This is a genomic window from Brachybacterium sp. GCM10030268 (assembly GCF_042666305.1).
In the GTDB taxonomy this organism is placed as follows: Bacteria; Actinomycetota; Actinomycetes; order Actinomycetales; family Dermabacteraceae; genus Brachybacterium.
This window is the reverse complement of record NZ_JBHTCW010000004.1, coordinates 1-112,412: the sequence shown is the minus strand read 5'-3', so window position 1 is coordinate 112,412 and position 112,412 is coordinate 1. Positions and strand designations below refer to the sequence as shown.

Sequence of the window (112,412 nt, the reverse complement as noted above, 5' to 3'; positions counted from 1 at the left end):
CGTCGGTACCCTGATCCGGTGACTTCGAGCCCTGATCCGCAGCCGCCCGCGTCGCGGCGCGATGACCCGCGGATGCAGACGGCGGAGATGGCGGCGCTGGGTTTCGAGGGCGCGGACGAGTGGGAGACCGAGTCCGAGACCATCGGGTCGGGCCCGGTGGACGTGCCCTGGGCGTGGTGGAAGATCGCGCTGATGGTCGCCGCAGGCGGTGCGCTGGGGTCGATGCTGCGCTTCGTCATCACGATCCTGGCGCCGACCGTCACCACCCCCACCCTGGTCGAGGTGCCCTGGGCGACGTTCTGGGTCAACGCGATCGGCTGCCTCGCCCTGGGGGCGCTGACGGGGGTGCTGGAGGTGCGCCGGGCCGGTCCGTGGGTCCAGCCGCTGCTGGGCACCGGACTGTGCGGCGGATTCACCACCATGTCCACCGTGGTCCTCGAGGGCTCTGCCATGATCGGCGCCGACTTCCCCCTCAAGGCCTTCGGCTACGCCCTGCTCACCGTGGTCGTGTGCCTCGGCGCGGTGGTGATCGGCATGCTCGCCGGGCGCCGCATCGCGCAGCGGATGGCTGAGGGCTCGAGAGGCCAGCGGGACTCGAGGGGCCAGCGGGACTCGAGGGGCCAGCGGGGCACGAGAGATCAGGAGGGCTCGAGGGTCCGGCGCGGCTCGAGGCGCCAGCGAGGCCAGCGGCGCTCGCGCGCTCAGCGGGATGAGGCAGGGGCCGACGGGACCGAGTCCACGGACGAGGGGAGCGCCACATGAACGCCGGGACCTTCTTGCTGGGCATGCTGCTGGTCAGCCTCGGCGGGGCGGCAGGCTCCGTGCTGCGATGGGGCGTGCGGGAGTACGGACTGCGCTGGGCGGCCGGTCGCAGCAGCGGAGCCGAGGAACGGGTCCGGCCCTGGCTCACCTTCGCCGTCAACGTCGTGGCCTGCTTCCTGCTCGGCCTCATCGTCGCCCGGCTCGGCGCCGCCACCGGTCCCGCCGAACTCGCGTACCTGCTGCTCGCGGCCGGGGTCTGCGCCGGCCTCTCCACGCTCTCGACCGCCGCGGTCGACGTGGTCGATCTGATCCGCCGGGGCCGCATCGCCATGAGCGTCGCCTACTTCCTGCTGAGCATCGGCGCCGGTATGGCCGCCCTGTGGTCGGGCCTGGTGATCGCCTCGTGAGCGCGCTCTCCGCACGGCGACCGTCTGCGCTGGTCGTCGCGATCCTCCTCGGTGCGCTCACCGTGCTGGCCGTGATCTCGGTCCTCGCGGCCGGTGCCGCCGGCGGCGGCAACCTCGTGCTGCGCGGCGCCGGGGCGATGGCACGCGCCGGAGCGCCGGTCTCCGCGATGCTCGCGGACCTCGCGGCGGCCGTGACCCTGGGTGGTGCCGTCGTCGCCGGCTGGCTGCTGCACGCGGAGGCCGACCGCGCCAGAGTCATGACCGCGGTCGCCGTCGCGGCCGGTATCACCACGCTCGCCCGAGGCACCTCCCTCGCCTTCTCCTACGCCGTGGCCACGGGGCAGGCCGTCGGGTCGGTGCGCTTCGGCTCCGACCTCGAGGTGTTCCTGGCCACCGACCTCGGCGTCTGGCTGGTCAGCGCCCTGGTGATCGCCGCGGCCGCCACGACGATCGCGGTCGCCGGCACCTCCCGCGGCATCGCCCGGACGGTTGCCGTGGCGGCCGGGCTGGTCGCCTTCGCCAGCGCGATGACCGGCCACGCCGGGGGCGGGCAGAACCATGAGGTGGCCACCTCCACGATGCTCATCCATCTCCTGGCCGTCGGGATCTGGCTGGGCGGACTGGCGGTGCTGCAGCTGCTGCCGTCCACCGCCCGGGACGATGCGACCGTGGTGCGCGGCTTCTCCCATCTGGCGTTGATCTGCTGGATCGCTCTGGCGGTCAGCGGGGTGTGGGCGCTGTCGGTGCGCATGAACGCTCCCTCGGAGGTTCTCACCAGTGCGTATGTGCAGCTGGGGCTGGCCAAGGCCGTCCTGCTGGTGGCCCTCGGCGGGCTCGGCGTCATCCAGCGCCGCCAGCTCGCCACGGGCTTCGCGGCCGAGGGCCCGGGGCACCGTGCGGCCGGCATCTATCGCCGGCTGGCCGTTCTCGAGCTCGCGCTGATGGGTCTGGCCGTGGCGATCGCCGCGGCCATGAGCTCCTCGCCGCCGCCGGCCGCCGAGGGCATCCCGCCGGCGGGCCCGGCCGGGATCCTCACCGGCTACCCCCTGCCTGCGGCCCCGGACCTGGGTACGGTCCTCACCGCGTGGCGCCCCGCGCCGTTCGGCATGATGCTCGCCTGCGTGCTGCTGCTGGTGTGGTGGCGGCCGCGCGGCCCGCAGCGGACGCGGAGCGCGAGCATCCGTCTGGTGCTGGGAGCGGCCGTGCTGGTGGCGCTGACCAGCGGCCCGCTGAACGTGTACAGCAAGGTGCTGGTCTCCGCGCATCTGCTGCAGCACGTGCTGCTGCTGGCGGTCGTCGGCGTGCTGCTGGGCACCGCGCTGGCGGTTCCTGCCCGGCTGCGGCGGGCACTCAGCGGCCGACATTGGCTCGCCGCGTTGGTGGCGGGCGCGCCGGTGGCCCTGCTCGCGGGCGTCTATGCCGGGCCGCTGCTGCGGATCGCCCTGGAAGGACACGCCGGGCACCTGGTGCTGCAGGTTCTGGCACTGACCGGCGGTGCGGTGGTGACCTTCGCGGTGCGCAGCCTCGCGGGGGTCCGGGCAAGGATCCTCGTGATCGCCGTTCCGCTGGCGCTCGCGGTCGCCGGGGCAGTGGTGCTGCTCAGCACCGACACGCTGATCGCGGCGAGCTGGTTCGGGGCCACCGGGCGCCGGTGGTGGCCCGACGCCCTGGCCGATCAGCAGCGCGGCGGGATCGCCGTCGCGGTCGTGTCCCTCGCGGCCGCTGCCGTCGCGGCGCTCGCCGTGCGCCGTCCTGCGTCGCAGCGATCACGCTGACCCGCGGGGGTCACTCGAACAGGTCGCGCACCGTGCGCAGGCGGGCCAGCAGGGTCTCGCGGTCCGCCGCCGGCACCAGCTTCTCACCCTCCCCGCCCGAGGAGATCCCGGCCGAGCGGGCACGGACGCGGTTCGCGCCGAGCACGCCGCCGATCCGCCCGAGCAGACCGGCGTCGCCGGTGGCGCGGGCGGTGGCCACCGCGTTCTCCGAGCCGGCGCGCAGGCGCTGGAAGTCCTGGAGCGCGGGCGAGCCCTCGCGGGCGGCATGCAGCAGGTAGGCGGCGATATCGGCCTGCTGGACCAGGACCGGCAGCATCCCGCCGGGGCCGCGCTGCTGGCCGAGGACCACCAGGTCGTCGCGGCCACGGGGGAACGCACCGAGGAACAGATCGAGGTCACCGCCGGCGGTGCGCGGCACGACGTCCTCGGGCAGGTGGCCCGCGCCGGATTCGTAGCCGGTCGCGAGCACGATCAGGTCCGGGGCGAAGTCGCCGTGGGCGGCGGGACCGCCATGACCGGCGAGGGTGAGGGTGCCGTTGTGGGCGATCCCGGCGATCTCGCCGACGGGAGTGATGCGGCCCTCACGCACGCGATCGAGCACCTCGTCGGAGACGATCACGGTGTCCTCCAGCAGCGGCGCGGCCGGGCGCGGGAGTCCGACGTCGGCCGGGTTGCCCACGCGGCGGCCGATCACGGCTTCGGCGATCTTCCCGTTCAGGGCTCCGAGCACGGCCGGCTCCCGGGCGGCGGCCACGTCGCCCGGGACGCCCCCGATGCGGCGAGGGACGACCCAGTGCCCGGTGCGCACCGACCAGCCGACCTCGAGGGCCCGGCGCGCGGCATCGACCGCGATGTCCGCCGCGGACTGCCCGGAGCCGACGACCAGCACCCGCTGGCCTTCCAGCCCGTCGGGCCCGGTCCAGTCCTTGGAGTGGATGACCTTGATGGAGGAGGGCACCTCGGCCGCCCAGGCGGGGCGGTGCGGGCGCTCGGAGATGCCGTGGGCGGAGATCACGGCGCGGTAGATCATGATCTCGCCGGTGGAGAGCTCGACCTGCCACACGTTGTCCTCGAAGGGGCGGGCGTAGCGCACCTCGACGCCGGGGCGGAAGTGCTCGGTCAGCTGGTGGCGGGCCGCGTAGGCGCGCAGGTACTTCGCCATGTGCGCCGGCCGCAGGTACTCGGGGAAGGAGACCGGCTGCAGCATGTCCTCGTACTGCGTGAACTCGCGCGAGGAGATCATCTCCATCGCCGGCCAGATCGGGGTGTCCTCGCGCTCCTCGTTCCAGATCCCGCCGACGTGCTTGGCGCGGTCGACCAGGTCGAAGCGGAGATCCAGCGCCTTCAGCGCCGCGGCGGCCGCCAGGCCGGCCGGGCCGGCGCCGATGACCAGCACCTTCTCGCGGGTGGGGATCTCGTCGTGGAGCTCGGGCATCGGGAAGAGCCTTCCGAGTCGGGTGGCGCGCGGCGACCGGGACGGACCCGGCCACCGGTCTCAGCGGCGGGCAGACGCTGGCCATCCTAGTCGTCCGCCGCGGGCGGCACGGCCGCGGCGGAGCGAGCGGAGGGGAGCCGGTGGGCCCGTGCTCACGGTTCGAGGGAGGCGGCCTTCTCCCGAGCCAGCAGCAGGGCCCCGGGCAGGCCCGTGGTGACGGCGCAGAAGGGGCGGCCGTCGGACTGCAGGCCCGTGACGACCTCGTCGTGGATCGGGCCCGGAGTGGCCAGCACCGAGCCGGCCAGCACCACGGGCAGGGCGGCCTCGGCGTCCAGGGCGCGCACGGTGTCCATGACGTGCCTGATCGCGGTGTCGAGGATGTCGCGGGCAGCCGGGTCCTCGGGGACGGTCGCCGGCAGCTGCGCGAACCGGCCGAGGGCGGCGGGGGCACCGGCGGGCAGCTGCTCGTCCAGGGCCCGGATGAGGTCCTGGCGCGGATCACCGGTGGGGGAGGGCGGGATCAGCCCGTCCCGCAGATCCAGCTCGAGCATGTCGCCGACCTGTTCCGTCAGCAGCGTGCGACGGCCGCGGCCGTCGATGTCGGCGGCGACCGCCTGCAGGGTGCGCCGGCCCAGCCAGACGGCGGAACCGATGTCGCCGAGGAGCCAGCCCATCCCGTCGCGCCGGGCCACCGGCTCGCGACCGCGGAAGCGGACGGCGACCGCGCCCGTGCCGGCGAGCACGAGCAGTCCGTCATCGCCCACGTCCCCGGCGAGGAAGGCGGTGTGCAGGTCATCGGTGATCAGCACCCGGTCCGGGGCGATGCCGAGGGCAGTCACGCGCTCGCCGACGGAGCGGCGCACGTCCTCGGCCCGGGCCGGTCCGGCACCGGAGATCCCCAGCGCGAGGGCGGCGACCTCCGGCGCGCGGCCGAGTTGCTGATGGCCGCGCTCCAGCACCTCGCGGATCGTGCCGGTGAGGTGGTCGAGGGCTGCCGCCCCGGACGAGCGCAGGTTCGCGCCCGGTCCCTCCGCCTCGGCGAGCACGTCGGGTCCCGGCGCGGAGCGATCGAGGCGAGCGAGGACGACACGCGATGTGGTCGCCCCGATGTCCCCGGCGATGACCGCGCGCGACGGTGCGGGGCCGGACGCTCCTGCGCCGGATGATGCAGGGCCGGACGCTCCAGCAGCGGACGCTCCAGCGCCGGACGGTGCAGAGATGTCGGCGTCCATGGCGATGCTCCCTCGGTCGTTCCCCCGCGCGGTCGGACCCCATCGTAGGGCGGCGTGCGGGGCCCGGTGCCCCCGGTGGACGTGCACCGACCGGTGCAGGGACCCGGGCCGGTTCAGAGGTCCAGCCCGGCCTGGACCTCGCGCATCGCCTCGGCCGAGGCGTGCATCCGCGCCAGCTCCCGATCGTCCATCGGCACCTCGAGACGCCGGACGGCGCCCGCCCGGCCCACCACCGTCGGCATCGACATCGCGACGTCGTCCAGTCCGTGCCACCCCTCCAGCGGCGTCGAGACCGGCAGCACCGCGTTCTCATCGCGCACGATGGCCTCGACGATGCGGGCCGCCGCCACGCCGATCGCGAGGTTGGTGGCGCCCTTGCCCTGGATCACCGTGTACGCGGCCCCGGCGACCTCGCGCTCGAGCTCCTCGAGCGCGGTGCGGTCCAGCGCAGGCCGCCCCTCGGCATCGAGCCAGCCCGTCAGCGGCACCTGGCCGATGCTGGCGGAGGACCACAGGCCGAACTCGCTGTCGCCGTGCTCGCCGACGATGGTGGCGTGCACGCTGCGGGAGGAGACCCCGAGCCGGGTGGCCAGCAGCCAGCGCAGCCGGGAGGTGTCCAGCACGGTCCCAGAGCTCATCACCCTCCCGCGGGGGAGTCCGGAGATGCGGGCCGCGGCCAGGGCCAGCACGTCGGCAGGGTTCGTCACCAGCACGTACACAGCATCCGGTGCCTGCTCGAGCAGCTGCGGCAGCAGGCTCTGCAGGATCGCGACATTGGTCCCGGTCAGTTCGGGGCGGGTCTGGCCGGGCTTCTGCCGGGCACCGGCTGTGATCACCACGACGTCGGCCCCGGCGACGACGGAGATGTCGTCCCCGCCGATCACCTCGGCCCCGGAGGCCAGCGAGCTGCCGTGGGCGAGATCGAGCACCTCCGCGTCGACCTTGGCGGTGTTCACGTCGTACAGGGCGATGGTGCGGGCCGAGCCGCGCAGCATGGCGGCGTAGGCGACGGAGGAGCCGACGGAACCGGCTCCGACGACGGCGAGCTTGGGGGCGGCCGAGGGTGGCGCGACGGCGGGGGCGACGGTGCTCATGGCACCAGTGTGGGTGCCGGGGCCCTCCGTGCACAGAGCGAGCCGGGAGAAAGCTTCGCCGGGAAAACCGGTCGACGCCGTTCCCGCGCCACTCCTAGACTCGCCCCGTGCGCATCTGATCAGCCCCGTCCATCGCCGCGTCCCGCGACCAGGAGCTGATCCATGCCCTCGCATCCCCGTCCCACCGCCCCGACCGATCGATCCGCCGCCGGGGCCACCGCGCCCTCCGTCGCCGGAGCAGCCGCGTCCTCCGTCGCCGGAGCCGCGGCCGCGGACCCCGCCCTGCACCTGCGCGCCGAGGGGATCTCCTTCTCCTTTCCCGACCGGCGCGTGCTGACCGATATCAGTCTCGTGGTGCCCGCGGGACGCCCCACCGGCCTGCTCGGGGAGAACGGCAGCGGCAAGTCCACGCTGTTGCGCATCCTCGCCGGTGCCCTGCAGCCCGAGGGCGGGACCGTCTCAGCGCCCGGCCCCGTCGGCCTGCTCCACCAGGAGCTGCCGTTCCCGGCGTCCGCCACCCTCGCCGACGTCGTCGCCGATGCGCTGGCCCGCTCCCGCCGCCTGGAGCGCGAGCTCGCGCGGGCAGGGGAGGCGCTCGCCGGCGGGACCGGTGGGCCGGCCCCCGAGGCGGCCCGCCGATACGACCGGCTGCTGGCCGAGGCGACTCTGGCCGACGTGTGGAACGCCGACCGCCGCGCCGAGACGGTCCTGGCCGGTCTCCATCTCGACGGCCCGGGCCGGAGCACCCGACTCGACCGGATCAGCGGCGGCCAGCGGGAGCGGCTCGCCCTCGCCCATCTCCTCATCGCCCGCCCCACGACGTGGCTGCTGGACGAGCCCACCAATCATCTCGACGACGACGGGGCCGCGTTCCTGGCCTCCGCGATCCACGAGCATCCGGGGCCCGTGCTCATCGCCAGCCACGACCGGGCCTTCCTCGACGACGCCACGCTCGCCCAGCTCGACCTGGACCTCGCCGAGAGCCCCGTGGCCTCCGCGCCGGGCGGGCTGACGCTGTACACCGGGGGATTCTCCGAGTACCTGCTGGCCCGTCTCGAGGCGCGGGAGCGGTGGGAGCACCGGTTCCGCGCCGAACAGGAGGAGCTGACCTCCCTGCGCCGGGCGGTCACGGATTCGGCGGAGGTAGGCCACGCGCGCCGGGGCCCGCGCACCGAGGCCAGGGCCGCCAAGAAGTTCTACGCCGACCGCAACGCCAAGACCGTCTCGCGGCGACTGCGGGAGGCCCGGGCCCGCCTCGAGCAGCTCGAGGCGGAGCAGGTGCGCAAGCCCCCGGCCGAGCTGCACTTCACCCACCTGCCGTCGGCCCTGCGGCGGGGTGGCGGGGGAGCGGACGGTGCCGTGCTGGTGACGGCGAGCCGGGCAGCGGTCTCCGGCCGCCTCGCGCCGACCTCGTTCAGCCTCGCCGCCGGTCAGCGGCTGCTGGTCACCGGGCCCAACGGGTCGGGGAAGTCGACTCTGCTGGACACGGTGACCGGGGCGCTCGAGCCGACGGCGGGCAGCATCGACCGGCCCCGCGGTCTGCGCATCGGTCACCTCGGGCAGGACGACGAGGCGATCCCGGGGCGCACCGTCGATGAGCACCTGCGCGCCGCAGCGACTGGCTCCGCCCAGCTTCCGCTCGAGGACGGCGCCGTGCCCGAGTTGTTCGGCCTGGTCCACCCCCGCGACCTCTCCCGGCCGCTCGATCAGCTCTCCCGCGGCCAGCTGCGCCGCGTGATGCTCGCAGCCCTCCTGCTGGATCCGCCCGAGCTGCTGGTGCTCGATGAGCCCACGAACCACCTGGCCCTGGTCACCGCCACCCGGTTCGAGCAGGCCCTGCAGGACTGGAACGGCACGGTGCTGATCGCCTCCCATGATCGCTGGCTGCGCAAGCGCTGGCAGGGCGAGGTGCTCGAGCTGGCATGACCCGCCCTGCGTGGTCGGTAGGCGGCATCAGCTGCGGCACCGTCGGTCTTCCACCGTCCGGCCGGTGGCGTCACACGAGTTCACGGAGGTCGGCGTCGCTCGCCGCGGTGCGTCACTGTGAACTCGACCCCGTTCTCAGGAGGAGCGCCATGACCGACACGTCCGCGACACCGCAGCAGTTCGAGACCCTCGCCATCCACGCCGGGCAGGAGCCGGATCCGGGCTCCGGGGCTCGCGCCCTGTCGATCCAGCAGACGACGAGCTTCGTCTTCCCCAGCGCGGAATCGGCCGCGGACCGCTTCGCCCTGGCCGAGGCCGCTCCGATCTACACCCGCATCACCAATCCCACCCAGGCAGCGGTCGAGGACCGGATCGCCGCGCTCGAGGGCGGCGCGGCCGGGCTCCTGGTCGCCTCCGGCCAGAGCGCGATCAGCCTGTCGATCCTCAACCTGGCCGGCGCCGGGGACTCCGTGGCCGTCTCCCCGAGCCTGTACGGCGGCTCGTTCAACCTCTTCAAGCACACCCTGTCCCGGCTCGGGATCACCCCGCAGTGGATCGAGGACCCCACCGACCCCGAGTCCTGGCGGGCCGCGGCCGACGAGACCACCCGGGCCTTCTTCGTCGAGTCCATCCCCAACCCCAAGCACGACCTGCCCGACCTGCGCGCGATCGCCGACGTCGCGCACGAGGTCGGTGTGCCGCTGGTGGTGGACAACACGGTGGCCACCCCCTTCCTGCTGCGGCCGCTCGAGCACGGGGCGGACGTCGTCGTCCATTCCGCCACCAAGTTCCTGGGCGGCCACGGCACCTCGATCGCCGGCGTCATCGTCGACGGTGACAGCTTCGACTTCACGGCCCACGCCGAGAAGTACCCGCAGTTCACCCAGCCCGACGAGTCCTACAACGGGCTGGTCTTCTCCACGGTGCCCGCCGCCTTCGCCACCCGCGCCCGCACCAACCTGCTGCGCGACCTGGGGCCGGCCATCTCCCCGTTCAACGCCTTCCTCATCGGGCAGGGCCTGGAGACGCTGCCGCTGCGCATGGAGCGCCACCTGGCCAACACCCGCCGGGTCGCCGCCTTCCTCGAGGCCGACGAGCGGGTGTCCTCGGTGACCTGGGCGTCGCTGGAGTCCTCGCCCTACAAGGCGACGGCGGACACGTACCTCCCCAAGGGCGCCGGCAGCGTGCTGGGCTTCGTCCTGCCCGGCGGGGTCGAGGCCGGCCGGCGCTTCGTCGACGCCCTGACCCTGCACTCCCACGTCGCCAACATCGGTGACGTGCGCTCGCTGGTGATCCACCCGGCCTCGACCACCCACGCGCAGCTGAGCGAAGCCGAGCAGCGCGCCGCCGGCGTCGAACCCGGCTTCGTGCGGCTCAGCGTCGGCATCGAGCACATCGACGACATCCTCGCCGACCTCGAGCAGGGACTGGCCGCCGTCTCCGCGTGAGCCGGCAGGGGCGGAGCACGACTGCGGCCGTTGTGCCGCCGGCCAGGCGAGCTGGATACGCTGGGCACATCATGAGCAACCAGCCCGCGCCCCTGCCGTCCGTCCCGCTCGATCGCTGGCCACCGGTGTGGACCCCGAGCGCCGTGATCTTCGACTGCGACGGGCTGCTGGTGGACACCGAAGGCCGCTGGGTGCTGCTGCAGGAGGACTACCTCGCCCGGCACGGCGCGGCGCTGGACCCGGAGGCGCGGCGCGCCCTGACCGGCCGGGCCGCCGAGATCGTCGTCCTCGCCATCGCCGAGGCCGTCGGCAAGGATCCCCAGCTGGTGGGCCGCGAGCTCCTCGAGGAGCATCGCAGCACCATCGGGGAGAAGCTCACCCCGCTGCCCGGGGCGCTCGAGACGCTGCGAACCATCGCCGGCGTGAAGCCGGTCGCCGTGGCCTCCAACTCCCCGCGGGAGATGCTGGAGGTCAAGCTGGCCGAGCTCGGCATCGCCGACGTCGTGGACGTCTCGATCGCCATCGAGGACGTCGCCGCCCCCAAGCCCTCCCCGGAGATTTACCTCGCCGCGGCGCGCGCCCTGGGGGCCGATCCCGCCGACTGCCTCGGATTCGAGGACTCGGAGACCGGGGCCGAGGCGGCACTGGCCGCCGGGCTGCAGCTGATCGCGGTCCCCTCGATCCCCGGGCAGGATCCGCGGGCCCCGCGCCGGCTCAGCTCCCTGACCGACGCGGTGCTGGCCGACTGGATCGCCGGCTGGGAGAGCACCCGATGAGCGTCGCGGCCCCGGCCCGGTTCACGGAGGCCTTCGGGGACTGGACTCCGCGGGCGGTCGTCTTCGACTGCGACGGACTGCTGCTGGACACCGAGAGGGTCTGGCAGCGCGCTCAGGACAGTGTCGTGGCCGGGGTGCAGGCGACGCTGGAGGACGAGGACCACGCCGAGCTGCACGGCTCGACCATCCAGGTCGCCGCGGCCCTGATCGCCCGCAGGGCCCGCGCCGAGGAGCAGCGGGTCCTGGACGATCTGCACCGGGAGTTCGAGCGCGAACTGGCCGGCGCGATCCGCGTGATGCCGGGCGCCGAGGAGATCGTGCGGCGGGCCGGGGCCCGCGTCCCGCTGGGATGCGCCTCGAACTCCTGGCTCGAGGCGCTCGAGCACAAGCTCACCCTCGGCGGGCTCCGAGAGCACTTCGCCGTGCTCGAGGCCTCCGACACCGTCGAACGCGGCAAGCCCGCCCCGGACATGTACGCCGCGGCGGCCCGCGCTCTCGGCGTCGCGCCGGGGGACACGCTCGCTCTCGAGGATTCCGGCACCGGCGCACGCGCCGCCCGTGACGCCGGTCTGCGTCTGATCGCGGTGCCCACTTCGGGGCACCCTGCGCCTCCGGCTGACCTGGTGCTCGAGGACTTGACCGACCCCGACCTGGCCGCATGGATCGAGACCTGGTGACCATGAGGCGAAGTCCACGCATGTCACGCCGACTGGCCACTGCCCATCGACGCGGTGTTCACTGGTCCCCATGACCACACCCTCCGACCCCTCTGCGCCGCTGACCGCCCGCGCCCACGGCTCCCCGTTGCGCGGCCGCGGCTGGCTGAACACCGGTGGCGCCGAACTCGACCTGGAGGCCCTGCGCGGCAAGATCGTGCTGCTGGACTTCTGGACGTTCTGCTGCGTGAACTGCCTGCACGTGCTCGATGAGCTGCGGCCGCTGGAGGAGAAGTGGGCCGACGAGCTCGTCGTGGTCGGCGTCCACTCCCCGAAGTTCGAGTTCGAGAAGGACCCCGACGCGCTCGCCGCGAACATCGAGCGCTACGAGGTCGATCACCCCGTCATCGACGATCCCGAGCTGGAGACGTGGACCGAGTACGGTGCCCGCGCCTGGCCGACCCTGATGGTCCTGGACACCCAGGGCCGCATCGCGGGGAACCTCTCCGGCGAGGGCCATGCCGCGAACCTCGACGCGCTCATCGAGCGGCTCGTCGGCGAGGGCGAGGCCGACGGCTCGCTGCGCCGCGGACCGGCCCCCACCGTGATCGCCGAACGGCCCCAGCAGACCCTGCGCTTCCCCTCCAAGCTCACCACCCTGCCCGATGGCCGTCTGGTCGTCTCCGACGCCGGCCAGCACCGTCTGGTGGTCTTCCAGAACGACGGCGTGACCGTCGACGAGATCATCGGCACCGGTCACCGCGGGCACGTGGACGGGGAGGGGGAGCGCGCTCAGTTCGCCGAGCCCAACGGCGTCCTCGCCCTGCCCGACGAGGTCGCCGCCGAGGTCGGCTACGACCTGCTGGTGGCCGATACCGCCGGCCACACGCTGCGCGGCGTGAAGGTCGGCCAGGACCGACTGCTGCGCTCACGGACCGCCACCGAGGTGCACACCGTCGCCGGCTCCGGAGCGCAGTGGATGCAGGGCGAGCCCCTGCCCCGCGGCGAGGGCGATGCCCGTGGGTATGCCCTCTCGACCCCGTGGGACCTGACCTGGTCGCACGTGCTCTCCCGCGCCGTGATCGCCATGGCCGGCATCCACCAGATATGGACCTTCGACCCCGTCACCGGGGCTCTGATGGTGCTCGCCGGCACCACGCAGGAGGGCCTCGTGGACGGCCCCGCCGTCACCTCCTGGTGGGCACAGCCCTCCGGGGTCGACGAGCTGCCCGACGGTCGTCTCGTCGTCGCCGATGCCGAGAGCTCGGCGGTGCGGACGCTGGACCCGCACACGATGCTCGTGAGCACCCTCGTCGGCGAGGGGCTGTTCGACTTCGGCCATGTCGACGGCCCCGCCGGTCCGGACGGCGTCGCCCGTCTCCAGCACCCGCTGGGCGTGACCGCCCTGCCCGACGGCCGGATCGCCGTGGCGGACACCTACAACGGCGCCATCCGCCTCATCGAGGAGCATTCCGGGGAGGTCGACGCCGACGGGGAGGAGACCCCGCCCGTCGCCGCCGTGACCGTCGTGACGGTCGCCACCGACCTCAAGGAGCCGTCCGACGCGATCGTCGGCCCCCCGGTCGACGGCATCGGCCAGCTGATCGTCGTCGAGTCCGGCGCCCACCGCGTCACCTGGGTCCCCGTGGCCAAGGCCGCCGAGCGGGTCATCGACGAGGGCGCCCAGCGCTCCGAACGCCCGGTGACCGAGATGGGTCCGGGCCCGATCACGCTCCGTGTGCTGTTCACCCCGCCCGAGGGCCACAAGCTCGACGACTCCCTCGGGCCCTCCACCCAGGTCACCGTGTCCACCACGCCGTCCGCCATGCTGACCAGCGGCGGAGGGGTCGACACGCCCCTGGAGCGCACGATCGAGCTGGATCCCGCCTACGGTGAGGGCGTTCTGCACGTCAATGCGCGCGCCGCATCCTGCGATGCCGACCCCGCCGTCGAGTTCCCCGCCTGCCACATGCACCAGCAGGACTGGGGAGTCCCGATCCGGATCGTCGAGGGCGCACCCACCCACCTGGATCTGTCCCTGCTCGCCTGAGTCGCCACAGGCCGACTCCACCGAGCCCCGTCGTCGGAAGCATCTCTCTTGGATCTGATCACGCAATTCCCCCTGGGCGACGACATCGCCGTGACCCTGCTGGTGCTGGGGGTGCTCTCCCTGGTCGCCCTGGTGGCCGGAGCCGTCGTCCCCAGCCGCCTGCGCCGCGACGAGGACAGCCCCGAGGTCGACGCCGGGCTCGGACGTCGCCTGGGCGTGCATCTGGCCTCGTCCGGCTCGATCATCCTGTGGGTCGGCGTGCCCGCCGTGGTGCTGCTCTACCTGGTCCCGGGCTCGACGGATGACCGCATCCTGCGCTCGGTGATGATGCTGGTGGGTCTTCTGCTCGGCCCGCTCGCCGCCTGGCGCGGCCTCGCGATCCAGCTCGCCGCGCTCGGGGTCGATGCGGAGCGACGCCCCGCGCTGATCAACCGCCTCGGCGCCCTGACGGTCACGGGCGCGCTCGCGCTGGCGATCCTGCCGGTCGCCATCGTCGTGTGGTTCACCCACGCCAGCGGCTCGGCCGCGCTGATGGCCCTGGCCGGGGGCGCCGCGATCTCGGCGTTCGCGATCCGGGTGGCTGCCGCGCCGCTGGACACCGCCGCCTCCGCCTCCGCGATCCTCGTGGGGACCGACGAGCACGAGATCGCCGCCGACGACACCGACAACCTCGGCGCACCCCATCTGCGCACCTCCCGCATGTTCCGCCGCGGGGCCGCTCTCAGCGCCGACCTGGTGGCTCTGGCCACCGCGGGCGCCGCCGTCGGCGTCATCCTCGGCGTGCCCGTGCTGGCCGCCGAGGGCATCCTGGTGGTGCTGCTCGCCCTCGGAGTGGCGATGCTCGCCGCCGGTGCGAGCGCCGTCATCCCGCACCCGGGCGGGCCCGGCCGCGAGCGCAGCGCTCTCCAGCTGGGCGGGCTGATCCCCGCCGTGCTCGGCGGCGCCGGCACCGTCGTCGCCGCTGCCCTGTGGCTGCCCTCGCAGTACAAGGACCTGCGATTCGTCCAGGCCGGCATGGAGAACTTCACCGACCAGGCCGTGGCCGGGCCCGACCCGCTGCCGCGCGAGCAGCTCGAGCCGCAGATCGAAGAGGCCGTGGGCGACATGGGCCAGTGGGTCTCCCAGACCGACGACTCCCGGGACGCGGGAGCCTTCCTCGACGTGCTGACCCTGTACACGGTCTCCCCGAGCGCCGTGGTCGCCGCGGCCCTGGGCCTCGGCGTGCTCGCCGCGCTCGCCGTGGTGGTCCTCCTCGGCGGCACCGGCCACCGGTTCGGGGGCACCGTGCTGCGCGCGGCCCGCACCAGCCGCACCGGTGGGGCGCTCGGCGTCACCGCGGGCCTGGGCTCGACCGCCCTGGTCGCCGCCGGCTCCCTCGCCCTGATGCTGATCGTCGGCGCCGTGCTCAACGTGCTCAGCGCCGGCGTGCCCGGCCTCGCTCTCGCTCTGCTGGCCTACGCCGGGCTCGGCGCCCTGGTGGTGGCCGCGGGGTACGCCGGTTCGCTGATCGCGCCGACCCTGGTGGACCGCCCCGAGGCCGAGCGCGGCCTGCGCGATGCCGGCGCCACCTCCGCCACCGGGCCGCGCGGCGTGCTGCTGCTGGCAGGCTGCCTCACCGGCCTGGCGGCGCTGGGTCCCATCGTCACCGCGCTCCAGGTCGCCCCGCGTGCGGCGACCGTGTGGGAGGACCGCACCCTGCACGCCCTCACCCCGCTCTCCCTGCCGCTGCTGGGCGGAGTCGGACTGGGCGCGGTCACCGTGCTGCTCGTGACCGCGTCGCTGCTGGACGGCGCCCGCCGGCTCGGCGCGAACGCGGTCGTCGAGACCCGAGCCTCGATCCTCGAGAACCGCAGCGGGGTGGCTCTGCCCGACATGCCCGAGATGGTCCGGCGCGCCGTGCTGACCCCGGTCGTGCTGATCGTGCTGATGCCGCTCGTCGCCGGGTTCGGACTGGGCGCCGCCGCGCTGCCGGGCCTCGTGGTCGGTGTGGTCCTGACCGCCACCGGACTGGGCCTGTGGTCGCTGGGCTCCGCATCCACCATGGACAGCGCAGCGGCGGTGATCGGCCAGGGCCGCTACGGCGGGCCGGGCTCGTGGGGGCATTCCGGGGCTCTCGGCGGCGCCGTGCTGACCGGCACCCTGCGCGCCGCGGTCGGCTCTGTGGCCCTGCCGCTGCTGCTGGCCACGTCCGTGCTCTCCGCGCTCGCGGTCAGCTCCGTGGTGAGCATGAGCACCGACGGCACCAGCCCCTACCTGCGCTGGGGCATCGCCGTGATCGCGCTGATCATCGTGCTGACCTGCTGGGTGATCGCTGCGACCGCTCCGGAGGTCGACCTCGAGGACGGGGAGGGCGAGATCTCCCGCCCGCTGTTCGCCCGCGACGAGGAGGAGGCCACGGACACCCTGGACGCGATGGACTGGGAGGACGACGCCGAGAACGTCGACCAGGTCCCGGTGGCCGCCGCGCCCGCCCGTTCCAAGCGCAGCAAGCGCCGCAAGGGCAGTGGGAAGGCCTCCGCAGGCACCGGGGAGAAGAACAGGAGCTCGGACTCGGCCTCCGACTGAGCCACGTCCCGATGATGACGGTGGCGGCGGCCCCCTCGGGGTCCGCCGCCACCGTCATGTGTCGGCGCCGAGGCCCCGCAGCACGAACTGCTCCAGAGCGGGCCGCGAGAACCGGCGCGCGGCAGAGCCCACCAGCAGCGCGTTGATGATCCGCACGGTGGCATCGACATCGAGATCCGCCGCGAAGTCACCCTGGTCCACACCCTCGCGCACGATCCCGCGCAGCACGTCCTCGATCATCAGCACGTGCTCGCGCATGCGCGCCGCGGTCTCCTCGCTCAGCGACGTCGCGCCCGCCGAATGGGGCATGTGGAACGAGACCGTCAGCTCGAGCTGGGTGCGCACATACGCGACCGCCGCATCACGCGGGGAGGCGGAGTCGCTCACCCCCGCCCGCAGCTGCGCGATGTAGTCGGCGGTCTCATGGATCGCGTACTCCACCAGCAGGGTCTCGCGGTCCGGGAAGTGGTTGTACATCGCGGTGCGGCCGACTCCGGCCGCACCGGCGATCTTCGAGAGCGTGATCGATTCGAAGTCCTGGGTCTCCAGCAGCTCGGCGAGTGCGGCGAATATCTTCTCGCGGGTGCGTTCGCGGTGCTCCTCGAGCGACCCTCCGATGATCTTGGGCATGACGCATTCTTACACCCCGACAGATCCCGGGGGCCAGACCATCGGCCGGCCGCGTGCGCTGGTCATGCCGCTACCGCGCCGGGAGGTGCGATGAGACGGACCCGTTCCTGGATCCGTTCAGGGAATGATCGCGTCGACGTAGCCGCCGTCGACGCGCACCGTGCCGCCGGTGGTGGCGGAGGCCAGCGGCGAGGCGAGGTAGACGACCATGTTGGCGATCTCCTCGGGTTCGATGAGTCGCTGGATCAGGGACTGCGGGCGGTATTCGCGCATGAACCGGCGCTGGGCCTCGTCCCACGGCAGCTCATCACCGACGAGGGAGCGCGCGAACTCCTCGACGCCCTCGGTGTGGGTGGGCCCGGCCATGACGGCGTTGACGGTCACGCCCGAGCCGGCGGCCGTCTTCGCGAAGCCGCGCGAGGCGCCCAGCAGAGCCGTCTTCGAGGTGCCGTAGTGGATCATCTCGGCGGGGATCGCGAGGGAGGAGTCGGAGGCGATGCTGAGCACGCGCCCCCAGCCGCGGTCCATCATCGCCGGCAGCAGCATCCGCGTCAGGCGGATCGCGGAGAGGACGTTGACCTCGAAGTACCGCCGCCACTGCTCGTCATCGATCTCGAGCGCGTCCATGGACTCGAAGATGCCGAGATTGTTGACGAGGATGTCGACCTCTCCGGCGGATTCGGCCAGCTCCTGCGCACCGTCCGACGTGGCGGCATCCGCGACCACGCCCCGGGCCGACCCCGGACCGCCATGTTCCTGGATCCGCGCCACGGCGCGCTCGAGGGAATCCGGAGTGCGGCCGTTGACGACCACCTGGGCGCCGGCCCGGGCGAGCCCGTCGGCGATCGCGAGGCCGATCCCGCCGGACGAGGCCGTCACCAGTGCAGTCCTGCCGCTGAGGTCGATGTGCATATCTGCGCCTCCCACGTTCCGAGTTGTCTCTCGAGTCGTACGGGGCCATCACATCACGCGATGCGGCCGACGGGGGAGGTGAGCAGCGGTGCTCGGCCTGATGGCCGGTGGGACGGGCCGCGCCTCGCCGGCGGGCAGCCGTGCCCGGCCGGCGGGGAACACATGAGAGCGGGTGACGGGAATCGAACCCGCGCTGTCAGCTTGGGAAGCTGAAGTTCTACCATTGAACTACACCCGCGAATCGCCGCGACCGGCATCGTGTCCCCGTCGGGGATCATCGCCGCCTCAGCGAACGCACGCCAGCATAACCCGTCCGCCGCGGTGCTCGCGAACCGGGAGGACAGACCGTGACCGGCCTGACGCACCCGCGGGGGCGGCCCGGGGGCGCCCGGTGCTGCGAGGGCGCCCGTCGGCGCGGAGACGCCCGTCGGCCGGCGGGGGAGTCCGCTGGGACACGGTGCCGTCTCCGGTGCGCGGCGGTTAGGCTGACGCCGTGCTGTTGAGCGATCGTGATATCCGGGGCCAGATCGAGGCCGGGCGAGTACGCCTGGATCCTTTCGACGACGCCATGATCCAGCCGGCGTCCGTGGACGTGCGGATAGACCGCTACTTCCGATTGTTCGACAACCACAAGTACGCGATGATCGACCCCGCCGTGGAGCAGGCCGAGCTCACCCGGGAGGTCGCGGTCGCCCCCGAGGAGCCGTACATGCTGCACCCGGGGGAGTTCGTCCTGGCTTCCACCTATGAGCAGATCACGCTGCCGGAGGACGTCGCCGCCCGGCTGGAGGGCAAGAGCTCGCTGGGTCGCCTGGGCCTGCTCACGCATTCGACCGCCGGGTTCATCGACCCGGGCTTCCAGGGGCACATCACCCTGGAGCTGTCGAATATGGCCACGCTGCCGGTGGCGCTGTGGCCCGGCATGAAGATCGGTCAGCTGTGCTTCTTCCGCCTCTCCAGTCCGTCGGAGCGGCCCTACGGCAGTGCGGGCAACCTCAACCGGTACCTCGGCCAGCGGGGCCCCACCCCGTCGCGCTCGGCCCGGAACTTCCACCGCACCCGGATCTCCGTGGAGGAGGACCAGTGAGCGACGCCGGCGTTCCCGACGCGGACCGCACCGGTCACCGCCTCCAGCTTCCCCGCGACACCGTTGCAGCGGATGTGCTGGCCATGGTGCGCAACGTGCGCCCGCACGCCGAGCTCGACGAGGACGGTGTCATCGACCTCGGCGAGGACGTCCGCCTGCTGCCGGACCGTTCGCCGCGCGGCGCGGGCCGCTGGACCGTGGACACCCCGCGGGTGCGTGAGGATCCGGTGCCCGACGGGTTCAGCGATTCCCATGGCTACGGGCGGGCGTTCCCGGACGGCCTGCCGTTCGGCGTGGAGCGCCGGGCTCTGGACCTGGCCTGGTCGCTGGGTCGCCGGCTGTTCGGGGCGGTGGTCACCGACGGCGGCGTCCGCCTCGAGCCGCACCCCTTCCACGTGCGGGACCTGACCGTGGTCAGCCCCCATGCCCTGGCACCGGAGTCCCTCGCCCAGCTGCTGGCGCCGCTGGAGCCGGAGGCCGAGCTCGACGAGGTGCCCGAGGAGACCCCGCGCAGCGGCTACAGCCTCACGATCCCGCTGCCGGCCGGCGATGAGATCGCCGTGCGGGTGGGCCGCAGCTCGCGGCCGACGGCGCTGGCCGCCCTCGGCTGGCTGGACGACGCGGTCGACTACGCGCTGGTGCATCTGCCCGCTGACGACGGGGAGGACGAGATCGAGATCCCCGACGCCGAGACGGCGGAGCGCTGGTCCCTCGCCTACCGGCGCATCGGGCTGATCGCCGGTCTGCTGACCGAGACCGTCGGCGGCTACGTCGTGGACCTCGAGGGCTTCCTCGTCGACCCCGCGGACCTGGCCTGACCCGACCCGGAACGCGGCCGGCACGACCGGTCGCCGGCCCGTGGATCGACCGGCTCCCTCGACCTCAGGAGCGGGCGGGCTCCGTGAACGCGGCGGGCGCCTTCCCGGCGGCGCCGAGCCGGATCGGCAGGAAGGCGACCAGGCCCACCGTCATCACCAGCACGATCCCCAGGATGCCGGTGCGGGTGTCCTGGAAGATCGCGACCGTGGCGGCGAACGCGGCGGTCCCCAGGAACCCGAGGGCCCGGCCGGTGGTCGCGTACAGGCCGAAGTTCTCGGTCTCGCGGCCGGGCCGGGACAGGCGCGTCAGCAGGTTCCGCGAGGCGGACTGCACCGGGCCGACGAACAGGCAGATGGCCAGGCCGGCCACCCAGAACACCAGCGTCGAGCCGAAGAACAGCACCACCAGGCCCAGCACGATGATCCCGAGGCAGCCGGCGATGATCACCGGCCGCGGGCCGACGCGGTCGTCGACCCGCCCGCCGAGGAAGACGCCGCAGCCGGCCACCAGGTTCGCGGCGATGCCGAAGACGATGATGCCGACGGTGTCGAAGCCGTAGGCGTTGGCCGCGAGCACCCCGGCGATGGAGAACACGGCCCCCAGGCCGTCACGGTAGATCGCGGAGGCCACCAGGTACTGCAGCATCACCGGCTCCTCGCGGAATGCGCGGAGCACGCGACGCACGATGCTCGCGTACCCCTGCAGGGGCGTCCACCTCTGGCCGGGGGCGGAGGCACGGTGCGCGGGCGCCCAGATCATCAGCGGCAGCGTGCCGATCAGGATCCAGGCCGCGACGAACAGCGGGATCGCCCGCAGGTTCCAGCCCTCGTCCCCGGTGATCCCCAGCAGGCCGGTGCCGGGCATCACGAACAGCACCAGCACCAGCCCCAGGCACACGATCGAGCCCCAATAGCCCACGGCCCACGCGGTGCCGGAGACGCGGCCGCGGTTGTCCGGGGTGGAGATCTCCGGCAGCACGGAGTTGACGAACACCCCGGCGAGCTCGCTGAAGACCACGGCCAGCGCGATCAGCACCGCACCCAGCGTCAGGAAGTCCGAATCCAGGGCCACCAGCGGCATCAGCGCGATCGTGGCCACCGTGGCCAGGGTGGTGATGCGCAGCAGCGCGTTGCGGGCGCCGCCGCTGTCGGCGAGATTGCCCAGCAGCGGTGCGAGCAGGGCGATCGCCACGGCCCCGATCGACTGCCAGGTGGTGAGGACCTGGGACCCGTGGTCCTGAGCGGCCTTGACCGCCTCCTCGCCGACGGCGCCCTCCGCGGCGACCGCGCTGGCGACATAGGTGGCGAAGACGAAGGTGAGGATCACGGAGCTGAAGGCGGACATCCCGCCGTCCCACAGCGCGAAGGAGACGACCGAGCGACGGAGGGAGCGAGGGGCGGTGTCCGGCGCGACCGGGTCGCGGTCGGGCGGAGTGGTGACCATGCACTCACTCTACGGAGCCGGCGGCGGGCGTGAGCGCAGGTCCGCCGTCGACTCTCGGAGAACTCTGAACGCGCTCCCGTAGAATGCCGGGAGCCCCTCTTCCGCGCACACGATGGACGGAGACTGCGTGTACACGATGCTCCTGGCCCATCTGGTGGCCGCCCTTCTCGGGCCGGGGCTGGTGCGGGCGATGGGGCGCGGAGCCTTCTTCCTCCTGGCCGCGGTGCCGGGCGCCTCGGCGGTGTGGCTGGCCACGATCGACCCGGCCGCCCTTCCCGAGGCGCCGCTGGACGCGTCGGTGCCCTGGGTTCCGGCACTCGGCATCGACCTCGCCTTCCGCCTGGACCCGCTGAGCTGGGTGATGGCGATGATCGCCACCGGCATCGGAGCGCTGGTACTGCTCTACTGCGCGCGGTACTTCCAGGACAACGAGCCGGGACTGGGCCGATTCGCGGGAGTGCTCACGGCGTTCGCGGGCGCGATGGTGGCCCTGGTGCTGGCCGACGACGTGCTGGTCCTCTACACGTTCTGGGAGCTGACCACCGTCTTCTCCTACCTGCTGATCGGTCACTATCAGGACAAGCAGGCCTCGCGCCGGGCGGCGCTGAACGCCCTGATCTCCACCACCGCGGGCGGTCTGGCGATGCTCGTGGGGCTGCTGATGCTCGCCGCCGCGGCCGGGTCGCTGCGGATCTCGACCATCGTGGCCGCGCCGATCTGGGCCGACGCGGGGCCGGGCCTCGCCCTGGCCGTGCTGCTGATCCTGGCGGGGGCCGCGACCAAATCGGCACTGGTGCCCACGCACTTCTGGCTGCCCGGAGCGATGGCGGCGCCCACGCCGGTCTCCGCATATCTGCATGCGGCGGCCATGGTCAAGGCCGGCATCTATCTGATCGTGCGGCTGGGTCCGGCACTGACCCACCTGGAGGCGATCAGCGTCCTGATCGCCGTGCTCGGGGCCGCCACCATGCTGCTCGGCGGCTGGCGCGCGCTGCGCCAGACCGACCTCAAACTGCTGCTGGCCTACGGCACCGTCTCCCAGCTCGGCTTCCTCTCGGCCGTGGCAGGCCTGGCCACTCACGACGCGCTGCTGGCGGCGATGGGCATGCTGGTGGCCCACGCCGTGTTCAAGGCGCCGCTGTTCATGGTCGTCGGGATCATCGACAAGAAGTTCGGCAGCCGCGACCTGCGGATCCTCTCAGGGGTGTGGAGGGTCGCGCCGGTGGTCGCCCTGATCGGCGTGGTCTCCGCCGCGTCGATGGCTGCGGTGCCGCCGCTGTTCGGCTTCGTCGCCAAGGAGGCGCTGTACGCCGCGCTCTGGGAGGGCGGGGGCTGGCATCGGCTGCTGCTGGCCGCCCTGGTCGCCGGTTCCATCCTGACCGTCGCGTACTCCTGGCGCTTCGTGGCCGGTGCCTTCGGGGTCGCTCCGGGCGCCCCACCGGTCCAGCGCGCGAGGATCCCGGCGCTGTTCTGGCTGCCGCCCGCGGTCGTCGCCCTGGGATCCGTCGCGCTGGCGGCGGCCTCGGGACGGGTCGAGGAGATCGTCGCCGCGGTGGCCGCCGCTGTGCCCGCGGCCGGGGAGACCGTGCACCTGGCGGTGGTGCCGTCCCCGGGGGTGCCCCTGCTGGCCTCGGTGCTCACCCTCGGCCTCGGGGTGGTGCTGTGCGTGGCCGCCAGGCCTTTCGCGAGGTTCCAGAAGCAGGTCTCCCCGCAGCGCTGGGCCGGGGAGGAGGCGCTGGACCGGATCGACGCCGAGCGCGGGTTCCGACGGCTGCTGCGCAAGATCGACTCCCTCTCGGTCGCCGTCACCCCGCTGTTCCAGAGGGGCTCGCTGCCCTACACCCTGGGCACGATGCTGCTGGTGCTGATCGCAGTGGTCGTGCCCGTGGCGATCACGCTGACTCCGGTGCCGACGAATCTGGTGCTGTTCCACCACCCCCTCGAACTGATCGTGCTGCCGGTCGCGGCGCTCGCCGCCGTGGGGGCGGCCCGTTCCCGTCGTCGCCTGCGGGCGGTGTTCCTGATCTCCGTGACCGGGTACGCGGTGGCGATGCTGTTCCTGGTCGCCGGCGCCCCGGACGTCGCCACCACGCAGGTCCTGGTCGAGACCGCGATGACGGTGGTGCTGGTGCTCGTGCTGCGCCGGCTGCCGATCCACTTCTCCCGCCGGCCCCTGCGGATCGGGGCGTGGGGACGCTGGGCCATCGCGGTCACGACCGCGGTGGTGCTGTGCGGGGCGACCCTCTACGGCGCCGCCGCCCGCTCCGGCCCGGCGCTCGGGCCGGGCCTGATCGAGGCCGCCTACGAGATCGGCGGGGGCCACAACGCCGTCAACGTGGCGCTGGTGGACGCCCGCGTGTGGGACACCATGGGCGAGATCGCGGTGCTGCTCGTGGTCGCCACCGGAGTCGCCTCGCTGATCTTCGTCACCCGGCGGGAACCGTCCATCTCCCGGGTGCGGGACCTGGACCCGCGCGCCTCCATCTGGCGGCGCCGCTCCGATGCCGCCCTCCCGCAGAACGCGCTGGACTTCGACGCCCGCCCGGACGACGTCGCCGGGGGCAACCGCTGGCGCACCTGGCTCTCGGCCGGCCTCACCCTGGCCCCCGAGCGGCGGATGGTGATCCTCGAGGTGGTCACCCGCATCGCCTTCCCGCTGATGATGATGTTCTCGCTGTACCTGCTGATGGCCGGCCACAACCATCCCGGCGGCGGGTTCGCCGGCGGCCTGGTGGCGGGCCTCGCCCTGGCCCTGCGCTACCTGGCCGGCGGCCGCTACGAGCTCTCCGAGGCGGCACCGGTCCAGGCCGGCTTCGTCCTGGGCAGCGGGATGGTGCTGGCCGTGGCCGCCGGGGCGCTGCCCGTGCTGCTGGGCGGGAGCGTCTTCGCCACGGCGACGCCCGTGCTCGAGGTGCCGCTGCTGGGCGAGGTCCACCTGCCCAGCGCCCTCCTGTTCGACACCGGGGTGTACCTGGTGGTGGTCGGGGTGATGCTCGACTTCCTGCGCTCCCTGGGCGCCCAGATCGATCAGCAGCAGGAGGCCGAGTCCGATGCCGGTTAGCCTCACTCTGCTGCTGATCGCCGGGGTGCTCATCGCCTGCGGCGTCTACCTTGTGCTCGAGCGCACCCTGACCCGCGTGGTGCTGGGCTTCGTGCTGCTGGGCAACGGCGTGAACGTGCTGTTCATCGTCGCCGCCGGCGAACCCGGCCGGCCCCCGTTCCAGGGCAGCGGCGAGGCGGAGACCATGACGGACCCGCTGCCGTTCGCGATGGTGCTCACCGCGATCGTGATCTCCCTGGGGATGACGGCCTTCGGGGTGGCCCTGGCCTACCGGGCCTGGCAGCTGTTCGGCCACGACGAGGTGCCCGACGACGTCGAGGACCGCCGCGTGCTGCGGCGCAGCCGCCGACGCGCGGAGGGGAGCGAGGACCTGCCGTGGTCCCAGGTGCTCTCCGAGGAATCCCGGCGCGGTGCGCTCATGCACTCCCAGGGCTTCGCCCCCTCCGGCGGGGATCCGTTGGGCTCGGACCTCACCGGGGCCCAGGACGTCCCGCAGGATCACACCGAGGCCGACGAGGGCGAATCACGGGCGCCCCGGCCGGCCGTGCGCCGTCGGGGCCCGCGCCGCGCGCACCACGCGGCCGACGCCCCGGGGGCGGGCCCGGCGACGGACCCGGAGTCGGACCTCGGCCACGGGACGGGCGCTGATCCCGGAGCCGCCCCCGGCACAGGCCCGGGCACCGACCCCGGCACAGACCCCGGCACAGACCCCCGCACAGGCCCGGACGCTGCCTCGAGGCCCCACGCGCCGGGCCGCGAGCACACCGACGGAGAGGAGGAGTGAGCATGGAACTGCTCCTCGCGCTGCCGGTGATGCTGCCCCTGGGCGGTGCCGCCGTGACCCTTCTGCTGCGCCACCACGCCCGCGTCCAGCTGTGGCTGACGATCCTCACGCTGGTCGCCATCCTCGTCGTCTCCCTGGTGATGGGCTACCACGTCACCCAGGACGGCGTGCTCGTCCTCCAGATCGGCAACTGGACGCCGCAGCTGGGCATCGTCCTGGTCGCCGACCGGCTGACCGCCCTGATGCTGCTGGTCTCCAGCTTCGTCACCCTCGCCGTGCTCGTGTACTCCAGCGCGCAGGCCGTCAGCGAGAACTCCGGCCGCACCCCGGTGGCGATCTACCACCCCACCTACCTGGGCCTGGTCGCCGGGGTGTCCATGGCGTTCCTCGCGGGAGACCTGTTCAACCTCTACGTCGGCTTCGAGGTGCTGCTGGCGGCGAGCTTCGTGCTGCTGACCCTGGGCGGTTCGGCCAGCCGCACCCGCGCCGCGACCACGTACGTGATCGTCTCCCTGCTCAGCTCGGTGATCTTCCTGGCGGCGATCGCCGCGGTGTACGCCGCGGCCGGCACCGTGAACATGGCCGAGCTCGCGGTGCGCCTGGACGTGCTGGACTTCGGGACCCGCATGATCCTGGAGCTGATGCTGCTGGTCGCGTTCGCGATCAAGGCCGCGATCTTTCCCCTCAGCGCCTGGCTGCCGGACTCGTACCCGACGGCGCCCGCGCCCGTGACCGCCGTGTTCGCCGGGTTGCTCACGAAGGTGGGCATCTACGCGATCGTGCGCCTGGAGACGCTGCTGTTCCCCGCCTCCCAGATCCAGAACCTGCTGCTGGCCGCGGCCGGGCTCACCCTGCTCGTCGGCATCCTCGGCGCCGTGGCCCAGACCGACCTCAAACGCGTGCTGTCCTTCACGCTGGTCTCCCACATGGGCTTCATGCTCTTCGGCATCGGGATGAGCACCCTGATGGGGATGGGGGCGGCGATCTACTACATCGCCCACCACATCACCGTCCAGTCCACGCTGTTCCTGACGGCGGGACTGATCGAGCACCGCGGTGGGACGACGAACCTGGTCAGGCTGGGCGGGCTGGCGCGGCTGGCCCCGCTGATCGCGGTGCTGTTCTTCGTCCCGGCCATGAACCTCGCCGGCATCCCGCCGCTGTCCGGATTCCTCGGCAAGGCCGGGCTGATCCAGGCCGGCCTCGACTACGGGGCCCCCGGGCAGATCCTCGTGGCCATCAGCGTGGTCACCAGCCTGCTGACTCTGTACGCGATCGCGAAGATCTGGAACCGTGCGTTCTGGCAGGAGCCGGGGGAGGAGGTCCTCTCCCGCGAGGTGCGCACGCCGCGCGTGATGACCGGCGCGACGGCGGCACTGGTGGGCTTCTCGCTGCTGCTGACGGTGCTGGCGGGGCCGCTGATGGACTACTCGACCGAGGCGGCGCGCACGGTGCTCTCGAGGGCCCCGTACGTCGGGGCCGTGCTCGGGGACGAGGCCGCGAGCGACCTGGTCTACCGGATCGACGACGAGGGCCGGAAGGTGGAGGAGCGATGACCGGACGCCTGCGCGACCTGCTCGGCTCCTGGCTGTGGATCCTCATCTCCGTGGCGCTGTGGTGCCTGCTGTGGGGCGGTTTCGGCCTGCAGAACGTCCTCGGCGGCCTGCTGGCCGCGGTGCTGGTGTTCGCCTTGTTCCCGATGCCGCCGACCGGGCACGAGCTGACCCTGCGCCCGCTGCGCTTCGCCTACTTCGTGCTGCGCTTCCTGGCGGATCTGTGCGTCTCCGCGGTCGAGGTGGGCTGGTACGCGGTCCGGCCCCAGCCTCCGCCGCCGAGCTCGGTGATCGCCGTGACGATGGCCTCGCGCTCGGACTTCTTCCTCACCGCCACCGGCGTGCTGTGCACTCTGATCCCGGGCTCGGTGGTGGTCGAGGCGCAGCGCGCGACCGGCATGTTGTTCCTTCACACCATCGGGGCCGGCACGCCCGAGGAGGTCGAGCGGGCCCGTCGCACCGTGCGCGCGCAGGAAGCACGGCTGCTGCGGGCCGTCGGCCGCCGCCAGGTGCTCGAGGATGCGGGGCTGCGATGAGTCCCTTCGATCTGATCCTCGTCATCTATGGGGCGATCCTGTCCCTGACCGCGCTGAGCGTCGTCTACCGCATGATCGTCGGCCCCACCATCCTCGATCGCGCCGTCTCCACGGATTCCCTGGTCGTGCTGGTCGTGATCGGCATGGCCGTGTATACGGCACATGTCCGGGCGGCCTGGGCGGGACCGGCCATGCTGGCCCTGACCGGGCTCGCCCTGATCGGCACCGTCACCTTCGCCCGCTTCGTCGCGCGCGAGGAGCCCATGCAGGGCACGCGGCGCCGCCACCAGGAGGAGCCGCACACCGACACGGGCCCGCTCGATGCCATCCACGTCGATCACCGCGATGGAGCCTCCGGCCGTCCCGTCGGCTCTCAGGGCGCGGCCGACGGCCCCCAGGGCGTCGGCGCCACGGACTCCGCCGGCTCGCTCGGCGCGGACGCCGAGGGATCCGTCAGCTCGCTCAGCACCATCCCGGAGGTGGCATCGCCGGCGAACACGTTCGATCTCGAGGACGGTCAGGACGCCGCCCTGGAGGTGGGCGAGGCCGAGCGCGGGTTCGAAGCGGAGGACGGTTTCGGCCTCGAGGACGGGCCAGGCCCGCAGCGCGGCGCCGGGACCGAGGACGGGGCTCTCGCCGACGACGAGGACTGGGTTTTCGGAGCAGACCGGTCGCAGGGGGAGGGACGATGACCATCGTGGAGACCATCGCCGCCGTGCTGATCGGCGCCGGACTGGTGCTGGCCGTGCTGGCCGCGATCGGGCTGAACCGGTTCGACGGCGTGCTCATGCGCCTGCACGCCGCCTCCAAGCCGCAGACCCTGGGCCTGATCCTCGTCTTCTCGGGGGCCGCCCTGGTGTCGCGGTCCTGGTCGCTGGCCGCCTTCTTGCTGGTGGTGCTGCTCGCGCAGATGCTCACGGTGCCCGTGGCGAGCGTGATGGTCGGTCGTGCCGCCTTCCGCCGCGGCTTCGTGCGCGGCGGGGACTACGCGATCGACGAGCTCAGCCCGCGCCTGGCCTCCCCGTCGGACGAGGACGACGACGAGGACGGATTCCTCGACGAGGCCGGCGACGACCACGAGAGCATGGCCGACGGGGGACGCTTCCCCGAGAACGTCGGCGTCTCCACGGCGGACGCGGTCACCGACCGCAACTGGCAGGAGCCCGAAGCCGGTGCGGAGGACGTCGAGGACTCCGAGGTCATCGACGTCGACCTCGAGGACGAGACCGAGCGGGAGGCCGTGGAGGTCGCCGAGCGCGACCGCCGTCGCTGAGCGCGTCCGACGTCGCTGAGCGCGACCGTCGCCATCGGGCGACCGGGCTCCGTCGTCGACGCAGCGCGATCCGGGCTCTCGCCGGCCGGACGAGCTCAGAAGAGCCCGACGGACTCCCCGGTCTCGGTGACGCCCATCCGCAGCGCGGCCGGTTCCTTGGGCAGCCCGGGCATGGTCATGATCGATCCGGTCAGCGCGACCACGAACCCGGCCCCGATCTTCGGCACCAGATCGCGCACGTGCAGCACATGGCCGGTGGGCGCCCCGAGCAGGGTGGGATCGTCGGAGAGGGAGTACTGGGTCTTGGCGACGCACACCGGCAGGGTGTCCCAGCCGTTGCGCTGGAGCATCTTCAGCTGCGCCGGGGCGCGGTCCTCGAAGACGACGTCGTCGGCCCCGTAGATCTCGCGGGCCAGGGTGCGCAGCGAGGCTTCGATGCCGTCGGCCGGATCGTAGAGCGGGCGGAAGCCCGTCTCATCCGTCCCGGTCGTGTCGCCGCGGGCCGCGTCGATCGCAGCGAGCACCTCGTCGGCCACGGCGAGACCGCCCTCACCGCCGCGGGCCCACACCTCCGACAGCGCCGCGTGGAAGCCCTGCTGCCGGGCCCAGTCCAGGACGGCCTCCAGCTCGGCCTCGGTGTCGGTGGGGAAGCGGTTCAGTGCGACGACGGGCTCCAGGCCGAACTTCCGGAGGTTCTCGACGTGGCGGGCGAGGTTCGAGGTGCCCGCCAGGGCCGCCTCGATGTTCTCGGTGGCGAGGTCATCCTTGGCCACACCGCCGTGCATCTTCAGCGCCCGCACCGTGGCCACGACCACCACGGCGTCGGGCGTCAGGTCACCCAGGCGGGCTTTGATGTCCAGGAACTTCTCGGCGCCCAGATCCGAGCCGAAGCCGGCCTCGGTCACCGTGATCTCGGACAGCGACAGCGCCAGCCGGGTTGCGGCCAGGGAGTTGCAGCCGTGGGCGATGTTCGCGAAGGGACCTCCGTGCACCAGTGCCGGGGTGCCGCCGAGGGTCTGGACCAGGTTCGGCAGCAGGGCGTCCTTGAGCAGCATGGTGATGGCGCCGGCCACCCCGAGGTCGGCGACGGTGACCGGCGCCCGGCCCCTGGTGAAGCCCACCACGATCCGGCTGATGCGCGCTTCGAGGTCCGCGAGATCGGTGGCCAGGCAGAGGATCGCCATGATCTCGGAGGCGACGACGATGTCGAAGCCGTCCTCGCGCGGCACGCCCTGGCTGGGGCCGCCGAGGCCCACCACGATCTCTCGCAGCGCGCGGTCGTTGACGTCCACGACCCGCTTCCACTGGATGCGGCGCGGGTCGAGGTCCAGCTCGTTGCCCTGCTGGATGTGGTTGTCCACGAGGGCGGCCAGTGTGTTGTTGGCGATCTGGATCGCGTGGAAGTCGCCGGTGAAGTGGAGGTTGATGTCCTCCATCGGCACCACCTGCGAGTAGCCGCCGCCGGTGGCGCCGCCCTTGATGCCCATGATCGGGCCCAGCGCCGGCTCGCGCAGCGCGACCATCGTCTGGAGCCCCTTCAGGGAGAACGCATCGGCGAGGCCGACGGTCGTGGTCGATTTGCCCTCGCCGGCCGGGGTGGGGGACATGGCCGAGACCAGCACCAGCTTCGGGGAGCGCGCCGCCTCGGGGCCGGGGGCGCTCATCCGGCGGATGTCGACCTTGGCCTTGTTCGCGCCGTAGGGAACGAGAGCCTCGTCGGGAATTCCGGCCCGCGCGGCGATCTCGGTGATGGGTTGCAGGGTCGCAGCTTGTGCGATCTGGAGATCCGGGTTCTCGGCAGACATCGTTGTCGTCCTCCCAGCAGGTTCGGCGTGCCCGGGATCGTGCCCGGTTGCTCAGCCCAACTGTACGGGCGGTGCTCCCCGTGCGTCACGAGATCCCGGGGGCTGGGTAGGGTGTCTCCTCATGAGCGATGCGAGCGACTGGGTCACGGTGACCCGCGAGGACGGCGAGACGGTCGGCTACCTCGAGCCGCTCACCGACGACTACGACGTCGTCCAGCCTCGCAGTCTGCTCGGACACTGCCTCGGCGAGCCCGTGGAGTTCGTCGCGGGCGAGGAGCTCGTCGAGCAGCAGGGACTGTGGGAACTCGCCGAACAGTGGGTGCTGGACGCGGACACCGACGACGAGATCACTGGGCTGACGATCGTCGAGCTCTCCCCGCGCGGCGTGGTGCTGGCCGACTACCTCGCGACCAAGGGCCTGATGGGCACCGACAGCCTGCACGTGCGGTGGCCCGACACGGAGCGGCGCCTGCGGCGGCAGTGACGTGTCGGAGCAACCACGCGTCGGCCTATTCGCTCAGGCATCGGCCAGGCGCTCGCGCAGGATCGCGACCCCTTCGCCGGACAGTTCATCCAGCGCGCTGGGGCGTCCGGCCATCGCGAGAACTAGCGCGAGGGAGTTCCCCGTGACCATGGGGCCGTCGCCGGTGCGCAGCTGCCCGTCGTTCGATTCGAGACGCAGCCCCTTGGTGAGCGTTCGGCTGTTGACGGCGAAGTCCGTGCGGGCGAAGAAGGCGGCGACCGCTTCGACCGCCTCCCGGGAGGGGAGAAGAGTTAGGCCCAGCGGGCGGGCGATGTCCTGAGAGTGCACGACGACCTCGCCGAGTGCTCCCTGCTGCGATCCCAGTGGCGCAACTGTCGTGGTGCTCGCGCGTCGGAAAGTGGCGAGGGTCTCGGCTGGGGTCGCGCCCCGATGCTTCTCGAGCAGCCGCCGATTGTGACGGTCCGTGTCGAACCGGGAGGCGACCATGTTCGCCAGCCAGGGGACGGTGGAGGTGCGGGCCGCGGCGGTGAGGTGGGCCAGGACGTCCTCGACCGTCCATCTGTCGCACAGCGAGGGGGTGTTCCAGGCGTCGTCAGGCAGGTCGGAGAGCGATTCCGCGAGAGCGGCTCGTTCAGTGTGGATGAGGGGCCAGAGGTCGCGGTTGCTCACGCTGGTCACGCTATGGCCACTCCGTGCCCTGCACAAGGGTGCGCATGCCGGCAGAGGCTCGCGATCCCAAAGTGAACCAAGGCGGTGTACATAATCTAGTTAGTGTGGTTCGCTGGCTCGGTCCGGTTGGTCAGCTTCGACGGTTCCCTTCGGGGACAGGGTGGGCAGGATGCGCAAACTTCTGGTTCTCGCGGCGGTAGGGCTGCTGGCCCAACTCGTCGACGGATCGCTCGGAATGGCCTATGGCGTCACGTCCTCGACCATGCTGCTGGCAGTGGGGATCGCCCCGGCCGCCGCCTCGGCGGCGGTGCACTTCTCGGAGATCGGCACGTCGCTGGTCTCCGGGATCTCGCACCACAAGCTGGGCAACGTCGACTGGCGGACGGTGGCGATCCTGGCCGGCCCCGGATTCGTCGGCGCCTTCGCCGGTGCCACGTTCCTCTCCAGCCTGGACGGAGCAGTCGCGAAGCCGTGGGTCGCGGGCCTGCTGCTCCTGCTGGGTCTCTACGTGCTCTGGCGCTTCCTCGTCCTCGGTGGGCGCCGGCCTGTCTTCAAGGCCCGGCCGGCGCCGGGGATGCTGGTTCCGATGGGCCTGGTCGGCGGCACTCTGGACGCGGTCGGGGGCGGCGGATGGGGGCCGGTGGGGACCACCACGCTGCTGTCCTCTGGGCGTCTGGAGCCGCGCAAGGTGATCGGATCGATCGACACCAGCGAGTTCCTGGTCGCCGTCGGCGGCTCGCTCGGCTTCCTCATCGCGCTCGGCTCCCAGGGGATCGAATGGGCGATCGCCGGCGCCCTGCTCGCCGGCGGCGTGATCGCCGCCCCCATCGCCGCCTGGCTGGTGCGGATCCTCCCCGCGCGGGTCATCGGAGTCGCAGCCGGCGGGCTCATCGTGCTCACGAACGTCCGCACCATCGCCGGCACCCTCGGGGTCACGGGCAGTGCCGCCACGGTGCTCACCGTGGCCGTCGCTGCCGCATGGCTCCTCGCCATCGCGTGGGCCGTGCACCAGGAGCGCACCGCCAGAGCTGCGGAGGCCGCCGAGGCGGAGCTGATCGCGGCATGATCCGTCGGCTCTGCGAAACTGGGCGCTATGAGGGTCTCCACCAAGTCCGACTACGCGCTGCGCGCCCTGATCGAGATGGCCTCCGGCGACTCGGACCGGGGACCTCTCAGTGCTGAGGTGCTCGGGAACGACCAGGACATCCCTCGCGGATTCCTGCTGACCATCCTCGGAGACCTCCGACGGGCAGGACTCGTGCAGTCACAGCGCGGCCCGGCCGGCGGATGGCGGCTGGCCAAGCCGGCCGACGAAGTCAGCGTCGCGGACGTGATCCGGGCCGTCGACGGACCGCTCGTGTCGGTGTACGACCAGCGCCCCGAAGCCGTGGCCTACAACGGGAACGCGGCACCCCTGCAGCGGGTGTGGATCTCGGCCAGGCACGCTCTGCGAAGCGTCTTCGAGCACGTGTCCATCCAGCAGCTGGCCGACGATGACCTGCCCGACGAGGTCACCCGGCGCACCGAGGACGAAGACGCCTGGCGATCGCACTGACGGCGGCCCCTTCGGCCTGGACGGCCGCGCTGATCGTGACACGCCGGCCTGGACGACAGAAGGGACGATCCGCAGATCGTCCCTTCCTGTGGTGGCTCCGACCGGCGTCGATCCGGTGACCTTTCGATTTTCAGTCGAACGCTCTACCAACTGAGCTACAGAGCCGTGACCGCCGAAGCGGCCGAGGACAAGGTTAACAGGCCTCGAGGGGTGGGCCCAACCCGGGCTGCGCGGTGAGAGCGACGCCACGGGCAGGGCCGCAGGTCCCGACGGCCGAGGCCGGGGTGGCAGAGGACGTGGAGGCATCCGCGTCGCGCCCGCACCCGCGCCCCGGCCCGTCGGGCACGAGGGATCCCGTCAGGTCAGGAGACCTTGATGATCGCCTTACCGAAGTTGTCCCCGCGCAGCATCCCGACGAAGGCGTCGGGGGCGTTGTCGAGGCCCTCGGTGATGTCCTCGGTGTAGGTGACCTCGCCGGAGGCGACCCACTGCGTCATGTCCCGCAGGAAGTCGGAGAACATCGAGCTGACGAACTCGCGCTGGATGAAGCCGCGCAGGGTGAGGCTCTTGGACAGCACGGCGCCCATCAGCTGCCCGCTGCGATCGGGGCCCTCGGGCAGCGAGGTGGCGTTGTAGTTCGCGGCCAGCCCGCACACGGGGACGCGGGCGAACTCGTTCAGCTGCGGCAGCACGGCATCCCACACGGGCCCGCCGACGTTCTCGAAGTACACGTCGATGCCGTCCGGCGCGGCCTGCTCGAGGCGGCCGGGAAGATCCGGTGCGCGGTGGTCCAGCGCCTCGTCGAAGCCGAGCTCACGCAGATGGGCGATCTTGCGCTCCCCGCCGGCGATGCCGACGGCCCGGGCGCCCTGGAGCTTGGCGATCTGGCCGACGGCGGAGCCGACCGGGCCGGTGGCGGCGGCGACCGCGACGGTCTCACCCGGCTGCGGCTTGCCGATGGCCAGCAGGCCTGCGTAGGCGGTGAACCCCGGCATGCCGAGCACGCCGAGCGCAGAGGTGACCGGGGCGGCGTCAGGATCCAGCCGGCGCAGCCGCTCGGCGGGCTCGAGGCTGTACTCCTGCCACCCGCCGTAGGACAGGACGATCTCTCCCGCGGTGAACTCCTCGGCCCCGGATTCGACCACCTCGGAGACGGTGCCGCCGACGACGACGTCCCCGACCTCCATCGGGGCCGCATAGGACTTGGCATCGCTCATGCGGCCGCGCACGTAGGGGTCCAGCGAGATGTAGCGCGTCCGCAGCAGCACCTGGCCCGGGCCGGGGGAAGGGACGGCGACTGCGTCATGGAGGAAGTCGCTTCCGGTGGGTTCTCCGTGGGGCCTCGAACCGAGGCGGATGCGGTGGTTCAGTGCTGTCGTGCTCATTGTGCGAGCGTATGCCCGCAGGTCGGGGAGATGTCCAGGTGTGAGGAGGCGATCTCGGACACGACGAAGGCCCCGGAACCATGTTCCGGGGCCTTCGTGAGGGGCGACCCTGACCGGGCTTGAACCGGCGACCTCCGCCGTGACAGGGCGGCACTCTAACCAACTGAGCTACAGGGCCTTGGTGTTCGATCCGCTCGGCGGATCGACCTGGATAACTCTACCGGACCTTCGCGGCGCTCACAGCCACTTTGGCTGTGAGCCGTCTCGCACCTGCCGCCCGAGGGGCGGCCGACGTGGTCGGCTCCGACAGTATGCCTGGTCAGACGGTCCGCTGAGTAGAGTCTCTGGGCATGACCCACGACACCGCCGAGTCCACACCCCCGCAGCGCCTCCGCTGGTCATCGCCATCGTGGCGATCATCTTCGGCGTGATCGGCCTCGTGTCGACAGGGCGTCGCCGCACGGCAGCGATCGTCGGGACGACCTTGGGCGTCTCCCACGTGGTCGTAGCGGGGCTCGGACTGGTGGGGATCATGATCGTCGGCGCAACGCTCAGCTGACGATCGAGAGCCAGTTGACGCTCGAGGGCGGCGCGCTGTCCTCGCGCGTCCGGTCCCACTGCGATGTGATGTTCTGCCCGAGAGACTCCGATGGCCTCCGGACTGGAGTCCGAAGGCCATGGTCGAGTTCTTCAGAGCAGGTCAGAGGAGTACCCCCAACGGGATTCGAACCCGTGTCGCCGGCGTGAAAGGCCGGTGTCCTAGGCCGCTGGACGATGGGGGCCCGGACAGCGAAAACTGCCCGCCGCAGAGCATACCTGCCCGTCGCGCATGCCGCGCGCGCACTGCCGGTCGATGCGGCGTATCCGACATCCGCCTCGAGCGCTCTCACGTCCCGCCCCGCTTTCCGTGCTCATTCCTTCCGCGCTTCCTGCGCACCTCTCCTCCGCCCGTGACGGTTGCATGTCGGTCTGCCCATCAGGCGCTGGGCGTGAGCGTGGTTCGATGGCTCCATGATCACGATCAGCCGCGAGGAGTTCGAGGAAGCGGTCGACGACGCCCTGGACTCCCTGCCCGAGGAGGTCGCCCGCTCCATCGCCGAGGCGAATGTGGCGATTCTGGTCGAGGAGGAGCCCAGCCACGAGCACTCCGCCGGCACCGAGCTGCTGGGTCTGTACGAGGGCATCCCGCTGGACAAGCGCAGCGTCTTCGACGGCTTCGCCCAGCCCGACCGGATCTTCATCTTCCGCGGCCCGCTGCAGCGCACCGCCCTCTCCCGCGAGCACCTCGTGGAACAGATCGCCGTGACGGTGCTGCACGAGCTCGGCCACCTCTTCGGCATCAGCGACGCGCGCCTGCACGAGCTCGGCTGGGGCTGAACGGCCGTCGCCTCGGGTGGCCGTCACCGCACGAACTCGGCCAAGGCGGAGGGCCTGAGCCCGAGCCTCGGCCCGACGTGCCGCGCCGTTCCCCCGATTCGTTGCGTGGTCGCAACAGATCGGTGGAATGGGTGGGCGCGGCCGCGTGTTGTGCCGCGCCGGCTCAGAGCGCCGGCTCAGAGCGCCGGCTCAGAGCGCCGGCCCAGTGCGCCGGCCCGGTCCCGTGATCAGTACCGCGGCGGGGCCGCTCAGCCGTTCAGGCGTCGCCCGCCACGGCCCGCTCAGCCCTCGACGGCGGGATCCACGTCGAGATCGCTGAGGCCCGCCTCGTGGGCGATGATCGCGATCTGGACGCGATTGGTGCAGTCGAGCTTGGCGAAGATCTTCGAGACGTGCGCCTTGACCGTCGCCTCGCTCATGAACAGGCGCATCCCGATCTGCGCGTTCGACAGCCCCGCGCCCACGGCGCCGAGCACCTCCGTCTCGCGCTCGGTGAGCTGGTCCAGCCCGGGGTGGCGCTCCTGGCGGGAGCCGGGATTGGCGTCGGAGAAGTGGGAGAGCATCCGGCGGGTGATGGTGGGGGAGAGCATGGCGTCACCGCCGGCGACCACGTGCACCGCCCGGGCCAGCTCCTGAGGCGGGGTGTCCTTCAGCAGGAAGCCGCCCGCCCCGGCCTCGAGCGCCTGGAACACGTACTCGTCCATGTCGAACGTGGTCAGCATGATGATCTTCGGCGGGTCCGGCAGGGCCGAGACCGCTTTGGTGGCGGCGATGCCGTCCATGCCGGGCATGCGCACGTCCATCAGCAGCACGTCGGGCCGATGCTTGTGCACCAGCGGCACCGCCTCGGAACCGTCCGCGGCCTGGCCGACGATCTCGAGCGTGGGATCGGCCCCCAGGATCATCGCCAGCCCGGCGCGCACCAGGGAATCGTCGTCGATCAGTCCCACGCGCGTCACGTTGTCGTCGGCCACGGGATCACCGCCCTCACTTCGAAGCGTCCATCATCGGTGGGCCCCGACGTGATCGTCCCACCCGCATGGGCCACGCGGGTCTCGATGCCCGACAGTCCCATCCGGGCCCCGGGCAGATCAGTCGTGAACCCCTTGGGCAATACATTACTGACCTCGATGATCAGCTCCGTGCCGGGCTCGCCGATCAGGGCGACCCGGGCCTTGGTGTGCAGGGCGTGCTTGTGGATGTTCGTCAGCCCCTCCTGCACGACCCGGTACGCGGTGCGCGCCAGCGGATCGGGGACGGGATCGTCGATGAAGTCGAACAGATCCACCGTGATCCCCGCATCCTTCGAGGTCTCCACCAGGCGCCGCACGTCCTCCCACGTCGGCTGCGGCATCAAGGGGGCTTCCTCGCCGTCGCTGCGCAGCACGCCCAGCACCTCCCGCAGTTCCGACAGCGCGGTGGTCGCCGTCTGCCGGATCAGCGCGGCCGACTGCTCGACCTGCGCCCGCTCCAGGTCCGAGTTGACCTCGAGCGCCCCGGCCTGCAGGGCGACCAGCGAGATCTTGTGGGCGACGATGTCGTGCATCTCCCGGGCGATGCGGGTGCGCTCGGCGCGGCGGGCCTGCTCCTCCGCCGCGGCCTGGCCCGTCTCCGCCTGCTCGGCGCGCTTGTGCAGCTGCGCCAGCAGCATGCGTCGCGTGGAGGTGTACATCCCGGTCGCGGCCGCCGCGGCGACCACGAGCACCGTCAGGACCAGGCCCATGACCGTCCCCGTCGTCGAGATCGCAGGGCCCTGCAGCGCCGCCACCGGTACCGCCCCCGAGGCCACCGCGAGCACCGAGACCAGGAAGGTGCGCAGGCGGCTGCTGCTGCGGGTGGCATAGGCGTAGGTGACGATGATCAGGATGGCCAGCGACCATGACAGGGAGTTCAGCGCGAGCACCAGCGGCAGCAGCCACGGCCAGTGACGGTGCCGGAACATCAGTGCCCCCGCGAGCAGAGCGGCGAGCCCGGCCCGCCACCACTCGCCGGGGCTGGTCGCCGTGAGCACCAGCAGGACCACTTCGATCCCCACCACGGCGAGGACCAGCACTTCCTGCCAGATCCGGCGCACGGGCGCTCCCAGTTCCTCCACGTCGACACTGTATCGGCGCCCGAACTGCCTGCGGCGTCCAGATCCCCGTCGCCGGACCCATCCAGCCGGAGGTCGAGCCGCGCATCGACGGAGGTCGTAGCACGGCCGACGGGAACCACTGAGGATCCCGACGTTCGTCATCGAGCGCCTGACCGCCGGTCGCTGTCGCGAGCGGACCGCCGGGGAGGAGGCTCGGGACCATGACGACGAACACCGGCCCCCGTGACGAGACCCCCAGCGGCGACAACGGCACCCGCGACCCCTCCGCGCCCACCCTCATCGCCGGCAGCGCAGCCCTTGAGGTGCGCGCCGTGACCAAGCGCTACGGCGGCCGTGCCGCCGTGGACGATCTCAGCTTCGTCTGCCACCCCGGCACCATCACCGGCTTCCTCGGTCCCAACGGTGCCGGGAAGTCCACCACCCTGCGGATCCTCACCGGCCTCGCCGAGCCCGACGCCGGCCAGGCCCTCGTCGGCGGCGCGGACTACCGCAGCCTCGACCACCCCGCGCGCATCATCGGCGTGATGCTCGATGCGCGCGCCCTGCACAGCGGCCGCACCGGGCTGGAGACCCTGCGCCTCGCGGCGCGCACCATCGGCATGCCGCCGGCCCGGGCCGACGAGGTCCTGGAGATGGTCGGGCTCGCCGACGCCGGCGCCAAGCGCGTGGGCGGCTACTCCTACGGCATGCGCCAGCGCCTCGGCATCGGCGTCGCCCTCATCGGCGACCCCGCCGTGCTCGTGCTCGACGAGCCCGCCAACGGCCTGGACCCCGAGGGGATCCGCTGGATGCGTCGCCTGCTGCGCTCCTTCGCCGATGCCGGCGGCACGGTGCTGCTGTCCAGCCACCAGCTGCGCGAGGTCCAGGCCACCGTCGACCGGCTGGTGGTGATCGCCGGCGGCCGGCTGGTGAAGGAGGGCACGCTCGAGGACCTCACCGCCGGCGGCGGCACCCACGTGCGGGCCCTGGACCCGGCGGCGCTGATCACTGCCCTGGACAAGCACGGCATCGCCTACGAGCACCGCCCCGGAGAGGTGCTCGAGGTCAGCCTCGCCCCGGAGGACGTCGGCCGCCTCGCCCTGCGTGAGCAGATCGTGCTGACCTCCCTCGGTGCGGCCGACGGCGGCGGCCTCGAGGAGATCTTCTTCGCCCTGACCGGGCAGACCGAGCCGGAGGCCGCCGACGGGGGCTCATCGCTCGCCCAGCCCATAGAGCCCGCGTCGGTCTGACTCCGCGCGTCCCCACCGAGGGACCGCGGCCGCTTTCCCTCACGGGCGCCCGCGCTCGATTCCGAGCGTGACGCCCTGCCCGTGACCTTCATCGACTCTTCCGAGGAGACCCCCATGCGCCCCCTGCTCGACATCCGCGCCTATCTCGATACTCGCGCCGCCGCCATCATGGTGGCCATCAGCCTCATCCTCGTCGCCGCGTTCGCCGGTCTCGGCGGGCTCCTCCAGCCCGCGCTGCTGCCCGTGAACACCTCCGACTTCGAGAACACCGTCATCGTCCTGACCCTGCCGCTGACGCTGATCATCCCGATTATCGCGGTCCTGATCACCGCAGGGGAGTGGTCCGACGGCTCCATCCAGGTCACTATCCTCCAGCGCCCCGGGCGCCTCGCGGTGCTGGCCTCGAAGACGCTCGCCGCGATCGTGGTGGTCGGTGTGCTGGTGGCGATCTCCCTCGCGCTCGCAGCCCTGGCCACCTGGATCGGCGGCGAGATGCTCGGCGACGGCGCGAGCTTCGACTCGCTGGACGGCGTGCTGAGCACGCAGCTGCCCGTGATCGCCGTGACCCTGCTGTTCTCCCTGGCCATGGGCCTGGCCCTGCAATCGACCGTGCTCGGCCTGATCGCCGCGATCGGGTTCCCCTTCGTGGTCGGCACCGCCTCCGCCGTCGGAGTCCTGACCGGCTCCGAGTTCCTCACCGACCTGGTACGCGCATTCGACCTGCAGACCGCCGCCACGGCCTTCGGGAACGGCGAGGCGACAGCCTTCGAACTGATCCCGCTGGTGCTGCTGGTGATCCTCCCGGCCGCGTTCGGGATCTGGCGCTGGTCTCACCGCGAAGTCGGATGACCCGCGGCGAGCCGACGGAGACGGAACGTCGCAGCCTGACACCCCGGACCGGAAGCTAGGACGGCAATGGACCCGGCCCGAGCCGGGTGGCGCGGCCCGAGCGGGACCCGGCGAGGCCTAGGATGGCCGGGCCCCGCTCCTCGCGCGCATCCGACCCGCGGCCGGGTTCCGTCGTCGGATGAGCGCTTCGGGGCTGCACTCCTCGGCGGCCCCGTCGCCCCGGTCCCGTCCGTCCTCAGACAAGGAAACACCGCATGACCTTCGCAGGCCTGTCGCCTCGTCCGTTCGCCCGCATCACCGCAGCGGCGGCAGCGGCGGTCCTGCTGATGGCGGGGTGCACCCAGGACGACGTCGGCCCCGACCGGAGCACCGGCTCGGCCAGCGACGGCGGCGGCGCCACCCAGCACGCCCCCGCCGGAGAGGCGGATCTGCCCCTGACGGAGATCGGGACCTCGGCCGCCCAGGACCTCGGCACGGACCCCGCCACCGACCCCGCCTACGCCGAGTACTACGAGCAGTCCATCGAGTGGGGCGAGTGCGAGGACGTCGCGAACCCGGACGCCGAGTGCGGGACCATCACCGTCCCCCTGGCATGGAACGATCCGTCGGCCGGGGACATCGAGATCGCCGTCGCCCGGATCGCGGCCACCGGCGAGGCCACCGGATCCCTGGTGGTCAACCCGGGCGGCCCGGGCGCCTCCGGCGTCAACTTCCTGGAATCGGCGCCGTACTTGATCTCTCCCGAGGTCAGCTCCTCCTACGACCTGGTCGGCTTCGACCCCCGCGGCGTCGCCCGCTCGGCCGGCATCGAGTGCCTCAGCGACGAGGAGACCGACGAGTACCGCTCGGTCACCGCCGAGGCGGGGACCCCGGAGGCCGACCAGCTCGCCGAGGAGTGGAACACCCGTCTGGCCGACGCCTGCGAGCAGAACTCGGGGGACGTGCTGGCCTACCTCGACACCTACTCCGCGGCCCGCGACATGGATGTGCTGCGCGCAGCACTGGACTCGGAGCAGCTGGACTACCTCGGCTACTCCTACGGCACCTACCTCGGGGCCACCTACGCCGATCTCTACGCCGATCGGGTCGGCAAGTTCGTCCTGGACGGCGCCATGGATCCCACGATCACGATGGACGAGCTCTCCGCCGGGCAGGCCGAGGGCTTCGAGCAGGCCACCGAGGCGTTCCTGCAGGATTGCCTGGACAGCGCCGATTCGTGCCCGTTCTCCGGGGACCCCGCGGCCGCCAAGGACGAGCTGATCTCGTTCTTCGAGTCCGTCGATGACCAGCCGCTGGAGACCGACGATCCCCAGCGGCCGCTGACGGGCGCGCTCGCGCGATCGGCCGTGATGTCGATGCTGTACAGCGACCAGTCCTGGACGGAGGGTCGCGAGGCGCTGACCGCCGCCATGGAGGGGGACGGGCAGCCGCTGCTGGCCATCGCGGACCGCTCCGCCGAGCGCCTGCCCGACGGCACCTACCGCACCAACTCGACCTACGCGATCACCGCCGTGAACTGCCTGGACCATCCCGGCATCGCCGACGAGCAGTGGCAGGACCAGGAGGCCGAACGGCTCGCGGAGGAGTTCCCGACCTTCGGGCCGACCATGGGCAACGACAACTCGCCGTGCGCCCAGTGGCCGGAGCCCGCGCTTCGCGAGCCCGCGCCGATCGCCGCGGAGGGCGCCGGCCCCATCGTGGTGATCGGCACCACGGGCGATCCGGCCACCCCGTACAAGTGGGCCGAGAGCCTCGTCGACCAGCTCGACAGCGCGAGCCTGCTGACCTTCGAGGGCAACGGCCACACCGCCTACGGGCGCTCCGGCGGCTGCATCGAGGAGCAGGTGGACGCCTACCTCCTCGAGGACACGGTTCCGGAGGACGGGCTGACCTGCTGAGCGTGACGCGGATCGCGGCCGATCGCTTTGCGCCCGCCGCCGCGAGTCCCGTACAGTGATGCGGTCCGCCATGTGACCGGCGGGAACGCCGCCTTAGCTCAGTCGGTAGAGCGATTCACTCGTAATGAATAGGTCGCCGGTTCGATTCCGGCAGGCGGCTCGGGAGAGGCCCTCTGACCAGCGCACCAGCTGGACAGGGGGCCTCTGCTCTGCCCGAACCGCGAGTGCTCCGCCCGTTCGTGCTGTTCCTCTCCCCACGAAGTGCGCGCCGCGCGCTCCCGCTCGCAGTGTCGCCGGAGCCGAACCGCATAGGGTCGTCCCGACACCCCGCCGAGTCACAGGAGCACCCATGGACCGCGACAGCCTGACCACGTTCATCGCGAGCACGATCGCCGGCCCCTCGGGCCGGCACGACGCCAGCGATTTCGACCTCGACGCCATCGCCGACGACCTCCAGCAGCTGGCCGAGAGCAAGAACCTCGACAGCGTCGAGGACCTCCGCACCGCTGACTTCTGGGCCGCCGTGGAGAAGCACCGCCACCAGTCCTGACGCGACGCCAGCTCTGACGCGACGCCGGCTCTGACACCGCGCCCGCGTCCGCCGAGCGGCACCGATCCTGGACGCGTGCGTTTTTTTGGACAAGTCCAGAAAGCGCGCTAGGGTGGGCGTCATGCCGAACGCCGACCGCGCCCCCGCTCTGCGGAACGCCGGTCTGCGCGTGACCGCCCCGAGGCTCGCGACCCTGGAGGTCGTCGCCGAACACCCCCACGCTGATGCTGACTCCGTCGCCCATGCCGTCCGGGAGCGCCTGGGAGCGGTCTCCCGCCAGGCCGTGTACGACGTCCTGCACGCCCTGACCGAGGTCGAGCTGCTGCGACGTGTCCCCGTCGCGGGCCGCAGCGCCCGCTACGAGCTGCACGAGCACGACAACCACCACCACCTCGAATGTCGCGTCTGCGGGCGCCTCGAGGACGTCCCGTGCGCCATCGGCGAGGCCCCCTGCCTGCTGCCCCACGACGACCTCGGCTTCGAGATCGAGGTCGCCGAGGTTGTCTACCGCGGCGTGTGCGCCGCGTGTCGCGACGAGGCCGCCACGTCCGCCGTCCCGACCGGTGCGTCGGCATCCTCCACCGCTGCCGCCGCTCAGCTCGACTCGCCCGCTTCGTCCTCGCCCTGATCGCTCCGGCCCTGCCGGTGCGAGACGGGCCGTCGTCTGTCCGCCTTTCGTGACAACTTGTCAGTACCCATCACCAACCCAGGAGAAGTACATGAACGACTTCGACCCCACAAAGAAGAGCACCACGGAGTCCGGTGCTCCGCGCGAGTCCGACGCGCACTCGCTGAGCGTCGGGGCCGACGGCCCGCTGCTGCTCCACGACGTCGCCCTGGTCGAGAAGCTGGCCCGCTTCGACCGCGAGCGCGTCCCGGAGCGCAGCCCCCACGCGAAGGGCTCCGGCGCCTTCGGTGAGCTCGAGGTGACCGAGGACGTCTCGAAGTGCACCAAGGCGGACCTCTTCCAGCCCGGCCGCAAGACCCCGCTGCTGCTGCGCTTCTCCACCGTCGCCGGCGAGCTGGGCTCGCCCGACACCTGGCGCGACGTGCGCGGCTTCGCGCTGAAGTTCTACACGCAGGAAGGCAACTACGACCTGGTCGGGAACAACACCCCGATCTTCTTCCTGCGCGACCCGATGAAGTTCCCCGACTTCATCCACTCCCAGAAGCGCACCCCGGCTTCGGGTCTGCGCGACAACACCATGCAGTGGGACTTCTGGACCAACTCCCCCGAGAGCGCCCACCAGGTCACCTACCTCATGGGCGACCGCGGCCTGCCCAAGACCTGGCGCCACATGAACGGCTACGGCTCGCACACCTACATGTGGGTCAACGCCGACGGCGAGAAGTTCTGGGTCAAGTACCACTTCCACACCGACCAGGGCATGGAGTTCCTCTCCAACGAGGAGGCCGACCGCCTCGCCGGCACCGACGGCGACTACCACCGCCGGGATCTCTTCGAGTCCATCGCGGGCGGGAACTTCCCCAGCTGGACCGTCTCGGTGCAGGTGATCCCGTACGAGGACGCGAAGCACTACCGCTTCAACATCTTCGACCTGACCAAGACGGTCTCCCACGAGGACTACCCGCTGATCAAGGTCGGCACGATGACCCTGAACCGCAACCCGGTCAACCACTTCGCCCAGGTCGAGCAGGCCGCGTTCAGCCCCTCGAACACGGTGCCCGGCATCGGCCTGTCCCCGGACAAGATGCTGCTGGGCCGCTCGTTCTCCTACCCGGACGCGCAGCGCCACCGGATCGGCACCAACTTCAACCAGCTGCCGGTGAACCAGCCGATCGTGCCCACGAACTCCTACGACAAGGAAGGGTTCATGGAGTTCCTGCACAGCGGGGACGCGCCGGTGTACGCACCGAACTCCTACGGCCGCGCCTACCAGGACACCCAGGGCCCCTCGGAGAACGGCTGGGAGGCCGACGGGGAGATGGTGCGCGCCGCCTACACCCTGCACGCCGAGGACGACGACTTCGGTCAGGCCGGCACGCTGGTGCGGGAGGTCTTCGACGACGCCGCCCGTGATCGCCTGGTCGAGACCGTCTCCGGTGCCCTGAGCACCGTCGAGGAGCCGGTCCTGTCCAAGGCCCTGCAGTACTGGAAGAACATCGACACCACCATCGGCGAGCGGATCGAGCTGGCCGTCGGCACCGCCAAGGCGGATCAGCAGCCCGGCGGGGACCCGCTGGAGGCCTGAGCCACCGGAACCGGGTCCAGCGTGCGGCCCGGCCGCGGACGAGAGGAAGCGGCCCGTCCCTCACACGTGGGGGACGGGCCGCTTCTGTACGTCGTCGGTGGCTCGCGCTGTCGCGGTCTGTCCGCGGGTCTGGCGCCGGCCGGCGTCGCTCACACCACGAGGACCTCGCTGGGGGCGGACAGCAGCAGCTTCTGCACGGTCAGGCCCAGCAGGTGGCGGGCCAGGTCCTTCTGGCGCCGGATGCCCAGGACCAGCAGTTCGGCCTTCTCCTCCTCGACCACCGTCAGCAGCACCTCGGCGATATCCTCCTCGGTGCGCTCCTGGCGGATCTCCACGCGCACGGGAGCCTGCCGCAGCTGGTCACGAGCGATCTCGAGCTGCTGGTCGTCGGCGTGGCGGGGGTCTTCGGTGACCCCTTCGCGCACGACGTTGACCACGATCAGCGGGCCGCCTCGCAGCTCCGCCTGCTCACGTGCAGCTGCCAGCGCCTTGAATCCCACGTCGGTGGGGATGAATCCGACGACGACTGCCATCTGTTCTCCTGAGGTGCGGTCCGGGCCCGGCCCGCGCCCGGTCAGCGCGCGCCTGCCCCCGATCCTACGGGCTCGGCCCGAGCTCCCGGCACGAGGGGCCTGACCGGGTGGACGGCCGGGAACGTCATGGTCGTGATCGAAGCGGCCCGGACGATCCTCAGAACTCGGAACGGGCCGAGGACGTCGGTTCGGGGGAGCGCCGCTGGCCCGAGAGCTTCTGGATCTCGTCCATGATCCGCGCGTTCATCACGCGTCGCCGGACCCCCTTGGACAGGCTGGGATCGACGTCGGCGATGTCCAGCGGCTCTCCCACGCGCACGCTGACGGTGCCGCGCTCGGGGATCGCCGTGGTGAACAGATGCTGAGTGCCCTTCAGCCCGACGGGGATGACGGGGCATCCCGATTCCAGCGCGAGCCAGGCGGCGCCCTGCTTGCCCGGATGCAGCAGCCCGTCCTTGGAGCGTGCTCCTTCGGGGTAGATCCCGAAACCGGAGCCCTCGCGGAGGATCTCCAGAGCCGCTTGCAGCGCGCCCTTGCCGGACGAGAGCGCCTCGCGATCCACCGGTACGGCGCCGACGGCATCGAAGAACCAGCGCAGGACGCTGCCCTTGATCCCTTGATGCGCCCAGAGCGTGTCCTTGGCCACGAAGCGCACCTGCCGGGGGAAGACCACCGGGATGACGAAGCTGTCGATGTTGGCCAGATGGTTCGAGGCGATGATGAAGCCGCCCTCGCGCGGCACGTTCTCCATCCCCGTGACCCGGGGGTTCCATGCGAGCCGCACGAGCGGCCTGACGACCGTGCGAGCACCGAAGTAGAAGCGGCTGGCCACGTAGTCCTCCTGAGACGTCTGAGATCGCCGTCTACGATATCCCCGCCGGCCGTGGCCGGGTTGCCGCCGCCGGATGCTGTCGGCCCGGATGATGTGCAGGTCGCGCCGGTGAAGCCGCTGACTTCGGGTCCGGCTCGGTGTGGTAGAACAGGCGTGCGTCACGCGCCGATTCCGGAGGCGCGATGAGGCAGTAGGGCGGTCGCTGCGTCCGCTGCGCGCATGCGGTGGGCGCTGCCGATCTCCGCCGATCCCGAGGAGCCTGTCGATGCCGAAGACCTTGAACGTCGCCGTGATCGGTGCCGGAACGATGGCGCAGGCCGTGCACCTTCCGGTGCTGCGGCGGCGCTGGGACCGGTTCACCGTCGCCGCCCTGGTCGACCACTCGCCGCGTCGGCGCCGGGAGGCCTCCGACGTGTGGGGCATCGGTGAGGACAAGCGCTACGAGTCGGTCGGCGATCTCATCGCAGCGGTGCGCGCCAAGACGCTCTCGCTCGATGCGGCCGTCCTGGCGACCGACGGTCTCCACGTCGAGGACCTGCTGCAGCTGATGCGCCGCGGGATCCCCGTGCTGGTCGAGCCCCCGCTGGGGTTCTCCGCCGAGGAGGTGGCCAAGGTCGCCGATTTCGAGCGGATGACGGGTCGGCGCCTGGTGATGATGGCCTACCCGCAGCAGTACGACGAATCCGTCGCGCGCATGTCGGAGCAGATCGCCACCAAGGACCTGCGGATGGTCGATCACGAAGTGCTGATGCCGGCCAGCCAGCCGCTGTTCGGCGGAGCGCACGTGACGAGCTCCTCCTACGACCTGCGCTCCGACGTGCGCTCGCAGCGCCGCTCCGATCTCCAGGCCGCCGTCGTCGCCGGCTCCGGCGAGGGCGCCACCCAGCGCGACCGCGACCTGTATGTGAAGGGCCTGCTGACCGGGGTGGCCCACCAGATGGCCGTGATGGAGGCGGTGTACGGGCCGATCACCCGCGTGACGGCGGTGCGCCACTGGCCCAAGGGCGTCATCCCCGGCTCCCTCGAGATCCTCGGCGAGCTCGAAGGCGGAGCGCATGTGCGCCTGGTGTGGCATTACCTGCCCTTCGCGCCCGAGTACTCCGAGCACATCAAGGTGCTCTCCGCGCGTCGCCGCATGGAGGTCGAGCTTCCCGCTCCCTCGCATGGCGACCGCCGCTCCAGTGTCGCTTTGCGGGAGAAGAAGGGCGGCGCCGTCCAGGAGACGGCGACCGTGGCCACGAAGGGCAGCGTCGAAGCCATGTGGGAGGCGTTCCACAGCTTCGTCGAGAAGGGCGTCCGGCCCGTCTCCGGCGCCGAGGAGGCACGCAACCAGGTCACGCTCCTGCGGGAGGTGCTCTCCACGATCGTGGTCGCCGACGGTCGCAGCCTCGATCCGGTCCCCGACGCGGCCGACGACGAACAGGGGAGCGACAGCGAGGCCGAGAGCGCTGATCCGTCTGCCTCCGAGCCGCTCGACTCCGAACCGGCTGCGGAGACGCTGGAACAGGAACCGGCGACGGCCGGCGTGGTGGGAGCGCCGGACGGCGAACCGCCGGCCCTGGAACCGGAATCGCAGCCGGCACCGGAGACGCTCGAGCAGGAGTCGGTCACCCCGTCGCCCCACAGCAGCCCGGCGGATCAGCGTCCGACGGAGCAGCGACAGCCCGTCGTCCCCGCCGCCGCGAGCGATCCGAGCGGACTCCCGGAGCCCACCAACCCCACCGAGCCCATCGACTATCCCGACGCGGAGCCAGGTGCCGCGCCGCGGACGGGCCGTGACGTCGTGGACGTGTGGAATCTCCGATCGGATGGTCTGGACGAATCGACCTGGCCTCCCGAGCCGCACAGGACGTCCGACGCGCAGCGCGAGGGCGACGATTCGGCGGGCGGCTCGGCGGCGCCGGCCGCGTCGCACGAGGGCACCGGCGACGACGAGGCCGCGTCCCCGCAGGGCTCCGAGACGACCGGCACCCCGTCGGCGGAGTCGACGGCTGGCGAGTACCGCAACCGCCCCTCCTGAGGAACCGTCACCGCCCCTTCTGAGGAACTGCGCGTGCGGCGCGCTGCCGCCGCGGACGTGCCGCAGGGCGCCATGACGCCCCGGGCGGCAGAGGCCCGGACGGCTCACGAGGCGACACGCCGGTGCGGCGAGGGCGGTCCGCATGAAGCCGGTCGCGACACGCCCGGGGCATCGCATGGTGCCCCGTAGGGGCGCGCCGATACTGCGCCGAGAAATCAGTACGACGTCCCGTCGAGGCACGCCGACGACACGCCGACGCCACGCCGGCGACACGCCGGCGACACGCCGCGACGCGCCCGGACACGCCGGGGATCCGGAACACATCTGCGCCCGATCCGGGCTCGCCGGGGACCCTCGCTCAGCAGCGCCGTCCACCGCGATCGCGGTCTGTCCGACCCCCTGTCCACACTGTGATGTGCACGCATCCTCGGTCCTCTCCTCGGTCTTCGTGCGTGGCTCGCGATTCGCGTCCCCAGCTGCCCCGAGCCATCCACATCCCGTCCCCACCGCCTTGTGGATGACAATCTTGTAACTCAGTACATCTTGTGGTCGTTCCTCTCGGGTACCACTAGGTGTAGTGTTGGTGCTGTCGCAGCGATCCGGCCCTCCCGGGGACCGTCCGCCACATCGAAAGCTCTGATGAGGCGGCGGTGGGGAGCCTCCGGAGGCCTGTGACGTGGTCCATCGGACCTCCCCGGAACATCTGCACACACCACGCTCCTCGCGCTCTCGGCGCGGCGCTCGAGAAAGGCCCCTTCCCTTGGACATCACCGTGTACTCCAAGCCCCTCTGCGTGCAGTGCGACGCGACCAAGCGCGCCCTGAACAAGGCCGGCGTCGCCTACGACGTCGTCGACATCACCGAGGACGCCGAGGCGCTGGCGCGCATCAAGTCCATGGGCTACGCGCAGGCTCCCGTGGTCATCACGGAGCAGGATCACTGGTCCGGCTTCCGTCCCGACAAGATCAAGGCGATCGCGGGCGCCGGCTCGCAGCGTTCGGCCGCCGCGATCTGAGCTGTCACCAGGAGGCGTCGGCGTGACGAAGCTCGTCTACTTCTCCTCGGTCTCGGGCAACACTCACCGCTTCGTCGAGAAGCTCGGGATGCCGGCCCGGCGCATCCCGCTCTACGCCCAGGAGGAGCACCTCGTCGCCGATGAGGAGTTCGTCCTGGTGGTCCCGACCTACGGCGGGGGCAACGGCCGCGGTGCCGTCCCCAAGCAGGTCATCAAGTTCCTCAACGATGAACGCAACCGGAACCTCATCCGTGGCGTGATCGGTGGCGGCAACACCAACTTCGGGGACGCGTACTGCGCGGCAGGGGATGTCATCTCCGCCAAGTGCCGCGTCCCGCACATGTACAGATTCGAACTGTTCGGTACCCCTCGCGACGTGCAGCGGGTCCACGACGGATTGGAAGAGTTTTGGCGACACTGACCGAGATGCCCCCACTCGAGCACAACAGGCAGCTCGACTACCACGCCCTGAACGCGATGCTGAACCTCTACGGAGCGGACGGCCAGATCCAGTTCGACAAGGATCGCCTCGCGGCGCGGGAGTACTTCTTGCAGCACGTGAACCCCAATACGGTGTTCTTCCACTCGCTGCGCGAGAAGCTCGACTACCTGGTCGAGAACAAGTACTACGAGCCCGAGCTGCTGGAGAAGTACGACTTCTCCTTCATCGAGTCGCTGTCGGAGCAGGCCTTCGCCAAGAAGTTCCGCTTCCCGACGTTCCTGGGCGCGTTCAAGTACTACACCTCGTACACGCTGAAGACGTTCGACGGCAAGCGGTACCTGGAGCGCTTCGAGGACCGCGTGGTGATGGTGGCCCTCACCCTCGCCGAGGGCGATGAGCAGCTGGCCCGCAACCTCGTCGACGAGATCCTCGACGGCCGCTTCCAGCCGGCCACCCCCACCTTCCTCAACGCCGGCAAGGCACAGCGCGGTGAGCTGGTCTCCTGCTTCCTGCTGCGCATCGAGGACAACATGGAGTCGATCGGTCGTTCGATCAACTCCGCGCTGCAGCTGTCCAAGCGCGGCGGCGGCGTGGCACTGCTGCTGAGCAACGTGCGCGAGTACGGCGCACCGATCAAGCACATCGAGAACCAGTCCAGCGGCGTCATCCCCGTGATGAAGCTGCTGGAGGACTCCTTCTCCTACGCGAACCAGCTGGGTGCGCGTCAGGGCGCCGGTGCGGTGTACCTCAACGCCCACCACCCGGACATCCTGCGCTTCCTGGACACCAAGCGCGAGAACGCCGACGAGAAGATCCGCATCAAGACTCTCTCGCTCGGCGTGGTCATCCCCGACATCACCTTCGAGCTCGCGAAGAAGAACGAGCCGATGTACCTGTTCTCCCCGTACGACGTGGAGCGCGAGTACGGCAAGCCGTTCGCCGACGTGAACGTCTCCGATCACTACCGCGAGATGGTCGACAACCCGAACATCTCCAAGAAGAAGATCAAGGCGCGCGACTTCTTCCAGATCCTGGCGGAGATCCAGTTCGAGTCCGGCTATCCGTACATCATGTTCGAGGACACCGCGAACCGGGCGAACCCGATCCCGGGCAAGATCACCCACTCGAATCTGTGCTCGGAGATCCTGCAGGTCTCGACCCCCTCGTCGATGAACACGGACCTGAGCTACGACGAGCTGGGCCGGGACATCTCCTGCAACCTCGGTTCGCTGAACATCGCCAAGACGATGGATTCCGACGACTTCTCGCGCACCATCGAGACCGCGATCCGCGGCCTCACCTCGGTCTCGGACCACTCCGACATCGAGTCGGTGCCGACGATCGCCGAGGGCAACCGCGCCTCGCACGCCATCGGTCTGGGCCAGATGAACCTCCACGGCTACCTCGCCCGCGAGTCCATCTTCTACGGCTCCGACGAGGGCCTGGACTTCACGAACATGTACTTCTACGCGGTCACCTACAACGCCATCAAGGCGTCGAACAAGATCGCCAAGGAGCGCGGCGAGGTCTTCTACGACTTCGAGAACTCGAAGTACGGCACGGGCGAGTACTTCGACAAGTACATCGAGCAGACGTGGGAGCCGCGCACCGAGAAGGTCCGCAGCCTGTTCGCGAACTCCAGCGTGCACCTGCCCACGCCGGAGGACTGGAAGCAGCTGCGCGACGAGGTCCAGAAGCACGGCATGTACAACGCCTACCTGCAGGCGGTGCCGCCGACCGGCTCCATCTCCTACATCAACCACTCGACCAGCTCGATCCACCCGATCGTCTCCAAGATCGAGATCCGCAAGGAAGGCAAGATCGGTCGCGTCTACTACCCGGCGCCGTACATGACCAATGACAACCTCGAGTACTACGAGGATGCGTACGAGATCGGGTACGAGAAGATCATCGACACCTACGCCGAGGCCACGCAGCACGTGGACCAGGGTCTGTCGCTGACGCTGTTCTTCCCGGACACCGCCACCACGCGCGATATCAACAAGGCGCAGATCTACGCCTGGCGCAAGGGCATCAAGTCCCTCTACTACATCCGCCTGCGGCAGATGGCGATCGAGGGCACCGAGGTCGAGGGCTGCGTCAGCTGCATGCTCTGACCTCTCGTCCGCCGAGGTGACGCCGGGGTCCGGACACGGGAAGCACCGTGTCCGGACCCCGGCGTTCTTGCGCGCGGGGAGGTGTAGTCAGCCCGAACAGCCACGGATCGATGGCAGCCGTAATATCAGCATCCGGTGCCCGGGTAAGCCGCACACATCGGTGGACGTACTCTCCGCAGTAACCGCTGGACCCCTCACGAGCCCACGACCAGCGGGGAAGGAACTCACCCATGACGCACCCGCACTCCGACGATGTGACGAGGGCGCCGGCGCCGGATACTGACGGTGCGCCGGCCGACCGTCCGCGCATCGTCATCGCCGCGAACCTGCCCGAGGAGCTGTGCCGCGGGATCGAGGAGGCAGAGCCGCGCGCCGAGGTGATCCGGGACCACTTCCTCTATCCTCCTCGCCGCGGCGCCGCTGACTGGCACGGCGACCCGGAGCACCGGCGCACGGCCGCGCAGCAGCGCGCCTACGAGGAGATGGTGGATTCCGCCGACGTGCTCTTCAGCCTGCCGGACGGCGACCCCGCTGGTCTGGCGCGCACTGTCCGGGCGAATCCGGGACTGCGCTGGGTCCAGACGATGGCCGCCGGGGGAGGAGCACAGGTGCGCGCCGCCGGACTCACCGAGGATGAGCTCGAGCGCCTGACGGTCACCACCGCCGCCGGGGTGCACGCGGAACCGCTCGCGGAGTTCGCCCTGCTCGGTGTGCTGGCCGGCGCCAAGACTCTGCCCCGCCTCCAGGAGCTCCAGCGGCGTCACGAGTGGGGCGGGCGGCTGGAGATGCGCCACGTCAGCGAGATGACGGTGCTGATCGTCGGTCTCGGGGGCATCGGCGCGATGTGCGCGCAGAAGTTCTCCGCGCTGGGGGCGCGCGTCATGGGCACCACCCGCAGCGGCGAGCCCGTCGACGGCGTCGATGAGCTGGTCCCGATCGATCAGCTGGCCCGCGCCGCTCGCGAGGCCGACGCGATCGTCGTGACCCTGCCCGGGACCGACCGCACAGCGGGTCTGGTCGGCGCCGACGTCCTCGAGGGTCTGCGTGAGGGAACGATCCTGGTCAACGTCGGCCGCGGGACCGTCATCGACGAGGGCGCGCTGCTGGCCGCGCTCGAGGATGGCCGGATCGGCTACGCCGCCCTCGACGTCACCGCGACCGAGCCGCTGCCCGCCGAGAGTGCGCTGTGGGACCACCCGAACGTGCTGATCTCGCCGCACACGGCAGCGGTGAGTGCTCGCGAGGACGACCGGATCGTGACGCTCTTCATCGACAACCTGCGCCGCTTCGTCGACGGCCGGCCCATGCGGAACGTGGTCGACACGGTCGAGTTCTACTGAAGCTCGAGTTCTACCGAGCCAGCCGCTCCCGCCTCTCGTGCCGGCCGTAGGTCATCCGTCGCAGCAGCATCTCGGCCGGCCCGCGGAGGCTTCGAGAGTCCATGAAGGCGGCGATCGGCAGCGAGACCATCCAGACCGCGAGGGCGATGGCGACGGCCGGGGCCGTGCTCAGCTGCGCGCCGAGGCCGAATCCCCAGCCGGCCATGATCGGGGCCAACAGCAGCGACTGGAACAGGTAGAACGTCAGCGACCGCTGGCCGACGGCGCTCAGGGCGCGTACCAGGGGCCCGGGCCGGGCGTCCGTGACCGGCATGTCGGTCGCCGCAGGAACGCCGTAGGCGCGCTGGGCCGGGGTCTGTTCCGCCGTCGCGCCGGATCGGGACGCCGGACCCTCCGCACTGAGCGCCGCGGCTGGGAGCCCGTGCTTCTCCAGCCGCGCCGCGAGCAGGCCGAACGCGGCCGCGTAGCCGACGCCGCAGGCCATGCCCGAGACCGAGGTGATCCCGACGAAGCCCCAGGCGACCGCCTCCGGCATGGGCAGCACACCCACGTACGTCAGAGCGTCCGGCAGTCCGCCCAGCCAGCCGATGGCGATGCCGCCGATCGCGACGCGACGCAGCAGCCGGACGTGGCGCCACGGCTCGTCGAGCACCCGGTGACGGGCGGCGATCCACCCCAGCAGGATCATCAGCGGCGGGCCCATGAAAACGGCCGGCACGAGCGCGAACAGCCACATCCCGGTGCGCGTCAGGATCGAGATCAGGTACGGCTGCCCGTAGGCCAGGTCCCGGATGAACCCCATTCCGAAGCCGGCCATTCCCGCCTCCATCTCCGCGAGCGCCTCCGGCGGGGCGAGGAAGGCCAGCACCAGCGCGCTGACGGCGGAGAAGAGTGCATACAGCACCATGATCGAGGTCAGCACGATCAGCCAGATGGCGAGGGTGCGGGTGCGCCGGCCGAAGAAGATCCACACCAGCAGCAGGGCGGCGACCGCGTACGCCCCCAGGATGTCCCCGTAGAACAGCAGCGCCGCATGCAGGAAGCCCAGCAGCAGCATCGCCCAGTGCCGGCGCCGCATCATGATCCGGACGACGCCGGCTTCCATGCCGCGGTCGATGCGGGAGCGGTAGAACTGCACCATGCCGTAGCCGAACAGGAACGCGAACAGCGGCATCGCACGATGGTCGACGGCGACGGTCATGACGAACTGCACCGCGGAATCGAGCGGGCCCATCGCCGGGACGTGGGGGCTCATGCCGACGGATCCCTCATGGCCCCACAGGTACCAGGAGACGTTGGCCATCGCGATCAGGGCGAGCATCAGGCCCCGGGAGATGTCCGGGGCCAGGGAACGGCGTGGGCGGGACGGGGCGGCAGGGGAGCGGGGAACCGTGGGCGAGCTGGTCACGTCGGCGCCTTTCGGGTCGGCGAGGCAGAGCGGTGGATCCGGTCGATGCGCCGTCGCACCCGAGGTGCAGCGTCGTCCTCTGAGGTGCGGCGTCGTCCCTTGCGAACCTAGCCGCGCCCGCAGCCGCTGTCGCGGGACGAAAGTCGGGTTTGTGTCACGGTTGTCGAGGAGGCGCGCCGCCATCGTGCTCAAGGCCCGGAGACGGCCCGCGCACCGCAGCGGAGGGCTTGCTCACGCCGAGGAAGGTGAACGTCGCGGCGTTCGCCGCTGCCCCGGCGGAGGGTGTCGATTCCCACCGCGCCGGAGGGCCGTCGGTGCGCCGTCGGGAGGGCCCCACTGCCTACACTGGCGAGCACTGACTCTCCCCGATTCTTCTGACAGTGAGGCTGCGGTGAACGACCACCTGAAGACGACGGTCCAGGCCATCAACTGGAACCGGATCCCGGACCCGAAGGACCAGGAGGTCTGGGACCGCCTGACCGGAAACTTCTGGTTGCCCGAGAAGGTGCCGCTGTCCAACGACATCCAGTCCTGGAACCGGCTGCCCGATCACGAGAAGACGCTGACCATGCGGGTCTTCACCGGGCTGACCCTGCTGGACACCGTGCAGGGGACCGTCGGTGCCGTCTCCCTGATCCCCGATGCGATCACCCAGCACGAGGAGGCGGTGTACACCAACATCGCCTTCATGGAGTCGGTGCACGCGAAGTCCTACTCCCAGATCTTCTCGACGCTGTCGGACACCAAGCAGATCGACGAGGCCTTCCGCTGGAGCGAGTTCAACGAGCCGCTGCAGAAGAAGGCGCGGATCGTCATGGACTACTACCAGGGCGATGACGCGGAGAAGCGGAAGGTCGCGTCCACCCTGCTGGAGTCCTTCCTGTTCTACTCCGGCTTCTACCTGCCGATGCACTACTCCAGCCACGGCGAGCTGACCAACACCGCCGACATCATCCGCCTGATCATCCGTGACGAGGCCGTCCACGGCTACTACATCGGGTACAAGTTCCAGAAGGCCATGGAGCAGGCCTCCCCGGAGCGCCGCGCGGAGCTCAAGGACTACACGATGTCCCTCCTGCTCGAGCTGTACGAGAACGAGGAGGAGTACACCGAGGATCTCTACGACCCGGTGGGCTGGACCGAGGAGGTCAAGACCTTCTTGCGCTACAACGCCAACAAGGCGCTGATGAACCTCGGCTACGAGTCGCTGTTCCCGCAGGACTCCACGGAGGTCAATCCCGCGATCCTCGCCGCCCTGTCCCCGAACGCCGACGAGAACCACGACTTCTTCTCCGGCTCCGGCTCCAGCTACGTGATGGGCAAGGCCGTCGAGACCGAGGACGACGACTGGGACTTCTGAGGCTCTGACCCCGGGACGCCGAGGCGTGCTCCCCGGACCCCGCCCGAAGGCGCCGGACGCGAACGTCCGGCGCCTTCGGCGTATCGACCCGCGCCCGGTGGGCGACTCGCCGGTGCAGCATCATGCGGCCGACGAGAACGCCGATGCGATCCTGCGCAGGCGGGTCGCCGAGCTGCTCGGTGCCTCCGAGGCCGACGTCCTCGTGGGACGCGCCTGCCCGCGCTGCGGCTCCTCCCGGCCCGCACCGGCACGAGGGCCACGAGCTGGGCGAGCTGGCTGCGGCGCCGCACGGGAGCCACGACCCGGTCGCTGCGGACGGTGGCGGTGCCCATCTGATCCAGGGCCGCGGCCAGTCCCGCGAGGGTGGGCTGCTCGTACATGTCGGCGACGGCGACCTCGGGGTGCTTCTCCCGCAGCCGGCCCACCACCTGGGCCGCGGTCAGGGACCCTCCGCCGAGGTCGAAGAAGTCCTCGCTGCCGGAGGTGACCTCGGCGCCCAGCACGTCGGCCCAGATCTCCGCGATCCAGGCGGCGGTGCCGGACAGTGCCGCGGCCGGTTCCCGGCGGCGCGGCAGCGGCCAGGGGAGGGCGTCGCGGTCGATCTTGCCGGAGGTGCGGGTGGGAAGCTCCTCGACCACGGCGAGTCGGGGCACCAGCGCGGCGGGCATCCGCGAGCGCAGCAGGTCCTTGGCGACGTCGGCGTCGTAGGTGCCGTCGACGGTGAGGTATCCGATCAGGAGCTTGTTGCCCGAGGAGGTGGAGCGCACCGCTGCGGCGGCGCCGACGACACCGGGGACCCGCAGGAGCTGGTCGTCGATCTCGCCGAGCTCGATGCGCCGGCCGCCGAGCTTGATCTGGTCGTCGGCGCGGCCGGCGAAGACCAGGCCGGCGGGGTCATTGAGCACGACGTCGCCGGAGCGGTATGCACGGTCCCAGCCCATGGTGGGCATGGCCGCGTACTTCTCGGCGTCCTTGGCGGGATCGAGGTAGCGGGCCAGGCCCACGCCGCCGATGATCAGTTCACCGCGCTCGCCCTCGGCGACGGGGCTGCCCTCGGAGTCCACCACGGCGAGGTCCCAGCCCTCCAGCGGCAGGCCGATGCGCACGGGGCCGGCCGGGTCGCCGTCGAGCATCGCGGCGCAGGCGACGACGGTGGCCTCGGTGGGGCCGTAGGTGTTCCACACCTCGCGGCCCGGCGCCTGCAGCCGCGCGGCCAGCTCGGGCGGGCAGGCCTCGCCACCCATGATCAGCAGCCGCACATTCTCCAGCGCCGAGTTCGGCTACAGGGAGACCAGGGTGGGCACCGTGGAGACGATGGTGATGGAGTTGGCGACCAGCCAGGGGCCGACGTCGACGCCGGAGCGCACCAGTGACCGCGGTGCGGGCACCAGGCACGCCCCGTAGGCCCAGGCCAGCCACATCTCCTCGCAGCTGGCGTCGAAGGCGACGGACAGCCCCGCCATCACCCGGTCCTGGCCGCCGATGGGGTCGTCCTGGAGGAACAGGTGGGACTCGGCGTCGACGAACGCGGCGGCGTTGCGGTGGGTGACGGCCACGCCCTTGGGCTTGCCGGTGGAGCCGGAGGTGAAGATGACCCAGGCGTCGTCCTCGGGCCGGACCTCGCGCCGGGGCGCGGGCGCCCGGTCGCGACCCGCGGCGGTCTGCGCGATGGCGAGGTCGTTGCCGAGGATCGCGACCGAGCCGGACTCCTCGAAGACCACGCGGGCGCGTTCGTCGGGGTCGTCGGCGTCGACGGGCACGTAGGCCGCGCCCGCCAGGAGGGTCCCGATGATCGCGATGTACAGGTCGGGGGTGCCGGAGCGGATGCGCACCCCGACCTTGTCCCCGGGGCCGACGCCGAGCGCGGCCAGCCGCTCGGCGACCGCGGACGCGGCGGCGTCGAGCTCGCTGTACGTCAGCGGATCGAGCCCGGTATCGATCGCGAGGGAGTCGCCGCCGGCGTGGACGCTGCGGCGGAAGATGTCGACGAGGGTGCGGGGCGCGGGGGCGCGCTCTCCCGCGAGGAGCTCGGGGAGGAGGCCAGGAGCAGTTGCTGTCACTCCCGGATTGTCGGGCATCGAGGTGACGCGACGGTGTCGCGCGGCGGGGACGCGCCCGGAGATGTCAGGCACCTCTCGGCGGCGGCGCCCAGGGGCGCGAACCGAGCGGTTAAGGACTGCATGCCAGCGGCCGCGCTGGTCACGGAGCGATCTCGGCGCCCCCGGGGGCGCGGGGCTCACTGCGCCTTCCCCTGGAGCAAGCACCCTCCTATCGTGACGGGTACCACAGTGAATCCCGCGACGAGGAGGAAACATGTCGGAGCAAGAAGCTGGCCAGGTCACCGGGACGAAGGACAAGCACTACAACCTGGTGTGGTTCCTGGAGTCCTGCCTGAACAACGCGTTGCGCATGGAGACCTACGTCAAGGACGCGGAGCGGGACGGTGACACCGAACTCGCCGAGCTCTTCTCCAAGGCGCAGCACGAGAGCACCAAGGGTGCTGAGCAGGCCAAGTCCCTGCTCGCCTCACGACTGGCCTCGCAGTGACACGGAGGGCCGCGGACCGGCGGCCCGCCGCGGCGCGCACTGCACTGCGCACTCCGGGTCATTCGGCGACGAGGCGCTGACCGGCCGTGCCCGAGCGGCACGACGTCGTGATCGAGTCCTCGCCATACCGCCTGGTCGTCCGCGTGACCTGCGGTTTCGCGACGATCTGGTCGTCAGTCGCCGTGCGGGGCCAGAATGTGTGCGTAACACCCCGTCCCCTTCCCCTCAACGAATGGAGAACGTGTCATGGGACTTATCGGACTGATCATCTCGTGGATCATCATCGGCGCGATCATCGGCCTCCTCGCCCGCGCGATCATGCCGGGCAAGCAGGCCATGGGGCTGGGGATGACGATCGTCCTCGGCGTCATCGGTGCGATCGTCGGCGGCTTCATCGGAGGCCTCTTCGGTGGCAACGGCATCGGCGGGATCATGGACAACCCGTGGAGCATCGGCACCATCCTGCTGTCCATCGTCGGCGCGATCATCGTGATGGCGATCTACGGCTTCGCAACCAAGGGCCGCGCCTGACCTCAGGCCACTAGCGTCCGCACCACGACGGCGCCGTCCCGGGACTCCCGGGGCGGCGCCGTCGGCATGTGCGGGGACAGGTCATCGCCCACGCCGTGGGTATCGCCGGTGGACGGGTGTCGATAATCTGAGGACATGCGGCGACGGCACCGCCTCACGGAACTCGAGCAGCGTGAGCACCTCGCGCTGCGCTTCGGGCTGATCCTGCGGCGCGACTTCGGACCGCTCGCGGTGCGCGAGGGTGCCTCGAGCGAGGTCCGACGGGCACTGGCCGTGCCCTACTACTCACTGCTGCACCACGCCAACGTGGTCCCGCGGGCGGCGACGGCGCAGCGCGGGAGGCTGATCGGCAGCATCGCGGTGCAGGTCGATGCCGCCGGCCTCTCGGCGCGAGCCGTCTCCGCGCGCGCCGAACAGATCGCGCGGGTGCTGATCGCGGAGTACGACGCCCACGGGATCATCTACGGAGTCCGGGCCACTACCTGGGACAGCGCCGCAGGAACCGGGCGCGTCGACCTCGAGCTCGCCAGCAGCGCGGACGTCCCCTCCCAGCACGCCGTCACGGGAGGGGACCTGACGCCGGTGCTGACAGCCATGCTGGAGGCCGTGCGCCCGGCGGGAACCGAGCTCGCCGTGGTGCGCGACCCGTTCGATGTGCGGGAGCAGCCCGCCTCATCATGGCGATGGGTGTTCCCGATCCGCTCCGGCGAGGCCGTCGAGGAGTTCCACGATCTGCACCGGGAGATGTCCTTCGCTGTGCTCAGCCGGCTGGTCACCGCGCAGCCGCGTGATCTGCGTCCGCTCAAATCGGTTCCCGCGCACTACGTCGACCTTCCCGGCGGGCAATGACCCCGCTGAGTGCCGGCCACGTGCCGGTCGACCGGCTGGGGCGTGCGCGGAGGTGCTCGCTCCGCGGCCCGATCAACGTCTCACCCCGCCTCGCGCGAGACCGGTACATCCGTCAGTCGATCCCCGCTGGCGCGGACGTCGATGCGGCCGGAGGACCAGCGGGCCGTGTCCGCCGCCAGGGCCTCGAGGTGGGACGGCTCGATGAGCACCTGCACGGTCGCGGCGCGCGCGGAGTAGACGGTGGGCTCGACGTGCGCGCCGTGCGCGGCGGCCCACTGGCGCACCGCATTCTCGGCGGCCCCGATCTCGGCGAGCGGAACGTCCAGCTCGGCGACGGTGAGATGGGTGCGGCGCAGCACCGTGGCCTCGGAGGCCGCCTGCTCCACGGCGGCGGTGTAGGCCCGCATCAGGCCGCCGGCCCCCAGTTTCACGCCGCCGAAGTAGCGGGTGACGATCGCCAGCGTGTCGACCAGGCCGGCATGCAGGAGTGACTGGAGCATCGGCATGCCCGCCGTGCCGGACGGTTCGCCGTCGTCGCTGGAGCGGTTCACCTCGGCGGCGTCGCCCCGGGCGCCGATCACGAGAGCGGTGCAGTGGTGGCGGGCGTCGGGGTGGTCGCGTCGGGCGGCCCGGATGCGGTCCTCGGCCTGGTGGAGGTCCTCGACCCGGTGCAGTCGGGTGAGGAAGCGGGAACGCTTCTCGACCAGTTCCGTCTCCACATCGGCGGCGAGAACGAGTGGATCGGGCATGGAGCCGAGTCTAGGGCGACGGTAGTCTGCTCGAGGTTGCAGCTCGATTCCCAGGAGGATCCCCATGACCGTCCCGAACTCCGCTCCCGTGCCCCCGCCGGGCTCGATGGGTCAGCAGCACCCAGGGTCCGGCTCCGGTCGGAAGAAGTTCGGCAGTGTGCCGAACATCCTTGTCATCGTCGGGGCGATCATCCTGGTGCTCAGCATCGCCATCGGCATCACCGTCACGGTGCTCGGCATCACCAGGACAGCCGGCGGGCTGGGTGACATCGAGGTGTTCGACAGCGGCAGCGGCTCGGTCACCGCGGAGGCCGGCGACGATATCCAGTTCTACGCCGAGGAGGGCACCCAGATCCCCACGTGCGAGGTGATGGGCCCCTCGCCCGAGGCGATCGGCGAGGGCACGCATCAGACGAGCAGCACCACCAAGGAGGGGAGGACCTGGGCGTCCTTCGACTCGATCACGGCGAACGAGTCGGGGGAGTACTCCTTCGACTGCGGCGGCACGCCTGTCGCCGTCGGCCCGCCGGTCTCCATCGGTGGGATCTTCGGGGCCGTCGGAGGCGTCCTGCTGGGCCTGGGCGGCGGCTTCCTCGGATTCGTGCTGGTCGTGATCGGCGTGATCCTCCTGATCATCCGTCGTCGTGCCTCGTGAGCGCCCCTGATCCCCGCGGTCCAGCAGAGGTGCGGTGACGGCGGGCAGATCCGCTGCCGCCCGCGACGTCAAGGGCTGAGGGACGCGACAGGGCCCGGCAGGATCGTGATGATCCTGCCGGGCCCTGTCGTGCTCAGGAGCGCCTCGGGTGCGCCCTTGTCCTCCTACGGCCTCGAGCGGGCCGCGGACGGAGGAGTCCGCCTCAGGCGTCCTCGGTCACCAGCGGGTAGACGCCGTTCTCGTCGTGGACCTCGCGGCCGGTGACCGGCGGGTTGAACACGCACACGCACTTGATCTCGGTGCGGGGACGCACGATGTGCTTGTCGTGGTCGTTGAGCAGGTAGAGGCTGCCCGGCGCCAGCTGGTGCTTCTCGCCGGTGGCCAGATCCTCGATCTCCCCCTCGCCCTGGGTGATGAAGACCGCCTCGATGTGGTTGGCGTACCAGAAGTAGCTCTCGGTCCCGGCGTAGAGCGTGGTCTCGTGCACGGAGAAGCCGACGCCCTCCTTCGCCAGGATGATGCGCTTGCTGCGCCAGTTCTCGGACTTGATGTCCGCGTCGGTGTCGGTGACCTCATCGAGGGTGCGAACGAGCATGGGGGAATTCCTCTCCGTGGATGAATGGGGTCCTGCGGTCCCCGAGCGGGCGCTCAGGGAGACGTCGGCCCGCCCCGGAGCTGGAGCGGGCCGACGGGGGTGGGGTGCTCAGGCGGTCAGCGCCTCGGCGACGGCCTGGTCGATGATGTCCAGCCCCTGGCGGAGCTGGTCCTCGGGGATCGTGAGCGCCGGCAGCAGCTTGACGACCTCGTCGTCGGGCCCGGAGGTCTCCACCAGCAGACCGAGCTCGAAAGCACGGTCGGTGACCTTGCCGGCCAGCTCGCCGCTGGGCATCCCCAGGCCGCGGGCGAGGCCGCGGCCCTTGACGATGAGCTCGTGGTCCTCGAAGCGGGCGGCCAGCTGGTTGAAGCGGCTCTCGATGTAGGCGCCCTTCTTGATGGTCTCCTTCTGGAGCTCGTCGTCGCTCCAGAACAGCTCGATCGCCTTGGTGGCGGTCGCGAAGGCCGGGCCGATGCCGCGGAAGGTGCCGTTGTGCTCGCCGGGCTCCCAGATATCCAGCTCGGGCTTGATCAGCGTCAGCGCCATCGGCAGGCCGTAGCCGCTGATGGACTTCGAGAGCGTGACCATGTCGGGCTTGATGCCGGCCTCCTCGAAGGAGAAGAAGCCGCCGGTGCGGCCGCAGCCCATCTGGATGTCGTCGACGATCAGCAGGATCTCGTGCTTCGCGCACAGATCGGCGAGGCCGCGCAGCCATTCGGCGCGGGCGGCGTTGATGCCGCCCTCGCCCTGGACGGACTCGACGATGACGGCGGCGGGCTTGTTCAGGCCGCTGCCGCCGTCGGTGAGCAGGCGCTCGAGGTACATGAAGTCCGGGACGACCTGGCCGAAGTAGTCATCGAACGGCATCGGGGTGGCGTGGACCAGGGGGATGCCGGCGCCGCCGCGCTTCATCGAGTTGCCGGTCACCGACAGCGCACCGAGCGTCATCCCGTGGAAGCCGTTGGTGAAGTTCACGACGGACTCGCGCCCGGTCACCTTGCGGGCCAGCTTCAGGGCGGCCTCGACGGCGTTGGCGCCGCCCGGGCCGGGGAAGGCCATCACGTAGTCGAGGTCGCGCGGCTCGAGGATCTGCGACTTGAAGGTCTCCAGGAACTGGCGGCGCACGTCGGTGAACATGTCCAGGCCGTGGACGACACGGTCCTCGAGGAAGTGGTCGATGACGACCTTCTTCAGTTCGGGGTGGTTGTGGCCGTAGTTCAGGGCGCCGGCGCCGGCGAAGAAGTCGATGTACTCCCGGCCGTCCTCGGCGGTCAGCGTGCTGCCGGTGGCGTGGGTGAACGTGGTAGGCCAGCTGCGGGAGTAGCTGCGGACCTGGGACTCGAGCTCAATGGCATTGGTGGGTGCGGTCGTCGTCATGTGGTGCCTTCTCCCTGATGGATGGGTGCGGATGGTCTGTGGGGTCCTGTGGGCGCACGGAGACGCCCGTCTCGACGGGTGAGGTGTGGGAAGCGCAGCGCATTCATGCGCCGGGGCGCAGGTCTCCGATCACGTGGAGCAGTTCGGCGCCGTGGCCCTCGTCGGGGAAGTGGCTCTCCTCGAACAGCGGCTCGATCGTGTGGCTGGCGCCATGGCGCTCGGCGAGGGAGGCGAACAGGCGCTGAGAGGCGCTGTTGTCCTCGGTGATGGTGGTCTCCAGTGCGGCCACCGACGGAAGATCCTCCAGCAGCGCCTCCAGCAGCCGGGCTGCCACGCGCTGGCCTCGCATCGACTCGTCGACGGCGATCTGCCAGATGAACAGCCGCTCGGGAGCGTCCGGGCGGAGGTATCCGAGAACGAAGCCGACGACCTCTCCCTCGTGCAGAGCCACCCGGGAGGTCGCCGCGAAGTCACGGGCGAGCAGCAGGTAGGCGTACGAGGTGTTCAGGTCGAGAGATCCGCTGTCCCGGGCAACGCGCCAGATGTCGGCGCCATGGCTCTGAGCAGGCGCAGTGATCGTGAGGTCGGCGGCGGGGGAGCTGGATCGGGTCGTGCGTCGGTTCGAGTCGGAGTGGTTTTCGATCGTCGTCAACGGGCCCATAACGATCCCCAACGCTATCGAGAACGCCGACGGATGTGGACCCCGGGCCCTCGCGGAGAGGCCTCCGCTCGGAGTGTCGTAACGAAAACGTGACCGCCGACGTCCTGCTCGTCGGATTGTCGGACAAGGCCCTCCTATACGTGCCGACCTGCGCAAATGGGGTCGCGGTCGGCTCGATGGCGGCCGGGGGCGAGAACTCTCTGTGTTGTGCGTCACGGGTGCCCGGATCGCGGACTCCCGCGCGCGCAGACATGAGTGAGGCACGGGGGCCTCCCCGCGCCGAATCGCGACGGACCTGGAGGGACACTGGGTACCGTCATGGCATGACTCCTCTGGAATCACTCAATGAATGGCTGGGAAACGCCGAGGGCTGGCTGTGGACCTGGGCAGGGATGCCCGTGGTCGTCGTGCTCGCCCTGTACTTCACGATCCGCTCCCGGGGAGTGCAGTTCCGGATGATCCCGGCGATGTTCGGCGCGATCACGCAGAAGGCGCAGCGTGAGCAGCGCGGAGCGGGCCGCAACCGCATCGTGAGGACCAAGTCCCTCAGCGCGTTCCAGGCCTTCAGCGTCTCCGCGGCGGCGCGCGTGGGCACCGGCAACATCTCCGGCGTGGCCGGGGCGATCTTCCTGGGCGGGCCGGGCGCAGTGCTGTGGATGTGGGTGATGTGCCTGCTCACCAGTGCTGCCAGCTTCATCGAATCCACCCTCGCCCAGCTGTGGAAGTCCCGTGCTGAGGACACCTACAAGGGCGGTCCGGCCTTCTACATCCAGCGGGGGCTCGGCAGCCGCGGCTTCGGGCTGTTCTTCGCGGTCCTGTTCATCTTCTGCTTCGCCTTCGCCTTCACCTCGCTGCAGGCCAACACCATCGTCGACGCGTTCAGCGGTGCGGTCGCGATCTACGCGGATCCTGCAGGGATGCCGTGGATGCCTGTCGTGCTCGGTGTGGTGCTGGCCGTCCTCACCGGTGTGATCGTTTTCGGCGGGATGCGCCGGGTGGCCCGGGTGGCCCAGAACATGGTGCCGCTGATGGCGCTGATCTACCTGGTCATCGGCATCCTCATCGTCGGCCTGAACCTCGGTGAGCTGCCGCGTGTGATCGGCCAGATCGTCACGGAGGCGTTCAGCCCGCAGGCCGCGATCGGTGGCGGCATCGGTGCCGCGATCGTCAACGGCGTCCAGCGCGGGATGCTTTCGAACGAGGCGGGCATGGGCTCGGTCCCGAACGTGGCTGCTACCGCCTCTGTCAGCCACCCGGTCAAGCAGGGCCTGGTCCAGACCCTCGGGGTCTACTTCGACACGATCCTGATCTGCTCGATCACCGCGTTCATCGTGCTGGTGGCCTTCCCCGACGTCTCCGCCGGCGGTGAGGGACTGGTGATGGTGCAGGAGTCGATGACCGCCAACCTCGGCGGGTGGGCCGCGATCCTGCTGGCGGCGATCATGTTTCTGCTCGCCTTCACCTCCGTGCTGGGAAACTTCTCCTACGGCGAGGCGAACATGCACTTCATCACCAGCAAGCGCGGCTGGCACATCGCCTTCGGCCTCGCCGTGGTCGCGCTGGTGTTCATCGGGTCGGTGATCTCGGTGGACCTGGCCTGGTCCATCGCCGGGGTCAGCATGGTCTTCATCGCGATCATCAACCTCATCGTGATCGCCCTGCTCGCCCCGACCGCCATGAAGCTGCTGCGCCACTACAACGAGCAGCTGGCACAGGGCCACGACCCGATCTTCCTCGCCTCGGACCTGCCCGAAATCAAGAACATCGAGGTCTGGGAAGGCGTGGACGTCAGCGACTACCAGGACAACAGGCGCAACGCCGGAGTCTGACCGGCGGGCCCGGCGACGACGGGAACGGCGCACGGCGGACGCCAGGAGACGGGTACGACCCGTCACCTGGCGTCCGCTTCGTCCTGCGTGCGCCGTTAAGATGGGTTGGCCCGCCACGCGGGCACGGGCCTGTAGCTCAGTTGGTAGAGCATCGGACTTTTAATCCGCGGGTCGAGGGTTCGATCCCCTCCGGGCCCACCGCTGGTCAGACCGGAGACGTTTCCTCTAGGGGCAGGTCTCTGAGGCGGCGTCGGCAGCAGCTTTGACAGCAACGCGGCTGCGCGGGCGCAGCGGGCTATGGTGCTGACAGCAACGCGGCTGCGCGGGCGCAGCGGGCTATGGTGCTGACAGCAACGCGCGGCGAGCTTGCCGAGCGACAGGCGCACACCGAGGGAGGTGCCATCGTCATGGCAGCAGTACCCAGCAAGCCCGGCGCACTTACGCTCGATCAAGTGCACGAGGTGATGTCCGAGCTCTCGCATCGTCGACTGGTCTTTCACTCCGAGGCAGACTTCCAGCACGCTTTTGCGCAGCTGCTCGAGAGGCTGTACCCGAACCTCAACGTTCGGCTGGAGATCCCCTATCGATCCATCGGCGCAGCGGAGCCGGACTCTCGAATCGTGGTCGACCTCTTCTGCAGTGACCCCGACACGGGCGGGGTGACGGCGATCGAGTTCAAGTACAAGAAGCGGAGCTGGTCAGGAGCAGTCGGTGGAGAGCAAGTTCGACTCCTTCCGGGCGCGGCAAACGACCTTGGTCGGCTGTACTTCGTCCACGACATCTCACGCCTAGAGCGTTGGACAGAGCTGAATGGCGGCACCGCGTTTGTCATCCTCCTTACAAATGACCACTTGTACTGGGAGCCTCCCGGGGGAGGTAAACCTCCAAATGACGCCGCGTTCCGCGTCCATGAAGGAGTGACGCTGGCTGGAGAGCTCCGGTGGACGAACTATGAGTACCCGGCCAACACGCGCAGTCTTCGCGGACGGTTCCCGATGCAGTGGCGCCAGTATTCGGATCTCAGTGAATACGGGGACGGGCAGCGGAAGGGGAACCAGCTGCGATACGTCGTCGCAGCTATCGACGGTTGAGGGAAAGCGGTTGGTGATGGAGTGGACCAGGGTAGGCCTCGAGGCCGACGGTTTCGGTGGCTTCGTAGGTTTTGCCGGTCTACAAGATGCGGAGGTCCCTGCCGTACCAGGGGTATACGTCATCATCCGGCAGCGCGACGGTGAGCCCGAGTTCCTGCCGATCAGTCCGGCAGGATGGTTCAAGGGCAAGGACCCGAGCGTCGCCCGCGAGCGACTCGATGCCGAATGGGTTGCGGGCGCGGAGGTCGTCTACATCGGCAAGGCATCCGGCGGTGCGAGTGGCCGACGCGGGTTGCGCAAGCGCCTCGACGAGTTCCGTCGCTTTGGAGGAGGCGAGCCGATCGGGCACTGGGGCGGCCGTCTCATTTGGCAGCTCGAGGAGAGCGACACGTTGCTCGTGTGCTGAAAGGAGACTGCCGTAGAGCCGGCGCTCGTCGAGGGCGCAATGATCCTAGAGTTCGCGACCGAGTTCGGACGCCGACCGTTCGCGAACCTTCGCAACTAGAAGTGCGAGTTGAGCCCCGTAAAGCGTCGAAGACGTGTCGGCAAGCAGCGCGGCCTCCGGACAATTGCTCACGAGAAGCGTTGTCGGCCGCGCAGCACGCGAAGCATCGCAGGCAGGCGAGCATCAGCGACTCCGCACCGCTATCGTCGAACAGAGTTGCACCATTGCGTTGGTGTCAGAAGCTGGCCTCGGCAGTTCCTGCCGGAACACAGAACCCAAGGTCAACGCCGCAGATCCGCTGGCAATCTCGACGCCGACTGCGGGGCCGTGAGAACTTTCCCTACTCCTTCAAGGGCGGCTCCGCCGCCTTGCGAGGACGCGTCAATTATCGTCGCTCGAGGCGGAGAGGGCAGCCTCAGTTGGGTAGTAACGGGTGCCTCGTCCAGTACCACGACGCGTTAGCTGCCCTGACTCCTGAAGCTCTTCAAAGTGGCGACGAATAGTCCTCTCCTGCATTATCTTAGTCGCATCACGAGCCTCGGAATTGTTGATGGATCCATTTCGGATCACCGCGTCCATAATGGCAGTCTGTGGGCTCGCTAGCGGTTCGTGGCGAATTGTGACTCGAACTCTGTCTGATAATTCCTGGATCTGGGGATGGCTTAGGCGCAGATTTTCCATCGCCTGGAATGCTGTGTTGAGGCCTTCACCGATGTCCTTGTTGGGAGCATCCGGGAACTTGTTGACAATTCGTTGAATTTGTGGATTCCGCGCAGAGCGCTCGTCGAGAATGTTCTGCACGGTCACATGTCCGTGCAGCCGACCAGGACTGTCTACTTCAATGCGGTTGTCAAAGATTCTTACATGCACATAATCGGCAATTCCATAGTCTCGATGCAGGAAGGCATTCGTCAGGATTTCATGGAGTGTTTCTGTTGGATAGTGGACATTGGTAAAACCCTCTGTGTCTAGGCGGGGTATGCCTGAGACAATCTCGCTAACGCGATTCCTGCTACGCTCAATGAGGGATGTGATCGGACCCTCGATGGTTTCCGGTTTCCCGTCAAGGTGATCCCTGTCTTCCGGGCCTTCGGTTCGATAGCGATACAATTTGACGGCGGAGGATGGAAGGTGCGCCTGAGGCAGGTCGGCGAAAAGCAAAGTGCTGGCCACAGTTCCGAAGTTGTCGCGGACCAGAACATTTTTTGTGAGGAAGTCGAGGGGTTCAGCAAAAACGTCTCCATTGATCATGAAGTCGATCATGGTTTCGGTGTTTGCGAGTTCGCCTGCTTCAATGTCCGTCTTGGTTAGCTCGTACCGGTGGCCACCCTTTGCGCGCTTGAGCGCCTCAAGCGGATCGCCCTTCTGATGCAGATTCTGTGCACCTTCCCGCAAGTACACATTTCCCGTGGTTGCGGAAACTAGTCCGGGGTGTCTCTCGATATAGAATAGTAGTGCGACGGTATCCTCCTCCGGGTGGTGGAGGAGATCCATCTCGTAGTAGCGGGGTTGAAGTATTTCCGATGCCATGCGAACTATATCGTTCGCATCTTCGGCGTTCTGGAACGGGTGCCAGATGCCCTCATCGGCGACGCCAATGAGGAGCTCACCTCCGTCGGCATTTGCAAATGCGGAAAGAGACTGTGAAACCTTGGCGGGGGCTATATCTGCGCGCTTCCTGTCGAAGAACTGGTCTTCGTCGCGAGTGAGGAAGTGCTCTAGTTCGTCTCTTCCAAGGGTTCTTGAGGATATGGTCACGTTATCTCCCGACAGTTCTGGCGGTGAAGGTATTTCGGTGTCAACTCCGAAATATTTGCGCGTGTGCAATGATGTTGGCTTGTGATTGGCATGAAGAGGTGCTCGGGCCTATGCCGCGTGAGCAAAGCTGTAGCGGGCTAGTTGTGGGCCGGTACGCGGAGAACCCATCGTGGGGCCCACGCTTGGCATCTAATCATGGCGTGGGGGTGCAGGAGGGGCCATCGGTCATTTGAGGAGGTCCCTGTGTCTGGTCCTCGGTTCGGTTGCCGCGTCAATGACCCGTGTGCGCTGAGGGCGGGGCAGGTTCCTGCCGTCATGTCGGGGTCGCGTGCACGGCTGGGTGAAGGCTGGCGAAGGACGTGCGAAGGGCTTGGAGAGCTGCTGTTTGACAGCAACGCGGTGGAGGCTGGTGGTTCTCCCATTTATCGCGGAGGCATTGACCTGCAGTGACTCGGACGGTGACGTGCACCCGTACGGACTTTTAATCCGCGGGTCGAGGGTTCGATCCCCTCCGGGCCCACGTCATCCGCTCCGAGGGCTGGCCACGCTGTCCTCTCCACGGCCCCGAACTCCGTAATGTCTCCCATGCTCACCCGCCGGACGTTCCCGCAGAAGCGAAAGCCTGCTGAGCAGCCGCTCGGCATCGCGGGGGAGATTCGCCGCTGTGCGCCACTCGCCGAGGCCGCCAGTCGATACGGCGTCGAGCCGGATGTCGGCGTCGGCGAGCACGTCGATGAGGAATGCGAAACGCTGCATCGACTCCTCGTTCATGAGCCCGGGCGGAGGCACGTCGATCAGTCGCACTGCGACGAACTGCTGTGCAAGCCGTGTGTAGTCAGCAGCCGAAAGCGGCTCCTGGCACAGCCTCGCGAAGGTCACGGTGAGAACCCCGTCGTCTGCGCCGGAGGCCCGGAGTGTCCGCGCGCCCGGACCTCGAGGCGATGCCCCGCCGAGAGTGATCTCAGTTCGCGGCATGTCCTCACGGGGGCCAGCTATCTCCCATTCTCCGCTGGCGAAGCCTGCGTGTGCGCGCACGCCGACGCGGTAGTCCCTCCCGATGCCGATGTGCGCCACAGCTGTCGTCGCGATGATCTGCTCGATCAGCGGCAAGGCGTGGTGGTGGTGCAGCGGGTTCGGCAGGAGCTCCTCCGGCGGGTAGTTCGACGTCATGAGCAGGGCGATCCGTGCACGCCGTGCCGCTGCGAGGACGCGACGCATCAGGTGCGCATCAGCGACATCGTGCAGGTGGAACTCGTCGAGGTAGAGAAATTCGGCTCCGTCGAGGAAGTGCTGGAGCGTGGACTCAATGGAGCGAGGCTTCTGCGTGAGGGCGCGGTGGAGATCGGCCAGGAATTGGTGAACGTGTGCCGCGCGCTTCGCGCCGGGAGCGAGCTGGTAGAAGGTCTGCGCCATCCAGGTCTTGCCCCGCCCCACTTCGCCCCAGAGGTACACGCCGCCGGCGCGGGGTGAAACCAGTGTGGAAAGCACGGCCCGTTGCGCAGGGTCGAGGGATCGCCCGCCGTCGCTCAGGCGCTCGGCCAGCACTGATCCGCTCACCCGTGGCCATCGGGGTGTGCGGCGACGGAGCATCGTGGAGCCTCTATATCTCTAGAGTTCGGCGACGATACTCTATACCCATAGAGTGTCGGTCGGCTCGAGAGGGGGTTCCAGGGAGGTGATGGCACTCGACGGTCGCCGGGCGCAGATCGCCGGGGCAGTGATCGAGATCCTGGCGGCCGGTGGCGCACGGGCCCTGACGCACAGCGCTGTGGATACGCACCTGGGCATCCCTGCGGGATCGAGCTCCTACTATTTCCGCACTCGCCGCACCCTGGTGAGGGCTGCGGCGGACGAGCTGATCAACCGGTCACGGGAACGCTTTGAACAGCTGACCGCCGATATGCCACACGCTCCGCGACCGGAGCACGCGGCCGCAACCATCACTGCCTACGTGCAGGCGCTGTGCGCGCACCGCCAGGATGACCTTCGGGCGAGACTGGCGCTGATGCCGGAGATCGATGACGAATTTCGCGAGGTGCTCGCCCGAGCCTTCTTCTCGCATCACGCAGCGGTGGAACTATGCCGGACCTTGGGTCACCGGGATCCGGGCGCTGCGGCGGCGGGGCTCATCTCCCTGCTCGAAGGTGTCACGCTGCGCTCGACGTTCGGTGCCTCGCCGAAGAGCGCAGACCTGGAGGCGCACATCCTCCGGCTCCTCTCCAGCCCATGAATAAGCGGTATCGGGGCTCCCGGGGAGCATGAACGCTAACCAGCGCGCATGCTGGAGCCCGACTCCAGCGCGGCGCGCCGTCAGCTCTCGAGGTTCGCACCGACTTCGCAGAGCTTGGCGTCCGAGCCCAGTGCGTCGAGCTGCGCTTTGAGGTCGGCGACGCGCTGCTCCGCCTGCGCGACGAGCTGGTCGGCGAGGCGGCCCCAATCCTCGGGTTCGGGATTCGCGGGCAGGCCGGCGAAGAGCTCGGCGATCTCGCGGACGGTCAGGCCGACGCGCTGGGCGAGCTTGGCGACCTGGATGCGGCAGGCTGCGGAGTTGTCGAACCGCCGCTGATTGCCCGACGTGCGCACCGCGGTGATCACGCCGTGCTTCTCGTAGAACCGCACTGCTGAGGGGGCCACACCGCTCTCGGTGGCGACGTCACTGACGGTGAGCACCTGGCCGGCGGAGCCGGCCGGCGATGCGGTGCGGTCTGGTGTGGTGAGCGTCATATCGCCACCGTAGGCACTGCCCGCCTTGACTTCAACATATGTTCAAGCCTCAGCGTGAGGGGCATGACAGCACAGACAGCACATTCAGAACCGTCCAGTGATCACCCCACCAGCTCCGTGCCCGGCCCGAAGCGGGTCGCAGTGATCTCGTCCAGCCTGCGTGAGGGAAGGATGAGCCCGAGCATCGCCGACTGGGTCGTCGCCGCATTGGACCGCACCAGTGGAGTTCAGGTCGATCTGATCGACCTGGCCGAGATCACGCTGCCGGACGACAGTCAGCTCTATCCCGGCGGCGGGCCGACGACGGAGGTGGCCGACCGGGTCGAGGCCGCCGAGGCCTTCGTCGTCGTCACGCCGGAGTACAACCATTCCTACCCCGGATCGTTGAAGCGGTTCGTCGACTGGCACTTCAGCCAGTGGATGCTCAAGCCGGCCACGATCATCGCCTATGGCGTCCGCGGCGGGCATGCGGCCACCGAGCACCTGCGCGGGGTGTTCGCCGAGCTCAATATGGTGACCACTCGCCGAGGCCTCGGACTGTCCACGCCCTGGGAGGCACTGGACGACGCCGAGCGCTACACACCCGACGACGGCACGACGCGCGCCCTCTCGGCGGCGCTGGCCGAGCTGCTCTGGTGGGCCGGCGTCCTCCGCGACGCACGCACTGACCGGCCCTTCCCGGGCTGACGGCGAGGGTCGTCGCATGGACGCGCGCGCACGCAGTATCGGACTCGTCCTGGCCTTCGCCGGCCTGCTGATCGTCGTCGACACCACCGTGACCATCGTCGCCCTGCCGGCGATCGTCACCGACCTCGACACCACCCTGCCCACGGGTGCGTGGACGACGACCGGGTACATCCTCGGGCTGATCGCGGTGATCCCTCTGACCGGGTGGCTCGCCGGGCGGTTCGGCGACCGCCGCATCTACCTCACCGGTCTGAGCGTGTTCACGCTCGCCTCGGTCGCCGCGGGACTCGCCCCGACTATGGAGACCCTGATCGTTCTCCGGGTGCTCCAGGGCGTGGGCGGCGGGGTCCTGAATCCGCTGGGCATCGCGATCGCGCTGCGCTCGGTCCCCACGGGCCACCGCGGCCGGATCATGAGCCTGGTGGGACTGCCGGTCCTCATCGGCCCCGCCGTCGGTGCGCCGCTGACAGGAATGCTCATCGATCTCGCCTCCTGGCGGTGGCTGTTCTGGATCAACCTGCCCCTGGGCCTCCTCGCCCTCCTTCTGTGCCTTCGACATCTGCCCGCCTCCCAGCGCAGCGATGACCACGGGCACGTGGACTGGTCCGGGCTGGTGCTGGTGATCAGCGGCTGCGTCGGACTCGTGCTCGCCTGCACCTCGATCGGCGAATCCGGTCGCCTCACGCTGGGCACCGGCGTGACGATCCTGGCCGGCGTCGTGCTGCTGGCCTGGTTCGCGCGCCGTAGCGTGCGCATTGCTCATCCGCTTCTGCACGTGCGACTGCTGGCCCGTCGCGAGATCGCGGCGGGCGCGGTGATCGGGTCGTGCTTCGCCGGTGGCTACTTCGGAGCTGCAGCCATCATCCCCGCGTTCGTCCAAGGCGTGCGCGGAGATCCGGTCTCGGTCGCCGGCATCCTGGCTGTGCCCACCGGCCTGGCCGTGGGGCTCACTCTGCAGGTCGCCACACGTCTCATCGATCGGATCGATCCCCGCCGGGTCATCGTCACCGGGACCGCCACGGCCCTCCTAGGAGCCCTCAGCCTCGGGCTCGCACTCAGCCTCGATGCGTCGTATCTGGTCATCGGTGCGCTGAGCATCCTGGTGGGCATCGGGTCCGGTGCCACCTTGATGCCCACCACGGTCGCCGCGACCAGCAGGCTCGACGGGCCCGAGCTGCCGCAGGCCACCACCTTGCTGACGTTGTTCTCCCAGCTCGGCAACGCGTTGGGCACGGCGCTGGTCGCCTCCACCATCACTCTGCTCGTCGATCTCCGCATCGAAGGCCTGGATGCCGGCGGGCACGGCGGACTCGTCGCGATGGTCGCTCTCGACCCCGCCGAGCGCGCCGGTCTCCTCGATCAGCTCGCCGTCACCGTCGGCCTGAGCTACGCCACCCCCGCCGCTCTCATACTCGCCGCACTGCTGGTGGCTGCGTGGGGCATGCGCGCCACGGCGCCTGAGCCCCGCAAGACGACGGAGGCGGTCTAACAGTCTTGTCCGGCCGTGCGGACGGTTGCGACCTCAGTGGTCCAGTCCTGCCACGGTCCACCACGCGCGGCACCTTCGCGCTCACCGCAGGAAACCATCTGCCCGCCGAGCAGACAGGAGAGAGCAGGGGCGTCATGATGCAGGGGACGCCGACGGTGTTGCCAGGCCGCGCACAGCCCCCGGTGGTGCCATCGGGGGATGAAGCTGAGTCGACTCCTCCACTCCGCACGAACCGCCCTGCGCAGCGAGAAGGGCCGCCAAGCAGCCACGCGTGCCACGGACACGGTCGCCGACACCGCGCGGCGCGCATCGCCGCGTCACAGCGCGAAGATCGACCAGGCACAGCAGAGCGCCAGGAAGTACCTCGACCGCCAGTGAACACAGGCACGCGCCCCTGATCCGACCCGGGAAGGTCGTATCGGGGGCGCTGTCATGCAGCCAGCGGCGTCGAGCTCGGCGGTCAGCGTCAGCGCGTCGCGCGCACGGCGTCGACCACCTGCTGGCACGCGGCCAGGCCCGCCCACTCGTCGTCGTCCGCGCCGGCGTAGACCAGGCACAGCGGCCCGTCATAGCCGGCACCCAGCACCGCCTGCAGCACGCGGCGGTAGTCCTCAGTATCCAGGGCGCCTTCAGCGGTGGTGGGGCACTTGGCGTGGGAGGTCTCGGCGAGGCCGCCGATGCTCGCCAGCTGCGCCTCGCGATCGGGGATCTTCCAGTTATCCAGATCCACCAGCAGCCCGATGGACCCGCCTGCCGCATCCAGCAGCGCGTGGACGTCGTCGGCCGAGGCCAGCAGGTCCTTCCAGTTCTCGGTGACCACTCGCACCGGCGAGCCGGCGGCCAGCCGGGCCAGGCGCTCGCCGCTGGCGGCGATGAGCTCGGGCGTGGGGGAGGACTCTCCCGCGCACACGCGGCCTCGCCTCGCGCCGAGGACGGCGGCATCCTCCAGCCATTCAGCGATCCAGGCCTCGTGGGCGTCGGCGTCGGTGGGGTGGACGGGGTCACCGGAGTCCACCAGCAGGGCATCGAGGACGACGTCGGCATCGGCGAGCGCTGCGCGCAGCTCTTCGAGGTAGGAGCGGTCGCGGCGGGGCAGGTGGAAATGGCACAGCTGCACGGTGCCGACTCCGTGGGCGGCGAGCTCGCGCGGCAGATCCAGCATGTCCACGGCGCCGGGCGCAGCGGCCGTCGGCGTCATGGCGGAGGAGCCGGGCGGGTTGGCGTGCTCGGCGATGAATCCGCCGAGCGTGCGGTGCAGCGACCAGGCGTGCACGGCCATCGGTGTCGCCGGGGCGGGGGATGCGTCGGCCCGGTGATCGGCGGGGGCGGTGTTCTGGGCAGCGGTGCTCATACGCGTCAATGTATCGGCCTCGTGCCTTCTGCATGTGCGTGCGCCCGCGAGGCCGGGCCGACGGGACGGGCGGCGATGGGCCACCACTCCACAGTGCAGCGGCGACTCGCTCAGAGCAGGACGAGAACTCCGCCCAGCGCTCCCACCGTGACCGCAGCCGCGCCCAGCACCACCGCCCAGGGGGAGAGCGTGCTGCGACGAACCGTCATGGTGGTGGCGTAGATCGACGCCATGCTCGAGACAAGCAGAACGGCGGCCACGATGACCAGGACGAAGCCGAGTGCTCTCACAGGGCGGCCTCGGCGCGGGGAGCGATCGTCATGGACGTGATCATCTCATGACGCCGCGACGGGAAGCCGCAGCGGGCTCGAGCTCACGCGCTCTCGCGCGTCACCCCGTGGAGCGATGGCAATCGGTCCGCCGAGCGATGTGCGGGCGAGTCCGCGGATCTAGCGTCGAGGTGTGGAACAGATCAACGACTTCATCCTGCAAGCGGCCGAATCGCCATGGCTTCTCCTGGTCATGTTCATCGCCTCCGTGATCGACGGGTTCTTCCCGCCGATTCCCAGCGAAACCGTGCTGGTGGCGGCCGTCGCGACCGCCGCCGCGACCGGGGAGCCGGTCACCATCGTGCTGCTGGGCCTGCTCGCCGCGGCGGGCGCGATCATCGGGGACAACATTGCCTACCTGCTCGGCCGCACGCTGGGGAACAGGATGCCGCGCTGGATGCAGGGACGGCGGTTCTCCTCGGCCCTGGCCCGCGCCCAGCAGTCCCTCGAGCAGCGTGGGGCACCGTTCATCCTCTCCGCCCGCTTCATCCCCGTCGGCCGGGTCGCCGTGAACATCAGCGCAGGCGTCCTGCGCTACCCGTGGCCCCGGTTCGCGGCGCTCAGCGTCGCCGCCGGGTTGATGTGGTCGCTGTACAGCACGATCATCGGCGTGGTCGCCGGGCAGTGGCTCGGTGACCAGCCGCTGCTCAGCGCGGTCATCGGAGTCGTGGTGGCCGGCGTGATCGGCCTCGTCGTCGACCGGGTCAGGACGGCCCGAGGACGCGCGACGGCCCGAGCGCAGGCGACACCTGCCCTGCTCCCGGCCGGCCATGCAGTCCCGGACCGCGTGGCCGCGACTGGCGCTGGCCGTGAGCCGGCATCGCCCCGTGGTCCCGACGCCCCAGTGGCCCTCGGACCCGTCGTGCCCTGCCCTGCGGCGCTCTGACCCGCCGAGACGGGCACATCGGCGCCGGCAGCCACCCTCCCAGGTAGGGCCTGTGCGTGGTACGTGAGAGTGATGTGCCGGGATGCGCTGCGGGCTAGCGTCGAAGTGTGGACCACACCGATTTCCCCGGCGATCTCCCGCGCTCGACCAGACGGGCGCGACGGATGCGCATGGTGCCGCTGGCCGCGCTCATGGTCCTCACCGTGACGCTGTTCTCGGTGCTCGTGCCGATCCACGCGACCTACTACGGCACGCCCGTGCCGGTGGCCATCCCGCTCGGGGCGGCCCTGTGCAGCGCACCGCTGATCGCACTCAGCAGGCCCCGAGCGGCAGCCGTCGTCTTCGGCGTGGCCGCCCTGGTGCTGCCCCTCGTGACCTCGGCGAGCCGGGACCTGTCCTGGCCGTGGCCCTGGTCGGTGCCGGCGATGATCACCTTCACGGTGTTCGTCCTGGTGATCACCACCGTCCACGGGTGGCGCATCGGTCTGGTGTCCTGGGCCGCGCCCATGGCCGCCTCCCTCGCCCTGCCGATGATCGTGCCCGCCGTCCCCGCGAGCACGGCCGGCCCGAACCTCATCGTGACGGCCTCGATCACCGGCGCCACGCTGCTGGTGGCGGTGCTGCTGGCCGGCAGGATCCGCGTGGGCGAGGAGCTGAACCGGGAACGGGAACTCACGGCATCGGAGCAGGCACGGCGCATCCTGGTCGAGGAGCGCACCCGGATCGCCCGGGAGCTGCACGACGTGGTCGCCCACAGCACCTCGCTGATCCAGGTCCAGGCCTCCACCGCTCGCTACCGGATCCCGGATCTCGCGCCGGAGGCCACCGCGGAGTTCGAGGAGATCTCCCAGACCGCCCGCAACTCCCTGACCGAGATGCGGCGCCTGCTCGGTGTGCTGCGCACCGAGGATGACGCCACCGAGCTGGCACCACAGCAATCGATCGCCGATATCCCGGCCCTGGTCGAGGGCATCCGCCGCACCGGCGGCGAGGTCGAGTTCTCCTTCTCGCCGCCGCCCGACGGATTGCCGCCCAGCCTGCACATCGCCGCCTTCCGCATCACCCAGGAAGCCCTCAGCAACGCCGTGCGCCACGCGCCCGGCGCTCCGATCGACCTGAGCGTCGGCACCGAGGGTTCTGCCGTCGCGCTCCGGGTGCACAATGACGAGGTGGCCGAGGGCGACGCCACCCAGCCCGGCGCTCGCCGGTCGCCCTCCATCGCGAGCTTCGACGGCACCGTCGCTGCCACCTCGGGCAGTGGCCACGGACTGCGCGGCATGCAGGAGCGGGTCTCGCTGCTGGGAGGCAGCCTCGTCGTGGGACCCGACCCGTCGGGAGGATGGACCGTCTCCGCCGTGCTGCCGTTCGATGATCGGGACGGGAGGCCAGAATGAGCATCGACGTCCTGATCGTCGACGACGCCGCGATGGTCCGGGCAGGGTTCGCCGCGCTCCTGGACGCCCACGACGGGATCCGGGTCGCGGGCCAGGCCACCACCGGCAAGGAAGCTCTTGCGCTCGCCGCCCGGCTGAGCCCGGACGTGATCGTCATGGACGTGCGGATGCCGGAGCTGAACGGCATCGACGCGACCCGGCAGATCCTGGGACCGGGGTTCCCGGCGGCGAAGGTGCCGCGGATCCTCATGCTGACCACCTTCGACATCGACGACTACGTCTACGACGCCCTGCAGGCCGGGGCCAGCGGGTTCCTGCTCAAGGACGCCCCGCCCGAGGAGCTCGTCCACGCGGTGCGCGTCGTCGCCGCCGGCGACGCGCTGCTCTCGCCGGGCATCACCCGGAAGATGATCGCCCAGTTCGCCGCCCAGAAGCCGCAGCCGCCTCGCGCCGCGGGGCTGCTGGCGAAGCTCACCGAGCGCGAGCGGGACGTGCTGCTGCTGATGGGGCAGGGGCGCTCGAACGGGGAGATCGCCGCCGACCTGTTCCTCTCCGAGCACACGGTCAAGACGCACGTGGGCAGGATCCTCACCAAGATCGGTGCCCGCGACCGCGTCCAGGCCGTGATCTTCGCCTACGACAGCCGTCTGGTCGAGCCCACCTCCTGAGATCACTCCCCGGTAGGGGGTCACCAGGGCACTCTCGAGCGATGTTCTGGACGAGGCCGCGTCCATAGCCTCCTGGCGTCACCCCAGGAGGAGATCCCATGGTCATCGCCCCGGCGCCGCAATCCCGCACCGCCCCGTCCCGCACCGCCCCATCCCGCACCGCCCCGCACCGCCCGGCAGGGCGAGCCTCAGGACGCGACGCCGGCATCGACCTCGTGCGAGCCATCTGCGTGCTCGTCATCGTCGTGCTGCACTCGCTCCAGGTGGGCATCACGCTGGCACCGGCCGGGCCGGTCCTGGAGTACGCCACGGTGGGCGCCGCCTGGTACCCGCCGCTGACGTGGCTTCTCCAGGTGATGCCGATCTTCTTCGTGATCGGCGGCTTCGCCGGGATGCACGGGTACCGGCGGATGCGCGAGCGAGGCGGAACCGCGACCGGCTTCGTGGTGGGACGCGTCCACCGGCTGCTGGTCCCGGCCGTGGTGACGATCGCCGTCGCCGGCGTGGCGCTGGCCGTGCTGACCAGCGCCGGGGTGCCGGCCGACCTCGTGGCGCTGACCGGCATCCGCTACGGACAGCCCCTGTGGTTCCTGGGGGTGTTCCTCGCCGTTCAAGCAGTGCTCCCGGCCCTCCTGGCCGCACACCAGCGCGCTCCGCTGGCCACCCTCGCCGGCCTGGTCGCCGGTGCCGTGCTGATCGACGCCCTGCGGCTGGCCACCGGCATCGAGGCCATCGGTTACGCCAACCTCGCCTTCGTCTGGCTCGCACTGCAGCAGGCCGGATTCTTCCTCGCTGACGGGCGCATCGACGCCTTGCGGCCCCGCACCCGAGCCCTCGGCGGGCTCGTCGCCGTCGCCCTGGCAGCCGGCACGATCGCTGCAGAGATCTTCTCCCCGGATCTGGTTGCCAACATGAACCCGCCCACCACCGTCCTGCTGCTCGTCGGCGCCGCCCAGATCGCTGTGCTGTCGCTCCTGCGCGGCCACGTCACCGCCCTGAGCAGGCGGCCCCGGGTCGCGGCGCTGACCGCGTTCGTCACGGAGCGCGCCATGACCATCTACCTGTGGAACCTCACGGTGCTGCTGGCGATGGCCGCTGTCACCGCGTTCGTCGCCGCCACCGCTGAGCTGTCGCTGCCGGAGCCCTCGAGCGCGGGGTGGTGGCTGACGCGGCCGGTGTGGATCGCGCTGGCCATCGTCCTGACCGCAGGCGTGGCCCGGCTGCTCGGCGGCATCGAGCGACTCCCGCTGCCGCAGGCCCCGACCACCTCCGCCTCGCGGGCGGCGCAGGCCGTCCTGATCGGCCTCACCGGCGTGCTGATCCTCCTCGTGGCCGGCACCACCGCCGTGACTGCGACCACCGCGATCGTGTTGATCGTGCTCGGGCTGTCCCGGCTGAGGCGCACGGACGAGGCGGAGACGGAACGTCCACGCCCGGCGCTGCGAGAGATGGCACCCTGGGGGCGGTCTCAGCACACCGCACGATCGACCACAGGGAGCGTCCATGTCGCCAGTCCGGCTCACCGGGAACCTCGTCTGCGCCGACGTCGACGAGGCGAGGGTCGTCGAGGCGTACCTGCCTCGCCACGTCGAACTGACCCGCGCCGAGGAGGGCTGCGAGTATTTCGACGTCACGCGGACGGACGATCCGCTGATCTGGTCCGTCCAGGAGCAGTTCCGTGACGCCGACGCGTTCGCTGCCCACCAGGAACGGGTCAAGGACGACGCGTGGGGCCGGGCGACCGCGACCATCAAGCGCGATTACGAGGTCACCGGGCTGCCTACCGAGACAGCCGAGTGAGGGAGCCCGCGGGGCGTCACTGGTGACGCGGTGTGCGCCGATGGGTGCCCCGCACCGAAAGGGCCAGCCCCTTACTCTGAGCGCATGCCCTCCCTCCTGTGCCTGGATCTCGGGACCTCCGCTGCCAAAGCGGCGCTGATCGACACGACGGGCACCCTCCGGGCGCAGGCGAGCAGCGCGTACCCCACCCGATCCGCCCCGGGCAGAGGAGCGGAGCAGGCTCCGTCGAACTGGGTGCGCTCCGCACGCGCGGCGATCACGGCCATCCGGGCCGACGGGCCGGGCGATGGCTCACCCGATGCGCCGATCGCAGCGCTGTCCCTGACCGGACAGATGCAGGACCTCGTGCTCGAGACGGACGACGGCACCGACGTCCCGGCCATCCTCTACAGCGACACCCGTGCCGCTCGGGAGGCCGACGAACTGCACGCGGCTTTCCGGGACGAGGATGCAGCAGTCTCCTCGTGGGACCGGATCACCGGGAACCTGCAGGACGCCACCAGCTGCGCCGCGATGTTCCGCCGCCTGGTACGCACCGACCCGGACCTCGTCCAGCGCACGCGGGGCATCGTCTTCGGTCCCGCCGGCCACCTCGCGCACCTGCTGGGTCTGGGCTGCTGGTGCGATCCGACCACGGCCGCCGCCACCGGCCTCCTCGACGCTCGCAGCCGCACCTGGTCGCCCCCGATCGCGGCGGCCGCAGGCATCGACGAGACACTGCTGCCCGCGATCACCGCGAGCGCCGGCCAGGTCATCGGCCGCACCGGTGCGAACGCGCAGCAGCTGCTGGGCCTGCCCGCCGGTCTTCCCGTGGTGCTCGCGCCCGGTGATGCCGGGGCGACGACGCTGGGCCTGGTCGGCCTCGACCCGGGGGACGAGTACGCCTACCTCGGCAGCAGCGGCTGGCTCGCGACCGTGCTGCCCCGCGCCCACTCCGCCTCGCGCCCGGGCGCATCGCACCACCTCGCCCTCGGCGCGACCCGCCGCGCCCCCGGCGGCACCCTGCGGATCTCCGCCCTGCTCGCTGCCGGCGCCGCCGCGTCCTGGGCGCGCGAAGCCCTTCTGTCGGGCGTATCCGCGGCGACGGCCGACGCCATGCTCGAGCGCCGCGAGGCCGAGCACGGTCGCGGGCCGACGGGCCTGCTCGCCCTGCCGTCCCTCTTCGGGGAGCGTTTCCCCGTACGGGACGGCGACTTGCGCGCCGCGCTCATCGGCATGGGACCGGGCACCTGCGGGATCGACATGTATGCGGCGGTGCTCGAGGGGATCGCCCACGCCCTCGCCCACGCGCACGTCGAGGGGGCGGAGGGGCGGCGTCCGCTGGCGGTGACCGGCGGGGGAGCGGCCTCCGCGCCGTGGCTGCGGATCCTCGCCGACGTCATGGGCCGGCCCGTACGGACCCTCGAGCAGGACGACGCCGCCCTGGTGGGCTGCGCCATCGCCGCGGCCGAGGCTCTCGGGCTGGAGCACGGCATCGTCCCGCTGGGGGCCCGGGAGACCGTCCGCACCATCGAGCCGGATCCGTCGGCCGCCGAGGCGCATGCCTCGCTGCGACCCGCCCATCGCGCGCTCTACACCGCCGTCGCCGAGGTGCGCGCACTGCAGTGACAGCCGGACCCTCGCCCCACCGCGGCGGAGCGTCCCGGCTCACGCCGGAGGGTCAGCGGAAGCGCTGGATCGCCTGCGGGACGCTGGCGGCGAGATCGCGGATGTCCTCGTGCTCCGTGCTGGCCAGGACCTCCTCGAGTGGTCCCCGCGCGAGGATGCGGCGCTGCCCGAGGAAGGCGACCTGTGGGCACATGCGCTGGAGGAGCTCGATATCGTGCGAGGCGATCAGCGTGCCCACGCCGAGCCGCTGGATCAGAGCGGTCAGCGACGCGGCGATCTCGCCGCGCATGCCGGGGTCCACCGCGGTCAGCGGTTCATCGAGCACCAGGATCTCCGGGCGTGTGGCCAGGGCCGTCGCCAGGGCGACTCGCTGCCTCTCACCCCCGGAGAGCGTGATCAGCGCACGATCCAGGACGTGGTCCTCGAGGCCGACGGTCGCCAGCATCTCCGCGGGGGAGACGGCGTGGGTGCGGCCTCCCTTGCGGGCCTCCTTGGCCGCACGCTGCAGGCGGGCCCGTACGGTCTCGCGTGGATCCGAGATCGTCATCGAGTACTGCGACATGAAGCGCACGGCGGCGCGGAACTCCTTGCGATCCTTCCCGCGCAGGCGGCCGACGCTGCGAGCCTGGTAGGTGACGTCCCCGGCCGATGGCTTCAGCTCCCCGCGCAGCACATCGATCAGCGTGGTCTTCCCGGCTCCGGAGGGGCCCAGCAGGCCCAACGGCGCCTCGCCCGCGCTGATCGTCAGATCCACCCCCTCGAGCACTCTCTCCCCGGGGTATCCGGCGTGAACGGCGGAAGCGGTCAGGGTCGTCGAAGGCGGCATCGATCTCTCTCGGCAGTGGGCGTCGGGCTCGATGGCACTGTAGCCGTGCCGGCTGGGGGAGTCCGGGCCGCGCGTCGCGGGATCGGTGACAGTGCGCTTCCCTCGGGCCGTGCCGTCACCGCCGAGAGCACGTCAGCCGCACTCGGCGCCCAGGGCCTCGAGCGCGGCATTGACCTCCTCCACATCGAAGGTGTTCAGGCCCTCCTGGACGCGGCGCCCGGCGTCGTAGAGGTCCGACCGGGCCGGGTCGGCAGTGCCGGCGGCCATGAAGGAGCTCGCGATGGCGGTGATCTCGAATATCTGCGGGGTCTCGAGACTGAACTCCGATTCCTCGAAGGGGAGGTCGCTCTCGATGCGCTCGAGGACTGCGCACCCCTCGGCGACGTTCTGCTCCGCGCGGGAACCGCCTGATCCGCCGGAGCCGGAGGAGAGCATGAACCCGCCGACCCCGCCGGCGCCGAGCCCGACGACTCCGGCGACCACCGCTGCCGCTATCGCGACGATGACGAGGGTGCGTGTGCGGTGCCTGCGGGTGGAGGGGCGAACCGGTCGTGAGGGATCCTGAGCAACCATGTATCCAGCCTAGATGGCCTCTGAGAGGGTGCTGGTCCGGCGGCTGGATGAGGGGCGGGATGTGCTGCGGGCGGCGGGCTGCCCGGTGCCGGTCCGGCCCCGGGCAGCCCGCCGATCACTCAGACGAAGGGACGAGAGACCTCATCGAGCGCAGCGACCTCCTCGGCCGAGAGCTCGAGCGAGGCGGCGGCGATCAGGGCCGGCACCTGCTCGGTGGTCGAGGCCGAGGCGATCGGCGCCGTGACCCCCTTGGTCAGCAGCCACGCCAGGGCCACGCTGGTGATCTCCGCGCCGTGAGCGGAGGCAACCTTCTCCAGCGCGTCGACGACGGCCAGACTCTCGTCGGTGACCAGGGACTGCGCCATGCCCTTGCGAGCGCGACCTTCCAGATCCTCCCTGGAGCGGTACTTTCCGGTGAGCACACCGGAGGCCAGCGCGAAGTAGGGGAAGACGGCCACGTCGAACTCACGGGCGATCGGCCCGTAGGAGTTCTCGTAGTCCGCCCGGTGCAGCAGGTTGTACTGAGGCTGGATCGCCACCGGGACGGTCAAACCCTCGCGCTGCGCGGTCTCGAACCACTCGCGCATGCGCTCCGGGGAGAAGTTCGACAGCGCGATGTGACGCACGCGGCCGGACTCGACGAGCCCGTGGAAGGTGCGGACCTGATCGGCGATCGCCACCGACTCGTCATCGAAGTGGAGGTAGTACAGGTCGATCACGTCGGTCTGCAGACGCTGCAGCGACTCCGTCAGCGCCGCCTCCACGTTCGCGGCCTCCAGGCCCTTGCGGTCCGGCTTCGAGCCCACCTTGGTGGCGATGACGAGCTGGTCGCGGTTGCCACGCTCGGCCATCCACTGCCCCAGAACCGCCTCCGACTCTCCGCCGGAGTTGCCCTCGACCCACGCGGAGTACCCATCGGCGGTGTCGATGAAGTTGCCGCCCGCGGCGACGTAGGCGTCGAGCACGGCGAAGGACGTCTCGCGGTCCGAGGTCCATCCGAAGGTGTTGCCACCCAGGTTCAGCGGAAAGACGTCGAGTTCGGTGCGGGGGATGAGTGTCATGACAGCTCCTCGGGAACGGGTGCGGTGCGGCCGACAGCTGGCGGCTGCGGCTGGGGCGCCGTGGAAGGCGCCGCAGGATGCAACGCTGTGAGGCGCCCGGAACATCTCAGCCCGCGGCGACCAATTCTGGCCATCGCGGTTCTCCCGGGGCGGCTCCAACCGCGGGAGACGAGAGGACGGATTCAGTCGAGGCAGAACTCATTGCCCTCTGGATCGGCCATGACGAGGAAGCCAATGCTCATGGGTGGTTCCGGCTCGTGGCGGAAGAGCCGCGCGGCGCCGAGGCCGAGCAGCCGCTGTGCTTCCTCCTCGAGTGCCTCCATGCGCTCAGCACCACGCAGTTCACTCGCCGTCCGCACATCGAGATGGACCCTGTTCTTGACGACCTTGCCCTCGAGCACCTGCTGGAAGAACACCCGCGGCCCCGTCCCGTCGGGGTCCTCGAGGGCGGAAGCGCTATAGCGCTGCTCCGGAGGGATCCCGCTGCGTTCTAGGAACTCGTCCCACGCCGCCAGCGGGTCCTCACCCGCGGCGACCGTCGTCCCGGGTGGGGCCGGATGCACGTACCCGAGCACGTCGCGCCAGAAGGTGGACAGAGCGCGGGGGTCGCGGGCGTCGATGGTGATCTGGATGGTGCTGCTCATGGGACCTCCGTCATCGAGTTGGAGGCTCCAGACTGCCTACCCCTGAAGGACAGGAGGTGTCCTTGGAAATCGGCGATCCTGTGGCGCGGGCCTCCGATCGGCATCTGCACGACGTGTGCGAGCTATTCGCTGATCCGCTGACCCAGCAGCGACATCACGGAGTCTCGGGCCTGCTGGCCCTGCTCCCCGCGGCGGGCGACCAGCAGTTCAATGACCGCTTCGAGCACCAGGGTCAGCGCGACCCGCGAGGTCTGCATCAGCTCGTCGGAGAAGGACTCGTGGACCGTGGGCACCACCAGCGCCACATCGGCCAGCTCGGTCAGCGGGGCGGAGGTGAACGAGGTCAGCGCCAGCACCGTGGCTCCGGAGGCCCGCGCCTCGGTGGCCACGTCCAGGGACGACGGGTTCGCGCCGGAGCCGGAGATGACCAGGCACACCGAGTCCGGGCCGAGCCGGCGGGCGGAGATCAGCTGCGAGAGCGGGTCGGGGATGAACTCCGCGGGCCGGTCCACCGAGCTCAGACGCATCGCCGCGCTCAGCCCCAGCGGCACCGAGAGCCCGGCTGCGGCGATCACCACGCGGTAGGCACCATCCAGCGCCGTCACGAATTCATCGACCGTCTCGTCCGAGAGGGCGGAGGTGACCCGGGGGAGCGTCTTGGCGAACCGCAGGATCGAGGCGCGCACGGCCCCGGCCTCGCCTGCCCCGTCGGCCGCGCCCGTGCCGTCGGCCTCATCGAAGGACAGCTCCCGCGCCAGGGCGACCCGCATCTGCGGGTACCCCTCGTACCCCAGGGTGCGGGCGGTGCGGATCACCGAGGCACGACCCACCCCGACCTGGTCGGCGAGCTGCTGAGCGGTGCATTCGACCGCTCCGGCGAGATCCGCGGTGATGCGGTCCACCACGAGCCGTTCGGTGCGCTGGAAGGACGGGGCCAGCGCCGCGATCCGGGCGCTGAGCGGAGCATCGGCGGGACCGGTCCACGTCATCAGCGCGCCCCTTCCATGATCCGCCGGCGGATGCCGCCGGAGACCAGATCGATCAGCATCGTGACCGCGACGACCACGATCAGCAGCATGCCCACCGTGTCCCACTCCCGGTAATTGGTGTAGTTCGAGAGCATAGTGCCGATGCCACCTGCGCCGATGAGGCCCAGCACCGCGGAGGTGCGGATGTTGATCTCGAAGCGGTACAGCGCGAACGACATCAGCGTGGGCAGGGCCGCCGGCCACAGCGCCCACCGGGCGACCTCGGCCGTGGTCCCGCCGGCGGCGCGCACGGCCTCGGAGGCGCCCTCCTGGACCGACTCGATCGCCTCGTAGACCCATTTGCCCTGGGTGCCGATGCCGGCGATGCCGAGGGCGAGCGCGCCGGTCAGCGGCGTCAGCCCCGTCACCGTCAGCAGCACCAGGGCGATCACCACCTCCGGCACGGCGCGGATCACGGCGAACAGCCAGCGCAGCGGGTAGCGCAGCCACGCCGGGCCCACGCCGCGCGCGGCCAGGATGCCCAGCGGGATCGAGACCGCCACGCAGCCGATCGCCCCCAGCCACGCCATCGAGATCGACCGCCAGGTCTCGAACAGTGCCCGCGGCAGCTTCTCCCAGTTCGGCTCGGCGAACAGCAGCTGCAGATACGTCACCACGCGCGCCGGGATCTCGCCCAGAGAGCCCCAGGCGATGTCGAGCCCGGCGGTGGCCAGCAGCACGATCGCTCCCGCGACCACGGCGGCGATCGTGGGGCCGACGCGGGAGGGGCGCGGGGGCAGTGTCGGCGCGGCGGGAGCGACGGCGCCGGCGGGGGCCGGGGTCCCGGTGGCGGCGCTCATCGCAGCCTCCTGCGCAGCGTGGTCGAGACCAGTTCGATCGCGACCACCACCACGAGGATCTCGAGGATGATCAGCGAGACGTCCTCGTAGGCGTAGAACGCGCGGCGCTCATCCAGCAGCCGGCCGATGCCGCCGGCGCCGACGATGCCGAGGATCGCCGAGATGCGCACGTTCAGCTCCAGCGAGTACAGCCACTGAGTGGCGAACAGGGGCCAGGACTGCGGCAGGAGCGTGCGGCGGTTGATCTGGGCCTGGGTGCCGCCGGCGGCCCGGCCCGCTTCGAGGTAGGGGTGGTCGGTGGAGTCGATCGCCTCGGAGACCAGCTTGATGACCACGCCGGCGTCGAACAGGATCAGGGTGACCACGCCCGGCAGGGTGCCCACCCCGATCATCGCGACCAGGATGGTGGCGTACACGAGATCGGGCACGGCGCGGACGATGTTGACCACGAACCGCACCGCCTGGCGGGTGAGCGGGTTCGGGTTCGAGGGGCGGGCGGCCCACAGCGTCACCGGGATCGAGAGCAGCGCCGCGCTGACCGCCCCGACCACGGCCATCGCGAGCGTCTCCAGCATGGGGCCGAGAGTGCGGGGCGCGAAGGCGAGGTTGGGCCGGGCCAGTTGCTGCAGCTTGGTGGCGCCGTTGCGCCAGTTGTCCAGGATCGAGGCCAGATCCAGTTCGACCCCGCCGATCGCCGGTAGGCACGTGGCGAGCGTGAAGGCGGCCAGCGCTGCCAGGATCAGCGCCGTGCGCAGCCGGTTCGTCGGCCGCGGGGGCAGTGCCGGCCCGGCGGGCAGGGGAGCGGCCGCGCGGCCCTGCGGGGCGCTCATACAGCTTTCCCCAGCACATCGCGGCCCTGGACCGGCCGCCCGTAGATGGTCTCGAAGTCGGCGTCCGTGGCCTCGGCGGCCGGGCCGTCGAAGACGAGCTCTCCCTCGCGCAGCCCGATCATCCGGGTCGTGTACTGCCGCGCCAGGTCCATCAGGTGCAGATTCACCAGCACCGTCAGCCCGCGCTGGTCGTTGATGCGCCGCAGGTCGCCCATCACGGAGTGCGCGGTGGGCGGGTCCAGGCTCGCCACCGGCTCGTCGGCCAGCATCACCGAGGGCTCCTGCGCGAGGGCCCGGGCGATCGCGACCCGCTGCTTCTGCCCGCCGGAGAGGGCGCCGGCGCGGTGCCAGGCCCGCTCGAGCATCCCCACCGACTCCAGTGCCGCCGCGGCGATCCGGGTGTCCTCGGCGCGGGCGAGACCCAGCAGGGTGCGCCAGGCGGGGGAGTGGGCGAATCGACCCACCAGCACGTTGCTGAGCACGCTCGTGCGCTCGGCCAGGTTGAAGCCCTGGAAGATCATGCCGATGCTGCCTCGCAGCTCGCGCAGGCCGCGACCGGAGAGTTGGGAGACGTCCTGATCGCCGACGACGACGGAGCCGCTGGTGACGGGGACCAGGCCGTTGATGGTGCGGATCAGCGTGGACTTGCCGGAGCCGGACAGCCCCACCACGGAGACCATCTCGCCCGGTGCGATCGACAGCGTGACCCCGCGCAGCGCGCGGGTGCCGCTGGAGTAGGTGACGGTGACGTCGCGGAGGGTGATCGGCCAGGCGGCGGCCGGGGCCGGTGCCCCGGCCGCCGTGGGCGCACTCTCCGCGGAGCTCGCTGAGATCGGGGTGCTCACTCGGAGAACTGCTCCAGGATCTCGCCGTAGCGGGCGATCTGCTCCGGCTGGGTGTCGGTGGTCCAGTCCGAGAGGCCCACCAGCTCGAACATGACGTCGGCGGCCTCGTCGGAGGACTCCGCGTACTCGTCCATCAGGGTGGCCAGCTCGTCGGCCATGTCGTCGGGCAGGCTGTCCGAGACGGCGACGCCGCCGTTGGGGATCATCTCGGTGTAGGCGAACACCACGGTGTCCTCACCGACCGTGGGCGCTTCCTCGGTGACCGTGGAGCGGGCATCCCAGTAGGCGAAGCCCACCTCGGCGTCCCCGTTCTGGACCGCCAGGACCGCGTTGTTGTTGCCCTCGACCGGGACCTGGTTCAGGGAGTCGGTGTCCACGCCCTGCTCCTGCATGGCCACCAGCGGGTACTGGTAGCCGGCCGGGGAGGTGGCGGCCTGCAGCGCGACGGGGGTGGAGGAGTCGACCTTGCCCAGCGCCTCGACCCCGGCGGGTCCCTCACCGGTGGCCTCGGCGCCGGTCTCGGTGCCGTTGCAGTAGGACATCTCGTCGCCGGTGGCGCCGTAGGTGGCGGTGACGACCTCGTCCTCGCAGTACTTGTCGGGGTTGTTCGTCATCGCTATGGCCGAGTAGGAGGTCGCCCCGAAGCGGACGTCGCGCAGCACCAGCTGGGCGTCGTGCTGCTCGGTCGCGCTGTACAGCGAGCCGGCGTCGGTGATGATCACCTGCGCCTGATCGGCGCCGAGCGCCTCGACCGTGGCGGCGTAGTCGTTGGCGACCACGCCGTGGACGTCGATGCCGAGCCCGTCGGAGAGGTACTCCGTCAGCGGGTCGAGGGCCTCGGCGAGATCCTCGCCCTCGACGGAGGGGACCAGCGAGATGGTGATCTCCTCGGGCCGCTGATCGGAGCCGCCGGAGGCGGCGTCGCCGCCCGCGGAGGAGCAGCCGACGAGGGAGAGCAGCGTGAGGGCCGCGGCGGACGTGGTCAGGAGGTTCTTGCGCATGGCAGGCGAGCCTTTCGGGAGGTGAGGGCGGTACGGCTGTCGGACGGAGCGTGATCGGGTCGGTCGGAGGCGGCGTCGGACGGTCGGGAAGGACATCGGCCGCTGCCCACGGGGTGCAGCGGACCTCGGGTCTCAGGCGGAGGCGGCCACACGATGGGCGCGGGCCCAGTCGCGGATCGGTTCGTAAAGGTCGGTCAGGGTCTCGCCCCGCAGGGTGGGGCGGGCTTCGGGGACCTCGCGGACTCCCACCAGCGCGGTGTCCGCGCCGAGGCGGGCGGCGGGAGCGAGGTCGAACTCCCAGATGTCGCCGACGGCGAGCACGGGCCCGCGCGCGAGGTGGTGGGTGATGATCGGTTCGAGGCCGACGGGCTTTCCCACGTCGTGATGTCGCTCGTGGAGCGAGTGCTCGATGCCGAGCGCGATCAGGGCGCGCTCCACGCCAGCCTCCGGGGCGTTGGTGGCCAGCACGCAGGTGGCCGAGGTGGACAGCTCCGCCAGGAACGCCGACAGGCCCCGGGGGGCGACGACCGGGGCGTCCTCGGTGCCCAGCAGGTCGCGGCTGGCGAGGTAGGCGCGGCTGAGGTGGGTCTCGGTGATGCCCCGGGCGAGGGCGGTGGTGCGCACGGCGTCGTACGCGTCCCGGTGGTCGGTGGCGCCGGCGTCGAAGGACTCGATCGCCGCGAGGCAGGCGCGGACTATGTCGCCGCCGCTGTCGCTGTTGCTCGACCGCTCGTCGAGTGCGGCGATGTACGCCTGCAACGGGCCGCGCCCGAGGGCGAGGGTGCCGTCGAAGTCGAGGACGACGGTGGGGCCAGCGGTCACGGAGAGCCTCTCGGTGCGGAGCCCGGACGGGCTCGGTGGACGATGCGGCCACCATAGTTATACCGAGTGGACGGATTGGCCACGGGCGGGTGAACACTGCGTGACGACGTACGGGCGCCTTGTCCCTCGTGGGCGGTCGGGCCAGCCCTCGCGGGCGATCGGGGTCCGCGATCGCCTGTGATCCGGACCCGCCGTCGCGAGCCCTCGACCGCCTCCGCACCCGACGGGCGAGGGCATGACAGCGCCCCGGCCGTTCGAGACGCGTGCTCGAACGACCGGGGCGCTTTGGGCTTGTGGCGGCTAGCCGCTACGTGCTGGTGGAGACTGCTCGTGGCGCTCGCGCACGGTCAGCGCTGCGGGCGCCGCAGCCAGACGGTGGCTGCGCCCGGCAGCATGCGCTGCCCGTCGGGCCCGCTCTCGAGCTCGGCGCTGGTGACCAGCACGTCCCCTTCGGGAACGGCCACGGGGGAGTCCCCGAAGTTGGTGACGTTCAGCCACCCGCCGGGACGCTCGAAGCCCAGCACCTCTCCGCGGCACAGTTCCTCGTCCCAGGTCAGCGTCTCGTCCGTCTGCAGCTCGCGGCGGCGGGCCAGGGCCGCACGGTACATCTCCAGCGTCGAGCCCTCGAGGCCCTCCTCTCCCTCGACCGAGTACTCGGCGAACCAGTCGGGCTGGGGCAGATGCGAGCCGTCCTCCCCGAAGCCGAAGGAGGACCCGTCACGAGTCCACGGCAGCGGCACCCGGCAGCCGTCACGCCCCAGCCCGTCCTTGCCGCGGTCGCCGGGAGCGCTGCGCCAGAAGGCCGGATCCTGGCGCTGGTCGTCAAGGATGTCGACCACCTCGTGCAGGCCCAGCTCCTCGCCCTGGTACAGGTAGGCGCTGCCGGGCAGGGCGAGCTCGAACAGGGTCGCCGCCCGGGCGCGGCGCAGGCCCAGCTCCCGGTCGATCTCGTCCTCCGGGCCGCCGGCCATGATCCACTCCACGCCCTGCTTGCCGGGGCGGCCGTCGCGCGGGGGCAGCCCGTAGCGGGTCGCGTGGCGGACGACGTCGTGGTTGGAGAGCACCCAGGTGCTGGACGAGCCGGTCTCCGCGGACTGGGCGAGGTTGTCGGAGACGATGCGGCGGAAGTCCTCCGCCTCGAAATCCGCCTCCAGGAGATCGAAGCTGAACGCCTGGCCGAGCCCCTTCGGACTGGCGTACTTCGCGCGCCGCTGAGCGGTCTCGACCCAGGCCTCGGCGACCCCGATGCGGGGCGGATCGTACTCGTCGAACACCTTCCGCCACTCGGCGTAGATCTCGTGGACCTCGTCGCGGTCCCACAGCGGATGGTTGCCGTCCTTGGGGATCTCCTCCAGCTCGGCCTTGCTGGGAAGGTCCTCGGCGAGGTCCTTGGACAGCCCGTGGGCGACGTCGATGCGGAATCCGTCGACCCCGCGATCGGACCAGAAGCGCAGCGTGCGCAGGAAGTCCTCGCGGACCTCGGGATGCTCCCAGTTGAAGTCGGGCTGCTCCTTGGCGAAGCTGTGCAGATACCACTGCCCATCGGGCACCTGCGTCCAGGCCGGGCCGCCGAAGACGGACTCCCAGTCCGCCGGGGGCAGCTGCCCGTTCTCGCCCCTGCCGTCGCGGAAGATGTACCGCCTGCGCGCGTTCGATCCGCGCGGGGACTCCAGCGCCTCGCGGAACCACTCGTGACGGTCCGAGGAGTGATTGGGGACGATGTCGACGATGACCTTGATGCCGACGCCGTGCAGCTCCGCCACCAGCTCGTCGAACTCCTCCAGGGTGCCGATGCGCGGGTCCACGTCGCGGTAGTCGTCGACGTCGTAGCCACCGTCGGCCAGGGCGGAGGGGTAGAAGGGGCTCAGCCATACCGCGTCGATCCCCAGCTGCCGGAGGTAGGGCACACGCGAGATGATGCCGCGGAAGTCGCCCATCCCGTCGCCCCTGCCGTCGGCGAAGGAACGCGGGTAGATCTGGTAGACGGCTGCCTGGCGCCACCAGTCGGCGTCGGCCCCGCGCTGTGCGGCGTCGGCGGACCGGTCCGGGGCGTCGCTCGGGCGGGCGGAGGTCGGGTGCGTCGTCAACGATGCTCCTCTCTCAGAGTTCGGGTCCTGTCGCGCTGGGCCGGGATCCGACGCCGTGCCGGTCGGCATCCCGGTGCTGCGGCCCGCGGGTCACTTCACCGCGCCTTGCGTGAGGCCGGAGATGACCCACTTCTGCGTGACGATGTAGACCACGATCGCCGGTGCCATCGCCATCAGATACGAGGCGAACGAGACGTTGTAGTTGTTGCTGAACTGCGTCTGGAAGATCTGCTGGAGCACCGGCAGGGTCTGCAGCTCCGGGTTCGTGGTGATCATGTTAGGCATCATGTAGTCGTTCCACGAGCCCAGGAAGGCGAAGATCCCCACCGTCGCGGCCATCGGGGCCAGCAGGGGGAAGATCAGCCGGACGAAGACCTGCCAGGTCGAGGCGCCGTCGACCCGCATCGACTCCTCCAGCGACATCGGGATGGAACGCAGGAACGCCGTGAACAGCATGGTGTTGAACGCGAGCGCGAACACGATGTGCATGATCGCGACGCCGAACGGATTGTCGAGCCCGACGATGCCGGTCAGCTGCACCTGGGGCAGCGCGACGACCGGGAACGGGATGAACATCGCCGCCAGCAGGTAGAAGAAGGACCAGCGGAACAGACGCCGGTCCCAGTTCCGGGCGATCGCGTAAGCCGCGAGCGCGGAGATGACGATCTCCCCCACCACGGAGATGGCGGTCACCATCGCCGAGATCGCCAGGCCGCGGGGAAAGCTGGTGAGCTGCCAGGCCTCGATGAACCCCTCGATGGACAGCGGCGAGGGAAGCGTGAAAGCGCGTCCGTCGACGGCCTGCTGCGTCGTCTTCAGCGACATGTTGATCGTGACGAACAACGGCACCAGCACAGCCAGCGAGCACACCATCAGGGTGATCGTGGCGGGCCAGTTGGTGCGCCCGTCCCGGCTCTGCGGGCGGCGCCGGGCCGGGCTGCCCGTGCTGCTGCCGACAGCAGGGTCGGCGGGTCCGGCAGTGGTCGGAGTGGAGGTCGGGATGGTCATGATCCGAAGCTCGCTTTCCCGCGGCTCAGCCGGAGTTGGATGAGGGCGATGACGAGGGTGACGACGAAGAACACGGCGGCGTTGGCCATCTGATACCCGTAGTCGCCCCCTTCGAAGCCTTTGAAGATCGCCATCGCGACGCTGCGCGTCGCGGTGCCGGGGCCGCCGTCGGTCAGGCCCACGATGATGTCGTAGGCGTTGAGGTAGTTCTTGAAGCCGAGGATCGTGTTGATCAGGACGTATCCCGAGGTCATCGGCAGCGTGATCCGCAGCAGGCGCTGGATGCCCGAGGCGCCGTCGATGGAGGCCGCCTCGTAGAGCTCGGCGGGGATCGTGACCAGCCCGGCGATGTAGATGAGCATGGTCCCGGGGATGGTCGACCATGCCGTGACGAGCACGATCGCCATCCACGCGAGGTTCTCGTTCGCCAGCACCGACGTGGAGAGCACCTCGATGCCGAGCGCCTGACCGATCGCCGGCAGAGTGTTGGCGAAGAGGAACTTGAAGACGAAGGCGATGATGATCCCGGAGATCACCATCGGGATCACGAAGATCGTGCGCAGAGCAGTCTGGAAGCGGATGCGCGAGGTCAGCCCCAGCGCCAGGCCGTAGGCGATCACATTCACCACGATCACCGTGACCAGCGCGAAACCGAGCGTGAATAGGTAGGCGCTGAGAACGTTCGGGTCCTGGAAGATCGCGATGTAGTTGCGCAGCCCGATCACCTCGAACTCCCCGAACCCGATCGAGTTGGTGAGGCTGTAGGCGAAGCCGAGCGCGGCCGGCAGCGTCACAGCGAGGGTGAAGATCGCCAGCGCCGGGAAGAGGAAGGCGTAATAGACGGGGTCGGTGCGCCGTCGCCGTCGAGGAGTAGCGGCCGTCGCGCTGGTCGTCGGGGCGTCCGGGGTCACCGCCGCGGGCGGGGATGTCGTCGTCGACATGAGTGGTCCTCTGGTCGTCAGGGTCGGGACAGGTCAGGCCCGGTAGGCAAGGCGCGCCCAGTCGGCATCGAGCTGGGCGAGGATCGGCTTCGGGTCGGCCCCGAGCACTATCGACTGCAGGTAGTTCTCGTAGGGCACGGTGAGCGGGATGAACTGCGAGGGCCCCATGTAGAAGCGACCCTCGTCGTAGTAGCCCTGCATCTCGGAGATCCGGGGGTCGGTCACCGGGGGAGCGTCCTTGGTCGTCCCGAACGCGAGGAAGGCGTCGTTGTACGGGTTCTGCACCTCGGGGGTCATCAGGTGCTCGAGGAGCAGGCGAGCCCCGTCGGGCTGGTTCGCCGCCTCGGGGATCCACAGCGAGAGGTCGACGCCGACCCGCACCTTGAGGTCATCCGGATCATCGGTGACCGGCAGCGGGAAGGTGCCGAGCTCGACGTCCGTGCCCGCCTTCTGGATCTCGACCAGCGCCCAGGGGCCCTGGAAGTACATCGCTGCCTTCTCCTGAGCGACGGCGTCGTTGCCGTCGGCGTAGGACCGCGAGGCGGCGTCGGGGTTCACGAACTCCAGGAGCGAGATCATCTGCTCGATGGGCTCCAGCATCGTGTTCTGGAACGAGACCTCGGAATCGGGGCCGACGTCCTCGCCGATCTCGTTCATCGCCCGGTAGAACTCGCGGACGTCGATCAAGCCGCCGACGGTGTAGTCGAACAGACCCTGGGTGACCGTCCACAGGTCCATCAACGTGCAGTAGATCGGCGTGATGTCCGTGCCCATGAACGTCTCGCAGACGGCGATGAACTCATCCCAGGTGGTGGGAATCTCCACGCCGTGATCGGCGAAGAGACGCTTGTTGTAGATGACGGAGCAGGCGGCGACCGAGTAGGGGATCACGCTGGTGCGTCCCTCATAGGTCGGGTACCAGTCGGCGAGTTCGAGCACGTCCTCCCGGATGCGGGAAGCGGCAGGCAGGTCCGCCAGGTCGCTCATGGCGCCGCGCTCCATGAATCGCGCCATCTCGTGGTTGTAGTTCAGCAGCCCGAGGTCCGGTGGGTCGCGCCGGACGAACGCGGCGGAGAGCTTCGTCGAGATGTCGTGGACGTACGTGTAGTCGGACTGGGACCTGTTGAACTCGCCGGTGAGGTCCCGGAAGTAGGGGATCGCCTCCTGCTTCGCCTGATAGAAGGTCACGCGGGGTGTGCCGGACAGGCTGCATCCGGCGAGGCCGCCGGCGGTGAGTCCGGTCGCGGCGAGCGCACCGCCCGCGGTGAGCAGGGAGCGCCGCGTCGGGCGGCGGACGCCAAGGGGTCTGGGTGACAACGGTGTCTCCTCGAGCAACATCGCAAGCAGTTGATTTGCCTGCTAGATTTAATGCGTGGAGAAAGTATGGGGGGCATCACAGTGGGCGTCAAGGCCGTGAACGGAGCCGGTGCGTCCTCGAGCCTGGTGCGACGACTGAATACCGAGGCGCTCCTGCGGCATGCCTTCGAGGCCGAGGACTTCACCGCCGCGGAGGCGATGGAGGCGACCGGGCTGACCCGTGCGACCGTGCTGGGTCTGTGCGACGAGCTGATCGGGAGCGGATGGCTCGAGGAGCTCGAGGACAGCAGGGCGGCGGGCCTGACACGTCGCGGACGACCGGCGCGCCGGCACCGCCTGCGCCCCGACGCCGGCATCGTGGTCGGTGTCGACGCCGGCAGACGCAGTTTCCGTGCTGTCGCCTCCGATCTCCGCGGGAGGACGCTGGCCAGCGGCCAGCGCGTGCTCGAACCGAGCGGGGTGGGTCGCGACGAACGCGCCGAGATAGCGCGGGGCCTCGTACAAGACACCGTCGCGGCGACCGCCACAACGGCGCCGACGCTGATCACCGTGGTCGGGGTGCCGGCTCCGGTCGACGAGTCCGGGGTCTCGCCCCAGGGCGACGGTGCGTTCTGGGATGTCATGAACGCCGGCTTCCCGGAGCACCTCGACGGTCTCGTCACGGTCGAGAACGATGCGAACCTCGCCGCCCGCGCGGAGTACGCCGGCGGTCCCTGCGAGCACATGGCCACCCTTCTGATGGGGGAGCGCTTCGGCGCCGGTCTCATCGTCGACGGTCACCTGCTGCGAGGGGCCGCTGGCGCGGCCGGCGAGATGCGTTTCCTCGGTGGCGTGCTCGAGGACTCCACCGGCGCCGACGGCGTCGCGGCTCTCGCCCGGCGCTGGACCCTCGATGCCCTCGACTCCGGAGCCGATTCACCCGTGCTTGCGGCCATCCCGGCGGATGAGCTCAGCGCGGTGGATGTGTTCTCCGCAGCCCGCGACGGCGACCTCGTGGCCCGCGCCGTGCTGGAGCGGATCGCTGACCGCATCGCGCGGATCGCCGCGATCCTGGTCAGCCTGCTCGGTGTCGAGAAGGTCGTCGTCGCCGGCGCGATCTCCGAGGCCATCGGTCCCGTGCTCGAGCGAGCCCGCGCACTCCTGCCGGAGATCGCGACCGCGCCGTTCCCCGAGATCGTCTCGAGCGAGCTCGGGCGTGACGTCGTGGTGCGCGGCGCCGTCGAGCACGCTCTCACACGCCTGCGTGAGGACCCCCTCGGCCTGCTCGGAATCGAGGGATGAGCGAGCGAACGACATGGGCAGGGGCGCCTCTAGGGTGTCCAATGCTCGAAACCCACCGACGAAAGGATGGACGACGATGACAGCACCAGGACAGGACAGCGGGCCACGCAGACTGCGCGCCGGTGTCATCGGCCTCGGCTGGGCCGGCCAGCAGCATGTCGCCGCCTACGCCGCCGACCCGACTGTCGAGCTGGCCGCGCTCTCGGCGATGGAGGAGGATCTCCTGGAACGCTTCGGTGACCAGCACGACGTCCCGGGCCGCTACCGGGACTGGAAGCAGATGATCGCCGAGGCAGACCTCGATGTCGTCTCGATCGCGACGCCGACCTTCCTGCATGCTCCGATGGCGACCGCCGCCCTCGAGGCGGGTCTGCACGTGCTCACCGAGAAGCCGATGGCCGAGACCGCAGAGGCCGCCAAGAGCATGGTCGCTGCCGCCGGCCGAGCCGGTCGCGTGCTCGACGTGGCGTTCAACCATCGCCAGCGCGGTGACGTCACGGCCCTGCGTCAGGTGGTCGAGTCCGGGGTGCTCGGCAAGATCTACTACGCCAAGACCGGGTGGCTGCGCCGCCAGGGCATCCCGGGCATGGGCACTTGGTTCACCAAGACCGCCAGCTCCGGCGGCGGCGCGATGATGGACATCGGCGTGCACATGCTCGACATGGCGCTGCACCTGATGGGCGAGCCAGAGGTGACAGCAGCCTCTGCCAGCACCCACGCCGAGTTCGGGCCGCTGGGTCGCGGCGGCTCCGGTTTCGGCGTCTCGCAGGTCGAGGAGGGCACGCCCTTCGAGGTCGAGGACCTCGCCACGGCGTTCCTGCGGATCGACGGCGGCGGCACGCTGCTGCTCGAGACCAGCTGGGCCCAGTGGATCCCGTACGACCAGTGCTACGTCACCCTCTACGGGGCCGACGGGGGCGCCTCCATCGAATGGGGAGGACCCCCGAGCGACCCGTACCAGCGCCTGAACGTGTGGACCGAGGTGGCCGGCATGCCTGCCGAGCTGCAGCCAGTCGTCGGGGAGGACGGCCGTCACGCCCGCGCGGTCGCGAACTTCCTGCAGAAGGTGCGTTCCGAGGACTGGGCCGTGCACGACGGGTCGCTCGCCCTGCGCCGTGCCCGGGTGCTGGATGCCTGCTACGCCTCGGCACGGACCGGCGCCGAGGTCACCGTCGAGAACTGACCCGTTCCCGGCCCCTTCCGGCGACGGGGCCGCCTATGACGACGGGGCCGACCGCGAATCATCGCGATCGGCCCCGTCGTCATGCGGGCTCCGGATCGGGCCGTAAGATCGGCCCGGCTCGGAGCGCCGGTGCTGCCGAGTTCTCAGACGGCCGGAAGCAGGTCCGGGTACTCCTCCAGCCAGGCCTCGACGGCCTCGGGCTCCTTGCCCTCACCGAACTCGTTGACCACCTTGTCCTCCAGGTTGCCGTACTCCTCGTCGGTGAGCTTGATCTGGCTGATGAAGTCGGCGGCCTCGGGGAACTCCTCCTCGAAGCCGGTGCGGCCCAGGAAGTGCAGCTTCTCGGCCTCGCCGAACAGCCCCTCGGGATCCTCGAGCGCCTTGACCGAGTAGGTCGTGTTGGCCCAGAACGGGGTCCACAGGGTGACGACGATGTCCTCTTCGGCGTTCACGGCGCTCTCCAGCTCCGTGAGCATGCCGGTGGTGGAGGACAGCACCAGCTCGTACTCGCTGTCGAGCCCGTAGCCGGGCATGACCGAGTCCTGGGTGGCGGCGGTCAGACCCGCGCCCGGCTCGATGCCGATGATCTGGCCATCGAAGCGATCGGCCTGGCCCACCAGGTCCTCGATGGAGGAGATGTCCATGTAGTCCGGGACCGAGAGGTTCAGCTTGGCGTTCTCGTAGTAGGAGCCGATGTCCTCGATGTCGCCCTCGTGCTGGTCCATGTACTCCTTGTGGGTGACCTCGGGCCACGCCGAGGGGTACATGTCCACGTCGCCCTGGGCGAGGCCCTGGTAGAGCACGCCGGCTTCGGCGATCTCCGTGTGCTCGATGGTGTAGCCCATCGCGGTGAGGCGGTTCTCCAGCAGGTAGGCCATGCTCAGGCCGTCGGACCAGGAGGGGATGTACCCCATGTTGATGGTGCCGCTGGCGGAGCCGCCGCCGTCGCTGGCGGAGCCACCGTCGGAGTCACCGGAGCCGCCGTCGCTGCTGCCGCCGCAGGCGACCAGGCCGAGCCCCATGAGGCCGGCACTGCCGCCCATCAGAGCTGCACGACGGGAGACGCCGCGGCGGGGGAGGATCAGTCGATTCGTCATGGGTTCATGTCCTTTCGGAGGGTTCGTACGGGTGGTCGTGCTCGTCAGGCCGTGCCGGCCCGGCGAGTGCGTGTGGTGCGGATCAGCGTGATCAGCGAGGACGGATGCCCCGCCGGGTTGCCGAGCGCAGCGGTCAGGCGGTCCAGGAAGACCGCCAGGAGCACCACGGAGAGCCCGGCTTCCACGCCGCCCGCGAGATCCTGCGTGGAGACGGCCTGGGTCACCTCCTGGCCGAGACCAGGGGCGGCGACCATGCCGGCGATGACCGCCATGGAAAGCGCCAGCATGATGATCTGGTTGACGCCGGCCATGATGGTGGGAACGGCCAGCGGGAGCTGGATGCCGCGCAGAATCTGCCACGGCGTGGCCCCGAAGGACTCGCCGGCCTCGACGGTCTCCGAGTCGACCTGCCGGATGCCCAGCTCGGTCATGCGCACTCCCGGGGGCAGGGAGAAGATGACCGTCGCGAACAGGCCCGGGGCGTAGCCGAGCGAGAAGAAGATGACGGCCGGGATCAGGTACACGAAGGCCGGCATCGTCTGCATCAGGTCGAGCACCGGGCGCACCAGGGAGCTAACCACATTGTTGGAGGCGGCCAGGACCCCGACGGGAACCGCGATCACCACAGCCACGACTGTGGCGACGATGACCTGTGCCATCAGCTGCATCATCGGTTCCCACAGCTCCAGCGAGAGCACCAGCGTGAAGCCGACCAGGGTGAACACCGCGAAGCGCCAGGAGCGGACCACCAGGGCGATCAGCACACAGGCCAGGATGCCCACCACCGGCGGAACCAGGATCAGCCAGTTGGCCAGGTGCTCGATCGGGAACTCCATGGCCGTCGTCAGGCCATCGAAGAACCACGCGAAGGTGGCCTTGAACCACAGCAGGAAGGTCTCGACCCAGTCGCCGACGGGGATGTGGGGGATGAGGCTCTCGTCGTCCGGGTTCATCGCGTCTCACCTCCGTGGGCCAGGTCGTCGGGTCCGCTCGTGGCGGCGGGGTCCGGGGGCGGGTCGGTCCCGTCCGGAGGTGTGCCGGCACCATCGGGGGGAGGCACCGGGGTCGCGGTCGCCGCTGCGACCTCGTGACTCGTACCGTTCGCCTCGCCGGCGGCGGTCAGGAGGGTGACCCGCGGGATGACCCCTGCGAAGTGGCCTTCGTCGTCGACCACGATCAGCGGGCTGTGATGGCGGGCCGAGGTCGCGAACAGTTCCGCCAGCGAGCTGTCGTGCTGGACGATGGGCATCGTGTGTTCGCTCGACCAGGGAAGCTCGTCCTGGCCCTCGCGTACGGCGCGGGCGACGTCGTCCTCCCACAGCACGCCGGCGGGCGTGCGGTCGCGCTTGAGCACCACGAGCCATGAGTTCTGCGTCTGTCGCAGCAGCTTGTGGGCGGTGCGCGGACCCTGGGCGGCGCCGAGCGTCTCGGGCGGCTGCTCCATGATCGTCGACGCGGTCAGCACGCGGGAGCGGTCGACATCCTGGATGAAGCGGGCGACGTAGTCGTTCGCGGGCTCGTTGAGGATCTCATCGGAGGTTCCCACCTGTTCGATGCGGCCGTCGCGCATCATGGCGATGCGATCGCCGATGCGCATGGCCTCGTTGAGGTCGTGGGTGATGAACAGGACGGTCTTCTCCAGGCGCTGCTGGAGGTCGATGAGCTGGTCCTGCATGTCGCGACGGATCAGCGGGTCGAGGGCGCTGAAGGCTTCGTCCATGAGCATGATGTCGGTCCCGGCGGCCAGAGCGCGGGCCAGGCCGACGCGCTGCTGCATGCCGCCGGAGAGGGCGCTGGGCTTGTACCCGCCCCAGCCTTTCAGGCCGACCATCTCGAGCGCCTCGGCGGCCTTGGCCTCACGGTCCTTGCGGTTCACGCCGCTGACCTCGAGACCGTAGGCGGCGTTCTCCCCGACGGTCCGGTGGGGGAACAGCGCGAAGTGCTGGAAGACCATGGAGATGCGGTTGCGCCGCACCTCACGGACCTCGGCCGGGCTGAGGGAGGTCAGGTTTCGGTCGCCGATATACAGCTCGCCGGCGCTCGCCGGGAGCAGGCCGTTGACCATTCGGATCAGCGTGGACTTGCCCGAGCCGGACAAGCCCATGACGACGAAGATCTCGCCGGGCTCGACGCTGAAGCTGGCGTCGATGACGGCGGCGGTGAGGCCCTGGTTGCGCAGTTCGTCGCGGCTTCCGCCCTTGCGGAGCTCTTCGACTCCCCGCGCGGGGCGACGTCCGAAGATCTTGTACAGACCGTCGGCGGTAATTGCTGGCACGCAGGCTCCTTCATGGAAGTTCGGGTGGCGGGCCGGGGTGGCGATCCGGGTCCCGTGTATCCCCCACGTCACAGGACGCCGGCATCGCAGGACGCCGACCCGACAAGTCATCCTCACAAGCGGCCCGGCGTACGGCAAACGGTTCTTTATCAGGAATGGGGTCGGCAGAGCTCGTGAAAGGCCTGTTCAGGGCCGGGAGACAGTCGTAGGCGCGGCCGGCGCGAAGTTCGGAAGGTCCCGTTGGCCTGGAGCGATGCCGCGTCCAGCGGTGCCGGCCCGGGGACAACCGGATTGTCGGACGATCCGGACATAACTATTCGGTCACGCGGGTGTCGTGGGTCCCAGAACGGCGGGCTCGTCGGGACCGGAAGGTCACGGGCATGTTTCGGCGGAGAACGACGAGTCGGGCCGGACGGGCACGCAGGCGCACTCGGGCGGGTGATGCGAAGGCGCGGGCGCAGATACGCAGATACTCGGCCGCGGAGGGTCAGGCGCGGAGGGTCAGGCGCGGAGGGTCAGGCGCGGAGAGGGAGCGTCTCGGCGAGGAAGCCGACGGTCTGCTGCCAGGCCGCGTCGGACGCCTGCGCGTGGTGGACGAACGGGTGCGGGTTGTCGAAGGCGTGCCCCGCACCCTCGTGCAGTTCGAACCGCACCTGCTCGCGGGTGCCGCCGGCGGTGACGGCGTGGCGGATCTGCTCGACGGTCTCGGGCGGGATGAAGTCGTCTGCCGTGCCGAAGTGGTGCAGGCTCGGCATGGTGACCACGCCCGCGCGATCCAGCAGGGAGGGCAGGGCCGAGCCGTAGTAACTGACCAGCGTCGTGGGCGGGCGGTCCTCCTCGGCGGCGGACGCCGCAGCGGCGAAGGCCAGGCCGCCGCCGTAGCAGAAGCCCAGCAGCCCCACCCGTTCGGAGTCCACCGCGCCGTGCGCACGCAGCGCGCCCAGGGCGGCGATGGCGTCGGCCTCGGCTCGCTCCCAGGGCAGCTGCTGGGTCAGGGTCATGGCCTCGCCGAGCCAGGACTCCGCGTCCTCCCAGTCGTCGATGCCGACGATCGGCGGATCGAGGCGGGCGAAGAGCTGCGGGGCCAGCACCGCATAGCCGAGCGCGGCGAGATCTGCGCAGCGCCGCTGGATGTAGTCGGAGACGCCGAAGATCTCCTGCAGCACCACGAGGCCGGGCACCGGCTCCTCGCGGTGCTCGGGCAGCCAGAGCAGTCCGGGCAGGTCGCCGGCATCGGTGGGGATGGGCAGTGTGGTCGCGCTCACGCGATGACTGTATCGCGAGGGGCGCCGGGCACTCACTCGCCCTGCGGCCTCCCCCGCTCGGCCGCACGGCCTGGCCGCGATGCTCGGTCGCTCCGCTGGACGACGGTCACAGGGTCTCGATGCCCACCAGCAGGCCCTGGTCGTTGCCGGCGAATGCCCCGGGCGCCACCTCCAGCTCCCACTGATCGCCGCCGGCGGTGGTCGCGGTGCAGGCCACCGGTTCGAAGGTCGCGAAGGAGAGGCCGTCCTGGCAGGTCACGTCCTCCCAGTCGGCGTAGTCGACGGGGACGTAAGCATTCGGGGAGGTGAGCACCTCCAGCGTGTGCTGCGCGAGCTGCTCGGAATCCAGGTCTTCGGCCCCGAACGTCGAGCTGACGCCGAGGCCGGTGAGGGACACGGTCTCCTTCAGCAGGACCTCGGCCGGCCCGGTCAGGGCGCCGCCGGTGGTGAACAGGATCGCGACCCTGCTGCCGGCGGTGAAGTCCTCCTCGGACGGGATCCGCACCGAGTGCGCCGTCCATTCCTGGTCCGGGTCGGGAGAGTCGACGCTCGCCGGGCCCATGCACGACGCGGTGGCGCCCGGGCTGAGCGTGAGCTCGTCGTAGCACTCGGCCATCCCGCCGAGGGGCCCGGTCAGCAGGGCGGCCAGCTGGTCGGGGCTGCGCACGAGGTCGCCCTCACCGGGCTCCTCGGGTCCCAGATCGGTGACGAGCACGAGACGGGTCTCAGGCTCCGTCGGCTCCGTCGCCTCGTCCTCGTCGCCGGCACCCACCCCATCGTTCTGTTCGGCTCCCTCGTCCGAGTCCCCGTTCCCCTGCTCACTGCTGGTCGCGGCGCCCCCGCCGTCGCTGCTGTTCTGCCCGGCTCCCTGCCCTTCCCCCTGATCTGATGTCTCGGACGGTGCCCCCGCGCTGTCCTCCCCGTCGGCTCCGGCGCTCGTGCTGCAGGCCGACGCGGACAGCAGCGCCGCCCCCGCGGCGACGGTCAGTACGGTGCGGGCCCGGCGTGCGGTGCTCGTGATGGTCATGGCGTCCTCTCCGCCGACTGCGGGAGACGGTTGTCCGTCGTGGATCCGCGTCGATGCGTTGCCGCTCACACCGTCGCATCAGGTCAAGGGAAGGTCAAGAGAGTGCCATGGAACTACAGACTTGAGAGTGTGAAGATCCTGTGTGCCCCTGCGCCGCCCCCTGCTAGAGTCGCCGACCAGTGACGCGGGGTGCCGTCGAGAAGCGGCGGCTGAGAGCACACCCGTCGAACCTGCCCTGGTCTGCACCTGCGAAGGGATCGTCACCGATGACTACGAGCACGCCCGAGAACCGACTGCGCAGCGCCCTCGAGGCGCTCAGCGGGCACAGCCCGCTCGTCCACTGCATCACCAACACCGTCGTCCAGCAGATCACCGCCGACGTCCTGCTGGCCATCGGGGCCGCCCCCGCGATGGTGGACCACCCGCAGGAGGCGCCGGTCTTCGCCGCTGCGGCCGACGCACTGCTGGTGAACACCGGCACCGTGGCCGAGGGACAGGTGCAGGCGATGCCCGCCGCCGCCCGCGCCGCCCGCGACGCCGGACGGCCCTGGGTGCTCGACCCGGTCGCCGTCGGCTCGCTGCCCGTCCGCACCCCGCTGGCGCACGAACTGCTGACCCTCGGGCCCGCCGCCGTCCGCGGCAACGCCTCCGAGATCGCCGCGCTCGCCGGCACCGGCGGGGGAGGGCGCGGCGTCGATTCCACCGACACGGTCGAGGCGGTGCTCGACGCCGCCCGCGACCTCTCCGCCCGCACCGGTGCCGTGGTCGCGGTCTCCGGGGAGCGCGACGCGATCGTCTCCGCGGGTCGCACCACAGTGCTGACCAGCGGCGACGCCCTGCTCGCGCGAGTGATCGGTACCGGCTGCGCGCTCGGCGCGACCTGCGCCGCCCTCCTGGGCTCAAGTCGCGACACCGACCTCACTCCCCACGACGCGGTGCTCGCCGCACATGCCCTGCACGGCGCCGCCGGAACCCTCGCCGCGCGCGAGGCGCAGGGAGTCGGGTCCTTCGCCGTCGGCTGGCTCGATGCGCTGGACACCCTCACGCCCGCCGACGTGCTCGAGCTCGTGGGTCTTCAGGAGCAGGCGGCCCCGGCGTGATCCGGCCGTCCCTGCGCACCGCCCATGCGGCCGACTTCTCGCTGTACCACGTCACCGACTCGGCGCTGTCCGGCGGGATCGACGCGGTGCCCGGCGTGGTCCTCGCCGCCGTCCGCGGCGGAGCGGGCGCGATCCAGCTGCGGGACAAGGACGCCTCCGACGCCGACCTGCTCGAGCTGGTCCGCGCATGCCGGGAACGCCTGGCGAGCGAGCTCGGCCCTCGCGCCCAGAAGGTGCCCTTGTTCGTCAACGACCGTCTCGGTGTGGCCGAGGCCGCGCGGTGCCACCTCCACGTGGGCCAGAGCGACGTCGCCGCGGCCGCTGCCCGCGAGGTGCTCGGGGAGGAGCTGATGATCGGCCTCTCCGCCGGCACCGCCGGCCAGGTGCGCGCCGCGCTCGCGGAGGACACGGCCGACGTGCTGGGCATCGGCCCGATCCGCGCGACCGCCACCAAGGCCGATGCCGCGCCGCCGCTCGGCCTGGAGGGACTGGGGGAGTGCCTGGACCCGTGGCGGCAGGCGCGGCACGTATCGGCCGCCTCAGCTCCGCTGGCCGTCGCCATCGGCGGCATCGACCATCGCCTCGCCCCGGAGATCGCGGCGACCGGTGTGGACGGTCTCTGCGTGGTCTCGGCCATCGCCGCGGCACCCGACCCCGCTGCGGCCGCCGGCCGACTCCGAGAAGCCATCGACCAGGGCCGCTCATCCAGCAGGCCGTGACCACCTGTCCGCGGACCCCGGCTCCCCACCGGCCCGGCTCCGCAGCACACCCCAGGAGGACCGCCCCATGCGACCACCCACAGCACTGACCATCGCCGGCTCCGACCCCAGCGGCGGCGCCGGCTTCCAGGCCGACCTGAAGACGTTCACGGCACTCGGCGTCTACGGCACCACCGCGATCACCGCCGTGATCGCGCAGAACACCCGCGGCGTGCAGTCCGTGACGCCGATGACCGCCGAGGACGTCCAGTCGCAGCTGACCAGCGTGCTGGATGACATCCCGCTGGACGCCACCAAGCTGGGGATGCTCACCTCCGCCGAGGTCGTCGCCGCCGTCGCCGAGACCATGGCCGCGCGAGCCGGCCAGTTCGGCACCGTCGTGCTCGACCCGGTCATGGTCGCCACCAGCGGCGATGAACTGCTGCCCCGGCAGGCGGCACAGAACCTGCGCGAACTGCTGCTGCCGCTGGTGCACGTGATCACGCCGAACCTGCCCGAAGCGGCGAAGCTGCTGGATGCGGAGGTCGCCCCCGATGTCGAGACCATGCAGGAGCAGGCCGTGCGGCTGCAGCAGCTGGGTCCCGCCGTCGTGGTCCTCAAGGGCGGGCACCACGATGACGACGAGGTCGTCGACGTCGTCGCTCACCCCGGCGGCGTGGACCTGCTGCGGGCCGAGCGCGTGCGCACCCGCGCCACCCACGGCACCGGGTGCACGCTCTCCGCGGCGATCGCCGCGCAGTACGCGCGCATCGCGATGGTCCGCTCAGCGGGGCCCGACGCCCTGGGTGCGCTCGCCGCCACCATGGACGCCTCGCACGAGAGGGTCGGCGAATCCGAAGCAGGAGACGACCTGGCCGCGGTCGGCGCGGGGCGTGACTTCCTGCAGCGGGCGCTGATCGGCGGCGCCGCCTATGACCTCTCGTTCGCGCCGGAGCAGGGGCACGGCCCGGTCGACCATCTGGTCACCGTGGCGCGCCGGGAGCCGGGCGGGCACACGGCGAGTGCCTGAGCGCTCGGCCGCTGACCGGGCCGCCGCTGACCGGACCCGACGGAAGAACGTTCCCGCGGGAACGTTCTCCGGCTGGTGGTCTCAGGCGGAGCGAGCGGAGAGGTGGCGGGAGCTGACCGCGAGGGGGCCGGTGGCCTCCACCAGGCCGGTCAGGGTCTCGTCCCTCTCCCGCGCGAAGATCTGGGCTTCGTCGGCTGCCGTCTCGGGCTGGAGATCGGGCTCGAGGTAGTCGAAATGCTCGGCTGCGCTGGGGTGTGTGTCGGTGACCTTCATCGGTGCCTCCTGGGGAAGTCAGGCGGTGTTCACCGGCCGTTAGTCGACCAGGTGCGATAAGCATGGCACCACGGGCTCGGATTCCCGGGAAAGACACCTGGGATTTTGGTGGATGGAGGCGGCCTGGGGAGGAACGGTCCGCGGAGCCGGCCCGAGGGGTGGTCCTGGGACGGTGAGCCCTGGCTCGCTCGGTCCTGCTTCGCTCAGTCCTGGCGCGCTCAACCCGCGTGCGGCCGCGCGGTCAGAGCTCGTCGTCCCCGGCGTGCCCGTCGGCCCGGCGGCGGGCACGGTCCTGCGCGGCGTCCTCGATCTCTTCCTGGCTCTTCGAGCCGCGGCGGTCCCGGAATCCGAGGGCGACCCCGAGTGCGGCGCCGAAGATGAATCCGATTCCCGCGCCGAGGAAGAGATTGTTGAAGATGGACAGGCCCACGCCGATCCCCACCGTGAATCCGATGATCATCCCGAAGGGCAGCCAGGTCGCGTCGAAGCGTCGTCTGCTGTCGGCCATCATCCCTCCTCCGGTCAGTGCTGGATCCATGGTCGCCGGCACTCGGGGCGCGGCCTCGGGACCAGCGATCCTCTGAGGCTCCCCAGCCTATCCGGTCGACGGCAGATCACCGAGGTCAGGGCTCCGCGGGGCCGTGTGGATCACGACCGGTCGGTCACCAGGGCAGGGCGTCGGGGATCGGGTCGGCGCCGAGCACATGCTGGTCGCAGAAGGCCAGCACCGTCCGGTTCCAGGCGAGGGCGTTCGAGGGTGTCTGCACCCAGTGGTTCTCGCTGGTCAGCTGCAAGAACCGGTGCGGCATGGTCTCGGGCGGGCCGTCCCAGGTCGAGACCAGGTCCCACCACAGTCGCAGCGCTTCACTGATCGGTACCCGGTAGTCGCGGTTGCCGTGGGTGATGAGCATCGGGGTGGTGATCGCACCGATGCTGCGGTGCGGGGAGAAGGCGCGGTACCACTGGGGGTCCTCGTCCTCATGGCGGTGCACGCGCATCTTCGAGGCGGCCGCATCGGTGGTGCGGTGCTGCTGCTCCAGCGCCCACAGCCCGGCGTGGGTGACGATCGCGTCGAAGCGGTCCGTGTGCCCGGCGATCCAGTTCGCCATGAACCCGCCGAAGGAGGCGCCCAGCATCGCGGTGCGCGAGCCGTCCAGCTCCGGACGCGCGAGCTCCTGGTCGAACAGGGCCTCGCACTCGCGGTAGACGACGTCCGGACGGCGCGGCCAACCCCGGTTCAGACCCGTGTCGCCGTACCCGGTCGACATCGCCGGATCGGGCATCAGGACCGCGTAGCCGCGCTCGACGGCCAGCCACGGGCACCACCGCCAGCTCCATGCGTTGTAGGAGGCGTGGGGGCCGCCGTGGATCCACAGCATGAACGGCGCGGGGGAGCCGGCCGACGCGGACTCGGGCATGCACAGCCATCCACCGACGACAACGCCGTCGACGTCGGCCTCGACCCACCCCACGGTTCCCGGCAGCCGGCCCACGGCCCCCGGGGCCGGCAGCTCACGCACAGCCGCGTCCACCGCGATCCGCACCGGCCGCGCCGGCGTGGCGATATCACTGCACAGCGCGATGAGGGATCCATCGGGCGCCGGAGCGAGCGAGGAGAACACACCGCCGGTCACGAGCTCGCGCACCGCACCGGTCGCAGCATCGACGCTGAGCATTGCGCCCGAGGAGTGCAGGTCCCCGGTGACCAGCAGGGTGCCCTCGGGGGTCCATGCGAACTCGCTGACCGTCAGGTCGCCGGTGTCGACGACGGTCGGATCCCCGCCGCCGAGCGGATGGATCTCGAGGCGGCTGTAGCTGGTGTCCGTCGGGCCGGAGAGCGTTGAGCGGATCAGCGCCAGGCGGGTGCCGTCGGGTGAGAAGCGCGGGTCGTGGTACTCGGCGGCGTCGCCGGCCGCGAGCAGCGTGGTGCGCTCGCTGGTCGCGGTGTCGATCAGCACGAGCGACGAGCGGGTCTCCCCGCCCCGGACGCGCTCGGTCCAGGACGTCGCGACCGTCGACCCGTCAGGGGAGAGGTCCGCCGAGGCGGCGTGCAGGGAGAGAGTGCCGGCATCGGGGGTGAGGTCGGTGAGGTCACCGTCGGGGGAGACGAGCACGAGGTGGCGCTCGGAGTCGCCGAGTTCGTGGTCCCACTGTCGGATGGGCATGCCGGTGTGCCAGATGGTGGTCTGCTCGGCGTCCTGGCGGCTCGCCCGACGATCGGCGTCGTCCTCGAGGGTGGCGCCGGGAAGAACACCGGTGGCGGCCAGCAGCGTCCCGTCGTCGGCGTTCGCCAGCAGCTCCAGGCCACCCGGGGTGGACGCGACCAGTCGTGCTTCGCCGATGCGCGGCAGGCGCCAGATCGCCGCGGAATCCTCGTCGTCCTCGCCGAGGGGGTCGGGGCGAGCCGACGTGAACAGCAACGAGCCATCGGAGGCGAATCTCGGGCCGCGTTCGCCCTTCTCCGAGAAGGTCAGGCGCCGTGCCGCGTGCTCACCGTCCGGATCCAGTTCCCACAGGGAGGAGACGAGCCTCGCGCCGGGCTCGTCGGCCTCCTGGATCGCGGCGACCACCCGTCCGTCCGGGCCGGCGGCGACCGAGGCCAGGCGTGGGATGCGGAGGAAGCCGTCGATGTCGGAGAAATCGGAGAACGGTTCGGGGGCATCGGCGCTGGTGACGGGAGGCACATCGCCACGCTACCGGAGGCTGCGGAAGAGGTCCGACGGTGGAGCTGTTTCGTTGTGCTCGCAGGAGACTGCGTCGTGCCTCCGGCGCGATTCGAACGCGCGACACCCGCTTTAGGAGTCCTGGACGGGCTGTCACCTTCGCCGTTGCAGGTGGTGCACGGGGTGTCCGAAAGGAGCTGATCGCTGCCGATTGCGTCGTCGGGGGTCACCAGGGGGTCACGTACCGACGTGCCCAGCGAGCCCCCGATGGCAAGGACGCGGAGCGTTCGCGGCAGCCCCACGGTGAATCGATGGGAGCGCCCGAGTACGGCCGCGCGACGAGGTCCTGTGGTCTACCTACGGTCCGCGCTCCACCTGTAGCTGGAAGGCGGAGGTCGTGATCGTAACCAGTGCTAGTGGAGGAAATCGTGATGAACAAGGAAGACCGAGACGCCGAGGCTGCGGACGAAGCGCGCCTTGCGGAGTTCGCGGAACGGTTCGAGGCGGGTGAGATTGAAGTGGACAGCACGGCTGTCGTTCGGCTTCCGAGGGAGGCGTTCGGGATCCACACCGGGCTCTGGCGGCTTGTCATGGGGGACAGACCCGCTCCTGCGCTCTACGGACGTGCGGTGAAGGAGGCCGTAGCGGTCGCGTACGAAGTGGACGGTGAGCTTCGGGGAGTGGTGTTGACTCCTGCGGGCGCTCTAGTGGCTGAGGATCTCGAAGAGCTGAACGAGCAGATTCGTGCGTATGCAGCGAAGGCTTGGGAGCTTGATGCTGAGGACGTTCAGGTGACGGTCCGTCTGGTCCGGGGATCGGAGTTGGAGGCGGCGCTGTTGGACGACTTGTTCGGAGACTGAGCGCCAGTCCTGGCAGTGGCCGGCTCCTTCCTGATCGGAGGGGGCCGGCTCTTGCTATGCGGCGGCGCAGCGACGGAGCACCGCGGCCCGCAGCGGAGCGAGGACACGCGGGCGCACGGCGCAGCGCCGCCGCGCGGCGGCGTAGCCGCCGCCTTGAATCAGTAAGGAAAGTTCTCACCTGACCAACTTCGCCTGACGACTTGGCGCTACAACCTCGGAGCCCTCCGCTCGAGTCTTTCACACGCCAAGCGGCGCGCGGCAGCGTCGGGGGTGTTGATAGGCAGGACGCCGGGGCGGATGCATGAGGCATCATGGGGTATCGGCGATCGGTCGCTCTATGGTGACGACCGCGCATAGCGAGGACGGAGCATCGATGAGAATTTCGGATGTGACAGTTGGCAACTATAGATCAATTGACCGACGGACACGTTTTAATCTCGCTGATCTGACAACATTGGTTGGGCCGAACAACGAGGGAAAAAGCAACTTGCTGCGGTCCCTTGCCTTGGGTCTTCGCGTGATAGAAGAGTGGGGGAGCCTGCCGGATGAGGCGACTCGAACTGGTGTGTTAATTGGTCGGGACGCGATTCGTGTCTACGAATCAAACCGGCTACGACGGAGAACCGGTAGAGATCGTGACGTCAGCTATGAGTGGTTCACAGACTTCCCCCTGCATAAACAAGTGGCGCAAAGCCCAAAGCCGACCGTCATTCGGATTCGGTTCCGGCTTAGCGATGAAGAGATGGCGGATTTCAGAAAGGTTACAGGTCTATCGAACAACGGCGACCTTCCGATTGAACTTCACCTCGGAAGGAGGAGAACGTCGCTTCAAGTCGTAAAGCAAGGCAGGGGCGCCGCGGGCTACAGTAAGAAGGCTCCAGCTATCGCGCGATTCGTGAGCGAAAGAATCGACTGTGTAATGGTGCCCGCTATGCGAACGATGGACCAAGCAATATCATTGCTAAATGAACTTGCGTCAATACGTCTCGCTGAGTTAGCGCGCACTGATCAATATCGTGAAGCGTTACGTCAGGTTAATGAGCTGAGGGCTAGCGTTGTTGAGGGGGTTCAGGCTGACCTCAAATCCACGATTTCGAGTTACCTCCCTGGTGTTGAATCGGTTGAACTTGAGCAGCGGGATGTGCGAGCTTCGCACACCATTAGTCGAGTGACTATCGACGATGGTTCGGCGACTTCGCTCGAGCAAAAGGGCGATGGGATCAAAAGCTTGTTCTCTCTCGCCCTGATTCAGCATCTTGCGCGCGAGCGCATCAGTGACGTGGAATCGAACTTGGTCCTCTTAGTAGACGAGCCTGAAGCGCATTTGCATTCCCGCGCTGTGCACGATTTGCTTGCTCTCTTTACCAAAATCTCTCGGGAGCAGCAGGTCGTTCTGGCGACACACAATCCAATATTTGTGAATCGCGACGAGGTTTCTGCCAATGTTCTTGTTCGGGGGAACACCGCCTCGGCGGCGCGATCTGTTAGGGATATCCGCGACGTTCTAGGGGTGGAACTACATGATAATCTCAACTCAGCGGAAGTTGTCGTGGTCACCGAAGGTTGGACGGATGTTTCGATACTGCCTGTTGCCTTGAGGTTTCTGGACGGTCCAGGTTCAAAAGATATTGCCGCAGGACGTATCGTCTTCAAATCAGCGACCGGTACCGGAAAGATTGCGCGACTTATCCAGCAAGAGCGGTCGACGGCGTGCAAGATTATCGTAGTGCTTGATGGCGACAAGGCGGGGGACTTGGAAGCCCAACGACTGCACGATACGGGAGTTATAGACAAAAAGAACATTTTCGTTCTACGCGACTCCGGCAGAAGTCAATCTGAAATTGAGGACATGATCCTGCCTCAGGTCTACCTCGATGCGATGGCGAAAAAATTCGGCCGAAAGTTTAAGGAAAATCAGTTCCGGAATCCGCGGAAAAAGTGGTCCGAGAACTTCAGGGCGGCTGCTTTGCAGCTCGGCGTCTCAGGCGACGAGGCGGAGAACGTGACCGCGGCGAAGGTTGCTGTCAGCGACGCCGTCAAATGCGCGTCGGAGCAACCGTTCAAGACCTCTTCGCTTCCGGTCCTAATGGCGTTGGGTGAGGCAATCTGGGGTGAGCGTGCTGGTGACTAGATAGATTCTAGAACACTTCGGACCGATCTGGCCGGTAAGCGGCTTGGCCGGATAATTCGTGTTAAATGCTTGCTATTTGCGCAACTTCTTGAAGATAACGCAAGATTGCGTAGTTGTCGAGCTCGCCCATATTTTCGCTGACTAATGCGAACTGCCACTCCGCGTTTGGGCTGTTAGAGTTGCTGGCGCCCCACTGCTCTAAAATGGGGGAGTTTCCGGGTCCTCCTCCTGAGTTGATGCATTTGCTTAGTGTCCCGGTTGCCCGGTGATCTGCTCGATGATCGTGGCGGCGTCCTCGGGGATCTGGGGCGGGATCAGTTGGG

The 112,412-nt window shown here is 70.2% G+C and carries 103 protein-coding genes, 6 tRNA genes, 1 pseudogene and 1 riboswitch; of the genes and pseudogenes, 60 read left to right on the top strand and 50 right to left on the bottom strand.

Annotation, left to right across the window (positions count from 1 at the left end):
• Positions 1-18 precede the first annotated feature (18 nt).
• The 3 genes from ACFQRD_RS08035 to ACFQRD_RS08025 are packed head-to-tail and all read left to right on the top strand — an operon-like array spanning position 19 to position 2,944.
• A complete protein-coding gene (locus ACFQRD_RS08035) occupies positions 19-762 on the top strand; it encodes a fluoride efflux transporter FluC (protein WP_377803721.1) in 744 nt (247 codons plus the stop codon).
• Positions 759-1,169, top strand: coding sequence for a fluoride efflux transporter FluC (locus ACFQRD_RS08030; RefSeq protein ID WP_377018269.1), 411 nt, complete (start codon positions 759-761; stop codon positions 1,167-1,169). The genes ACFQRD_RS08035 and ACFQRD_RS08030 overlap by 4 nt, the downstream gene beginning before the upstream one ends.
• On the top strand, positions 1,166-2,944 hold the full coding sequence (locus ACFQRD_RS08025; RefSeq protein ID WP_377803720.1) for a CopD family protein: 1,779 nt from the start codon (positions 1,166-1,168) through the stop codon (positions 2,942-2,944). Before ACFQRD_RS08030 ends, ACFQRD_RS08025 begins: the two co-directional genes overlap by 4 nt.
• A 10-nt stretch (positions 2,945-2,954) precedes the next feature.
• Here the strand turns inward: ACFQRD_RS08025 and ACFQRD_RS08020 are convergent, their stop codons facing one another.
• From ACFQRD_RS08020 to ACFQRD_RS08010, 3 genes are all read right to left on the bottom strand, one after another.
• Complete coding sequence (locus tag ACFQRD_RS08020; RefSeq protein ID WP_377803719.1) at positions 2,955-4,379, bottom strand: flavin-containing monooxygenase; 1,425 nt, start codon at positions 4,377-4,379, stop codon at positions 2,955-2,957.
• A gap of 152 nt (positions 4,380-4,531) precedes the next feature.
• Positions 4,532-5,611 carry an N-acetylglucosamine kinase gene (locus ACFQRD_RS08015; protein WP_377803718.1) on the bottom strand — a complete coding sequence of 360 codons (1,080 nt, stop codon included), beginning with the start codon at positions 5,609-5,611 and terminating at the stop codon, positions 4,532-4,534.
• Positions 5,612-5,724: 113 nt separating this feature from the next.
• Complete coding sequence (locus ACFQRD_RS08010) at positions 5,725-6,705, bottom strand: L-lactate dehydrogenase (protein ID WP_377803717.1); 981 nt, start codon at positions 6,703-6,705, stop codon at positions 5,725-5,727.
• A gap of 162 nt (positions 6,706-6,867) precedes the next feature.
• On the opposite strand from ACFQRD_RS08010, the gene ACFQRD_RS08005 reads away from it, so the two are divergent.
• From ACFQRD_RS08005 to ACFQRD_RS07980, 6 genes are all read left to right on the top strand, one after another.
• A complete protein-coding gene (locus tag ACFQRD_RS08005) occupies positions 6,868-8,631 on the top strand; it encodes an ABC-F family ATP-binding cassette domain-containing protein (protein ID WP_377803716.1) in 1,764 nt (587 codons plus the stop codon).
• A 149-nt stretch (positions 8,632-8,780) separates the two neighbouring features.
• Positions 8,781-10,079 (top strand): O-acetylhomoserine aminocarboxypropyltransferase/cysteine synthase family protein, encoded by a 1,299-nt coding sequence (locus ACFQRD_RS08000; protein WP_377803715.1) that lies wholly within the window; start codon positions 8,781-8,783, stop codon positions 10,077-10,079.
• Between the two features lie 71 nt (positions 10,080-10,150).
• Positions 10,151-10,855, top strand: coding sequence for an HAD family hydrolase (locus ACFQRD_RS07995; protein ID WP_377792979.1), 705 nt, complete (start codon positions 10,151-10,153; stop codon positions 10,853-10,855).
• Positions 10,852-11,532, top strand: a complete 681-nt coding sequence (locus tag ACFQRD_RS07990; protein WP_377792980.1) for an HAD family hydrolase — start codon at positions 10,852-10,854, stop codon at positions 11,530-11,532. Before ACFQRD_RS07995 ends, ACFQRD_RS07990 begins: the two co-directional genes overlap by 4 nt.
• 70 nt (positions 11,533-11,602) lie before the next feature.
• Positions 11,603-13,561, top strand: a complete 1,959-nt coding sequence (locus ACFQRD_RS07985) for a thioredoxin-like domain-containing protein (protein WP_377018260.1) — start codon at positions 11,603-11,605, stop codon at positions 13,559-13,561.
• A 48-nt stretch (positions 13,562-13,609) separates the two neighbouring features.
• Positions 13,610-16,126, top strand: coding sequence for a pyrophosphatase (locus ACFQRD_RS07980; RefSeq protein WP_377803714.1), 2,517 nt, complete (start codon positions 13,610-13,612; stop codon positions 16,124-16,126).
• Positions 16,127-16,180: 54 nt separating this feature from the next.
• Here the strand turns inward: ACFQRD_RS07980 and ACFQRD_RS07975 are convergent, their stop codons facing one another.
• From ACFQRD_RS07975 to ACFQRD_RS07965, 3 genes are all read right to left on the bottom strand, one after another.
• Positions 16,181-16,756: a TetR/AcrR family transcriptional regulator gene (locus ACFQRD_RS07975; RefSeq protein ID WP_377018258.1), complete on the bottom strand. Its 576-nt coding sequence runs from the start codon at positions 16,754-16,756 to the stop codon at positions 16,181-16,183.
• A 117-nt stretch (positions 16,757-16,873) separates the two neighbouring features.
• Positions 16,874-17,668 (bottom strand): SDR family NAD(P)-dependent oxidoreductase, encoded by a 795-nt coding sequence (locus tag ACFQRD_RS07970; protein WP_377018257.1) that lies wholly within the window; start codon positions 17,666-17,668, stop codon positions 16,874-16,876.
• Between the two features lie 167 nt (positions 17,669-17,835).
• A tRNA-Gly gene (locus tag ACFQRD_RS07965) sits at positions 17,836-17,906 on the bottom strand.
• A 255-nt stretch (positions 17,907-18,161) separates the two neighbouring features.
• Between ACFQRD_RS07965 and dcd the strand changes: the two genes are divergently transcribed.
• Both dcd and ACFQRD_RS07955 read left to right on the top strand, forming a co-directional pair.
• Positions 18,162-18,755: a dCTP deaminase gene (gene dcd / locus ACFQRD_RS07960; RefSeq protein ID WP_377018256.1), complete on the top strand. Its 594-nt coding sequence runs from the start codon at positions 18,162-18,164 to the stop codon at positions 18,753-18,755.
• The gene (locus ACFQRD_RS07955) at positions 18,752-19,573 is read left to right on the top strand and encodes a hypothetical protein (protein ID WP_377018255.1); all 822 of its coding nucleotides are present in this window, start codon (positions 18,752-18,754) and stop codon (positions 19,571-19,573) included. Before dcd ends, ACFQRD_RS07955 begins: the two co-directional genes overlap by 4 nt.
• Positions 19,574-19,637: 64 nt before the next feature.
• On the opposite strand, the gene ACFQRD_RS07950 is transcribed toward ACFQRD_RS07955, so the two are convergent.
• A complete protein-coding gene (locus ACFQRD_RS07950; RefSeq protein WP_377018254.1) occupies positions 19,638-21,017 on the bottom strand; it encodes an MFS transporter in 1,380 nt (459 codons plus the stop codon).
• Positions 21,018-21,153: 136 nt separating this feature from the next.
• Here ACFQRD_RS07950 and ACFQRD_RS07945 point away from each other — a divergent pair, with 136 nt between their 5' ends.
• From ACFQRD_RS07945 to mnhG, 6 genes are read left to right on the top strand one after another with little or no spacing between them, the layout of a single operon-like run.
• Positions 21,154-24,078 (top strand): Na+/H+ antiporter subunit A, encoded by a 2,925-nt coding sequence (locus tag ACFQRD_RS07945; RefSeq protein WP_377803839.1) that lies wholly within the window; start codon positions 21,154-21,156, stop codon positions 24,076-24,078.
• Positions 24,068-24,862, top strand: a complete 795-nt coding sequence (locus tag ACFQRD_RS07940; protein ID WP_377018253.1) for a Na(+)/H(+) antiporter subunit C — start codon at positions 24,068-24,070, stop codon at positions 24,860-24,862. Before ACFQRD_RS07945 ends, ACFQRD_RS07940 begins: the two co-directional genes overlap by 11 nt.
• Positions 24,863-24,864: 2 nt before the next feature.
• Positions 24,865-26,418, top strand: a complete 1,554-nt coding sequence (locus tag ACFQRD_RS07935; protein WP_377803713.1) for a Na+/H+ antiporter subunit D — start codon at positions 24,865-24,867, stop codon at positions 26,416-26,418.
• Complete coding sequence (locus ACFQRD_RS07930) at positions 26,415-26,951, top strand: Na+/H+ antiporter subunit E (RefSeq protein WP_377018251.1); 537 nt, start codon at positions 26,415-26,417, stop codon at positions 26,949-26,951. The genes ACFQRD_RS07935 and ACFQRD_RS07930 overlap by 4 nt, the downstream gene beginning before the upstream one ends.
• Positions 26,948-27,643: a hypothetical protein gene (locus ACFQRD_RS07925; protein WP_377803712.1), complete on the top strand. Its 696-nt coding sequence runs from the start codon at positions 26,948-26,950 to the stop codon at positions 27,641-27,643. The genes ACFQRD_RS07930 and ACFQRD_RS07925 overlap by 4 nt, the downstream gene beginning before the upstream one ends.
• On the top strand, positions 27,640-28,224 hold the full coding sequence (gene mnhG, locus ACFQRD_RS07920; RefSeq protein ID WP_377018249.1) for a monovalent cation/H(+) antiporter subunit G: 585 nt from the start codon (positions 27,640-27,642) through the stop codon (positions 28,222-28,224). Before ACFQRD_RS07925 ends, mnhG begins: the two co-directional genes overlap by 4 nt.
• A gap of 95 nt (positions 28,225-28,319) precedes the next feature.
• On the opposite strand, the gene ACFQRD_RS07915 is transcribed toward mnhG, so the two are convergent.
• Positions 28,320-30,029 carry a formate--tetrahydrofolate ligase gene (locus ACFQRD_RS07915; protein ID WP_377803711.1) on the bottom strand — a complete coding sequence of 570 codons (1,710 nt, stop codon included), beginning with the start codon at positions 30,027-30,029 and terminating at the stop codon, positions 28,320-28,322.
• A 121-nt stretch (positions 30,030-30,150) separates the two neighbouring features.
• On the opposite strand from ACFQRD_RS07915, the gene ACFQRD_RS07910 reads away from it, so the two are divergent.
• Positions 30,151-30,513, top strand: a complete 363-nt coding sequence (locus tag ACFQRD_RS07910) for a serine/threonine protein phosphatase (RefSeq protein WP_377018247.1) — start codon at positions 30,151-30,153, stop codon at positions 30,511-30,513.
• 33 nt (positions 30,514-30,546) lie between these two features.
• On the opposite strand, the gene ACFQRD_RS07905 is transcribed toward ACFQRD_RS07910, so the two are convergent.
• Positions 30,547-31,182: a maleylpyruvate isomerase family mycothiol-dependent enzyme gene (locus ACFQRD_RS07905; protein WP_377803710.1), complete on the bottom strand. Its 636-nt coding sequence runs from the start codon at positions 31,180-31,182 to the stop codon at positions 30,547-30,549.
• A gap of 169 nt (positions 31,183-31,351) precedes the next feature.
• Between ACFQRD_RS07905 and ACFQRD_RS07900 the strand changes: the two genes are divergently transcribed.
• Both ACFQRD_RS07900 and ACFQRD_RS07895 read left to right on the top strand, forming a co-directional pair.
• Positions 31,352-32,248: a sulfite exporter TauE/SafE family protein gene (locus tag ACFQRD_RS07900; RefSeq protein WP_377803709.1), complete on the top strand. Its 897-nt coding sequence runs from the start codon at positions 31,352-31,354 to the stop codon at positions 32,246-32,248.
• Between the two features lie 27 nt (positions 32,249-32,275).
• Positions 32,276-32,737, top strand: a complete 462-nt coding sequence (locus ACFQRD_RS07895; RefSeq protein WP_377803708.1) for an RrF2 family transcriptional regulator — start codon at positions 32,276-32,278, stop codon at positions 32,735-32,737.
• A gap of 89 nt (positions 32,738-32,826) precedes the next feature.
• Here ACFQRD_RS07895 and ACFQRD_RS07890 read toward each other — a convergent pair.
• The 3 genes from ACFQRD_RS07890 to ACFQRD_RS07880 form a co-directional block, all read right to left on the bottom strand.
• Positions 32,827-32,902: transfer RNA gene (locus ACFQRD_RS07890), tRNA-Phe, on the bottom strand.
• 197 nt (positions 32,903-33,099) lie between these two features.
• The gene (locus tag ACFQRD_RS07885; protein ID WP_377803707.1) at positions 33,100-34,122 is read right to left on the bottom strand and encodes an NADP-dependent oxidoreductase; all 1,023 of its coding nucleotides are present in this window, start codon (positions 34,120-34,122) and stop codon (positions 33,100-33,102) included.
• Between the two features lie 104 nt (positions 34,123-34,226).
• Positions 34,227-34,300, bottom strand: a tRNA-Asp gene (locus ACFQRD_RS07880).
• Between the two features lie 249 nt (positions 34,301-34,549).
• Here ACFQRD_RS07880 and ACFQRD_RS07875 point away from each other — a divergent pair.
• Complete coding sequence (locus ACFQRD_RS07875) at positions 34,550-34,681, top strand: hypothetical protein (RefSeq protein ID WP_377803706.1); 132 nt, start codon at positions 34,550-34,552, stop codon at positions 34,679-34,681.
• A gap of 150 nt (positions 34,682-34,831) precedes the next feature.
• Here ACFQRD_RS07875 and ACFQRD_RS07870 read toward each other — a convergent pair.
• A tRNA-Glu gene (locus ACFQRD_RS07870) sits at positions 34,832-34,904 on the bottom strand.
• A 229-nt stretch (positions 34,905-35,133) separates the two neighbouring features.
• Between ACFQRD_RS07870 and ACFQRD_RS07865 the strand changes: the two genes are divergently transcribed.
• Positions 35,134-35,499: a metallopeptidase family protein gene (locus ACFQRD_RS07865; protein WP_377018240.1), complete on the top strand. Its 366-nt coding sequence runs from the start codon at positions 35,134-35,136 to the stop codon at positions 35,497-35,499.
• Between the two features lie 281 nt (positions 35,500-35,780).
• On the opposite strand, the gene ACFQRD_RS07860 is transcribed toward ACFQRD_RS07865, so the two are convergent.
• Positions 35,781-36,473 carry a response regulator gene (locus tag ACFQRD_RS07860; RefSeq protein WP_377792988.1) on the bottom strand — a complete coding sequence of 231 codons (693 nt, stop codon included), beginning with the start codon at positions 36,471-36,473 and terminating at the stop codon, positions 35,781-35,783.
• A complete protein-coding gene (locus ACFQRD_RS07855) occupies positions 36,455-37,594 on the bottom strand; it encodes a sensor histidine kinase (RefSeq protein ID WP_377803705.1) in 1,140 nt (379 codons plus the stop codon). Before ACFQRD_RS07855 ends, ACFQRD_RS07860 begins: the two co-directional genes overlap by 19 nt.
• Positions 37,595-37,794: 200 nt before the next feature.
• Between ACFQRD_RS07855 and ACFQRD_RS07850 the strand changes: the two genes are divergently transcribed.
• The 7 genes from ACFQRD_RS07850 to ACFQRD_RS07820 all read left to right on the top strand — a co-directional run bounded on the left by ACFQRD_RS07850 (position 37,795) and on the right by ACFQRD_RS07820 (position 44,333).
• On the top strand, positions 37,795-38,823 hold the full coding sequence (locus ACFQRD_RS07850) for an ABC transporter ATP-binding protein (RefSeq protein WP_377803704.1): 1,029 nt from the start codon (positions 37,795-37,797) through the stop codon (positions 38,821-38,823).
• A gap of 114 nt (positions 38,824-38,937) precedes the next feature.
• On the top strand, positions 38,938-39,672 hold the full coding sequence (locus ACFQRD_RS07845; protein ID WP_377803703.1) for an ABC transporter permease: 735 nt from the start codon (positions 38,938-38,940) through the stop codon (positions 39,670-39,672).
• Between the two features lie 254 nt (positions 39,673-39,926).
• Positions 39,927-41,570, top strand: coding sequence for an alpha/beta hydrolase (locus tag ACFQRD_RS07840; RefSeq protein WP_377803702.1), 1,644 nt, complete (start codon positions 39,927-39,929; stop codon positions 41,568-41,570).
• Between the two features lie 87 nt (positions 41,571-41,657).
• Positions 41,658-41,730 (top strand) — tRNA-Thr (locus ACFQRD_RS07835).
• 189 nt (positions 41,731-41,919) lie between these two features.
• Positions 41,920-42,120, top strand: a complete 201-nt coding sequence (locus ACFQRD_RS07830; protein ID WP_377018234.1) for a hypothetical protein — start codon at positions 41,920-41,922, stop codon at positions 42,118-42,120.
• A gap of 121 nt (positions 42,121-42,241) precedes the next feature.
• Positions 42,242-42,748 carry a Fur family transcriptional regulator gene (locus ACFQRD_RS07825; protein ID WP_377803701.1) on the top strand — a complete coding sequence of 169 codons (507 nt, stop codon included), beginning with the start codon at positions 42,242-42,244 and terminating at the stop codon, positions 42,746-42,748.
• 91 nt (positions 42,749-42,839) lie between these two features.
• On the top strand, positions 42,840-44,333 hold the full coding sequence (locus tag ACFQRD_RS07820; protein ID WP_377803700.1) for a catalase: 1,494 nt from the start codon (positions 42,840-42,842) through the stop codon (positions 44,331-44,333).
• Positions 44,334-44,482: 149 nt separating this feature from the next.
• Here ACFQRD_RS07820 and ACFQRD_RS07815 read toward each other — a convergent pair whose 3' ends face one another.
• The gene (locus ACFQRD_RS07815) at positions 44,483-44,866 is read right to left on the bottom strand and encodes a universal stress protein (protein ID WP_377803699.1); all 384 of its coding nucleotides are present in this window, start codon (positions 44,864-44,866) and stop codon (positions 44,483-44,485) included.
• A 157-nt stretch (positions 44,867-45,023) separates the two neighbouring features.
• Complete coding sequence (locus ACFQRD_RS07810) at positions 45,024-45,698, bottom strand: lysophospholipid acyltransferase family protein (RefSeq protein WP_377018230.1); 675 nt, start codon at positions 45,696-45,698, stop codon at positions 45,024-45,026.
• A 265-nt stretch (positions 45,699-45,963) separates the two neighbouring features.
• Here ACFQRD_RS07810 and ACFQRD_RS07805 point away from each other — a divergent pair, with 265 nt between their 5' ends.
• The 5 genes from ACFQRD_RS07805 (at position 45,964) to ACFQRD_RS07785 (ending at position 52,632) form a co-directional block, all read left to right on the top strand.
• Positions 45,964-47,718 carry a Gfo/Idh/MocA family oxidoreductase gene (locus ACFQRD_RS07805; RefSeq protein ID WP_377803698.1) on the top strand — a complete coding sequence of 585 codons (1,755 nt, stop codon included), beginning with the start codon at positions 45,964-45,966 and terminating at the stop codon, positions 47,716-47,718.
• A gap of 760 nt (positions 47,719-48,478) precedes the next feature.
• Positions 48,479-48,733, top strand: a complete 255-nt coding sequence (gene nrdH / locus ACFQRD_RS07800; RefSeq protein ID WP_377018228.1) for a glutaredoxin-like protein NrdH — start codon at positions 48,479-48,481, stop codon at positions 48,731-48,733.
• A gap of 22 nt (positions 48,734-48,755) precedes the next feature.
• Entirely contained in the window at positions 48,756-49,154 is a 399-nt protein-coding gene (gene nrdI / locus ACFQRD_RS07795) for a class Ib ribonucleoside-diphosphate reductase assembly flavoprotein NrdI (protein ID WP_377792997.1), read from the top strand.
• A gap of 5 nt (positions 49,155-49,159) precedes the next feature.
• Entirely contained in the window at positions 49,160-51,292 is a 2,133-nt protein-coding gene (gene nrdE / locus ACFQRD_RS07790) for a class 1b ribonucleoside-diphosphate reductase subunit alpha (protein ID WP_377792999.1), read from the top strand.
• Between the two features lie 230 nt (positions 51,293-51,522).
• Positions 51,523-52,632 carry a D-2-hydroxyacid dehydrogenase gene (locus ACFQRD_RS07785; RefSeq protein WP_377803697.1) on the top strand — a complete coding sequence of 370 codons (1,110 nt, stop codon included), beginning with the start codon at positions 51,523-51,525 and terminating at the stop codon, positions 52,630-52,632.
• A gap of 10 nt (positions 52,633-52,642) precedes the next feature.
• On the opposite strand, the gene ACFQRD_RS07780 is transcribed toward ACFQRD_RS07785, so the two are convergent.
• Entirely contained in the window at positions 52,643-54,040 is a 1,398-nt protein-coding gene (locus ACFQRD_RS07780; protein ID WP_377803696.1) for a DUF418 domain-containing protein, read from the bottom strand.
• 391 nt (positions 54,041-54,431) lie between these two features.
• On the opposite strand from ACFQRD_RS07780, the gene nrdF reads away from it, so the two are divergent.
• The gene (gene nrdF, locus ACFQRD_RS07775; protein WP_377018220.1) at positions 54,432-55,400 is read left to right on the top strand and encodes a class 1b ribonucleoside-diphosphate reductase subunit beta; all 969 of its coding nucleotides are present in this window, start codon (positions 54,432-54,434) and stop codon (positions 55,398-55,400) included.
• A gap of 239 nt (positions 55,401-55,639) precedes the next feature.
• On the opposite strand, the pseudogene ACFQRD_RS07770 reads toward nrdF, so the two are convergent.
• A pseudogene (locus ACFQRD_RS07770) lies at positions 55,640-57,478 on the bottom strand (non-ribosomal peptide synthetase); the annotation flags it as partial.
• A gap of 235 nt (positions 57,479-57,713) precedes the next feature.
• On the opposite strand from ACFQRD_RS07770, the gene ACFQRD_RS07765 reads away from it, so the two are divergent.
• From ACFQRD_RS07765 to ACFQRD_RS07755, 3 genes are all read left to right on the top strand, one after another.
• Positions 57,714-57,947 carry a hypothetical protein gene (locus ACFQRD_RS07765; protein ID WP_377018218.1) on the top strand — a complete coding sequence of 78 codons (234 nt, stop codon included), beginning with the start codon at positions 57,714-57,716 and terminating at the stop codon, positions 57,945-57,947.
• Between the two features lie 246 nt (positions 57,948-58,193).
• Positions 58,194-58,478 (top strand): GlsB/YeaQ/YmgE family stress response membrane protein, encoded by a 285-nt coding sequence (locus ACFQRD_RS07760; RefSeq protein ID WP_377803695.1) that lies wholly within the window; start codon positions 58,194-58,196, stop codon positions 58,476-58,478.
• 135 nt (positions 58,479-58,613) lie between these two features.
• Entirely contained in the window at positions 58,614-59,327 is a 714-nt protein-coding gene (locus tag ACFQRD_RS07755; RefSeq protein WP_377803694.1) for a hypothetical protein, read from the top strand.
• Between the two features lie 80 nt (positions 59,328-59,407).
• Here ACFQRD_RS07755 and ACFQRD_RS07750 read toward each other — a convergent pair whose 3' ends face one another.
• Positions 59,408-60,076 (bottom strand): IMPACT family protein, encoded by a 669-nt coding sequence (locus ACFQRD_RS07750; protein WP_377803693.1) that lies wholly within the window; start codon positions 60,074-60,076, stop codon positions 59,408-59,410.
• Between the two features lie 64 nt (positions 60,077-60,140).
• Here ACFQRD_RS07750 and ACFQRD_RS07745 point away from each other — a divergent pair, with 64 nt between their 5' ends.
• Positions 60,141-60,731: a hypothetical protein gene (locus ACFQRD_RS07745; protein ID WP_377803692.1), complete on the top strand. Its 591-nt coding sequence runs from the start codon at positions 60,141-60,143 to the stop codon at positions 60,729-60,731.
• A 202-nt stretch (positions 60,732-60,933) separates the two neighbouring features.
• Here the strand turns inward: ACFQRD_RS07745 and ACFQRD_RS07740 are convergent, their stop codons facing one another.
• The 3 genes from ACFQRD_RS07740 to ectA all read right to left on the bottom strand — a co-directional run bounded on the left by ACFQRD_RS07740 (position 60,934) and on the right by ectA (position 63,355).
• Positions 60,934-61,326: an ectoine synthase gene (locus tag ACFQRD_RS07740; protein ID WP_209903649.1), complete on the bottom strand. Its 393-nt coding sequence runs from the start codon at positions 61,324-61,326 to the stop codon at positions 60,934-60,936.
• Positions 61,327-61,434: 108 nt separating this feature from the next.
• Positions 61,435-62,703 (bottom strand): diaminobutyrate--2-oxoglutarate transaminase, encoded by a 1,269-nt coding sequence (gene ectB, locus ACFQRD_RS07735; RefSeq protein WP_377793011.1) that lies wholly within the window; start codon positions 62,701-62,703, stop codon positions 61,435-61,437.
• A 103-nt stretch (positions 62,704-62,806) separates the two neighbouring features.
• Complete coding sequence (gene ectA / locus ACFQRD_RS07730; protein ID WP_377803691.1) at positions 62,807-63,355, bottom strand: diaminobutyrate acetyltransferase; 549 nt, start codon at positions 63,353-63,355, stop codon at positions 62,807-62,809.
• Positions 63,356-63,687: 332 nt separating this feature from the next.
• Here ectA and ACFQRD_RS07725 point away from each other — a divergent pair, with 332 nt between their 5' ends.
• The 4 genes from ACFQRD_RS07725 to ACFQRD_RS07710 all read left to right on the top strand — a co-directional run bounded on the left by ACFQRD_RS07725 (position 63,688) and on the right by ACFQRD_RS07710 (position 66,690).
• Positions 63,688-65,193 carry an alanine/glycine:cation symporter family protein gene (locus tag ACFQRD_RS07725; RefSeq protein WP_377803690.1) on the top strand — a complete coding sequence of 502 codons (1,506 nt, stop codon included), beginning with the start codon at positions 63,688-63,690 and terminating at the stop codon, positions 65,191-65,193.
• Between the two features lie 125 nt (positions 65,194-65,318).
• Positions 65,319-65,391 (top strand) — tRNA-Lys (locus ACFQRD_RS07720).
• A 140-nt stretch (positions 65,392-65,531) separates the two neighbouring features.
• Positions 65,532-66,284 carry a hypothetical protein gene (locus tag ACFQRD_RS07715; protein ID WP_377803689.1) on the top strand — a complete coding sequence of 251 codons (753 nt, stop codon included), beginning with the start codon at positions 65,532-65,534 and terminating at the stop codon, positions 66,282-66,284.
• Positions 66,285-66,297: 13 nt separating this feature from the next.
• On the top strand, positions 66,298-66,690 hold the full coding sequence (locus tag ACFQRD_RS07710; RefSeq protein ID WP_377803688.1) for a hypothetical protein: 393 nt from the start codon (positions 66,298-66,300) through the stop codon (positions 66,688-66,690).
• Positions 66,691-67,110: 420 nt separating this feature from the next.
• Here the strand turns inward: ACFQRD_RS07710 and ACFQRD_RS07705 are convergent, their stop codons facing one another.
• Together ACFQRD_RS07705 and zapE are read right to left on the bottom strand one after the other, a co-directional pair.
• Positions 67,111-68,487 carry an ATP-binding protein gene (locus ACFQRD_RS07705; protein WP_377803687.1) on the bottom strand — a complete coding sequence of 459 codons (1,377 nt, stop codon included), beginning with the start codon at positions 68,485-68,487 and terminating at the stop codon, positions 67,111-67,113.
• 522 nt (positions 68,488-69,009) lie between these two features.
• The gene (gene zapE, locus ACFQRD_RS07700) at positions 69,010-70,032 is read right to left on the bottom strand and encodes a cell division protein ZapE (RefSeq protein ID WP_377803686.1); all 1,023 of its coding nucleotides are present in this window, start codon (positions 70,030-70,032) and stop codon (positions 69,010-69,012) included.
• A 133-nt stretch (positions 70,033-70,165) separates the two neighbouring features.
• Here zapE and ACFQRD_RS07695 point away from each other — a divergent pair, with 133 nt between their 5' ends.
• The gene (locus tag ACFQRD_RS07695) at positions 70,166-70,717 is read left to right on the top strand and encodes a TetR/AcrR family transcriptional regulator (RefSeq protein WP_377803685.1); all 552 of its coding nucleotides are present in this window, start codon (positions 70,166-70,168) and stop codon (positions 70,715-70,717) included.
• An 80-nt stretch (positions 70,718-70,797) separates the two neighbouring features.
• On the opposite strand, the gene ACFQRD_RS07690 is transcribed toward ACFQRD_RS07695, so the two are convergent.
• Complete coding sequence (locus ACFQRD_RS07690; protein ID WP_377803684.1) at positions 70,798-71,211, bottom strand: MerR family DNA-binding transcriptional regulator; 414 nt, start codon at positions 71,209-71,211, stop codon at positions 70,798-70,800.
• Between the two features lie 63 nt (positions 71,212-71,274).
• Here ACFQRD_RS07690 and ACFQRD_RS07685 point away from each other — a divergent pair, with 63 nt between their 5' ends.
• The 3 genes from ACFQRD_RS07685 to ACFQRD_RS07675 all read left to right on the top strand — a co-directional run bounded on the left by ACFQRD_RS07685 (position 71,275) and on the right by ACFQRD_RS07675 (position 73,765).
• Entirely contained in the window at positions 71,275-71,898 is a 624-nt protein-coding gene (locus tag ACFQRD_RS07685) for an NADPH-dependent FMN reductase (protein WP_377803683.1), read from the top strand.
• Between the two features lie 16 nt (positions 71,899-71,914).
• Entirely contained in the window at positions 71,915-73,387 is a 1,473-nt protein-coding gene (locus tag ACFQRD_RS07680; RefSeq protein WP_377803682.1) for a DHA2 family efflux MFS transporter permease subunit, read from the top strand.
• 198 nt (positions 73,388-73,585) lie between these two features.
• The gene (locus tag ACFQRD_RS07675; protein WP_377793022.1) at positions 73,586-73,765 is read left to right on the top strand and encodes a hypothetical protein; all 180 of its coding nucleotides are present in this window, start codon (positions 73,586-73,588) and stop codon (positions 73,763-73,765) included.
• A gap of 88 nt (positions 73,766-73,853) precedes the next feature.
• Here ACFQRD_RS07675 and ACFQRD_RS07670 read toward each other — a convergent pair whose 3' ends face one another.
• Positions 73,854-74,738 (bottom strand): sugar phosphate isomerase/epimerase family protein, encoded by an 885-nt coding sequence (locus ACFQRD_RS07670; RefSeq protein ID WP_377803681.1) that lies wholly within the window; start codon positions 74,736-74,738, stop codon positions 73,854-73,856.
• Between the two features lie 110 nt (positions 74,739-74,848).
• Complete coding sequence (locus ACFQRD_RS07665; RefSeq protein ID WP_377803680.1) at positions 74,849-75,028, bottom strand: hypothetical protein; 180 nt, start codon at positions 75,026-75,028, stop codon at positions 74,849-74,851.
• A 172-nt stretch (positions 75,029-75,200) separates the two neighbouring features.
• On the opposite strand from ACFQRD_RS07665, the gene ACFQRD_RS07660 reads away from it, so the two are divergent.
• The 6 genes from ACFQRD_RS07660 (at position 75,201) to ACFQRD_RS07635 (ending at position 81,423) form a co-directional block, all read left to right on the top strand.
• On the top strand, positions 75,201-75,953 hold the full coding sequence (locus ACFQRD_RS07660; protein ID WP_377793025.1) for a DedA family protein: 753 nt from the start codon (positions 75,201-75,203) through the stop codon (positions 75,951-75,953).
• 107 nt (positions 75,954-76,060) lie between these two features.
• Complete coding sequence (locus ACFQRD_RS07655; RefSeq protein WP_377803679.1) at positions 76,061-77,347, top strand: sensor histidine kinase; 1,287 nt, start codon at positions 76,061-76,063, stop codon at positions 77,345-77,347.
• Positions 77,344-78,015 (top strand): response regulator, encoded by a 672-nt coding sequence (locus ACFQRD_RS07650; protein ID WP_377793027.1) that lies wholly within the window; start codon positions 77,344-77,346, stop codon positions 78,013-78,015. The genes ACFQRD_RS07655 and ACFQRD_RS07650 overlap by 4 nt, the downstream gene beginning before the upstream one ends.
• A gap of 98 nt (positions 78,016-78,113) precedes the next feature.
• Positions 78,114-79,697 (top strand): acyltransferase, encoded by a 1,584-nt coding sequence (locus tag ACFQRD_RS07645; protein WP_377803678.1) that lies wholly within the window; start codon positions 78,114-78,116, stop codon positions 79,695-79,697.
• The gene (locus ACFQRD_RS07640) at positions 79,591-79,815 is read left to right on the top strand and encodes a putative quinol monooxygenase (protein ID WP_377018428.1); all 225 of its coding nucleotides are present in this window, start codon (positions 79,591-79,593) and stop codon (positions 79,813-79,815) included. The genes ACFQRD_RS07645 and ACFQRD_RS07640 overlap by 107 nt, the downstream gene beginning before the upstream one ends.
• An 84-nt stretch (positions 79,816-79,899) precedes the next feature.
• Complete coding sequence (locus ACFQRD_RS07635; RefSeq protein ID WP_377803677.1) at positions 79,900-81,423, top strand: FGGY family carbohydrate kinase; 1,524 nt, start codon at positions 79,900-79,902, stop codon at positions 81,421-81,423.
• A gap of 52 nt (positions 81,424-81,475) precedes the next feature.
• Here ACFQRD_RS07635 and ACFQRD_RS07630 read toward each other — a convergent pair whose 3' ends face one another.
• The 14 genes from ACFQRD_RS07630 to ACFQRD_RS07565 all read right to left on the bottom strand — a co-directional run bounded on the left by ACFQRD_RS07630 (position 81,476) and on the right by ACFQRD_RS07565 (position 95,227).
• Positions 81,476-82,177, bottom strand: coding sequence for an ABC transporter ATP-binding protein (locus ACFQRD_RS07630; protein WP_377803676.1), 702 nt, complete (start codon positions 82,175-82,177; stop codon positions 81,476-81,478).
• A gap of 204 nt (positions 82,178-82,381) precedes the next feature.
• Positions 82,382-82,822 carry a hypothetical protein gene (locus ACFQRD_RS07625; protein ID WP_377803675.1) on the bottom strand — a complete coding sequence of 147 codons (441 nt, stop codon included), beginning with the start codon at positions 82,820-82,822 and terminating at the stop codon, positions 82,382-82,384.
• 119 nt (positions 82,823-82,941) lie between these two features.
• The gene (locus ACFQRD_RS07620; RefSeq protein ID WP_377803674.1) at positions 82,942-83,883 is read right to left on the bottom strand and encodes an aldo/keto reductase; all 942 of its coding nucleotides are present in this window, start codon (positions 83,881-83,883) and stop codon (positions 82,942-82,944) included.
• Positions 83,884-84,065: 182 nt separating this feature from the next.
• Positions 84,066-84,527: a VOC family protein gene (locus ACFQRD_RS07615; RefSeq protein ID WP_377803673.1), complete on the bottom strand. Its 462-nt coding sequence runs from the start codon at positions 84,525-84,527 to the stop codon at positions 84,066-84,068.
• A 122-nt stretch (positions 84,528-84,649) separates the two neighbouring features.
• Positions 84,650-85,516: a MurR/RpiR family transcriptional regulator gene (locus tag ACFQRD_RS07610; protein ID WP_377018197.1), complete on the bottom strand. Its 867-nt coding sequence runs from the start codon at positions 85,514-85,516 to the stop codon at positions 84,650-84,652.
• Positions 85,516-86,355: a phosphonate ABC transporter, permease protein PhnE gene (gene phnE, locus ACFQRD_RS07605; protein ID WP_377018196.1), complete on the bottom strand. Its 840-nt coding sequence runs from the start codon at positions 86,353-86,355 to the stop codon at positions 85,516-85,518. Before phnE (ACFQRD_RS07605) ends, ACFQRD_RS07610 begins: the two co-directional genes overlap by 1 nt.
• A complete protein-coding gene (phnE, locus tag ACFQRD_RS07600; RefSeq protein ID WP_377803672.1) occupies positions 86,352-87,185 on the bottom strand; it encodes a phosphonate ABC transporter, permease protein PhnE in 834 nt (277 codons plus the stop codon). The genes phnE (ACFQRD_RS07605) and phnE (ACFQRD_RS07600) overlap by 4 nt, the downstream gene beginning before the upstream one ends.
• Positions 87,182-88,030, bottom strand: coding sequence for a phosphonate ABC transporter ATP-binding protein (gene phnC / locus ACFQRD_RS07595; RefSeq protein WP_377803671.1), 849 nt, complete (start codon positions 88,028-88,030; stop codon positions 87,182-87,184). The genes phnE (ACFQRD_RS07600) and phnC overlap by 4 nt, the downstream gene beginning before the upstream one ends.
• Positions 88,027-89,031, bottom strand: coding sequence for a phosphate/phosphite/phosphonate ABC transporter substrate-binding protein (gene phnD / locus ACFQRD_RS07590; RefSeq protein ID WP_377803670.1), 1,005 nt, complete (start codon positions 89,029-89,031; stop codon positions 88,027-88,029). The genes phnC and phnD overlap by 4 nt, the downstream gene beginning before the upstream one ends.
• Before the next feature lie 132 nt (positions 89,032-89,163).
• Positions 89,164-89,853, bottom strand: coding sequence for an HAD family hydrolase (locus ACFQRD_RS07585; RefSeq protein WP_377803669.1), 690 nt, complete (start codon positions 89,851-89,853; stop codon positions 89,164-89,166).
• Positions 89,854-90,200: 347 nt separating this feature from the next.
• A complete protein-coding gene (locus ACFQRD_RS07580; RefSeq protein WP_377803668.1) occupies positions 90,201-91,940 on the bottom strand; it encodes a glycoside hydrolase family 13 protein in 1,740 nt (579 codons plus the stop codon).
• 90 nt (positions 91,941-92,030) lie between these two features.
• On the bottom strand, positions 92,031-92,948 hold the full coding sequence (locus ACFQRD_RS07575; RefSeq protein WP_377803667.1) for a carbohydrate ABC transporter permease: 918 nt from the start codon (positions 92,946-92,948) through the stop codon (positions 92,031-92,033).
• Positions 92,945-93,889 carry a carbohydrate ABC transporter permease gene (locus ACFQRD_RS07570; RefSeq protein ID WP_377803666.1) on the bottom strand — a complete coding sequence of 315 codons (945 nt, stop codon included), beginning with the start codon at positions 93,887-93,889 and terminating at the stop codon, positions 92,945-92,947. Before ACFQRD_RS07570 ends, ACFQRD_RS07575 begins: the two co-directional genes overlap by 4 nt.
• 33 nt (positions 93,890-93,922) lie before the next feature.
• Positions 93,923-95,227, bottom strand: coding sequence for an ABC transporter substrate-binding protein (locus ACFQRD_RS07565; RefSeq protein ID WP_377803665.1), 1,305 nt, complete (start codon positions 95,225-95,227; stop codon positions 93,923-93,925).
• A gap of 45 nt (positions 95,228-95,272) precedes the next feature.
• Here ACFQRD_RS07565 and ACFQRD_RS07560 point away from each other — a divergent pair, with 45 nt between their 5' ends.
• Both ACFQRD_RS07560 and ACFQRD_RS07555 read left to right on the top strand, forming a co-directional pair.
• Entirely contained in the window at positions 95,273-96,487 is a 1,215-nt protein-coding gene (locus ACFQRD_RS07560) for an ROK family protein (protein ID WP_377803664.1), read from the top strand.
• Positions 96,488-96,563: 76 nt separating this feature from the next.
• Entirely contained in the window at positions 96,564-97,670 is a 1,107-nt protein-coding gene (locus ACFQRD_RS07555) for a Gfo/Idh/MocA family protein (RefSeq protein ID WP_377803663.1), read from the top strand.
• Positions 97,671-97,813: 143 nt separating this feature from the next.
• Here the strand turns inward: ACFQRD_RS07555 and ACFQRD_RS07550 are convergent, their stop codons facing one another.
• The 5 genes from ACFQRD_RS07550 to ACFQRD_RS07530 form a co-directional block, all read right to left on the bottom strand.
• Positions 97,814-98,767, bottom strand: coding sequence for a glycine betaine ABC transporter substrate-binding protein (locus ACFQRD_RS07550; protein ID WP_377803662.1), 954 nt, complete (start codon positions 98,765-98,767; stop codon positions 97,814-97,816).
• 44 nt (positions 98,768-98,811) lie between these two features.
• Positions 98,812-99,720, bottom strand: coding sequence for an ABC transporter permease (locus ACFQRD_RS07545; RefSeq protein WP_377803661.1), 909 nt, complete (start codon positions 99,718-99,720; stop codon positions 98,812-98,814).
• Positions 99,717-101,042: a glycine betaine/L-proline ABC transporter ATP-binding protein gene (locus ACFQRD_RS07540; protein WP_377803659.1), complete on the bottom strand. Its 1,326-nt coding sequence runs from the start codon at positions 101,040-101,042 to the stop codon at positions 99,717-99,719. Before ACFQRD_RS07540 ends, ACFQRD_RS07545 begins: the two co-directional genes overlap by 4 nt.
• A 515-nt stretch (positions 101,043-101,557) precedes the next feature.
• Positions 101,558-102,307, bottom strand: a complete 750-nt coding sequence (locus ACFQRD_RS07535; RefSeq protein WP_377803657.1) for a dienelactone hydrolase family protein — start codon at positions 102,305-102,307, stop codon at positions 101,558-101,560.
• 106 nt (positions 102,308-102,413) lie between these two features.
• Positions 102,414-103,334: a hypothetical protein gene (locus tag ACFQRD_RS07530; protein WP_377803656.1), complete on the bottom strand. Its 921-nt coding sequence runs from the start codon at positions 103,332-103,334 to the stop codon at positions 102,414-102,416.
• Positions 103,335-103,509: 175 nt separating this feature from the next.
• A riboswitch (TPP riboswitch) is annotated at positions 103,510-103,609 on the top strand.
• Here ACFQRD_RS07530 and thiM point away from each other — a divergent pair.
• The 3 genes from thiM to thiD all read left to right on the top strand — a co-directional run bounded on the left by thiM (position 103,601) and on the right by thiD (position 106,162).
• Positions 103,601-104,434, top strand: a complete 834-nt coding sequence (gene thiM, locus ACFQRD_RS07525; protein ID WP_377803655.1) for a hydroxyethylthiazole kinase — start codon at positions 103,601-103,603, stop codon at positions 104,432-104,434. Its footprint overlaps the riboswitch before it by 9 nt.
• Positions 104,431-105,153: a thiamine phosphate synthase gene (locus ACFQRD_RS07520; protein WP_377803654.1), complete on the top strand. Its 723-nt coding sequence runs from the start codon at positions 104,431-104,433 to the stop codon at positions 105,151-105,153. Before thiM ends, ACFQRD_RS07520 begins: the two co-directional genes overlap by 4 nt.
• Positions 105,154-105,220: 67 nt before the next feature.
• Positions 105,221-106,162, top strand: a complete 942-nt coding sequence (gene thiD, locus ACFQRD_RS07515; RefSeq protein ID WP_377803653.1) for a bifunctional hydroxymethylpyrimidine kinase/phosphomethylpyrimidine kinase — start codon at positions 105,221-105,223, stop codon at positions 106,160-106,162.
• A gap of 81 nt (positions 106,163-106,243) precedes the next feature.
• On the opposite strand, the gene ACFQRD_RS07510 is transcribed toward thiD, so the two are convergent.
• The 3 genes from ACFQRD_RS07510 to ACFQRD_RS07500 all read right to left on the bottom strand — a co-directional run bounded on the left by ACFQRD_RS07510 (position 106,244) and on the right by ACFQRD_RS07500 (position 109,119).
• On the bottom strand, positions 106,244-106,435 hold the full coding sequence (locus tag ACFQRD_RS07510) for a hypothetical protein (protein WP_377018177.1): 192 nt from the start codon (positions 106,433-106,435) through the stop codon (positions 106,244-106,246).
• A gap of 241 nt (positions 106,436-106,676) precedes the next feature.
• Positions 106,677-106,943 (bottom strand): hypothetical protein, encoded by a 267-nt coding sequence (locus ACFQRD_RS07505; protein WP_377018176.1) that lies wholly within the window; start codon positions 106,941-106,943, stop codon positions 106,677-106,679.
• 154 nt (positions 106,944-107,097) lie between these two features.
• Complete coding sequence (locus ACFQRD_RS07500) at positions 107,098-109,119, bottom strand: prolyl oligopeptidase family serine peptidase (protein ID WP_377803652.1); 2,022 nt, start codon at positions 109,117-109,119, stop codon at positions 107,098-107,100.
• A gap of 410 nt (positions 109,120-109,529) precedes the next feature.
• On the opposite strand from ACFQRD_RS07500, the gene ACFQRD_RS07495 reads away from it, so the two are divergent.
• Positions 109,530-109,958, top strand: a complete 429-nt coding sequence (locus ACFQRD_RS07495; RefSeq protein WP_377803651.1) for a hypothetical protein — start codon at positions 109,530-109,532, stop codon at positions 109,956-109,958.
• Positions 109,959-110,259: 301 nt separating this feature from the next.
• Entirely contained in the window at positions 110,260-112,089 is a 1,830-nt protein-coding gene (locus ACFQRD_RS07490; RefSeq protein ID WP_377803650.1) for an ATP-dependent endonuclease, read from the top strand.
• Positions 112,090-112,412: the final 323 nt, after the last annotated feature.

Excerpts from the sequence above, each read along its gene's own strand:
- ACFQRD_RS08030 (WP_377018269.1), top strand. The coding sequence starts at position 759 with ATGAACGCCGGGACCTTCTTGCTGGGCATGCTGCTGGTCAGCCTCGGC.
- ACFQRD_RS08020 (WP_377803719.1), bottom strand. The coding sequence starts at position 4,379 with ATGCCCGAGCTCCACGACGAGATCCCCACCCGCGAGAAGGTGCTGGTC.
- ACFQRD_RS08015 (WP_377803718.1), bottom strand. The coding sequence starts at position 5,611 with ATGGACGCCGACATCTCTGCACCGTCCGGCGCTGGAGCGTCCGCTGCT.
- ACFQRD_RS08010 (WP_377803717.1), bottom strand. The coding sequence starts at position 6,705 with ATGAGCACCGTCGCCCCCGCCGTCGCGCCACCCTCGGCCGCCCCCAAG.
- ACFQRD_RS08005 (WP_377803716.1), top strand. The coding sequence starts at position 6,868 with ATGCCCTCGCATCCCCGTCCCACCGCCCCGACCGATCGATCCGCCGCC.
- ACFQRD_RS08000 (WP_377803715.1), top strand. The coding sequence starts at position 8,781 with ATGACCGACACGTCCGCGACACCGCAGCAGTTCGAGACCCTCGCCATC.
- ACFQRD_RS07995 (WP_377792979.1), top strand. The coding sequence starts at position 10,151 with ATGAGCAACCAGCCCGCGCCCCTGCCGTCCGTCCCGCTCGATCGCTGG.
- ACFQRD_RS07990 (WP_377792980.1), top strand. The coding sequence starts at position 10,852 with ATGAGCGTCGCGGCCCCGGCCCGGTTCACGGAGGCCTTCGGGGACTGG.
- ACFQRD_RS07985 (WP_377018260.1), top strand. The coding sequence starts at position 11,603 with ATGACCACACCCTCCGACCCCTCTGCGCCGCTGACCGCCCGCGCCCAC.
- ACFQRD_RS07975 (WP_377018258.1), bottom strand. The coding sequence starts at position 16,756 with ATGCCCAAGATCATCGGAGGGTCGCTCGAGGAGCACCGCGAACGCACC.
- ACFQRD_RS07970 (WP_377018257.1), bottom strand. The coding sequence starts at position 17,668 with ATGCACATCGACCTCAGCGGCAGGACTGCACTGGTGACGGCCTCGTCC.
- ACFQRD_RS07950 (WP_377018254.1), bottom strand. The coding sequence starts at position 21,017 with ATGGTCACCACTCCGCCCGACCGCGACCCGGTCGCGCCGGACACCGCC.
- ACFQRD_RS07945 (WP_377803839.1), top strand. The coding sequence starts at position 21,154 with ATGCTCCTGGCCCATCTGGTGGCCGCCCTTCTCGGGCCGGGGCTGGTG.
- ACFQRD_RS07940 (WP_377018253.1), top strand. The coding sequence starts at position 24,068 with ATGCCGGTTAGCCTCACTCTGCTGCTGATCGCCGGGGTGCTCATCGCC.
- ACFQRD_RS07935 (WP_377803713.1), top strand. The coding sequence starts at position 24,865 with ATGGAACTGCTCCTCGCGCTGCCGGTGATGCTGCCCCTGGGCGGTGCC.
- ACFQRD_RS07930 (WP_377018251.1), top strand. The coding sequence starts at position 26,415 with ATGACCGGACGCCTGCGCGACCTGCTCGGCTCCTGGCTGTGGATCCTC.
- ACFQRD_RS07925 (WP_377803712.1), top strand. The coding sequence starts at position 26,948 with ATGAGTCCCTTCGATCTGATCCTCGTCATCTATGGGGCGATCCTGTCC.
- mnhG (WP_377018249.1), top strand. The coding sequence starts at position 27,640 with ATGACCATCGTGGAGACCATCGCCGCCGTGCTGATCGGCGCCGGACTG.
- ACFQRD_RS07915 (WP_377803711.1), bottom strand. The coding sequence starts at position 30,029 with ATGTCTGCCGAGAACCCGGATCTCCAGATCGCACAAGCTGCGACCCTG.
- ACFQRD_RS07910 (WP_377018247.1), top strand. The coding sequence starts at position 30,151 with ATGAGCGATGCGAGCGACTGGGTCACGGTGACCCGCGAGGACGGCGAG.
- ACFQRD_RS07900 (WP_377803709.1), top strand. The coding sequence starts at position 31,352 with ATGCGCAAACTTCTGGTTCTCGCGGCGGTAGGGCTGCTGGCCCAACTC.
- ACFQRD_RS07895 (WP_377803708.1), top strand. The coding sequence starts at position 32,276 with ATGAGGGTCTCCACCAAGTCCGACTACGCGCTGCGCGCCCTGATCGAG.
- ACFQRD_RS07885 (WP_377803707.1), bottom strand. The coding sequence starts at position 34,122 with ATGAGCACGACAGCACTGAACCACCGCATCCGCCTCGGTTCGAGGCCC.
- ACFQRD_RS07865 (WP_377018240.1), top strand. The coding sequence starts at position 35,134 with ATGATCACGATCAGCCGCGAGGAGTTCGAGGAAGCGGTCGACGACGCC.
- ACFQRD_RS07850 (WP_377803704.1), top strand. The coding sequence starts at position 37,795 with ATGACGACGAACACCGGCCCCCGTGACGAGACCCCCAGCGGCGACAAC.
- ACFQRD_RS07845 (WP_377803703.1), top strand. The coding sequence starts at position 38,938 with ATGCGCCCCCTGCTCGACATCCGCGCCTATCTCGATACTCGCGCCGCC.
- ACFQRD_RS07840 (WP_377803702.1), top strand. The coding sequence starts at position 39,927 with ATGACCTTCGCAGGCCTGTCGCCTCGTCCGTTCGCCCGCATCACCGCA.
- ACFQRD_RS07830 (WP_377018234.1), top strand. The coding sequence starts at position 41,920 with ATGGACCGCGACAGCCTGACCACGTTCATCGCGAGCACGATCGCCGGC.
- ACFQRD_RS07825 (WP_377803701.1), top strand. The coding sequence starts at position 42,242 with ATGCCGAACGCCGACCGCGCCCCCGCTCTGCGGAACGCCGGTCTGCGC.
- ACFQRD_RS07820 (WP_377803700.1), top strand. The coding sequence starts at position 42,840 with ATGAACGACTTCGACCCCACAAAGAAGAGCACCACGGAGTCCGGTGCT.
- ACFQRD_RS07815 (WP_377803699.1), bottom strand. The coding sequence starts at position 44,866 with ATGGCAGTCGTCGTCGGATTCATCCCCACCGACGTGGGATTCAAGGCG.
- ACFQRD_RS07805 (WP_377803698.1), top strand. The coding sequence starts at position 45,964 with ATGCCGAAGACCTTGAACGTCGCCGTGATCGGTGCCGGAACGATGGCG.
- nrdE (WP_377792999.1), top strand. The coding sequence starts at position 49,160 with ATGCCCCCACTCGAGCACAACAGGCAGCTCGACTACCACGCCCTGAAC.
- ACFQRD_RS07785 (WP_377803697.1), top strand. The coding sequence starts at position 51,523 with ATGACGCACCCGCACTCCGACGATGTGACGAGGGCGCCGGCGCCGGAT.
- ACFQRD_RS07765 (WP_377018218.1), top strand. The coding sequence starts at position 57,714 with ATGTCGGAGCAAGAAGCTGGCCAGGTCACCGGGACGAAGGACAAGCAC.
- ACFQRD_RS07760 (WP_377803695.1), top strand. The coding sequence starts at position 58,194 with ATGGGACTTATCGGACTGATCATCTCGTGGATCATCATCGGCGCGATC.
- ACFQRD_RS07755 (WP_377803694.1), top strand. The coding sequence starts at position 58,614 with ATGCGGCGACGGCACCGCCTCACGGAACTCGAGCAGCGTGAGCACCTC.
- ACFQRD_RS07750 (WP_377803693.1), bottom strand. The coding sequence starts at position 60,076 with ATGCCCGATCCACTCGTTCTCGCCGCCGATGTGGAGACGGAACTGGTC.
- ACFQRD_RS07745 (WP_377803692.1), top strand. The coding sequence starts at position 60,141 with ATGACCGTCCCGAACTCCGCTCCCGTGCCCCCGCCGGGCTCGATGGGT.
- ACFQRD_RS07740 (WP_209903649.1), bottom strand. The coding sequence starts at position 61,326 with ATGCTCGTTCGCACCCTCGATGAGGTCACCGACACCGACGCGGACATC.
- ectB (WP_377793011.1), bottom strand. The coding sequence starts at position 62,703 with ATGACGACGACCGCACCCACCAATGCCATTGAGCTCGAGTCCCAGGTC.
- ACFQRD_RS07725 (WP_377803690.1), top strand. The coding sequence starts at position 63,688 with ATGACTCCTCTGGAATCACTCAATGAATGGCTGGGAAACGCCGAGGGC.
- ACFQRD_RS07715 (WP_377803689.1), top strand. The coding sequence starts at position 65,532 with ATGGTGCTGACAGCAACGCGCGGCGAGCTTGCCGAGCGACAGGCGCAC.
- ACFQRD_RS07695 (WP_377803685.1), top strand. The coding sequence starts at position 70,166 with ATGGCACTCGACGGTCGCCGGGCGCAGATCGCCGGGGCAGTGATCGAG.
- ACFQRD_RS07690 (WP_377803684.1), bottom strand. The coding sequence starts at position 71,211 with ATGACGCTCACCACACCAGACCGCACCGCATCGCCGGCCGGCTCCGCC.
- ACFQRD_RS07685 (WP_377803683.1), top strand. The coding sequence starts at position 71,275 with ATGACAGCACAGACAGCACATTCAGAACCGTCCAGTGATCACCCCACC.
- ACFQRD_RS07680 (WP_377803682.1), top strand. The coding sequence starts at position 71,915 with ATGGACGCGCGCGCACGCAGTATCGGACTCGTCCTGGCCTTCGCCGGC.
- ACFQRD_RS07675 (WP_377793022.1), top strand. The coding sequence starts at position 73,586 with ATGAAGCTGAGTCGACTCCTCCACTCCGCACGAACCGCCCTGCGCAGC.
- ACFQRD_RS07670 (WP_377803681.1), bottom strand. The coding sequence starts at position 74,738 with ATGAGCACCGCTGCCCAGAACACCGCCCCCGCCGATCACCGGGCCGAC.
- ACFQRD_RS07650 (WP_377793027.1), top strand. The coding sequence starts at position 77,344 with ATGAGCATCGACGTCCTGATCGTCGACGACGCCGCGATGGTCCGGGCA.
- ACFQRD_RS07645 (WP_377803678.1), top strand. The coding sequence starts at position 78,114 with ATGGTCATCGCCCCGGCGCCGCAATCCCGCACCGCCCCGTCCCGCACC.
- ACFQRD_RS07635 (WP_377803677.1), top strand. The coding sequence starts at position 79,900 with ATGCCCTCCCTCCTGTGCCTGGATCTCGGGACCTCCGCTGCCAAAGCG.
- ACFQRD_RS07625 (WP_377803675.1), bottom strand. The coding sequence starts at position 82,822 with ATGGTTGCTCAGGATCCCTCACGACCGGTTCGCCCCTCCACCCGCAGG.
- ACFQRD_RS07620 (WP_377803674.1), bottom strand. The coding sequence starts at position 83,883 with ATGACACTCATCCCCCGCACCGAACTCGACGTCTTTCCGCTGAACCTG.
- ACFQRD_RS07615 (WP_377803673.1), bottom strand. The coding sequence starts at position 84,527 with ATGAGCAGCACCATCCAGATCACCATCGACGCCCGCGACCCCCGCGCT.
- ACFQRD_RS07610 (WP_377018197.1), bottom strand. The coding sequence starts at position 85,516 with ATGACGTGGACCGGTCCCGCCGATGCTCCGCTCAGCGCCCGGATCGCG.
- phnE (WP_377018196.1), bottom strand. The coding sequence starts at position 86,355 with ATGAGCGCCGCCACCGGGACCCCGGCCCCCGCCGGCGCCGTCGCTCCC.
- phnE (WP_377803672.1), bottom strand. The coding sequence starts at position 87,185 with ATGAGCGCCCCGCAGGGCCGCGCGGCCGCTCCCCTGCCCGCCGGGCCG.
- phnD (WP_377803670.1), bottom strand. The coding sequence starts at position 89,031 with ATGCGCAAGAACCTCCTGACCACGTCCGCCGCGGCCCTCACGCTGCTC.
- ACFQRD_RS07575 (WP_377803667.1), bottom strand. The coding sequence starts at position 92,948 with ATGACCATCCCGACCTCCACTCCGACCACTGCCGGACCCGCCGACCCT.
- ACFQRD_RS07570 (WP_377803666.1), bottom strand. The coding sequence starts at position 93,889 with ATGTCGACGACGACATCCCCGCCCGCGGCGGTGACCCCGGACGCCCCG.
- ACFQRD_RS07565 (WP_377803665.1), bottom strand. The coding sequence starts at position 95,227 with ATGTTGCTCGAGGAGACACCGTTGTCACCCAGACCCCTTGGCGTCCGC.
- ACFQRD_RS07560 (WP_377803664.1), top strand. The coding sequence starts at position 95,273 with ATGGGGGGCATCACAGTGGGCGTCAAGGCCGTGAACGGAGCCGGTGCG.
- ACFQRD_RS07555 (WP_377803663.1), top strand. The coding sequence starts at position 96,564 with ATGACAGCACCAGGACAGGACAGCGGGCCACGCAGACTGCGCGCCGGT.
- ACFQRD_RS07550 (WP_377803662.1), bottom strand. The coding sequence starts at position 98,767 with ATGACGAATCGACTGATCCTCCCCCGCCGCGGCGTCTCCCGTCGTGCA.
- ACFQRD_RS07545 (WP_377803661.1), bottom strand. The coding sequence starts at position 99,720 with ATGAACCCGGACGACGAGAGCCTCATCCCCCACATCCCCGTCGGCGAC.
- ACFQRD_RS07530 (WP_377803656.1), bottom strand. The coding sequence starts at position 103,334 with ATGACCATCACGAGCACCGCACGCCGGGCCCGCACCGTACTGACCGTC.
- thiM (WP_377803655.1), top strand. The coding sequence starts at position 103,601 with ATGACTACGAGCACGCCCGAGAACCGACTGCGCAGCGCCCTCGAGGCG.
- thiD (WP_377803653.1), top strand. The coding sequence starts at position 105,221 with ATGCGACCACCCACAGCACTGACCATCGCCGGCTCCGACCCCAGCGGC.
- ACFQRD_RS07510 (WP_377018177.1), bottom strand. The coding sequence starts at position 106,435 with ATGAAGGTCACCGACACACACCCCAGCGCAGCCGAGCATTTCGACTAC.
- ACFQRD_RS07505 (WP_377018176.1), bottom strand. The coding sequence starts at position 106,943 with ATGGCCGACAGCAGACGACGCTTCGACGCGACCTGGCTGCCCTTCGGG.
- ACFQRD_RS07495 (WP_377803651.1), top strand. The coding sequence starts at position 109,530 with ATGAACAAGGAAGACCGAGACGCCGAGGCTGCGGACGAAGCGCGCCTT.
- ACFQRD_RS07490 (WP_377803650.1), top strand. The coding sequence starts at position 110,260 with ATGAGGCATCATGGGGTATCGGCGATCGGTCGCTCTATGGTGACGACC.